General features: G+C 50.1%; 114 protein-coding genes and 2 pseudogenes (1 of these 116 cut by a window edge). 79 read left to right on the top strand and 37 right to left on the bottom strand.

The genetic code is table 11. From position 1 onward, the window contains the following. A protein-coding gene (locus ACJJIK_RS12590) for a MarR family winged helix-turn-helix transcriptional regulator (RefSeq protein WP_444928647.1) crosses the window boundary here: on the top strand, positions 1-347 show its 3' portion. Its footprint begins 103 nt before the window's first position; only the last 347 of its 450 coding nucleotides appear in the window; its start codon lies beyond the left edge, outside the window; the stop codon is at positions 345-347. Next, a complete protein-coding gene (locus ACJJIK_RS12585) occupies positions 340-1419 on the top strand; it encodes an HlyD family secretion protein (protein ID WP_444928646.1) in 1080 nt (359 codons plus the stop codon). The genes ACJJIK_RS12590 and ACJJIK_RS12585 overlap by 8 nt, the downstream gene beginning before the upstream one ends. 52 nt (positions 1420-1471) lie before the next feature. Here the strand turns inward: ACJJIK_RS12585 and ACJJIK_RS12580 are convergent, their stop codons facing one another. The 4 genes and pseudogenes from ACJJIK_RS12580 to ACJJIK_RS12565 form a co-directional block, all read right to left on the bottom strand. Then, positions 1472-1891 (bottom strand): DUF2147 domain-containing protein, encoded by a 420-nt coding sequence (locus ACJJIK_RS12580; protein WP_444942935.1) that lies wholly within the window; start codon positions 1889-1891, stop codon positions 1472-1474. Positions 1892-2137: 246 nt separating this feature from the next. Then, on the bottom strand, positions 2138-2881 hold the full coding sequence (locus ACJJIK_RS12575; RefSeq protein WP_444942934.1) for a protein adenylyltransferase SelO family protein: 744 nt from the start codon (positions 2879-2881) through the stop codon (positions 2138-2140). Positions 2882-3033: 152 nt separating this feature from the next. Beyond that, a pseudogene (locus tag ACJJIK_RS12570) lies at positions 3034-3561 on the bottom strand (protein adenylyltransferase SelO family protein); the annotation flags it as partial. Positions 3562-3655: 94 nt separating this feature from the next. After that, a complete protein-coding gene (locus ACJJIK_RS12565) occupies positions 3656-5128 on the bottom strand; it encodes a Ppx/GppA phosphatase family protein (RefSeq protein ID WP_444942933.1) in 1473 nt (490 codons plus the stop codon). 382 nt (positions 5129-5510) lie between these two features. Between ACJJIK_RS12565 and ppk1 the strand changes: the two genes are divergently transcribed. Further along, positions 5511-7556: a polyphosphate kinase 1 gene (gene ppk1 / locus ACJJIK_RS12560; RefSeq protein WP_444942932.1), complete on the top strand. Its 2046-nt coding sequence runs from the start codon at positions 5511-5513 to the stop codon at positions 7554-7556. Positions 7557-7929: 373 nt separating this feature from the next. On the opposite strand, the gene ACJJIK_RS12555 is transcribed toward ppk1, so the two are convergent. The 6 genes from ACJJIK_RS12555 to aceK all read right to left on the bottom strand — a co-directional run bounded on the left by ACJJIK_RS12555 (position 7930) and on the right by aceK (position 12152). Beyond that, positions 7930-8085, bottom strand: a complete 156-nt coding sequence (locus tag ACJJIK_RS12555) for a hypothetical protein (protein WP_444928641.1) — start codon at positions 8083-8085, stop codon at positions 7930-7932. Between the two features lie 166 nt (positions 8086-8251). Continuing rightward, positions 8252-8605: a hypothetical protein gene (locus ACJJIK_RS12550; protein WP_444942931.1), complete on the bottom strand. Its 354-nt coding sequence runs from the start codon at positions 8603-8605 to the stop codon at positions 8252-8254. 130 nt (positions 8606-8735) lie between these two features. Continuing rightward, complete coding sequence (locus ACJJIK_RS12545; protein ID WP_444942930.1) at positions 8736-9176, bottom strand: hypothetical protein; 441 nt, start codon at positions 9174-9176, stop codon at positions 8736-8738. Positions 9177-9254: 78 nt separating this feature from the next. After that, on the bottom strand, positions 9255-9593 hold the full coding sequence (locus tag ACJJIK_RS12540; RefSeq protein WP_444942929.1) for a hypothetical protein: 339 nt from the start codon (positions 9591-9593) through the stop codon (positions 9255-9257). Between the two features lie 238 nt (positions 9594-9831). Next, positions 9832-10341, bottom strand: coding sequence for a hypothetical protein (locus ACJJIK_RS12535; RefSeq protein WP_444942928.1), 510 nt, complete (start codon positions 10339-10341; stop codon positions 9832-9834). 56 nt (positions 10342-10397) lie between these two features. After that, positions 10398-12152: a bifunctional isocitrate dehydrogenase kinase/phosphatase gene (gene aceK, locus ACJJIK_RS12530; RefSeq protein ID WP_444928636.1), complete on the bottom strand. Its 1755-nt coding sequence runs from the start codon at positions 12150-12152 to the stop codon at positions 10398-10400. A 146-nt stretch (positions 12153-12298) separates the two neighbouring features. Between aceK and ACJJIK_RS12525 the strand changes: the two genes are divergently transcribed. Continuing rightward, positions 12299-12907, top strand: a complete 609-nt coding sequence (locus ACJJIK_RS12525) for a MarC family protein (RefSeq protein WP_444928635.1) — start codon at positions 12299-12301, stop codon at positions 12905-12907. Positions 12908-13151: 244 nt separating this feature from the next. Here ACJJIK_RS12525 and ACJJIK_RS12520 read toward each other — a convergent pair whose 3' ends face one another. After that, positions 13152-13514, bottom strand: a complete 363-nt coding sequence (locus tag ACJJIK_RS12520; RefSeq protein WP_444928634.1) for a putative quinol monooxygenase — start codon at positions 13512-13514, stop codon at positions 13152-13154. A 1105-nt stretch (positions 13515-14619) separates the two neighbouring features. Here ACJJIK_RS12520 and ACJJIK_RS12515 point away from each other — a divergent pair. Then, on the top strand, positions 14620-16392 hold the full coding sequence (locus tag ACJJIK_RS12515) for a sensor domain-containing diguanylate cyclase (protein ID WP_444928633.1): 1773 nt from the start codon (positions 14620-14622) through the stop codon (positions 16390-16392). Position 16393: 1 nt separating this feature from the next. Here ACJJIK_RS12515 and pstS read toward each other — a convergent pair whose 3' ends face one another. Together pstS and ACJJIK_RS12505 are read right to left on the bottom strand one after the other, a co-directional pair. Next, complete coding sequence (gene pstS, locus ACJJIK_RS12510) at positions 16394-17476, bottom strand: phosphate ABC transporter substrate-binding protein PstS (RefSeq protein ID WP_444942927.1); 1083 nt, start codon at positions 17474-17476, stop codon at positions 16394-16396. A 133-nt stretch (positions 17477-17609) separates the two neighbouring features. Then, complete coding sequence (locus ACJJIK_RS12505; RefSeq protein WP_444942926.1) at positions 17610-19532, bottom strand: PhoX family protein; 1923 nt, start codon at positions 19530-19532, stop codon at positions 17610-17612. 204 nt (positions 19533-19736) lie between these two features. Between ACJJIK_RS12505 and ACJJIK_RS12500 the strand changes: the two genes are divergently transcribed. Further along, positions 19737-22340: a TonB-dependent receptor gene (locus tag ACJJIK_RS12500; protein ID WP_444942925.1), complete on the top strand. Its 2604-nt coding sequence runs from the start codon at positions 19737-19739 to the stop codon at positions 22338-22340. A 130-nt stretch (positions 22341-22470) separates the two neighbouring features. After that, the gene (locus tag ACJJIK_RS12495; protein WP_444942924.1) at positions 22471-24354 is read left to right on the top strand and encodes a phytase; all 1884 of its coding nucleotides are present in this window, start codon (positions 22471-22473) and stop codon (positions 24352-24354) included. 233 nt (positions 24355-24587) lie between these two features. On the opposite strand, the gene ACJJIK_RS12490 is transcribed toward ACJJIK_RS12495, so the two are convergent. The 3 genes from ACJJIK_RS12490 to ACJJIK_RS12480 form a co-directional block, all read right to left on the bottom strand. After that, a complete protein-coding gene (locus tag ACJJIK_RS12490) occupies positions 24588-25298 on the bottom strand; it encodes an outer membrane beta-barrel protein (RefSeq protein WP_444928628.1) in 711 nt (236 codons plus the stop codon). Between the two features lie 132 nt (positions 25299-25430). Then, complete coding sequence (locus tag ACJJIK_RS12485) at positions 25431-25988, bottom strand: replication protein P (RefSeq protein ID WP_444942923.1); 558 nt, start codon at positions 25986-25988, stop codon at positions 25431-25433. A gap of 19 nt (positions 25989-26007) precedes the next feature. Next, positions 26008-27309, bottom strand: coding sequence for a DnaT-like ssDNA-binding domain-containing protein (locus tag ACJJIK_RS12480; RefSeq protein ID WP_444942922.1), 1302 nt, complete (start codon positions 27307-27309; stop codon positions 26008-26010). Between ACJJIK_RS12480 and ACJJIK_RS12475 the strand changes: the two genes are divergently transcribed. From ACJJIK_RS12475 to ACJJIK_RS12445, 7 genes are all read left to right on the top strand, one after another. Then, positions 27303-27461: a hypothetical protein gene (locus ACJJIK_RS12475; protein ID WP_444942921.1), complete on the top strand. Its 159-nt coding sequence runs from the start codon at positions 27303-27305 to the stop codon at positions 27459-27461. The genes ACJJIK_RS12480 and ACJJIK_RS12475 overlap by 7 nt on opposite strands. Positions 27462-27510: 49 nt before the next feature. Continuing rightward, positions 27511-29754 carry a heavy metal translocating P-type ATPase gene (locus ACJJIK_RS12470; RefSeq protein ID WP_444928624.1) on the top strand — a complete coding sequence of 748 codons (2244 nt, stop codon included), beginning with the start codon at positions 27511-27513 and terminating at the stop codon, positions 29752-29754. Continuing rightward, the gene (locus ACJJIK_RS12465) at positions 29755-30123 is read left to right on the top strand and encodes a cupredoxin domain-containing protein (protein ID WP_444928623.1); all 369 of its coding nucleotides are present in this window, start codon (positions 29755-29757) and stop codon (positions 30121-30123) included. Positions 30124-30279: 156 nt separating this feature from the next. After that, positions 30280-31107, top strand: coding sequence for a DUF417 family protein (locus ACJJIK_RS12460; RefSeq protein ID WP_444942920.1), 828 nt, complete (start codon positions 30280-30282; stop codon positions 31105-31107). Between the two features lie 373 nt (positions 31108-31480). Continuing rightward, positions 31481-33115 (top strand): N-acetylglucosamine-binding protein GbpA, encoded by a 1635-nt coding sequence (gene gbpA / locus ACJJIK_RS12455; protein ID WP_444928621.1) that lies wholly within the window; start codon positions 31481-31483, stop codon positions 33113-33115. Positions 33116-33884: 769 nt separating this feature from the next. After that, complete coding sequence (locus ACJJIK_RS12450) at positions 33885-34031, top strand: hypothetical protein (RefSeq protein ID WP_444928620.1); 147 nt, start codon at positions 33885-33887, stop codon at positions 34029-34031. A gap of 252 nt (positions 34032-34283) precedes the next feature. Continuing rightward, positions 34284-35291: a CsgG/HfaB family protein gene (locus tag ACJJIK_RS12445; protein ID WP_444928619.1), complete on the top strand. Its 1008-nt coding sequence runs from the start codon at positions 34284-34286 to the stop codon at positions 35289-35291. Positions 35292-35898: 607 nt separating this feature from the next. On the opposite strand, the gene ACJJIK_RS12440 is transcribed toward ACJJIK_RS12445, so the two are convergent. Then, entirely contained in the window at positions 35899-36879 is a 981-nt protein-coding gene (locus ACJJIK_RS12440; RefSeq protein ID WP_444942919.1) for an integron integrase, read from the bottom strand. Between the two features lie 328 nt (positions 36880-37207). Here ACJJIK_RS12440 and ACJJIK_RS12435 point away from each other — a divergent pair, with 328 nt between their 5' ends. The 20 genes from ACJJIK_RS12435 to ACJJIK_RS12340 all read left to right on the top strand — a co-directional run bounded on the left by ACJJIK_RS12435 (position 37208) and on the right by ACJJIK_RS12340 (position 51149). Further along, positions 37208-37648, top strand: a complete 441-nt coding sequence (locus ACJJIK_RS12435) for a DUF6795 domain-containing protein (RefSeq protein ID WP_444942918.1) — start codon at positions 37208-37210, stop codon at positions 37646-37648. Positions 37649-37739: 91 nt separating this feature from the next. Then, a complete protein-coding gene (locus ACJJIK_RS12430) occupies positions 37740-38069 on the top strand; it encodes a hypothetical protein (RefSeq protein WP_444942916.1) in 330 nt (109 codons plus the stop codon). 1237 nt (positions 38070-39306) lie between these two features. Next, the gene (locus tag ACJJIK_RS12425) at positions 39307-39576 is read left to right on the top strand and encodes a hypothetical protein (RefSeq protein WP_444912537.1); all 270 of its coding nucleotides are present in this window, start codon (positions 39307-39309) and stop codon (positions 39574-39576) included. 110 nt (positions 39577-39686) lie between these two features. Continuing rightward, the gene (locus ACJJIK_RS12420; RefSeq protein WP_444942917.1) at positions 39687-40289 is read left to right on the top strand and encodes a hypothetical protein; all 603 of its coding nucleotides are present in this window, start codon (positions 39687-39689) and stop codon (positions 40287-40289) included. Positions 40290-40743: 454 nt separating this feature from the next. After that, entirely contained in the window at positions 40744-41073 is a 330-nt protein-coding gene (locus tag ACJJIK_RS12415; protein WP_444942916.1) for a hypothetical protein, read from the top strand. A gap of 102 nt (positions 41074-41175) precedes the next feature. Continuing rightward, positions 41176-41508, top strand: a complete 333-nt coding sequence (locus tag ACJJIK_RS12410; RefSeq protein WP_444892119.1) for a hypothetical protein — start codon at positions 41176-41178, stop codon at positions 41506-41508. 107 nt (positions 41509-41615) lie between these two features. Beyond that, on the top strand, positions 41616-41963 hold the full coding sequence (locus ACJJIK_RS12405; protein ID WP_444930258.1) for a hypothetical protein: 348 nt from the start codon (positions 41616-41618) through the stop codon (positions 41961-41963). Positions 41964-42429: 466 nt separating this feature from the next. Further along, entirely contained in the window at positions 42430-42795 is a 366-nt protein-coding gene (locus tag ACJJIK_RS12400) for a hypothetical protein (RefSeq protein ID WP_444942915.1), read from the top strand. Positions 42796-42874: 79 nt separating this feature from the next. Next, the gene (locus ACJJIK_RS12395) at positions 42875-43123 is read left to right on the top strand and encodes a hypothetical protein (protein WP_444942914.1); all 249 of its coding nucleotides are present in this window, start codon (positions 42875-42877) and stop codon (positions 43121-43123) included. Between the two features lie 112 nt (positions 43124-43235). After that, complete coding sequence (locus ACJJIK_RS12390; RefSeq protein WP_444942913.1) at positions 43236-43517, top strand: hypothetical protein; 282 nt, start codon at positions 43236-43238, stop codon at positions 43515-43517. 227 nt (positions 43518-43744) lie between these two features. Further along, positions 43745-45094, top strand: a complete 1350-nt coding sequence (locus tag ACJJIK_RS12385; RefSeq protein WP_444928614.1) for an IS4 family transposase — start codon at positions 43745-43747, stop codon at positions 45092-45094. 37 nt (positions 45095-45131) lie between these two features. Further along, positions 45132-45521 (top strand): DUF6678 family protein, encoded by a 390-nt coding sequence (locus ACJJIK_RS12380; protein ID WP_444942912.1) that lies wholly within the window; start codon positions 45132-45134, stop codon positions 45519-45521. A 525-nt stretch (positions 45522-46046) separates the two neighbouring features. Next, positions 46047-46562, top strand: a complete 516-nt coding sequence (locus ACJJIK_RS12375; protein ID WP_444942911.1) for a hypothetical protein — start codon at positions 46047-46049, stop codon at positions 46560-46562. A 503-nt stretch (positions 46563-47065) separates the two neighbouring features. Beyond that, complete coding sequence (locus ACJJIK_RS12370; protein ID WP_444942910.1) at positions 47066-47422, top strand: hypothetical protein; 357 nt, start codon at positions 47066-47068, stop codon at positions 47420-47422. 444 nt (positions 47423-47866) lie between these two features. After that, complete coding sequence (locus tag ACJJIK_RS12365; protein ID WP_444942909.1) at positions 47867-48298, top strand: hypothetical protein; 432 nt, start codon at positions 47867-47869, stop codon at positions 48296-48298. 141 nt (positions 48299-48439) lie between these two features. Further along, positions 48440-49150: a hypothetical protein gene (locus ACJJIK_RS12360; protein WP_444942908.1), complete on the top strand. Its 711-nt coding sequence runs from the start codon at positions 48440-48442 to the stop codon at positions 49148-49150. An 85-nt stretch (positions 49151-49235) separates the two neighbouring features. Beyond that, complete coding sequence (locus ACJJIK_RS12355; protein ID WP_444942907.1) at positions 49236-49577, top strand: hypothetical protein; 342 nt, start codon at positions 49236-49238, stop codon at positions 49575-49577. A gap of 123 nt (positions 49578-49700) precedes the next feature. Further along, positions 49701-50102 carry a hypothetical protein gene (locus ACJJIK_RS12350; RefSeq protein ID WP_444942906.1) on the top strand — a complete coding sequence of 134 codons (402 nt, stop codon included), beginning with the start codon at positions 49701-49703 and terminating at the stop codon, positions 50100-50102. 75 nt (positions 50103-50177) lie between these two features. Next, positions 50178-50663 carry a hypothetical protein gene (locus tag ACJJIK_RS12345; RefSeq protein ID WP_444942905.1) on the top strand — a complete coding sequence of 162 codons (486 nt, stop codon included), beginning with the start codon at positions 50178-50180 and terminating at the stop codon, positions 50661-50663. A gap of 111 nt (positions 50664-50774) precedes the next feature. After that, positions 50775-51149: a DUF6896 domain-containing protein gene (locus tag ACJJIK_RS12340; RefSeq protein ID WP_444942904.1), complete on the top strand. Its 375-nt coding sequence runs from the start codon at positions 50775-50777 to the stop codon at positions 51147-51149. A 153-nt stretch (positions 51150-51302) separates the two neighbouring features. On the opposite strand, the gene tnpC is transcribed toward ACJJIK_RS12340, so the two are convergent. Continuing rightward, positions 51303-52763: an IS66 family transposase gene (tnpC, locus tag ACJJIK_RS12335; protein WP_444929708.1), complete on the bottom strand. Its 1461-nt coding sequence runs from the start codon at positions 52761-52763 to the stop codon at positions 51303-51305. Positions 52764-53006: 243 nt separating this feature from the next. On the opposite strand from tnpC, the gene ACJJIK_RS12330 reads away from it, so the two are divergent. From ACJJIK_RS12330 to ACJJIK_RS12245, 18 genes are all read left to right on the top strand, one after another. Beyond that, entirely contained in the window at positions 53007-53336 is a 330-nt protein-coding gene (locus tag ACJJIK_RS12330; RefSeq protein ID WP_444942903.1) for a hypothetical protein, read from the top strand. 17 nt (positions 53337-53353) lie between these two features. Further along, the gene (locus ACJJIK_RS12325) at positions 53354-53500 is read left to right on the top strand and encodes a hypothetical protein (protein ID WP_444942902.1); all 147 of its coding nucleotides are present in this window, start codon (positions 53354-53356) and stop codon (positions 53498-53500) included. A 155-nt stretch (positions 53501-53655) separates the two neighbouring features. After that, entirely contained in the window at positions 53656-54204 is a 549-nt protein-coding gene (locus ACJJIK_RS12320; RefSeq protein ID WP_444942901.1) for a hypothetical protein, read from the top strand. Between the two features lie 632 nt (positions 54205-54836). Next, on the top strand, positions 54837-55355 hold the full coding sequence (locus ACJJIK_RS12315; protein WP_444942900.1) for a hypothetical protein: 519 nt from the start codon (positions 54837-54839) through the stop codon (positions 55353-55355). Further along, positions 55289-56116: a reverse transcriptase domain-containing protein gene (locus ACJJIK_RS12310; protein ID WP_444945064.1), complete on the top strand. Its 828-nt coding sequence runs from the start codon at positions 55289-55291 to the stop codon at positions 56114-56116. Before ACJJIK_RS12315 ends, ACJJIK_RS12310 begins: the two co-directional genes overlap by 67 nt. Before the next feature lie 126 nt (positions 56117-56242). Further along, positions 56243-56998: a hypothetical protein gene (locus ACJJIK_RS12305; RefSeq protein ID WP_444942899.1), complete on the top strand. Its 756-nt coding sequence runs from the start codon at positions 56243-56245 to the stop codon at positions 56996-56998. A 69-nt stretch (positions 56999-57067) separates the two neighbouring features. After that, positions 57068-57466 (top strand): hypothetical protein, encoded by a 399-nt coding sequence (locus ACJJIK_RS12300; protein WP_444942898.1) that lies wholly within the window; start codon positions 57068-57070, stop codon positions 57464-57466. Positions 57467-57710: 244 nt separating this feature from the next. Next, positions 57711-57854 (top strand): hypothetical protein, encoded by a 144-nt coding sequence (locus tag ACJJIK_RS12295; protein ID WP_444942897.1) that lies wholly within the window; start codon positions 57711-57713, stop codon positions 57852-57854. Between the two features lie 3 nt (positions 57855-57857). Beyond that, on the top strand, positions 57858-58061 hold the full coding sequence (locus tag ACJJIK_RS12290) for a DUF7716 domain-containing protein (protein ID WP_444945063.1): 204 nt from the start codon (positions 57858-57860) through the stop codon (positions 58059-58061). A gap of 80 nt (positions 58062-58141) precedes the next feature. Further along, entirely contained in the window at positions 58142-58651 is a 510-nt protein-coding gene (locus ACJJIK_RS12285; protein WP_444942896.1) for a hypothetical protein, read from the top strand. A gap of 84 nt (positions 58652-58735) precedes the next feature. Next, positions 58736-59110 carry a DUF7674 family protein gene (locus ACJJIK_RS12280; protein ID WP_444942895.1) on the top strand — a complete coding sequence of 125 codons (375 nt, stop codon included), beginning with the start codon at positions 58736-58738 and terminating at the stop codon, positions 59108-59110. A gap of 39 nt (positions 59111-59149) precedes the next feature. Further along, positions 59150-60166, top strand: a complete 1017-nt coding sequence (locus ACJJIK_RS12275; RefSeq protein ID WP_444942894.1) for a hypothetical protein — start codon at positions 59150-59152, stop codon at positions 60164-60166. 139 nt (positions 60167-60305) lie between these two features. Next, positions 60306-60641 carry a hypothetical protein gene (locus ACJJIK_RS12270; protein WP_444942893.1) on the top strand — a complete coding sequence of 112 codons (336 nt, stop codon included), beginning with the start codon at positions 60306-60308 and terminating at the stop codon, positions 60639-60641. A 133-nt stretch (positions 60642-60774) separates the two neighbouring features. Then, the gene (locus tag ACJJIK_RS12265) at positions 60775-61245 is read left to right on the top strand and encodes a hypothetical protein (protein ID WP_444928586.1); all 471 of its coding nucleotides are present in this window, start codon (positions 60775-60777) and stop codon (positions 61243-61245) included. An 82-nt stretch (positions 61246-61327) separates the two neighbouring features. After that, positions 61328-61663: a hypothetical protein gene (locus ACJJIK_RS12260; protein WP_444928585.1), complete on the top strand. Its 336-nt coding sequence runs from the start codon at positions 61328-61330 to the stop codon at positions 61661-61663. An 874-nt stretch (positions 61664-62537) separates the two neighbouring features. Continuing rightward, positions 62538-63011, top strand: a complete 474-nt coding sequence (locus ACJJIK_RS12255) for an SF0329 family protein (protein WP_444942892.1) — start codon at positions 62538-62540, stop codon at positions 63009-63011. Between the two features lie 70 nt (positions 63012-63081). After that, positions 63082-63405 (top strand): hypothetical protein, encoded by a 324-nt coding sequence (locus ACJJIK_RS12250; RefSeq protein ID WP_444942891.1) that lies wholly within the window; start codon positions 63082-63084, stop codon positions 63403-63405. Between the two features lie 131 nt (positions 63406-63536). Then, positions 63537-64061 (top strand): hypothetical protein, encoded by a 525-nt coding sequence (locus ACJJIK_RS12245; protein WP_444942890.1) that lies wholly within the window; start codon positions 63537-63539, stop codon positions 64059-64061. Positions 64062-64324: 263 nt separating this feature from the next. Here the strand turns inward: ACJJIK_RS12245 and ACJJIK_RS12240 are convergent. After that, positions 64325-64573: pseudogene (locus ACJJIK_RS12240) on the bottom strand (transposase); the annotation flags it as partial. Between the two features lie 56 nt (positions 64574-64629). Further along, positions 64630-65241: a TetR/AcrR family transcriptional regulator gene (locus ACJJIK_RS12235; RefSeq protein ID WP_444928581.1), complete on the bottom strand. Its 612-nt coding sequence runs from the start codon at positions 65239-65241 to the stop codon at positions 64630-64632. Positions 65242-65374: 133 nt separating this feature from the next. Between ACJJIK_RS12235 and ACJJIK_RS12230 the strand changes: the two genes are divergently transcribed. Continuing rightward, on the top strand, positions 65375-66451 hold the full coding sequence (locus ACJJIK_RS12230) for an MBL fold metallo-hydrolase (protein WP_444942889.1): 1077 nt from the start codon (positions 65375-65377) through the stop codon (positions 66449-66451). A 116-nt stretch (positions 66452-66567) separates the two neighbouring features. Here the strand turns inward: ACJJIK_RS12230 and ACJJIK_RS12225 are convergent, their stop codons facing one another. The 8 genes from ACJJIK_RS12225 to ACJJIK_RS12190 all read right to left on the bottom strand — a co-directional run bounded on the left by ACJJIK_RS12225 (position 66568) and on the right by ACJJIK_RS12190 (position 73064). Continuing rightward, positions 66568-66786 carry a DinB family protein gene (locus tag ACJJIK_RS12225; RefSeq protein ID WP_444942888.1) on the bottom strand — a complete coding sequence of 73 codons (219 nt, stop codon included), beginning with the start codon at positions 66784-66786 and terminating at the stop codon, positions 66568-66570. Positions 66787-66835: 49 nt separating this feature from the next. Then, entirely contained in the window at positions 66836-68107 is a 1272-nt protein-coding gene (locus ACJJIK_RS12220; protein ID WP_444942887.1) for an alpha/beta hydrolase-fold protein, read from the bottom strand. A 146-nt stretch (positions 68108-68253) separates the two neighbouring features. Next, on the bottom strand, positions 68254-69000 hold the full coding sequence (locus tag ACJJIK_RS12215) for a copper resistance protein B (protein WP_444942886.1): 747 nt from the start codon (positions 68998-69000) through the stop codon (positions 68254-68256). Further along, a complete protein-coding gene (locus tag ACJJIK_RS12210; protein ID WP_444942885.1) occupies positions 68993-70774 on the bottom strand; it encodes a copper resistance system multicopper oxidase in 1782 nt (593 codons plus the stop codon). Before ACJJIK_RS12210 ends, ACJJIK_RS12215 begins: the two co-directional genes overlap by 8 nt. An 11-nt stretch (positions 70775-70785) precedes the next feature. Next, entirely contained in the window at positions 70786-71274 is a 489-nt protein-coding gene (locus ACJJIK_RS12205) for a DUF411 domain-containing protein (protein WP_444942884.1), read from the bottom strand. Positions 71275-71382: 108 nt separating this feature from the next. Further along, positions 71383-71727: a hypothetical protein gene (locus ACJJIK_RS12200; RefSeq protein ID WP_444942883.1), complete on the bottom strand. Its 345-nt coding sequence runs from the start codon at positions 71725-71727 to the stop codon at positions 71383-71385. A gap of 82 nt (positions 71728-71809) precedes the next feature. Continuing rightward, a complete protein-coding gene (locus ACJJIK_RS12195; protein WP_444942882.1) occupies positions 71810-72607 on the bottom strand; it encodes an MBL fold metallo-hydrolase in 798 nt (265 codons plus the stop codon). A 13-nt stretch (positions 72608-72620) separates the two neighbouring features. After that, positions 72621-73064 (bottom strand): pseudoazurin, encoded by a 444-nt coding sequence (locus ACJJIK_RS12190; protein ID WP_444928573.1) that lies wholly within the window; start codon positions 73062-73064, stop codon positions 72621-72623. A 262-nt stretch (positions 73065-73326) separates the two neighbouring features. On the opposite strand from ACJJIK_RS12190, the gene radA reads away from it, so the two are divergent. Further along, positions 73327-74721 carry a DNA repair protein RadA gene (radA, locus tag ACJJIK_RS12185; RefSeq protein ID WP_444928572.1) on the top strand — a complete coding sequence of 465 codons (1395 nt, stop codon included), beginning with the start codon at positions 73327-73329 and terminating at the stop codon, positions 74719-74721. 84 nt (positions 74722-74805) lie between these two features. Here the strand turns inward: radA and ACJJIK_RS12180 are convergent, their stop codons facing one another. The 4 genes from ACJJIK_RS12180 to ACJJIK_RS12165 form a co-directional block, all read right to left on the bottom strand. Beyond that, entirely contained in the window at positions 74806-75915 is a 1110-nt protein-coding gene (locus ACJJIK_RS12180; RefSeq protein ID WP_444942881.1) for a YHYH protein, read from the bottom strand. Positions 75916-75967: 52 nt separating this feature from the next. Beyond that, positions 75968-76228 carry a hypothetical protein gene (locus tag ACJJIK_RS12175; protein ID WP_444928570.1) on the bottom strand — a complete coding sequence of 87 codons (261 nt, stop codon included), beginning with the start codon at positions 76226-76228 and terminating at the stop codon, positions 75968-75970. Between the two features lie 381 nt (positions 76229-76609). Next, positions 76610-77668, bottom strand: a complete 1059-nt coding sequence (locus ACJJIK_RS12170) for a helix-turn-helix domain-containing protein (RefSeq protein WP_444942880.1) — start codon at positions 77666-77668, stop codon at positions 76610-76612. A gap of 729 nt (positions 77669-78397) precedes the next feature. Then, the gene (locus ACJJIK_RS12165) at positions 78398-79999 is read right to left on the bottom strand and encodes an AbgT family transporter (RefSeq protein WP_444928568.1); all 1602 of its coding nucleotides are present in this window, start codon (positions 79997-79999) and stop codon (positions 78398-78400) included. Positions 80000-80316: 317 nt separating this feature from the next. On the opposite strand from ACJJIK_RS12165, the gene ACJJIK_RS12160 reads away from it, so the two are divergent. From ACJJIK_RS12160 to ACJJIK_RS12140, 5 genes are all read left to right on the top strand, one after another. Beyond that, positions 80317-81018, top strand: coding sequence for a glutamine amidotransferase-related protein (locus tag ACJJIK_RS12160; protein WP_444942879.1), 702 nt, complete (start codon positions 80317-80319; stop codon positions 81016-81018). A gap of 477 nt (positions 81019-81495) precedes the next feature. Continuing rightward, on the top strand, positions 81496-84369 hold the full coding sequence (locus ACJJIK_RS12155) for a TonB-dependent receptor (RefSeq protein ID WP_444942878.1): 2874 nt from the start codon (positions 81496-81498) through the stop codon (positions 84367-84369). Positions 84370-85312: 943 nt separating this feature from the next. Beyond that, positions 85313-86356: an HlyD family secretion protein gene (locus ACJJIK_RS12150; RefSeq protein ID WP_444942877.1), complete on the top strand. Its 1044-nt coding sequence runs from the start codon at positions 85313-85315 to the stop codon at positions 86354-86356. Further along, positions 86353-89091, top strand: a complete 2739-nt coding sequence (locus ACJJIK_RS12145; RefSeq protein WP_444942876.1) for an ATP-binding cassette domain-containing protein — start codon at positions 86353-86355, stop codon at positions 89089-89091. The genes ACJJIK_RS12150 and ACJJIK_RS12145 overlap by 4 nt, the downstream gene beginning before the upstream one ends. Beyond that, entirely contained in the window at positions 89081-91198 is a 2118-nt protein-coding gene (locus ACJJIK_RS12140) for an ATP-binding cassette domain-containing protein (RefSeq protein ID WP_444942875.1), read from the top strand. Before ACJJIK_RS12145 ends, ACJJIK_RS12140 begins: the two co-directional genes overlap by 11 nt. A gap of 577 nt (positions 91199-91775) precedes the next feature. On the opposite strand, the gene ettA is transcribed toward ACJJIK_RS12140, so the two are convergent. Continuing rightward, positions 91776-93440, bottom strand: coding sequence for an energy-dependent translational throttle protein EttA (gene ettA / locus ACJJIK_RS12135; protein ID WP_444928562.1), 1665 nt, complete (start codon positions 93438-93440; stop codon positions 91776-91778). A 180-nt stretch (positions 93441-93620) separates the two neighbouring features. Between ettA and ACJJIK_RS12130 the strand changes: the two genes are divergently transcribed. The 5 genes from ACJJIK_RS12130 (at position 93621) to fnr (ACJJIK_RS12110) (ending at position 99092) form a co-directional block, all read left to right on the top strand. After that, the gene (locus ACJJIK_RS12130; protein WP_444928561.1) at positions 93621-94727 is read left to right on the top strand and encodes an enoyl-CoA hydratase/isomerase family protein; all 1107 of its coding nucleotides are present in this window, start codon (positions 93621-93623) and stop codon (positions 94725-94727) included. Positions 94728-94799: 72 nt separating this feature from the next. Then, positions 94800-95705: a 3-hydroxyisobutyrate dehydrogenase gene (gene mmsB, locus ACJJIK_RS12125; protein WP_444942874.1), complete on the top strand. Its 906-nt coding sequence runs from the start codon at positions 94800-94802 to the stop codon at positions 95703-95705. Between the two features lie 383 nt (positions 95706-96088). Next, positions 96089-96787 (top strand): OmpW/AlkL family protein, encoded by a 699-nt coding sequence (locus ACJJIK_RS12120; RefSeq protein WP_444928559.1) that lies wholly within the window; start codon positions 96089-96091, stop codon positions 96785-96787. Between the two features lie 123 nt (positions 96788-96910). Beyond that, positions 96911-98293, top strand: coding sequence for an oxygen-independent coproporphyrinogen III oxidase (gene hemN, locus ACJJIK_RS12115; protein ID WP_444942873.1), 1383 nt, complete (start codon positions 96911-96913; stop codon positions 98291-98293). A gap of 70 nt (positions 98294-98363) precedes the next feature. Next, entirely contained in the window at positions 98364-99092 is a 729-nt protein-coding gene (fnr, locus tag ACJJIK_RS12110; protein WP_444928557.1) for a fumarate/nitrate reduction transcriptional regulator Fnr, read from the top strand. Positions 99093-99153: 61 nt separating this feature from the next. Here the strand turns inward: fnr (ACJJIK_RS12110) and ACJJIK_RS12105 are convergent, their stop codons facing one another. Continuing rightward, entirely contained in the window at positions 99154-100179 is a 1026-nt protein-coding gene (locus ACJJIK_RS12105) for an adenosine deaminase (protein ID WP_444928556.1), read from the bottom strand. A gap of 316 nt (positions 100180-100495) precedes the next feature. On the opposite strand from ACJJIK_RS12105, the gene ACJJIK_RS12100 reads away from it, so the two are divergent. Both ACJJIK_RS12100 and fnr (ACJJIK_RS12095) read left to right on the top strand, forming a co-directional pair. After that, positions 100496-101362: an SDR family oxidoreductase gene (locus tag ACJJIK_RS12100; protein ID WP_444928555.1), complete on the top strand. Its 867-nt coding sequence runs from the start codon at positions 100496-100498 to the stop codon at positions 101360-101362. Between the two features lie 224 nt (positions 101363-101586). Continuing rightward, positions 101587-102318, top strand: a complete 732-nt coding sequence (fnr, locus tag ACJJIK_RS12095; RefSeq protein ID WP_444928554.1) for a fumarate/nitrate reduction transcriptional regulator Fnr — start codon at positions 101587-101589, stop codon at positions 102316-102318. Positions 102319-102520: 202 nt separating this feature from the next. On the opposite strand, the gene ACJJIK_RS12090 is transcribed toward fnr (ACJJIK_RS12095), so the two are convergent. Further along, complete coding sequence (locus ACJJIK_RS12090) at positions 102521-102715, bottom strand: hypothetical protein (protein WP_444928553.1); 195 nt, start codon at positions 102713-102715, stop codon at positions 102521-102523. A 570-nt stretch (positions 102716-103285) separates the two neighbouring features. Between ACJJIK_RS12090 and ACJJIK_RS12085 the strand changes: the two genes are divergently transcribed. Further along, complete coding sequence (locus tag ACJJIK_RS12085) at positions 103286-103987, top strand: putative adhesin (RefSeq protein ID WP_444928552.1); 702 nt, start codon at positions 103286-103288, stop codon at positions 103985-103987. Positions 103988-104057: 70 nt separating this feature from the next. On the opposite strand, the gene ACJJIK_RS12080 is transcribed toward ACJJIK_RS12085, so the two are convergent. Together ACJJIK_RS12080 and ACJJIK_RS12075 are read right to left on the bottom strand one after the other, a co-directional pair. After that, the gene (locus tag ACJJIK_RS12080; protein WP_444928551.1) at positions 104058-104501 is read right to left on the bottom strand and encodes an STAS/SEC14 domain-containing protein; all 444 of its coding nucleotides are present in this window, start codon (positions 104499-104501) and stop codon (positions 104058-104060) included. Positions 104502-104529: 28 nt separating this feature from the next. After that, positions 104530-105105, bottom strand: a complete 576-nt coding sequence (locus ACJJIK_RS12075; RefSeq protein ID WP_444928550.1) for a hemerythrin domain-containing protein — start codon at positions 105103-105105, stop codon at positions 104530-104532. 730 nt (positions 105106-105835) lie between these two features. Between ACJJIK_RS12075 and ACJJIK_RS12070 the strand changes: the two genes are divergently transcribed. From ACJJIK_RS12070 to ribA, 12 genes are all read left to right on the top strand, one after another. Then, positions 105836-106333 carry an outer membrane beta-barrel protein gene (locus ACJJIK_RS12070; protein ID WP_444928549.1) on the top strand — a complete coding sequence of 166 codons (498 nt, stop codon included), beginning with the start codon at positions 105836-105838 and terminating at the stop codon, positions 106331-106333. A gap of 218 nt (positions 106334-106551) precedes the next feature. Then, positions 106552-107820, top strand: a complete 1269-nt coding sequence (gene glyA, locus ACJJIK_RS12065; protein ID WP_444928548.1) for a serine hydroxymethyltransferase — start codon at positions 106552-106554, stop codon at positions 107818-107820. Positions 107821-107967: 147 nt separating this feature from the next. After that, complete coding sequence (nrdR, locus tag ACJJIK_RS12060; protein ID WP_444928547.1) at positions 107968-108435, top strand: transcriptional regulator NrdR; 468 nt, start codon at positions 107968-107970, stop codon at positions 108433-108435. Continuing rightward, a complete protein-coding gene (gene ribD / locus ACJJIK_RS12055) occupies positions 108432-109577 on the top strand; it encodes a bifunctional diaminohydroxyphosphoribosylaminopyrimidine deaminase/5-amino-6-(5-phosphoribosylamino)uracil reductase RibD (RefSeq protein WP_444928546.1) in 1146 nt (381 codons plus the stop codon). Before nrdR ends, ribD begins: the two co-directional genes overlap by 4 nt. Then, complete coding sequence (locus ACJJIK_RS12050) at positions 109577-110239, top strand: riboflavin synthase (RefSeq protein WP_444942872.1); 663 nt, start codon at positions 109577-109579, stop codon at positions 110237-110239. Before ribD ends, ACJJIK_RS12050 begins: the two co-directional genes overlap by 1 nt. Before the next feature lie 78 nt (positions 110240-110317). Further along, positions 110318-111439, top strand: a complete 1122-nt coding sequence (gene ribBA, locus ACJJIK_RS12045) for a bifunctional 3,4-dihydroxy-2-butanone-4-phosphate synthase/GTP cyclohydrolase II (protein WP_444928544.1) — start codon at positions 110318-110320, stop codon at positions 111437-111439. 93 nt (positions 111440-111532) lie between these two features. Then, positions 111533-112003, top strand: a complete 471-nt coding sequence (gene ribH, locus ACJJIK_RS12040) for a 6,7-dimethyl-8-ribityllumazine synthase (protein WP_444932346.1) — start codon at positions 111533-111535, stop codon at positions 112001-112003. Between the two features lie 65 nt (positions 112004-112068). Next, positions 112069-112512 carry a transcription antitermination factor NusB gene (gene nusB, locus ACJJIK_RS12035; protein WP_444928543.1) on the top strand — a complete coding sequence of 148 codons (444 nt, stop codon included), beginning with the start codon at positions 112069-112071 and terminating at the stop codon, positions 112510-112512. A 10-nt stretch (positions 112513-112522) separates the two neighbouring features. Continuing rightward, positions 112523-113464 carry a thiamine-phosphate kinase gene (gene thiL, locus ACJJIK_RS12030; RefSeq protein ID WP_444928542.1) on the top strand — a complete coding sequence of 314 codons (942 nt, stop codon included), beginning with the start codon at positions 112523-112525 and terminating at the stop codon, positions 113462-113464. A 35-nt stretch (positions 113465-113499) separates the two neighbouring features. Continuing rightward, a complete protein-coding gene (locus ACJJIK_RS12025) occupies positions 113500-113988 on the top strand; it encodes a phosphatidylglycerophosphatase A family protein (protein WP_444928541.1) in 489 nt (162 codons plus the stop codon). Between the two features lie 17 nt (positions 113989-114005). Further along, positions 114006-114641: a retropepsin-like aspartic protease family protein gene (locus ACJJIK_RS12020; RefSeq protein ID WP_444928540.1), complete on the top strand. Its 636-nt coding sequence runs from the start codon at positions 114006-114008 to the stop codon at positions 114639-114641. 17 nt (positions 114642-114658) lie between these two features. Beyond that, a complete protein-coding gene (gene ribA, locus ACJJIK_RS12015; RefSeq protein ID WP_444928539.1) occupies positions 114659-115276 on the top strand; it encodes a GTP cyclohydrolase II in 618 nt (205 codons plus the stop codon). The last annotated feature ends 67 nt before the right edge of the window (positions 115277-115343 follow it).

Genomic DNA, 115343 nt, shown 5'->3' with positions numbered 1-115343 from the left:
GCGGGTCCCGCTGGCAGGTACTCTGGCACCTGCTGCGCGAGGAGGGCCCCAAGCAGGCGGAATTGGCTGAGCGCCTTGATCTGGCGCCAATCAGCTTGGCGCGCCAGTTGGATAACCTCCAGCGGGAGGGGCTGGTGGAGCGGCGGCCGGATCCGAGTGATCGGCGCTGTTTCCGTATTTACCTCACGGAGCAGGCAATGCCGGCTCTGTCCCTGCTGGGGGGAGTGGCCGAGCAAATCCGCAGCGAGGCGCTGGCGGGCTTTTCCACCGCAGAGGTGGATCAATTGCAGGCGTTGCTATGGCGGCTGCGCAAAAATCTGACACGTGAAGAGATTGAATGTGATTGAGAAGCTGTCCATTACGGGAGTCCGTGCCGGGCAACGAGAGTTCGCGCTCTCTTTTGTGGTTGTTTTGGCTGTCCTGATCGGCGGCTGGAGCCTTCTGCGCGGCGGCGATATTGTCGAGACAGAAAACGCTTATGTGAAAGCGGACAAAATTTCCCTGGCCCCGGAGGTCAGCGGGGTGGTTACCCAGGTGCTGGTGAGCGCCAACCAGGTGGTGGAGAAAGGCCAGTTACTGATTCAAATTGACCGCACAGCCTTCGAGCTGGCGGTGACTGAGGCGGAGGCGCGCCTGGCCCAGGTGCGCAACGAGTTACTCGCCCGCCGCTCCGAGTACGCCGAGGCGGACGCCGCACTACAGCAGGCGCGCAAAGATGCAGATTTTTACCGCCGCCAGCTGGAGCGCAATGAAAAACTGAGCAAGGTGGCGTTTTCCGAGGCGGAGCTGGACAGCGCCCGACAGGAGCTGGAACGCGCCCGCGCACAGATCACGATTAACGCGGAAAAGCTCTCCAGTCTGCGCGCCGAATTGGGGGGGGACCCCAGCATTGCCCTGGAAGAGCAGGCGGATTTAAAAGTGGCCCAGGCACAGTTGGATACCGCCCGCTATCAGCTATCGCGCACGCGCATTATTGCTCCGGTAGACGGCACTATTGCCAATACCGTGCCCAAGGTGGGGGAGATGGCCACTCTGGGCGTCAACCTGCTGCAAATGATTGGCTCCAGCGGCCTCTGGGTGGAGGCCAACCTCAAGGAGACGGAGCTGGGGCGGGTGCGCACGGGCCAGCAGGCGGAAGTCACCCTGGATGCCTACCCGGATTTTGAGTGGCAGGCCCAGGTAGACAGCATGAGCCCTGCCAGTGGCAGTGAGTTCGCCTCCACACCGCCGCAGAATGCCAGCGGCAAATGGGAGAAAGTGGTGCAGTGGGTGCCGGTGCGCCTGCGTCTGTACCCCCTCAAAGATTCCCCACCTTTGCGCGCCGGTATGAGTGCCAAGGTGCGCATTGATACCAGTGAAGACGACAAGGTGGTGTCGGCCCGTGCAACCAGTGGTGAGAGTGGTAGGGTTGTGCTCTGACGGGAGCCGGGGGGATTGGGCCCGCTAGATCGGGCCCGAGAGGGGCGGCTGTTTATTCAGCCCGGTGCCAGGTCTGGGTGCGGTAGAGGAAGCCCAGGTAGCCACGTACCTTGAGGGTGTTGTCATCCTCCAGCCAGATTTTACAGTCGTAAACCTTGCCCTTCAGCGGATCGAGAATCTCTCCACCTTCGTACTTGTCTCCTTTTTTCACCATATCGGTGATAACGTCCAAACCAACCATGGGCTTGCCTTTCAGATCGCCGGGGCACTGATCGCAAATGGTGTCATCGGGTTTCAACAGAAGGTCTACGATCTTGCCGTAATACTTCCCGTCCTTTTCATAGAGATTGACTATCGATTTTGTCTCTCCAGTCTCGTCATCGATAGTGCGCCAGTTGCCCAGAATATCTGCAGCACTGGCCTGCAGGGAGAACAGCAGGCCAAAAGTGGCCAGAAGCAGGTTTCTAATCATCACTTGTGTTCCTATGTAAAGTAGGGTGACTCCGATATTACATCAAGTCACCAACAAGGACAGTGGGGTAGTCATCATCCGGCAAGATCTAACATGCAAAAAGTAGTATTTGGCCACATTTCCCTACTTTTTCACTATATTTGTCCCAATTTCGGGCCTTTTTCAGGCTATGAGCAACTCCGAAAATCCCTCTGCAAGCTTCGAAGGGCGATCCCCGAAGGCTTGCAGAGGTGTGTGGAGGCCCTCTTAAGAGGAGCAGCTCAGGGGAATGCGCTTGCCGGATTCTGGCGGCGCACTGGCCCAGATTTGATACTCCGGGTGTTCGGCGAAAGGGGATTGCAGCAACTGGCGCAGGGTTCGCAGGGGCTGATAGTCGCCATTTTCGGCGGCCTCGATGACCTTCTGTGCCAAATAGTTGCGCAGAATATACTTGGGGTTGGCAGACAGCATGGCCAGATTGCGCTCTAGCGCGTTGTTGCCCTCCCGCGCGAGGCGGCAATCGTAGTGCTCCAGCCATTGATCCAGGGCGCTGTGCTGTGCGGGGTTGAGCAACTCGTGCAATGCACTGGCGGGGCGCTCGCCCCGGTAGTGGGACAGGGCGCGGAAAAACAGGGTGTAGTCGGCCTGGCCCTGCTGTAGCAGCTTGAGCAATTCCGAGCAGAGGGCCTGATCGCCGTCTTCCTCATGTTCCAGGCCCAGTTTTGCCCGCATCCGCCGGGCATAGGCTTCGCTCACCAGCGGCTGGAATTGCTCCAGGCACTCGCGCAGAGCGTCCACACCGACAAAGGCGGAGAGCGCGTGGGCCAGCGCATTGAGATTCCACAGCACGATGCCGGGTTGTTGCTCGAAGGCGTAGCGGCCGCTGTGGTCGGAGTGATTGCAGATAAAGCTGGGGTCGTAGTCATCCAGAAAGGCGTAGGGGCCGTAGTCGAAGGTGTCGCCGATAATCGACATATTGTCGGTATTGAGGACACCGTGGGCAAAGCCCACCGCTTGCCAGGCGGCAACCAGCTCTGCGCTGCGTCGGGTGGTAAAGCGCAGCAGCGCTTCGGCCTGCCCCCCACCGCCATGCCCTCAGTGCCCGGTATAAAGCGCTGACAAATCACCCCGACCAGCTCCTGTAGCGCTTCCAGCTGCTTGGTGTAAAACAGGTATTCAAAGTGGCCGAAGCGCACGTGGCTCTCGGCCACGCGAATCAGCATGGCCCCGGTTTCAATTTTTTCGCGGGTGACCGGCTCATCGCTGCCGACAATGCACAGCGCCCGGGTGCTGGGAATACCGAGGCCGTAGAGCGCTTCGCTGGCGAGATACTCCCGCACCGTAGAGCGCAGTACCGCGCGGCCGTCGCCGAAGCGGGAGTAGGGGGTCTTGCCCGCGCCTTTTAGGTGCAGCTCCCAGCGCCGGCCTTCGCTCTCGATCTCCCCCAATAGCAGTGCCCGGCCATCTCCCAGGTCCGGGTTGTAGACGCCGAACTGGTGCCCGGTATATTTCATCGCGAAGGGGCGGCTGCCGTTAAACAGCTGGGCGCCACAGCCCAGCTCGGCCCAGGCGGGGTGGGATTTTTCATTGGGATCGATACCCAGTAGTTGCAGCACTGCCGGGTTGGTATCGATAACTTTTGGGTGGCGAAAAGGGGTGGGCGCTATGGGGGTGCCAAAGGCTTCGCCCATATCGGCGTAGTGGTGTTTGAGGGTGACTTCGCTCAGTTTCATAGTTTTTGCTGGTAGGGTAAATATTTGCCTAAAAATGTTTGGGGCTCTGCGCTTATACCGCCGTTAGCCGCAGCGGGCGACTTTGCGCGCGCCAGTGTTGCTCTTCCTGTTCCAGCAGCTCTGCTATAGCCGGGTTTTTCGCCAGCCACTGCCGATCGACTTCCAGGTGATAGTTATCTCCCCGGTCCCGCAGTTTTACACCGTCCAGGCTGCGCTCGGTGCGGTCGCGGTGGATGATGCATCCCAGGCGCAGGCACAGGAGCAGGTCCGGGCTGGGATGAAAACCATAGTGTTCCTGTGGGGGTTTGATACGCCCGCGCTGATTGTGGATCAGGTGGGCTAAGTGCTCCTGTTCACCCCTGGCAAACCCGGCCATATCGGCGTGTTTGACCATATAGGCGCCGAGCTTGCGAAAGCCGCTGTGCGTGAGCGCCAGGCCGGTTTCGTGCAGTTGGGCGGCCCAGTGCAGCCGCACCTTGCTCTCCTCTGGGCACTGGGGGCGCAGCTGTTGCAGGAGATCGAGTGAGGTGGTGCCGATGCGCCGCACCTGGTTGATATCCACCTGCCAGCGCTCAGCCATGGCGGCAATGGTATCCGCGCGGCGGTCCCCGCCGTGCAAGCGCCCGGCCAGGTCGTGCACTATGCCCTCGCGGATCGCATAGGGGGAGACCTCCATACGCAGAATATCGAGCTCGCAGAATATCGCGTGCAGTATCGCCAGGCCGGCGGCAAATACCGGGCGGCGCTCTTCATCCAGATAGGGTAAATCCAGGTCGGCAATATGTTGGACGGAGGAGACTCGCTGGGCGAGCCGGTCGATATCCTCGCGCTGGATCGCCTTTATCTCACCGCTGTTGCAGACCCTGGCAACCGCTTTGATCGTGCCGGAGCAACCGGTGACCTCGGCCCCCTCGGCGATATGTTGCAGTGCCTGCAACTCCGCCTGGGCCGCGCGCCGCGCGCGCTGGAAGTGATTCACCCGGTTGCGGCTGATCAGGCCGTCGGCAAAGAAGCGCTTACTGTAGGAGACGCAGCCTATATTCAGGCTTTCCAGCTGCTGCGGTGTCTTATCGCCGCGCACCAGCTCGGTGGAGCCACCGCCAATATCAATAATGCAGCGCAGACGAGGGGGGCCGCTGGCGGCGGCGAGAACCCCGCTAAAGATCAGACGGGCCTCTTCGATGCCGCTGATAATTTCTACCGGCACGCCGAGAATGGCTTCCACCTGCTCCAGAAAACCATCGGCATTGGCCGCTGCCATACGCAGGGTGTTGGTGCCCACGACACGCACATGATCTTGCGGCAACTTATCCATCACCGGCTGGAAGCGCCGCAGTGCGGCGAGGGCGCGCTCGGTTACGGCGGGATCCAGTTGGTGGTGAATATCCAACCCCTCCGCCAGCCGTACCATGGCTCGATCCGTGTGCAGGCGCACCATACGCTGATCGCGAAACTCCGCCAGGAGTAAATGGAAGCTGTTGGAGCCCAGATCGAGGGCGACATAGCGTTCGTTTGGCGTTTGCATCAATATCCCGTTGAAAGCGCTAACAGATAAAGTTGGGCACTCTATTATTCATTTTGCCAGTTTTTCGCTCAATAATGGGTTTAATCAATTTAGTGCAGACTAAAAAGCGGCCACCCACAACGATATGACAAGTTTGTGAAATTTATTTTATAAATAAAAGATATTTTTTGTTTATGTGTACCAATTGCGCTTGGTGAAAGTGTGGCAGAAAACTGAGGGGGCCGTTTAAATGGTTTGGATTGATTTTGGCGCTTGCTCATCGCTACATTTCAGTGGCATATTTCTTCACCTAAAGTCTTTATTTCTGTGGTTTGAATCGTAGTTTGGAGCAATCTGGACTTGTAAGCGGTTTTAGCCCCCGTGTGCGTTTTACGGTTTTGCCATGTCTAATGATGTGCCTTTATTCCCCAAAGAGTTGAGCTGGCTCTCCTTCAATGAGCGTGTTTTGCAGGAAGTGGAAGATGAGAGTGTGCCGGTTATCGAGCGCGTACATTTTCTGGGGATTTTTTCCAATAATCTGGATGAGTTTTTCCGTGTCCATGTGGCGTCAGCGCGTCGTTTGGCGGCATTTTCTGATGGCGGGGACAAGAAAGAGCACTTTGGCCAGCTGCTGCAATCGATCAACGAACGGGTGTTGAAGTTACAGTTACGCTATGCCAAGGCATATAACCAAGCCTTAAAAGATCTGGCCAAGCAAGCGATCTATGTCGTGAGAGAATCGACGCTCAGCAACAGTCAGCGCCAATTTGTGGAAAGTTACTTTCATCGGGAAGTGCTGCCAGAGCTGGAGCCGTTTTTTATCGATGGGCGCAAGTCCATGCCGCTGATCAATGAAACCAGTATTTATTTTGCTATAGCGCTTGAACTGGAGGACGGGGCTGAGCGTTATGTGGCGATGGAGATTCCTACGGATATTCTGCCACGCTTTGTGGAAATCCCTCCCCGGGAAGGTAAGCGGGAAAAAGTTTACATTGTTCTGGATAATATTATCCGCGCTTGTCTTAAAGAAATCTTTCGCCATGTGGTGCCTATCCGCAAAGCCAGTGCTTACACTTTTAAAATCAGCCGCGATGCGGAGCTGGAGTTGAGTGAAGAGGTTACCCAGAATATCCTCGACCGGATGGAGCGCTCGCTGAAAAAGAGAAAGCGCGCCGACCCGGTGCGTATGGCCTACGACGGCGATATGCCCGAGGCCCTGCTGGAACTGGTGAAGAAAAAGTTGAAGATGGGGCGCTACGATACCTACACCCCCGGTGGGCGCTATCACAACTCCAAGGATTTTATGGATTTCCCGGGGGACTCCGCTCGACTGCGCTACAAGCGTCTATCGCCACTGTCGGCGCTGCCGAAAAATGAAAGTGTGTTTTCCCAGCTGCGCGCTGCTGATCGGCTTTATTACTATCCTTATTATGATTTTCACGCAATTGTAAATTTCCTCGCCTCTGCTGCCCTAGACCCCCAGGTTAAAGAGATTCGAATTAATCTCTACCGGGTGGCCAAGCACTCCCGTGTGGTGGCGGCTCTGGTGAATGCGGTGCGCAACAACAAGAAAGTAACGGCGGTAGTGGAGCTGCGGGCGCGTTTTGATGAAAAGGCCAATATCCACTGGTCCCACGAATTGAGTGATGCTGGGGTAAACGTGGTGTATGGCATGCCGAATCTCAAGGTGCACTGCAAGCTGATCTCTGTGCTGCGCCGCGAAGACGGCAAGGATCGTTTCTATAGTCACCTGGGTACCGGTAACTTTAACGAGAGTACGGCAAAAGTTTACTGCGATTTTAGCTTGTTAACTTATAATCAGGAATTGGGCCGGGATGTTTACAATGTATTCGAGTTTATGCAGGCACCGCACAAGCGCCCGTCCTTCAAGCGGATTATCTCTTCCCCGTTTGCCTCTCGCGATGCCATTACTGCGGCGATAGAGCGCGAGATTGAAGCTGCCCAGGCGGGGCGGGAAGCGGCGCTATTTTTTAAGTGTAACAACCTGGTAGATCGGCGGGTGATTGAGCAACTTTACCGCGCCAGTGCCGCAGGCGTGACGATTCGGATTATTGTGCGCGGAATGTGTACACTGGTTTGTGAGACCCCGGGGCTGTCGGACAATATCCGTGTAATCAGTTTGGTGGATAAATACCTGGAACACGCTCGCATTTATATTTTCCATAACGGCGGCAATGAACTGACATGGTTGTCTTCCGCTGACTTGATGAAGCGCAATTTGGACCAGCGCGTTGAGGTGACTTTCCCGGTATTGGATTCTGAGCATCAAGCTACTATTCGTAAAATTATGGAGCTACAGTGGAGCGATAATCAAAAGGCGCGTCTGATCGATGCAAAGCAGAGCAATTCTAAACTGGCTAATGCGGGGCGCAAGGGCTGCCGCGCACAGGACGCCATCTATCGCTATTTAAAGAAGAGCTTAAATTGATGGGAGGGCTATAGCGCTTATAGGGGGTTAAAGGTTAACCACTTGATCGCGGACGGGGTGGCCGCTAGCTCAAGGGGATCTGCGCCTCAAATATTACTAAAGTGCCTGTGTTCTCACTTATCGCTTCGCAGTTGTTTCTCTGGATTGGAAAAATTACCCCCAGTTGCTATTGTCCTTAACAAAGAAGTGCCCCTGCAAGGTGTTAGCGAACAAGTTTGTGGCTGGGTTTTACTCTCCCAATCTATGGGGGCAGATTACTTATTGATACTCCGTGCAGGTCCCGCAACAAGCGGGAGTTTCCCTGAAGTATCTCAGCGCATCGATATAAACTTAAAGCGGTTAAAAGTTAGTGCTCAGGTAGCCGCTTATACTCTTAAGTCGTCGATTTTTTGAGTTTGGATTCAAATTGAGCCAACTTTGCCTTGTCTAGCGCTATTTGTCTTCTGGCGTTTTCTTTTGCTTGCCTGACTATTGCGGGATTGGTTTTTGCATCCAGTTCTTCCAGGGATTTGGCTATTTTCTTTGGCATCTTATGTCTCGATATGCTCGCGGTGAAAAGTTTGGGTGATTTTAATGTGATTTCTTTAGATTTTTGTGTGCATCCATCATGTCTGGGCGAATCTGTTTTACAGAGGGTGGGGTTGTTTTTTTGTTTTTCAAGGGTCTCGATATTGTTGCAGTGGAAGATGGCCTCCCTAGTCGCTGGCAGCGCTATAGTTATTTACTGATACTATAAGGTCGCCTAATAGGATTCCTGGACCTTTAGGGGTGTCTCTAAGCTCTGTGCTTTTTATATGTGAGATCAATGTCTTCAGTGAAAAGTTAACCATATTTAAAGACTGTAAAATCTGAAGAAGTCTGTTTCCTGTCTCACTACCAAAAAACACATACTCAGACCAAGTGTTTTTCTTTACGTCTATCGCAATTTGTAAGTATTCTTTTCCAGGCTTGCCGAATAAATTGATCTCAATGTCTTGATTGGCAAGGTAAGCATGCTTGTCTTGCGATAGAAACAGCATCCACTCGTTAATTGACTCTAATTTATCCATGATCTCGCTTTCTCAGTTTGTCAGTGGTGCTTGTATTCTATAAGCTTTACAGTTTTTAAGGTTGTCAATAGTCATTTGAGGTTATTGAGAGGCTCCTTAAGTATCGTTGAGTGTTTGCGTTTGATATTCATTAGCCTGTTTCCTCTATCCGATTTATAATGTTGGCTGAGGTTAGCTGTTCCGATAGTGCTGTTGCATCGTTCCAAGATAATCCCGCAAATCTGCTTTCACGCTCGCTATACAGGCTGTGTGCTTCAGAAAGTGAAATATCGCCGGAAAAAATATCTCGTAATATTGCTATATTGAAGGCGGATAATTTTTGCTTTTCAATAACTACCTCATATTCAGTTGGTGGATTCCCTATGGGCATTCCGGCCATAGAAAAACTCGGTGCCTCAATCGCTACGCATTTCTCTTCTTGAGCATATCTTTCGAAATCCTCCTGTTCTTCGGCGAGATAAACGGCTTTTTCACAAGTGTGACAATGTCGTATTGTGGGGTCTGATGTCTCAGTTAGATCAGCCCAGCGCTTGTCACATTCAAACTTGAATTTGCAGCTAATTTTATCCATGGTTCTCAATTGCAGTTAAATTTTTCTTAAAGAAAGTTGTATTAAATAATTTCCCGGTGTTGTTGTTTTTTTGATAATTTATTGCTCTTCTTCTAGGGGCTCTTTAGGTGTAAATAAGCCAAAAATTATAGTGTTAGATATTCTTGATTCTTTATGTAGTTCTGTGGTGCTAAAATATTCATCGTGCTTTGAGTTCCAGCTTTTGCTGTTGAAGTCAACCGCTGATAGAATTTCAACCACTTCTATATGGTCTTCTTTAAGAACACTGGTAAGTTCCTTGATGGCTTCTTCGGGGGAGTTGGCTGGCACAATTGAGCGGCTATAGTAAAGTCCGTCATAATCGTCAAATTTAATAGAGGACCTAAGTAGTATATTGGAGGTTGCGTCAACGACCCAAAATTTAACTGTATTTTTCATTTTGTTTAAGCTCGTGCTCGATAAGTTTTTTAGCTGGCAAATTTGAGTGCTGCTCTACTCTATCAGTTTTTATGCTTGGTGGTGTCACCTATCTTTAATTGGTACATTGGTTCAGAGGTGTAAAACGATCCATTATCTTTCTGTGCTTTTACACTATGTTTTTCGAAGATTGCTCTGCAATTCAGTGGGTTGTTTATTCTTTTGAGCGGGTTTTAAATTGTAGTGTGTAGGTGGAGGTTTAATTGGGGCTAAAGCCCACCAGCTGCCCATCACTAAATGAAAAACGATACCCTTGTCCCACTTTGAGTCTCTGGCCGCAGGGGGATTGAATGGTAATGCGCGGGTATTGGGGGGTGGATATCCAGGTTGCAAAGTCATCACCGGGACTGCGCCCCAGCAGTTGGTAGTAGTCGCCAAAGCGACAGAAAGCTGCCGGTGTGCAGCGCTCAGTTCCCCAGACATAGGCGATCACATCGAACTGCCTGGGTAAGTCCTGTGACTCGACGAAGGGCTGTCCGGGGTTTTCGGTAAAGGTAAAAACCTCGTCAAAAGATAGGGGGGTAAACCTCCGGGCGGGGGTTGCACAGCTGACGACATGGGGCTTGCCGCTGATGCGGGCGTGGGGTGCCGGGCGCTTTACCGGGGGCAGTTTGCCGGGAATCGACATTTCGCTGGGGAAATAGCCGCAACCGCTGCTGCTCAGCAGGGCGTAAACTGCGGCGGCTAAAGCCCAGCGAAAAATATGCATGGATTACCCGCTCCCTTGGAAAAGTCCTCCTATCTATATAGTTATAGATGGGTCCTTTACTTTCGTTGGGTGTGGCTATGGGAGCGGCGGGGGAAGCGCCACTTGCGCCGGTAGGGGAAGGCGCTTTCCACATGCCCGGCGCGAATGCGGTCCTGCAGCAGTTTCCAGAAGCGGTAGTTGTACAAATCCCCGTGGAGGCTTTCAAATGCGGCGCGGGCGGTGGGGTTTCCTGAGAAGAACAGGCGGAACTCTTCCGGGAAGACATCGGCTTCAGCAACGGTGTACCAGGGTTTGTCTGCCAGCTCCTGCTCGGTGGTATGGGCTTCGGGAATCTTGCGGAAGTTGCACTCCGTCAGCGGGCAGAGTTCATCGTAATCGTAGAAGACCACGCGCCCGTGGCGGGTTACCCCGAAGTTTTTGAGCAGCATATCGCCGGGGAAGATATTCGCGGCGGCGAGCTGCTTGATGGCATTGCCATATTCTTCCATTGCCTCTTTGGTCTGCTCTTCGTTGGCGTGTTGCAGGTAGAGGTTGAGCGGCTCCATGCGCCTTTCTACATACAGGTGTTTGATAATGACTCGCTTCTCATCAACGATCAGCTTCGACGGCGCCACTTCCTGTAGCTCTTTGATTAACTCTTCAGTAAAGCGATTGCGATAGAAAATAAAGTAAGAGTACTCCTGGGTGTCGGCCATGCGGCCCACCCGATCGGAGCGGGATACGAATTTATACTTCTCTTTGACGATCTTTTCGGTGACGGTTTTCGGTTGGTCGAACTCGTCTTTAATCACCTTAAATACCACCGGATAGGAGGGCAGGGTGAATACGCTCATCACCATCCCCTTAATACCCGGCGCAATAACAAACTTGTCATTGCTGACTTTCATATGCGCGAGAACATGGCGATAGAACTCCGTTTTACCGTGCTTGTGGAAGCCGATGGAGTTGTATAGTTCGGACTTCTCCTTGAGCGGCATAATGGTGGACAGGAAGCGCACAAAGCGGGAGGGAATCGGCGCATCCACCATAAAGTAAGAGCGGGTAAAGCTGAAAATGATACTGGCGGAGTCGTTATTGTAGATAAGGGTGTCCACAAAGATGCCGCCGCGCCCATTGTTGAGGCAGGGCAGGATCAGGGGGATGACTTCGCCATTGAGGATAATGCGCCCGACCAGATAGGCGGCTTTGTTGCGGTAGAAAACCGATTCCAGCATATCCACCCGCAAGTGCTTCTCGCTGTCCAGATTTGCCAGGGGGGCATTGCGCAGGGATTCACAGATATGGGCAATATCCCGCTCCATATTTTCCCAGGGCGTGGAGAAGCTGAAATCCTTGAGGATACTCTCAAACATATACTCCAAGCCGTGCTGGGCACTGTAGCTGATGTAAATGCTGTAATCCCGCAGCGGCTTGTCCTCCTGTGTGCGGGATGGCTTTACGAAGATATTGCTGTCGTGGATATTGGTGTGGTGAAACTGGCTGCAAAAGACCGAGTTAAAGAAGGTCTCGGCGATTTCATAATTGCTGTGGCTGGCGACTAGCTGTGCATAAGTGGCGCGAGCGTCGCGCCACAGTTCCAGCTGGTTGGTATCCTTGCTGGTTACCGAGTGGACGAGTTCCACCACCTGGGTAACTTTGGTTTTATACAGGTCGATACGGGCTTTGTTAGCCTCGTGTGCCGATTGCCAGGCGGCGGTTTCAAAGCGGGCCTTGGCGCCGAGGGTGATGTTTTGATAGTCGGCAAAATAGGCATCGAAACCATTGAGGATGGTTTTTGCAATACGTCGGGCGGTCGGTGAGTGATTCGTCATGCACTAGACTTTTTTTCTAAGTTACAAGTTACGCTCGCGCCAGCCGCTGACAGTGGTACTGGACCACTCAGGTATCCCCCTGGCCCTGCTCAATCTGCCCGTGGCGCGCATTAAGTGGATAGTAGCACGGCACTCCGGAGTCCCACTTGAACGATTGGATCAGTAGCTTTGTCTTTTTCTTTGCTGTCATTGACCCCGTGGGCACACTGCCGGTGTTTATCGCCGTAACCTCCCGCCATACCAACTGGCAGAAACGCAAGATCGCTTGGCTGTCAGTGCTGGTCGCGACCGGGATACTGCTGTTCTTCCTGGTGGCCGGGCAATTCTTTCTTGAAGCAATAGGTGTACCACTATCCGCATTCCAGGTGGCCGGGGGCGTCGTGCTGTTCCTGTTTGCCCTGACCATGATTTTCGGCGAGAGCAAGCCGGAGCAGGAGGTGGAAATCGTCCGCGAGGGCCATGAGACGGCGATTTTCCCCCTTGCGGTACCCTCCATTGCCTCACCCGGTGCCATGCTCGCCGCTGTGGTTCTCACGGATAACCATCGATTTGATCTAATCCATCAGGTGACAACAGCATCGGCCATGGTGGCGGTGTTGCTAATAGTGATATTACTGCTACTGACGGCCAGCTGGATATACCGTTTTATAGGGAGTGCCGGGGCGAGCATTGTAAGTCGTGTTATGGGGTTGATTTTGGCCTCTGTGGCGACCACCAATGTCCTGGTGGGGATTCAGCAGTTCTTTGCAATTTAGCCGCTAGTCCTGAAAGTGATCCTGCTCTTGCTAGGGGAGCCTATTTCTATGCCGGTTTGCGAGATATATATCCTGTGTGTAACAGCCCTAAGTAGATATCCTTTCCTGAGACCTGTAGGCGTGACTCGCTGCAAATAACGATAGTTAAGCAGTGAATTTGTCAGCAAAAATCACAGGCTAACCCCAATACTTGTGGCTCTAATACTACAAGTATTATTAGGGTGAAAGGCGTCTAATATTCACTTTACGAATGGTTGCGTTCAAACCCAGCATAGAAATAATACTGCTGCGGCATTAAGCCTTTGTGACGCGCTCGAAGATCATCGGGAATTTCACCTAAATAGATAACGCGAGTAGGCTCTGCGGTCTTAAGCCAGCGCTCTGAATACTTCTCCCAGGTATCTACATGTTTATGTGCGGCACTTACGTCGCTAAAGTGTTCGTATACGATAATCTCCCTATTATCAGAGATGTAGTACTGGTAATTCAATGTTCCTGCTTCTTGTTGTGAGGTGATTTCCACCATTTCATCAACAATAGCCCTGAAGGCTTGTTCCTGCCCTTTTTTTATTTTGACCTCTACAATCCAGCCAATATTCTTGAACATGGTTGTCTCCGGTGTCGTATAGCAGTTTCCCATATACTGCTGGGTCAGAAGAGAAGTATGCACTGCACTCGAGATGGGCTGTGAATAGATCCCGGTGAACTCGCAATGGCTATCTATAGCACATAGGATTCTGAGTTCAGTGTACTCCTCTTCTCCCTCCTTTTAGTAGGTGGCCTGTCCATATCCTCGTTGATAATAATTAAAAAAGATGGCGGCAGCGTCACTGATACCCCCACCACTTGTCCGATAACGAAGTTATCCAATAATTACAGTACATCCTCGATTTCTGTGGGGGAAATGCTGGAAAATATGTCTGTAATATTTTCCGTTGTTTCTCTGCCCACAGCTTTAGCACCTGTAAAGTCGCTGAGTTTTACTCGTCGCTTGCTAATAGCTTTGACGGCGAAGCACAGCCTGGCTGGGGCTGTTATTTATACATTTTATGCTGGTGTGGACATTTGCGGATTTCAGCTTAGAGAGGAGCGGGCTTTATTTCCCTATGTATTTCTCTTGTTGAGTCGGGATGATTGGGTTCGCCTCCACAGCTTAGTCCTAACTTTTCGATAGTGGCTAGCCAAAAATAATCGCTAAATAATCATATTTCTTTGCTGTTTGAAAAGTTGGGTGGCGCTTATTGTCCATAGTTTTTGCCTAATTATTGGTTTAAATCCAAGTATGCAAATTGGGGGCTGGTCTGGTCTTTATCTGCCTGTGGGTAAAAGGCAGAAATCACTTTGTTCAGACGCTTGCTAATTGTTGAGCGTAGTAGCCAAATAGAGGGGTGGAAAAAAGTTTCACGATAGCGGTTAACAAACTGAATGGCTCACTTTTTGTGCATGTGGGGTTTGTGGTCTGTGCTGGCTGAGTTATGTGAATATCACTTTGTGACTTTTTTGTATTTAAGGTATATCTTTTAGTTGCAAAAAAATTACAGCGCTAGATAGAAGGTTGGTGTTTACTATGGCAGAGACTGTCTATATAAAAGCGTTAATTTTTACGCCCCCACGCAATGACAATGAATAGAATACTTGGCGGAATTCAATTCCGGGTTTCAGGGGAAAGTACCAAGCGGTACTGTCGTTTGGTTTGTTATGCGGCGTTGACAGTGTTCATACTTTTTTCTGCGTCCAGTCGTGCGCACCCGCTTCTGGATGTGACCTCTTTGGCTGGGGGGAGCCAGTGGAGTGGCCTGAGTGAAATTTGGCATGACCCCAGCGGTTTGAGCGATATCGCTGCGGCGGAGGTGGCATATAAAGATAATAGTTTTTTGCCGCTGAGGAGTGCAGGATCTACCGGGTTAAAGTCCGGTGCCTTCTGGTCCCATTTTATATTAGAAAATTCCAGTAACGAAGTGGTTAAGGTTGCACTTGAATATGTGGATAACCAGCTTGATAGGGTGGAGGCCTATTCTAGAACTTTCGAGGCTGCAGAGCCCTATCGTGAACGGGTAAATCTATCGACGGGCCAGCCCTTTTTTAGTCGTGAAGTTAAGCATCATCGATTTGCTTTTTTATTGGAGGTGCCGCCTTTATCGTCAAAGGAGTTGATGGTGAAGTTTGATGTGGGTGCTTTTGGGGTCGTTTTTCCCAGTATGCGTCTTTGGCCGCCCGAGCAGCTAATGGCGCAAAGTAAAGTAGAGGCTATCGTTACGGCCTTTCTTTTTGGCGGATATTTTTTGATGGCCATTGTTGCGCTGATTGCGGCCATCACTGTGCGTGAGAGTATTCTGTATCTTTACTCGGTGTACTCTCTGACCAAGATTTGGGTGTGGGGGTCGCTGCTGGGATATACCCATCAGTACTTGATTCAGGATCAGTTTGGTTGGGGCTATCAGTCACTGAGTAGTGCCGTGGCGATTTTGACTGGAGTTCTCTTTGCCCGATATTTTCTTAAAACCGCAAAGTACACTCCGAAACTGGATTACTTTTTAAAATTTATTTTGCTCAACGGGTTGTTCCTGGTTGTCTGTGTTATTTTTCATTGGAAGACTTTTGCATATCTGTCCATGCTGCTGTCTTTGCTACTCTATCCCGGCGTTTTTGTTGTTGCATTGATACGTTGGCGACAGGGGAATTCTGCCGCTGCGCTATTTGCTCTCGTCTGGGCAATCCTGGTGTTGGGGTTTTTGCTTCAGGCTGTGCGAGATCTCGGTTATGTTGTGCATAATCCTATTAATTTTTATTGGCCAGTAGTTGCCTCTTTTATTGAAATGTTGGCAATTATGGCTGCTATCGGCTTGATGGTGTGGCGCTTGCGTCAACAAAAAGAATTTGCAGAGAGAAAATATCAGCAGCATCTGGAGGACTCGCGAACAGAGCTGGAGCAGCAGGTGCAGCTTCGTACCCGGGAGCTGGAGTATGCCAAAGTCAGGGCGGAGCAGGAAGCTCGCACAGATCCTCTGACCGGTATCTTTAATCGCCGTTGTTTTTTTGAAGAAGCCGGTAATCTGGTAAAGGTGGCAATCAATAACCGCATGCCGCTGTGTGTATTAATGCTGGATATCGATAACTTTAAGTCGGTTAATGATATTCACGGTCACTTAATTGGCGACCAGGCACTCTGTGCTACCGCCCGGGTCATTTCCCAACATGTGCGGGATGTGGATATCTTCGGGCGCATTGGTGGCGAGGAGTTTGCTCTGGTGCTGAGTTCCAATCTTGATGGGGCCATGGCGGTTGCCAATCGTATTCACCGGGATATCGCTAAAATCGTCATTAAGAGTGCGGTGGGCCAAGCCCAGTTTACCGCGAGTATTGGCATTGCTCACTTACAGGGGCAGGCGGATATCCTGGAGTTAATGCGCGGGGCGGACTCCGCTCTGTATCAGGCCAAGCGCTCTGGTCGCAACCGTATTGTAGAGTGTGCAGAACTCGCTTGAGTTAGCGTATATAGGGCACGGCATCGAGCACTTTGCGGCGAATATTTTCTGGCAGGGGGACTAATCCCAGGGTGCCGGCTTGACTCTGAGAGCCCTTGCTCAGCATAAATGCCAGCATCTGGCGCAGTGCCAGCGCTTTTTCATCCTCTTGATTCGCGTAGAGTAATAGCCAGGAAAAACTGGTAATGGGATAAGCGGTTTCCCCCTTGGGGTCCCAGACCCAGGCGATTAAATTCGGGGCGCCACTAATTGGTAGGGTTGTTTGGGGAAACTCAACCTCCGACAGAGCTTTGCCTCCGCTTTTGGGGCTGGCGGCAATGTAATTGCCCGCGCGGTTTTGCAATAAAGCCAGTGGCAGGTTTACCAGTTGCGCAAAGCCGTGCTCGATATAGCCAATAGCGCCGGTATTTTTCCGCACGGCGGCAGCGACGCCTTGATTTCCCGGCACCCGTTTAAACCTGGGTAATTTGGGCCAGTTGGGGTTTTTGTTTAAACCGATCTTTTCACGAAAGGTACTGCTGACACTGCTCAAGTGGCCGGAAAAAATATAGGAGGTACCAGAGCTTTCAGAGCGGGTGACCACGGTAATCTCCTCGTCTGGTAGCTCGATATCGGGGTTGGCGGCTGCAATCCGGGGGTCATTCCAGCGGCTTATTTCCCCGAGGAAAATGCCCACATAAGCGGCTCGGGAGAGTTTGAGCTTATGGATTCCGGGCAGGTTAAACACCAGCACCACCTCCCCCGCCGTTACCGGTAGCACAACGCCGCCGCCTTCCAGCTTGCGCAGTTCAGCGATGTCAATCGCAGCATCGGAAGCAGCAAAGTCAACGGTGTGCCCGAGAAAGTCTCTGATGCCATCCCCGCTACTGCTCATTTCGTAAAAAATAAAAATATTGTTTTCTTCGTGAGTGAATTGGCGAAACCACTCTACGTAAATTGGATAGGGAAAGCTGGCGCCACTGCCCCTGAGATTGACCGGATTTTCGGGTACCTGGGCCGTGCCCGGGCTCGCGGTTAGGGCAAAACCGGCAGTGAGCAGTGCGGCGGTAAGGCGGCGCAAAGCGCTGGCACACCTCAATATCATAGGGACCTCGACGAAAAGACCGGCACCCGCCGCTCGCTCGGCGGGTGCACGGGCTGGAAAACAGCTTTAGATTAAAACTTTAGCAGGGTCCCCTGTTTGTCATTTGCAGCGCCTGAGGAATCTTTGAATCCATCTAACTTCCGACGATTTGCTTGTCCTCCCGGTAGATGGCCAGTACCGATGGGCGCGGGGGCAGCAGGGGGTTGTTATCTGGCCAGCGGTGCAGGGGCTGGTCATAAGTAGAATTGCGCGAGTCGGCGGGGTGCTGTACGGCAACAAACAGGGTTTTTCCGTCGGGGGTGAACTCTGGTCCACACACCTCTGCACCCTGTGGGCAGCCAAAAAAGTGTTTCGGGGCCGCCCGCAGCGGGCCCTCGGTGGCCATGGCCCAGAGTCCATCGTGAAAACCAAAGCGCTCACAGCCGTCGGTAGCAATCCACATATTGCCGTTGCGGTCAAAAGCGACGTTATCGGGATTGGCGAACCAGCCGTGCGCGGAGATAGCGTAGGGGGACTGCTGTCCATAGGCACCGCGCTCGGCGGGATTTTCGGCGTTGGGATTGCCGCCGAGCAAAAATTGCTGCCACTGAAAGTGGCTACTGCTGTGATCGCGGTTTCCGTTTTCTCCGGGAGGTACTATTTCCAGCACGTGACCGGCAGTGTTGCGCGCGCGGGGATTGGCGCTATCGGTATCGCTGCGCTGCTTGTTTTTGGTCAGCATCACGTAGGTACAGTCATTGTGGGGGTTGGTTTCAACATCCTCAGGCCTGTCCATGGGGGTCGCCCCCAGCATGGCGGCGGCGCGGCGCGCATCAATCATTACGTCCGCCTGGTTGCGAAACCCGTTCTCTGTGTTCAGTGGGCCCAGGCCGTGTACCAGCGGCAGCCATTCACCGCTACCGTCGTCGGCAAAGCGGGCGGCGTAGAGAGTGCCGGCGGTAAGTAGCTGTCGATTTGCAGCGGGGTCCTCCGGCTGGTAGCGGCCCTGGGAGACATAGCGATAGACAAATTGATGTTCATCGTCATCGCCACCGTAGGCAACCAGCGGTTGCCCCGGTTTACACACCAGGGTGAAGCCTTCGTGCTCAAAGCGCCCCAAACTGGTCAGCTTGCGCGGCTTTGACTGGGGGTTATAGGGGTCAAACTCCACCATCCAGCCAAAGCGGTTGGGTTCATTGGGCTCTACCTGAATATCAAAGCGCCGGTCGTGGTCACCCCAGTTGCGGTTTGCCGCTGTGATGCCAAATCGTTGGTGGTTATCGATTTCCCGGGTATCGGTGAGCTTCTGCGGGTCCCCCTGAAAGGCCGCGCCAAATCCCTCTTCGGCGATTAATACGGTACCCCAGGGGGTCTTGCCGCCGGCACAATTGCCCAGGGTGCCGAGTACTTGGGTGCCGCTGGGGTCTCGCTGGGTTTGCAAGCGTTTGTCCCCCGCAGCGGGACCGATAATTTCCATTGCTGTGGTGGCGGTTATCCGGCGGTTGTAGGGGCTGTCTGCCACCACCTGCCAGCCTTGCGCCCCCTGTTTGATTTCCACGATGGAGTGCCCGCAGGCGGCCTGCTCTATGGCGACGTGTTCTGCGCTTACTTCCCGAGTGGCACTGTAGTCGTCGCTATAGCCGGAAAACATCAGGTGGGGTTGGGTGTATTCGTGATTGACGCACAGCAGCCCGCGCTCACTATTTCCACTCTGCATATGCCTGTGTCCCTGGGTGGAACTGCTCCCCGCTGCCAGGGGCATAAACGCAATAAAATCGTTGTTGTAACCGAAGCGCCGCGCCTGGCCGTCGGCATCGAGCTCTTCGGGCTGAAAAGCCGTTTCCCCTTCGTGTAGGGGATCTCCCCAGCTCAGCAGCACTGTGGATTGATAGCCTGGCGGTAAGTGGTGTTGGTGATCCAGGCCGTGGGGAATTTCACTAAAGGTGAGAGTGTCGCGTGCCGGTTTATCCTCTTTTCCGCAGCCGGGTAGCAAACTGCCCAGAGTGCCGGCAGCCGTGGCGCCACCGAGGATTTTAAATAGGGATCGGCGTGCAGGATTTTTGGGGTGTTCGCTCATTGTTACTCCAGATTGGCGCTTTGCTGGGTGGCGGTCTGTTTTCCCGATATTTAACGGCTGGCGGCATCGCTAGTGGTGTTTATATCAAGGGTCGCAGTATTAATTGACGATCTGATGACAAGCTTAAAAAAACTGTCACGTAAAGTTCATATCCCCGCTCTAGTCTGCGCCGAATGCAATTTATCACCGGCAAAGAGGGGCGCAGTGAAAGATAAGACTTCAGGTTTGCGGTTAGTGGGGATGCCATTGGCGTTATTGGCAACTGCCATCGTGAGTGCAAATGCGACCGCAGAAGAGGGTCGGGTAATGGAGACTGTGACGGTTACCGCTCAGGCGAGCAATGCCCGAAGTGATTTGGAGCGGCAGCGCGATGCCAATAAAGTCGTTGCGGTGCAAACCTCCGATGCCATTGGCGAACTTCCCGATGCCAACGTCACAGAAGCATTGCAGAGAATGCCCGGTGTATTTATTGCCCGAGATCAGGGCGAGGGCCGCTTTGTCGGGGTGCGGGGCATAGACCCAAATCTGAATGCGGCGACGATTAACGGTGTCAGCCTGCCGGCACCGGAAACCAATACCCGAGCGGTAGCCCTGGATGTTATCCCCGCAGACTTACTGGCGAGCTTGGAAGTATTTAAAACCCTCACAGCGGATATGAGTGCGGACTCTATTGGCGGTGCTATTGAGATCAAAAGCCTGAATGCACTGGACTATGAGGGGACTCGCTATAAGTTTAGCGCCGAGAACAGCTATAGCGAGCTACAGGAAGAGTACAGCCCCAAAGTGGCTGCGACCATGACCCATATTTTTGCACTCGATGGGGAGCGCCGCTTGGGGCTAGCATTGGCGCTAAGCCATCAACAGCGGGATTTCGGTTCCGATAATATTGAGACTGACGGCAACTGGGAAATGCTGACGGCTGCAGATGGCTCCACAGGTATCGGGGCGAGCGAAATTGAACAGCGGGATTACAGTATTACCCGGGAGCGCACAGGTCTCGCCGCCAACTTTGATCTGGATCTGAGCAGCGATTCCCGTATTTATCTGCACAGTTTGTACTCCGATTTCTCCGATCAGGAAATTCGCCAGCGCAATTCCTGGAAGCTCGATGATGAGCGCGATGAGCCGGAGACTATTTCGGCCAACGCTGCGCAGTGGGAAGAGGCGGCGCTGGAGAAGTCCCTCAAGGACCGCCTGGAAGAACAGGAAATTCTTTCTGCGGTATTGGGGGGGGAGCATAATTTTGAGCTGTGGGGGCTCACTTATGCCCTGGGGTACTCCCAGGCCGAGGAGTCGGAGCCCAATCGACGCGATACGGATTTTGTCTTGAGCGACCTGCGTTTGGGCTATGTTGAGGCCGGTGATACGCCGCAGATGGCGGTGGGCAGTGAGGATATTGAGGCGGTTTTGGACCCCGCCAGTTATGCGCTGGATGAGTTGGTTATTGAAGATAACTTTACGGAAGATAAAGAGATCAGTTTCCGTATGGATATCAGCCGGGAAGTGGATTGGGCTGGCAACCCCTCAGTTATTAAGTTTGGGTTGCATGAGCGGCAGCGGGAAAAGACTGGGGATTTAAACGCGCGGGTATATGATGGGTTTGCAGGTGATTACACCCTGGCTGACTTTTCTCGCAGCAATATTCACTATAACCTGGCGGCATTCGGGCCCGGCGTAAATGTCGCTAGTCTGAACCATTTTATCAGTGCTAACTTGTCTGATTTTGAGATAGATGAGACAGAAACCGCTCTGGCCTCCGCCCGTGATTACGCCATGCATGAGGATATCACGGCCCTGTACGCGATGAACTCGATTGAGTTGGATCGCTCCCAGCTGGTTTTCGGTATTCGCTATGAGCGCACAGAGTTTAGCGCTGAAGGCGTCAATGTGGCGGAGTCAGCAGAGCTTCTGCCGGGGGCCGACTTAATTGCGGACGAGGTCTATGCCACTGAGGTTAATTACGAGCGGGATTACGACCATTTCTTCCCGAGCATTAATTACAAGTTTGATTACAGCGATAATATTGTTCTTCGCGGAGCTTATTCGGAGTCCTTGTCGCGCCCGTCATTTGGTTACCTAAATCCCTCTCCGGGTAAAATTGAATACGATGATGGGGAGCTGGAAGTCGAGGCTGGCAACTCGGAGCTGGATCCCTATGAGTCCCAAAATATCGACCTATCTGCGGAATACTATGCAGATGAGCTGGGAATGTTCTCGGTGGGGCTTTTTCACAAGCGTATCGATAACTTTATCGTAATGTCGGAAGTCTCCAGCAGCGTCGACGTTACCCGCTTTGTGGGTAACCTGGCGGTGGATGAGGCCGAAGTATGGCAGCCGATTAATGGCGATAGTGCCCGTATCAGTGGTGCCGAACTGGCTTGGACCCAGGGTTTTGACAACGGTTTTCTACTCCGGGCCAATGTCACCTTTACCGACTCTGAAGCCGATCTGGGGCTCGATAGCAGCGATCGCAATGATAAAATCTCAATGCCCTCCCAGGCGGATTTTGTCGGTAACTTTATCGTGGGTTATGAACGCGATGCTTTTAGTATGCGCCTGTCCGCCGCTTTCCGCAGTGAGCGTTTGCTGCAAGTGGATCTGGAAAATGCGGCCAATGACCGCTATGAGGAAGATCATTTACAGTTGGACTTATCGGCCCGCTACCGCTTTGATAATGGTCTCCAGTTGACCTTTACCGGAGTAAATCTCACAGATGAACCCTACTATGTTCACACGTCGGGCTTTAATGGCCAGTACGAAGAATATGGCCCGACCTATGCGATTGGATTGAGTTACAGCACTTTCTAAAATTTTTACTGATTTTTGCTATAGGTGTGGTTTCACAATTTGATAAGGCCTCCGCAGGTTTACGGGGGCTTTATTGTTTATAGCAAGCCCCTTTCTGATTGTTGCTTGTCACTCTACAGCGGGTTTTATTATGCGTTTTTCAATTGTCGGCGTTTTATCCTGTGTGGTGTTTCTCGGTTGCGATGTGGGAACTGATAGTAAAAATTTATCCTCGCAAAAGCCCACCTCTTTAAATGGTGTTATCGCAGAACAAATTTTGCCTATCAATTTCTTCGAACAGCGATATTTGTTGCTGTCTAGTGAAACTCAGGGGCTGCTGCTGGTAGATGAGTTCGCAGAAGTGCAGGCGCAACAACCGGGCAGCATAGAAGCGCTGGCAATACAGCCGAGAGGCGATGGCAACTATTTGATCGCGGCTTACGAGGAGCAGGCAGCTCAATTGCAGCTATATCAACTGTTTGCGGGAATGGGGAGCGCATTACGCTTTGAGCTTTTAGGAAAGTTCGAGAATTTTGCGCCGGTTAGCGCGCTGTGTTTTGCCGTGCAGGAGGGGCGAAATCACCTGTTTGTTATTGGTGAGAGTGGGCTGGGATTTGAGTATCTACTCACTGCTAGTGGCGCGGGCTGGGACCTGACGGAGATTCGCCCACTGTATTTGGGGGAGGGGGTTAATAGTTGTGCTGTGGATAGTCGTCGCGGGCGCTTGTTGGTATCACAGCCACCGCTCGGAGTGTTGGCACTGAATGCCGATGCAGAGAGCGATGAGGCGCGCGAGCTTTTACTCTCCACCGAACAGCTGGGTGATGAATTTGGCAGTTTGCGCTTGGATTATCAGCGCGATCAAATTTGGCTGCTTGTCCAGCAGGGTATAGTGGCTTTCGATTTGTCAGGGGGTGGCAGTCTAGATCAGTCTTGGGCTTTTCCCGGAAAAGGCGCCGCTTCTCTAGCTGCTTTTAACGATAGGCTGGCGCTTTTAGAGGATAGCCAGCGCGAAGTTGTCTATATTCCGATAAGCACTAAGCTGGTGCAGGCTACCGCTGATTCGCTGGAGGCTGTGCCCGTTATTTGGGCAACAGGGGAAACCGATCCGGTATACTCCTCGGGGGATGCTGCCGATGACCCCGCTATTTGGGTTAATTCTCACTCGCCAGAAAACAGTTTGATTTTTGCCACGGATAAAAAGCGGGGGCTCAATATTTATCATCTCTCCGGCGGGCTAAAGCAGAACTTTCCGCTCGGAAAACTCAATAATGTCGATATTCGCAAAATCTCTCATCCCCATATGGATGCAATTGCTGTGGCCTCTAATCGCACGGATCCCGGTTTGGATATATTTGCTATTAGAACCAATGGCGAGGTAGAACACTTGGGATACCGGAGTATCGATCTAAGCGATCCTTACGGCCTATGCCTACAGCAGGATGACGATGGGCTTTATGCCTGGGTTTCCGACAAGGGATCCAGCCTGCACCAGTTCAAACTTAAAATCCCAAAACTCGCCAAAGGCATTGAGATTGAGCGGGGCATCCGCCTAGATAACTATGCTCAGATTGAAGGCTGTGTTGTAGATGACCAGTTCGCAACCCTGTTTTTTGCCGAAGAGGAGCGGGGTATCTGGCGCTTGGATCTAAACGCTGGGGCCGAGGTGGCCCCGGTGTTGGTGGCAGAAGTTGACGGTAAGCAGTTAGTCGCCGATGTTGAAGGCTTGGCGTTGTATCAAGCAAATAAAAAAGGATATCTAATGGCCTCCAGTCAGGGTAGCGATACCTATGCGCTGTTCAGCCGTGATGGAAGTGAGTTTCTCACACAGTTTAAGGTGGGAATAAACCCCCAATTAGGGATTGATGGCAGCTCTGAAACCGATGGTCTGGCAATAACCAGTGCAAACTTGGGGGCTCAGTATCCGCAGGGGCTATTAGTGGTTCAGGATGGGCGCAATCGTATGCCCCGCGCCAGGCAGAACTTTAAGTTAATTGACTGGCGAGATATCAATCTTTTACTGCTCCAGCAATAGAATAAAATTATTCACGGGCTCTTATTCTTATTCCGGGTAGAGTTATTGCAATCTGGTAGATGGCATGTGGGTAAAATAAAAAATTTATTTTTTTGTAATATTAATCTGCTATATGTTTTTATTGTAGTCTAAACGCGGCTCTCTTTATATCAGGGATGTTCAATTGCGGTGCGCAATACAATACATTATCTGTCGATGGGTGTATTAGCGGGATGCTAGTGGTGCAGTAATTATCAGAATTTTCGTTCCAGCCCCAGAGATAGGCTTTCTGCGTTGAAGTCTACTCCCGAGGCCTCCAGTGTCTCCCATTCCAATCTTAAGGCCCATCGTTTCCCGTAAGTGTAATTCATCCCTATACCATAACCCCAGTGAGAACCGTTATGATTTGTCGAGGTTTTTTGGTTGTAACTGTAGAGTTGAGGCGTATATTGCCCGCTGGGTAACTGTTGTGGAATATGTAATTTTGCCGCTTGCTGTGTGGTGATTTCCCCTCGCCAAAGGCCGCCGCCCAAGCGGGCAAACAGGTTTAAATGAGTATTGAGAGGGTAGATGCCCAGCAGGAAAGAGCTGAGTAGCTGTTTATTGAGCCGATATGAAGCGCGGATATATTCACCGTGCTCATTCTCGGTGCGAAAGCTGACCTCGGCAGAGGAGGGTTTTTGATAATTGAACTCCACAGCGATATATTTGCCCCATTGAAAGCCGCCGTAGAGTTTTATATTGCTGCCATTCTTGTCACATTGATAGCGACCATCGATGGATTTTTGGACAATCTGTGATTTTATCTGTGGGGTAGCAAAGGAACAAAACTGGGTATTTGAGGTTATACCGAGTGTTGCTCCGATATATTTCTGAGAGGGGGCTTCTGCACTGACACTTATAGAAAAAAAGAGTGTTAGAGTGGAAGCCAGGTGGGTTTTTAGTGAATTCTTTAAATATTTCATAACCTGCCTCGTGCTCTATTATTCCAAACACAAAATTAGGTTACGATGATTCACATAACAAGCAGTTGGCGTAAGGGCCATTGGGTTTTGGCCCTGTATTCGAAGATAAGTTAAGAACTTATAGATTAATTTCTAAATACCCAGTTCAGTTCTCAGCTTGGCGAGCCTTTGTGCATTTTCCTGTTTGGATAGCGGCGAACCAGGGTTTTCTTCCAGTTTTAATTGCTCTGGAGCCGATAATTTTTCGCCTTCCAACACCTTTGCACAGATTTTTCGGTAGTGCTCAGCAAAGACCGGGTAAGCGATGGCTTCGGGATTGTTGGCGAGAAAAAACCAGTTGGATTCACGCCCTGCGTGATACACAGCCAGGTGGCTCCAGTTGTAATTGGTTTTGGGACTGGGTGCATTACAGGCCTCGCGGTAAGCGGCACGGGCTTCCGGCAAACCACTTTCCCCGGCGGCACACAACTGTAACATTTTGTGTACCGTGGGTAGGTATTCACTCTGTAAAATTGCTCGCTTGGCACCCTGCATAATGTCCTGGGGTGCAAAAGCTAGCAGGGCCTCCAGCCACAGGCGCTTGGCGTGGTGAAGCGTTTCAGTATCGGGAAAGGCTGCACTGAACTGGTTGTGGTAATTGAGCTTAAACAGGGCAAAAACTTCATTAATCGCACGCTTCTTTTCATTCAAGACCTCCTGGTTTTGTTCATTACCAGTTTGTGTCTGTGAGTATGTCGCCGATCGACCGGTCGCGGGTGCGCTGGTTACTGTTGTTGTCTTGTGGGTTGCCATAAGAATTTCCTATTGCCAGTTTGTTGCGCTCTGCCCACTGATGGCGCGCGTGCCGCACAAATACGGCGTCCCAGCTTTTTCGTGCGGCATTTTGACCGCGCCAGTAAATAATAAATTCTGCTACTAAAGAGAGCGCGAAGTCGCGATCTATCTCGCATTGGTTCATCAAGTGGCTCAGACAGTCACCACCGGGTTGCCAGTTGCGGGAGATAGGCTTGGCCACCGGGTTTTTCTCAATACCCTGGCAGTAATAGGCCCACTCCTCGCGCGCATATTCGATAAAGAGCTCACCCCAGCGGGCACTGTGGCCCCCGCGCTCGGTCCACTTGTAGATAAATTCCGGCAGTAGCTCGGCGGCAAAACGCGGGTTGATGGCCAGGCGCTGCAATTGCTCCCAGGTGTGTTCGCTGGGTTGCCAGTCGCGGGACATAGCGGTGGGTTTGCGCTTTTCGATAAAAGGCGTGTCCTGCTTCTCCCAGTCCTCCATGATCCAGTCATTGAACTCCAGATCCCAGGAGATGGACTGCTTGCCGCTGGAGCGGTGGTAGTCGAGAAAGCGCTGTAGGCCGCGGCCGACAAAAGTACTGGGGACCCCCTCATCCGCCAGCTTGCGCAGGGTCTCATCGCCGGGCTGCCAGCCGCTGGGTAGGGGCTGCTTGCGCTGGGCAGTGGCGCGAAATGCCTCCCACTTACTTTTCACCTGGCGCAGGAACAGGGAGCCAAAGGAGTGGCGGGGTTCGCCGCGCTCGCGCCAGTAGGTGACAAACTCCGGCAGCTGCTCCCGCACAAAGTGCTCGGGAATGCCCAGCTGGGCGATACGTGCCATGGTTTCACTGTCCGGCTGCCAGCTGGGGGCAATAGTATTGGCACTGCGATTGGGCGGAGTTGGAGGGGTACTCAGTGGGCGCTTGTATTCACCGGGCAGGGCAAACTTCAGAATCTCGCTACTGCCAAATGGCGCTGCTCCCAGCAGCAGGGCGCCCTGATTACGCAAGCTGATAGCCACCCGCTGGATATCGGCTGCCTGCCAAAAGGGCAGCAGCAGGTACAGCTGTTCCCCTTCGGCGGTATACCAATCCCGACCTCCGTAGGGCTCCAGGGGGAGGAATGGAGACAGGTCGCCGAGTGCGGTAAGCAGCACCGCTTCCTCCAGGCCGACAGTCGCGGCCAGAGAGGGGGAGATGCTTAGGGGTCTTTCGGGAAGCAGGGGATGTGTCATGGCGCGATAATAACATTCCGACGGATCGCATGCGCGATCATTGGCGAATGCTCAGACTTTTCCGGCCCCTGGTGGCAGCCACTAAGCTAAAAGGTGCATTGGCGGTGGACTTTCGCCAGGCCCTGTTGCTGCTAACTATTGCCTTCCCCTAGCGGTAAGGTTGTAACTTTGTCGCTGTAATTGGTGTATTGGGAGAGCAAAATGACGAAGGAGCAACAGTCAGCGCCAACGGTGTTCCGTTTAAGTGGCGTCAATTGTGCCGGCTGTATCAACAAGATTGAGACTGCGGTCAAGGCGGTTGCGGGAAGTGCCGAGGCGCGGGTCAACCTTGCGGATAAAACCCTGTCAGTTTACGGCGCGGTCAAAGCGGAGTCCTGTATTGAGGCCGTGCGCGATGCGGGTTATGGCGCGGAACTTCTGCAATCGAATGAGCGGCAGCAGCGCGCCGAGCAGAGGGCACAGATACTGCGCCATTATCGACAGCAGCTGTGGCGCTCGGCATTTGCCCTGGGGCTGGGGGTGCCGATGATGGCCTGGGGCTTGATAACCGGTAGGATGTCGGTAAACACCCCTGCCGAGCAGTTGTCCTGGGGCATTATGGGGCTGATGACCCTGGCAGTACTGGTCTTCTGTGGTGGGCATTTCTTCAGCGGTGCCTGGAAAGCGCTGCGCCACCACAATGCCACTATGGATACGCTGGTGGCACTGGGCACCGGAGCGGCCTGGCTCTTCTCTATAACCGTGGTATTGGTCCCCCAGCTACTGCCGGAGGCGGCGCGGCATGTGTACTTTGAAGCCAGCGCTATGATTATTGGCCTGGTCAGCCTGGGCCAGGCGCTGGAGATCCGCGCGCGCGGACGCACCAGTGCAGCAGTGGAGAAGTTGCTGGATCTCCAGGACACCTCGGCGCGGGTATGGAGAGATGGCCGCGAGCTAGACCTACCGATTGAATTAGTGCAAGTGGGGGATCAGCTGCGGGTGCGTCCCGGAGAGAAAATTCCGGTAGATGGCACTGTGCTGGAGGGCAGCAGCCTGGTGGATGAAGCCATGCTCACCGGCGAACCGACACCGGTGGCAAAGGCTGCGGGTGACAACCTCGCCGCCGGAACCCTGAATAAGAACGGCAGTCTGCTGTTTCGCGCGGAGAAAGTGGGTTCCGATACACGCCTCGCGCAAATTATTGAAATGGTGAAGAGCGCCCAGAGTTCCCGTGTACCCATTGCGCGTTTGGCGGACAAAATATCCGGCATTTTTGTGCCGGTGGTGATGATCATTGCCATCGCAGCTGCGCTGATCTGGTTTAACTTTGGCCCGGATCCCCGCGTGGCGCATATGCTGGTGGTGCTGACTTCGGTACTGATTATTGCCTGCCCCTGTGCCCTGGGCCTGGCGACCCCCATGTCGGTCATGGTGGGAGTGGGCAAGGGCGCCGAGTACGGCGTGCTGGTGCGCAACGGCAAGGCTCTCCAGCAATCCTGTGCCCTGGATGTCCTGGTTGTGGATAAAACCGGTACCCTCACCGAGGGCGCACCGCGCCTGACGAATATCGACAGTGACGGCGACAGCGATGAATTGTTGCGTTTACTGGCGAGTCTGGAGCTGGGTTCTGAGCACCCTTTGGCCGAAGCCATAGTGGCGGCAGCCCGCGAGAAAGCCCTCGAATTGCAGTCTCCTGATAATTTTGCAGCGATCACGGCTCACGGTGTCAGCGGTGATATCGACGGCCATCGCGTGCTGCTGGGAAATAGCAAATTAATGCAGCGAGAGGCCATTTCTCTGGGCGCCTGGAGTGAGCGCGCGGCCAAATTGGCCGAAGCGGGGCGCACGGTGATGTACGCCGCCGTAGATGGCAAGTTGCGGGGCCTGATCGCTGTGGCCGACCCGATACGCGCCGATGCGCAAGCGGCTATCGCGCGCCTGGGCAGGCTGGGTCTGCGCATTGAAATGCTGACCGGGGACAATCGCGGCAGCGCTCAAGCGGTTGCTCGACAGCTGGGTATCGAGCGGGTTCACGCAGAGCTATTGCCGGAAGATAAGGAGCGCATCGTTGCCGAATTGCAGAAAAACGGTGAGCGAGTGGGTATGGTGGGTGACGGTATTAACGATGCTCCGGCTCTGGCGCGCGCGGATGTGGGCTTCGCTATCGGCGCCGGCACCGATGTCGCTATTGAGAGTGCGGATATCACCCTGATGCGCTCTTCTCTGCACGGGGTGGCCAATGCGGTGGAGTTATCCCGGGCCACTTTGCACAACATCAAGCAGAACCTGTTTGGTGCATTTATTTATAACTCGCTGGGTATCCCGATAGCCGCCGGCGTCCTCTACCCAATTACCGGTATGCTATTGAGCCCCGTTGTCGCCGGGGGCGCTATGGCGCTCTCCTCTTTGACCGTGGTAAGTAATGCCAATCGCCTGCGCTTGTTTAAACCGTCGGAGGCCCGCTAAATGGCTGTAGTTCTCGTCAATATTGCCGGTGCGCTAATGGTGCTAGCTGTGATTGGCTGGTTTTGGTTGGTGCCGCAGAAGCGGGCCAGCCAGGCCTCGCCCAGCGGGAATAGTGCCCGCATACTGGTTAAGGACGGTGTTTACGAGCCGGATCTTATTCGCCTGCCCGCCGGTGGCGCTGCAATTTTGCACTTTTATCGGCAAGATCCCAGTCCCTGCTCCGAGTGGGTACTGTTTCCAGATCTGGAGATCAGCGCCCAGTTAGCCCTGAATCAGGATACCCCGGTGGAAATACCCACAGCCGAGCCGGGCGAATACCCGTTCACCTGCCAGATGCAAATGTACCGGGGCACGCTGATATTGGAGTAGCGCCAAATACAGCCACCTCTATGGGGGTGTAATAATTCTCCGAGTAAAGACGACAAAGGCTTCGCCCATCCATCAGAACCCGCCGTTCCGCTATTGCGGGAGGCGGGTTCTGATGGATGCTGGCTAAGCCCTAATTTGTTAAGAGGTCGTCAATTAATGTCTTTTTTCCTACGCAAACTTCCCTTTGCCCTGGTCGGAGTCGCCTGTGCGCTGATTGCCGTGGCACTTTTCTCTGGCCAGTGGGGTGGTCTCAAGCGCGTATTTGAATTTTACGGTGTTGCGAATGAGGGGGTAGTTGCCAGCATACGGCTACTAAGCGCATTTGCTTTTTCCGCCGTGGCTATTTTAAGTGTACTTGCTCTGTGCTTAGAGCGCGCTGTTAAGCCCCTGGCGATTTTTCTGATTTTACTTTCACTCGTACCCCTGCTGAGCCTTCTCGGCAGTGATCATTGGATCGATTCGCTGGGGGGCTTTCCGGCAATTGGTTCGGGGCAGGGCGTGATTAAGTATTTTTCCCTGTTGGTTTTGGGAATCACCTGGTTGTACCGCGATTCTCTGAGTCCACAAAAACTGATATGGCTTAATTACTTCCCTGTTGGTTTGGTATTGCTCTGGATTGGCGGGATGAAATTCACAGCCCTTGAAGCGCAGGGCATCGAGAGCCTGGTAAGCACCTCGCCGCTGCTATCTTGGTTATACAATTTATTCAGTGTGCAAACAGCCTCAAATCTTATCGGTATTTATGATTTGGTGGCTTTGATTGTTTTGGCGTTGGGTATTTATATTCGAAAGCTGTTTTGCTTGGGGGTGCTGCTTTGCGCCGCAGTATTTATAACGACTCAGACTTTTCTCTACACCTTTTCGGGCAGCTGGGTTTCCCCGGGGCAACTAAGTGGTAGCGGTATTTTTATTATTAAGGATCTATGGTTTATTGCCAATTTATTAGTCATTCTCAGTTTTAGAGGTGTCGCGATAAAAGCTTAAGGTTGGTGGGGTTGAAGGGTTCACCTGAAGCCCCGCAGCTTTCCTGTGGATATATTTTCTGTTTTGCTTTTTTATTTTGGAAAAAAGTTCCAATATCCTGCTTTTTTGTTTTTAAAAAAGTTCCTTGGTGTTAAGAATGTTTTTGGTTTTGGTGGCGATCATTTAAGGGTTTGATGTTTTTCGTGCGTAAAATTTACCTTTGGGTGACGGAGCGGGGGTTGTTCAGTGAAATTGCCGAAATAACAGGAACCGTGTCAGTGAGTGGCGGTCCATAACTCTGTCGCTAGCGTTCTAGGATTAACATCCTCAAAAGTAAAAGTTTGTATTCAGCAGGGGAAGGATGTTGAATACAAAGTAATAAATGGGCAGAGATATGATTTTACGTAAGAAAAAACTAGCATCCGTATTTAAACAGCCAATCGTCAATCGCACATTAATGGCCGTGATACTGGCCGGAGCCAGCTCCAATGTTTTCAGTCATGGTTATGTTGAGGTCGGTGATAGTGGTGTTGCTTCCGCACGGGGAACCTTGTGTAAATACGCCTTGGATACCGGTGAAATGAACCTGAATTGCGGTGCTGTTCAGTGGGAACCACAAAGTCTTGAGGGCCCTGAAGGTTTCCCCGATAGCGGTCCAGCCGATGGAGAGATCGCCAGTGCTGGTAGCAGTTCCTGGTCCGAACTTAATGAACAGACATCGGACCGCTGGGTTAAAAACTATATAAGCTCTGGTTGGCAAACCTTTCAATGGTACTTCACCGCCAATCATGTAACTCGCGACTGGAAATACTATATTACCAAAGAAGACTGGAATCCGAATTCAGTTTTGACTCGCGATCAATTTGATCTTGATCCCTTCTGTGAAATAGATGGCAATTATGAGCAGCCAGATGTGAATACAGCTCATGATTGCCAAGTGCCAGATCGTGAGGGCTATCATGTCATTCTGGCGGTTTGGGATGTAGGGGATACGGTTAATGCTTTTTACAATGTTATCGATGTCGAATTTGATGGTGATAACGTTACCAATACCGAGTGGAGTGCTGCAGGCAGGATCAACCCAACCCAGGATTTGAGCGTTGGCGACAAGGTTTATACCCGTGTATTTGACGGCTCCGGTGAAAACTCCTCTTACAGTACTACTCTGGAAATTACCTCTGAGGAGCAGGGTATAGCAGAAAACTGGTCGCATGATTTAGCGGAGCTGATTAACGCAGAGCAGACCGATATCCGTGCCGGTGATTTTGACGGGAATAATAGTTTTGAGCCCCTATATGGTATCAACCAAATTTATCTACAAGATGGCAGCGGCCTGGAGAATGTAGAGATCGGTTATGAGATTAACGAAGAGGCGCCCAACTATGAAGTTACCGTAAGCGGCCTTGATAGTGAATACACGATTACAGGCGGTGCTATTTCGCTAGATTTGGCTCTGAGTGCTAGTGGGGATGTCAGTGTTGAAGTGACTGTGGTCAATCACGATGGCGATACCTTGGCAAGCTACAGCAATGACATTAACGATGGCGATACGGCCAGTACCAGTCTGACGCTGTCTGAAACTGTTGCAGGGCACCATATGGTTGTGGTGGTGGTAAAAGATCGCGATGGCAATATGCTCGATCAGAATACCCTCAACTTCTATTTGGTTGAAGATACATCCAGTGGCGATGACGATTCCTCCAGTGAAGATAGCGATACGTCCCACGGGGATGGCGGTGATTCCAGTGGTGATAATAATACCTCGAACGAAGACGGCGAGACCTCGACGGGGGGTGGTGATTCCTCTAATGGCAATGACCAGACTTCCACTGATCAGGACTACGACTATGTCTTCCCGCAAGGCAATGAAAACTATACGGCGGGTACCAAGGTGTTGGGCAGTGATGGCAATGTCTATGAGTGCAAGGACTCTGCCTACGCTCACTACTGTAAAGAAGTAGAAAGAGGTGCAATACAGTTTGCCCCGGGAGTTGGCGGCAACTGGACAATACTCTGGGAGAAATTGTAATTTAATCTGGATAATATAAAAAAGGCCCCAAATGGGGCCTTTTTTATTTACCTGTTGATTGCTGTTTTTTAACGATAACTTTTAAATTGAGCTAAAGGTATAGAGGCCTTTGGCGACTTCTACATTTGGCGGTCGCCTAAATTTGTTGAAGGGGTTGTAACCCTTTTTAAGCTTCTGCCAAAAAGAATACCTTGATTGTCCCGGTATTGAGCTAAGATTTCCTATTCTAGAGGGAAGGGAATACATAACCCCTGATCACTTTTTGGCCCGACTCTATGTGTCATCAGGGCGCTACCGGTTATTCAGTGGTGCTGGTCATATTGGTTGGGGTATCCCAGATTAAAGGATAGGTGGTATTAGCTCCAGGGATTTAGCCGGTTAGCACAGATAAAGTAAAAACCCCCTTTCAATTTTGGGCCTAGTTTCCCTACTGCCATTTAGTTCTCTTTAAGTTAAACCAATCACTGAGCCATATGTAAACAATAATAAAGTTGGGTTAATCCTTATGGTTTTTTTGTTTGGATAGGGTTCGTGTCAATATTCTTCTACATCTTGAACCTTAGATGGCCCAAGTGGCTTGAGAGATGCTTATAGTCGGGCATTAAATTCAGAGTGATTACTTACTTTGTTGGTACGATAGTGTGGCGTCATTCGGTGTGCTGATTTTACAAGATTTTTAATGACCGTTGTGTTAAATTAGTCTCAAGAAACAGGTAAGTTAATAGTGATCATAAAGATTACTTAATAAACATGAAAAAAGGGAGATGTTGTGAGTAGCTGGGTTCAGTATGGTTGCGTGAAGAAAATAAATAAAAACCAGTTTTCTGAAAATCAGCAATTAGATCTAGAGTCTGAGGGTTCATTGAGTAAATTTTCTATCAGTAAAGTAGATGGTTATAAAATTAATAAGTCATAACTAATATGAAGATCTGTCCTTTGATCGCTTGGTATGAGGCGTGGGAGGGGCGAGTCTTACAGGAAACTAGTGTGGTGTAAAAATAGATTGCTGTTATAGAAAAACCTTGAAATATAGGTCTGAAACATATTTATAATGTGCAAATAGCTATTTTTATAGGTTTTTATGCCTACACTTAGTTCGTCACAGAACACTAGTTAATGAAAATGTAAAAGGCCGTAGTCCCCAGCACTTTCGTCTGGATAGGTTGATGTGTGTTCAGGTGAACAAACGGATAACATTATTAAATTAAATGTAGGCGTTCTTATCAAAAAAGGAGTAAAGAATATGAAGGCTGTATTTGGTTATTTGCTGGTATTTATGGGCTTGTTTAGTGGGCCTGTTTTTGCGCAGAAGGTAACTATAGCAATTGGTGACATTGAATACCGGGCAAAGGACAGTAGTGAAAATAAAAGATATATGGCCTATGGGAATGGTTCAAGAGAGGATACTCGTGCTTTTGTTGATATGCTTACAACTGCTTTGGTTAAAGCCAGAAAATTTGAAGTCATAGAAAGAGATAGAATGGCCGTGATTTTGAAAGAGCAAGGCCTTAGTATGGAGGGAGTAGTTAATGGCGGTTACGATGGAGATGGGTTCAATTTAAAGGGTGTAGACTACATTCTGACTGGAGCTATTACTGAATATGGCGAAACAGCTAATGCAATGAAGGTCGCGGGATTTTCTACTGGCAAAAGGATAGCAACTATGGCGGTTGATATTCGTGTACTTGATGTTGCAAATGGCTCAATAGGCTTCGCAGATACAGTAAGAGCTGAAGCGAAGGGAGGAAATGCTTTAAATGTAACTGGCTTTGCTAGTGTTGGGGACAATAGTAGTGGAGCTTTACTGGGGCAGGTTATGCGGGAAACAGCAAATAATATAACAAACCTAATTGTTTCCACTATATATCCTATAAAAGTTGTTGCCGTGACCAAAAAGGGTGATGTGATGTTGAATTATGGAAACGGCTACCTGAAGGAAGGCTATCAACTAGAAATATACAGCCAAGGTGAGTCCTTCATCGATCCCGATACTGGCGAAGAGCTAGGCAGCGAAGAAGAGTTGATAGGGAAGGTTTCTGTCTTTAGTGCGCAAGCAAAATACTCTAAAGCCAAGGTTATTGATAAAATTGCAGAAATTGAAAAGGGAATGGTTGCTCGAGTCGTTAGTAAGGAGAAGGCCAAGGAAGAGAAGGCTGACAAGAAGAAGCTATGGTAAGTAATTTGTTGCTCAAATAATAGTAAGCCAGCCTGAAAAAATTCATCTGTAATTTTTTCAGGTTGGTAAATTTCACATCTGAGTTGTATTCCTTAATTCCTATAATAATCAACACATTTGACGGTAATAGTGGTTGCGGCCCAATTGTAGCTATGTGCTACGAACCCATAGAAAGCTTTTTTTCTGGAAAATCGTAGGCGGGGTTTTGAAGTATGCGAGAGCTCCTTGCTGAATTAAGAGTGTTGCTATTATTCAACTTGAGGCAATACTCCCTCGAAAAGTCCAGTACAACTCGAATATCTATGTCGACTGGTTTATAGGCAGGGCTTTTGTCTTGGTTCCCATGCAGTAACTCGCATCAAAATTTTTGCAAACTATGAAAGAATATCCACCCAGTCAGGTACCCGGGTCTTTTAATTTGGGTAAGGTACAGGAGTAGCTGTAAGCTGGGGCAAGTAGTAATAATTAACAATATAATTACTGAAGATTTGACATTAATGGTATTACCTGGGGACATATTTAATGTAAAATTGTAGACAGATAAAATCAACAAAGCTTGGCCCAAAGCCAGCTACTACTCATAGGCATGGCTGCCAGGAGACTGAAATCAGTCAAGAGGGCTGGTAACACCACGCTCGTGTACACCTATAACATGGGTATAAATCATGGTTGTACTGATATCGCTGTGGCCGAGCAGCTCTTGAATACTGCGTATATCAGTACCAGCACGCAGAAGATTGGTGGCAAAAGAGTGGCGAAATGTATGGCAACTCGCCTTCTTGCGAATATTGAGGGTTGAAACGGCCTTGGAAACAGCTCGCCTCACTTGCTGCTCACCAATATGATGCCGTCGCATCATATTGCTGCGAGGGTCTTGCGCTCGAAATCGAGCGGGGAATACATACTGCCAAGCAGCACTCGTAGCTGCTTGTGGGTACTTTTTCGCCAGAGCGAAAGGTAAATAGACATGTCCATAGCCCTCCGCCAAATCCTGCTGATGTAGAGAAAGCGCATGTGCTATCTGCACCTTGAGGGGCTTAATTAGAGACCGAGGCAGTAGTGTTCTTCGCCACTTCTCCCCCTTGGACTCCCGTACTATCAAACATTGATCACTAAAATCAATGTCCTGTACCCTAAGCCGCACAGCCTCCATAACTCTAAGGCCCGAACCATACATTAATGAAGCAGCAAGCTTATTTGGGCCGCTAAGGTGCTCTAATACGGAGGTTGCCTCTTCATGGCTAAAAGTAACAGGCAATCGCTTAGGCCGATGGCTTTGTTCAAACTTTAGTTGCCCTAATTCAATATCCAGAAACTGCTTATATAGAAAGATAATTGCATTCAAAGCGGTTTTTTGGGTATTGGCTGATACATTGCGATTAGCAGCAAGATGGCTTAACCACTGATCTATCTCAGCCTTTCCGAGATCTTGCGGATGTTGCATCCCATGAAAGCGTATAAAGTCTTTCACCCAGAAACAGTAGGTTTTCTCTGTTTTGTATGCCAAATAGCGAGACCGTATAAACGTCCTAAAACGGTCCATAAAGCGGGATGGCCGCTGGGGTAGCGGAATAGGGATGTCGTCCATTTCTACAGCCTCAATACTGTATGGATTAACAGTCTAATAAGTATTTAATCGGGAGTCACCTGGATTTTCGATCAGTTTGACCGTTATTTTTGGCTAAGGGCCGGAATACGTAAAAAATTGATACATTACAAGGGGTTAGGGAAATGCTGTAAAATGGAGATAGTAGTCAAAGTGATCGTTTTTGCATTTGGTACAATCGTTCTAAAAAGGAGGTAGCATACTGATTTTCCTTGGGTTTTGTGTGTTTTTTCGTTAGATTGATTCCAAGATAGTAATCAGGATAATAGTGGTCAGAATGATTACTATATAAATGTTACATTCCTAAACTATGAAAATCGCAACATTACTAGTAATAACATTTTTGATTTCGGCCTGTGCAATTAATCCCCACACTGAAATCTGGGCACCAAAAATTGGAGGGGTGCTAATAGATCATGGTAAGCCTATTTCAGGTATTACTATCAAGGCTGCACGCACAGATTGGCTTAAACCTGTAGAGGGTTGCCCCGATAGTTATCGAGAGGTGGTCACTGACATAGAAGGAAAGTTTCTATTGCCAGCTGACGAGCATTTTTCTCTCTTTTCCGTTATGGGAGATAGTGTTTTTTCATGGAAAGTATGTGCAATTGTCAATGAATCATCTCTGACACTTTGGCTAGGCGAGTCTGTTGGTATTGTTACCGAAAAAGACAATGCAACATTAAAATGTGATATTTCAAATGAATCAACAAATACAGGCAAGGGGGCTGTGCTATGTACCAGAATGTAACAAGTCAATTAACTACGCGCCTTCAGCGCCGGACAGCTTACACTGCGCTTCGCTACGTTCCAGCTGCCGGTTATTGAGGCGTTAAATGTCTATGAGTATCAACGAAAGCACATACTATCGAAGGCAGCACGTTACGGGTCCAGGCTGTGTCTTGGTATCAATTAAGTTTGGGGTAACTCCAGAAAATGGAGTACTTATAGTTAAGCGTCTTGGCCTCAATCAAAAAGATGCTCAAATACAGTTTGATCTAGAACGCCACATAAATGAGGTTATTGAAGGGGTGCAAGAAGCAAATCATAAATATAGTGGCAATCTTCAAGTTCAAGAAATAGAGGTAGCTCCAAATGACTACCCACAACAGGGGCAGGCAAGGTATGCCGCATATCAAATTGCAGAGTACGTGCTTGGCAAAAACATTTAACAAGTCAAAGCACGCGGACTTGGTAAAGCTGTCATCTTTTTCGCTAGCGCAAAAAAGCCGCCAACTTCACCAAGCCGGTGTTTGAGGCGTTATTGTGGCGGTCGATTTTTAGATGTTCTGTAGCTGCTGCAAGCATCAATCTCTATCTGAGCACTTTTTTCTGAGATTTTTCCTGAAATTTGGTACCGCAGTTTCGCTCCAGTGCCATCGTTTTAAGTCAGCAAGCCCTGCAAGCCAGCTACGCCATCATGGAGTGCCAATCAGATAGTTAACCGGTTGGGAAAGTATGGTATTTTTCCCTTTAAATTTATCGGGCAGTAGCCAGCCAAAGTTGGCTGGTAGAGAGCAAATAGGTGGTTCAGTGCGCGCCAGCCATAACCAGGCTAGTCAAGCTCGCCCAACCCCTTCGGGGCTGGGCTGGACAGCCTACGCGTTGCTTCGGCTGCCCTTGCTAGCGGCGTTATTGTGGCGGTCGATTTTATTGATTTTTCGTAGTAACTGAAGCTTTAGTGCCACTAAATTGCAGCCGGTATTGAGCCCTTTTTACTGGTTGCTATTCAAGCAGTTTCGTTCCTAGGGTATTTGCTCAAGTGTGGTAGAGGTGGGCAGTCCGCTGCAATTTCGTGGAGTGCCAGTAAAATAGGAATTGGTTGGGGAAAGTACGGTATTCTTTCCTCGTAAATATTGGGCAGGGTCCAGCCAAACTATGGCTGGCAAAGTGCTGGTAGTCGGTCCCGAGCGCGCCAACCATAACCAGGCTAGTCAAGCTCGCCCACCCCCTTCGGGGCTGGGCTGGACAGCCTACGCGTTGCTTCGGCTGCCCTTGCTAGCGGCGTTATTGTGGCGGTCGGTTTTATTGATTTTTCGTGGTAACTGAAGGTTTAGTGCCACTAAATAGCATCCGGTGTTGAGCAATTTTAATGATTGCTATTCAAGCAGTTTCGCTCCTAGAGTGTTCGCTCGGGTGTTGTAAAAATAGGTAGTTCGGTGCAATTTCGTGGAGTGCCAGTAAGATAGGAATTGGTTGGGGAAAGTGCGGTATTCTTTCCTCGTAAATGTTGGGCAGCGGCCAGCCAAACTATGGCTGGCAAAGTGCTAGTAGTCGGTCCCGAGCGCGCCAACCATAACCAGGCTAGGCAAGCTCGCCCAACCCCTACGGGGCTGGGCTGGACAGCCTACGCGTTGCTTCGGCTGCCCTTGCTAGCGGCGTTATGTTTCAAAATGGTAAGGAGTACTTATGAAAGAGAAAGAAGGATTTTTTAAAAATCTGAATCCATACGTGGCCATTGTAATAGCTATGGTATGTGGTTTAGGTTCCCTATACTTCGGCACAAAATTAATCCCAGTATTCTTTGAAGTTGCCGAGCTAATCGACAAAGGAACACCAATTGGGGCTAAAGGCGCAGCTGTAATCGGCTTTCTCGCCATGTTTGGAGTTTTCACCTATTTTTTAGCCCTGTGGTTTCAACTGGCGCAAAAACGAGTCGTAGAGGCATTCTATGGCTAAACATAACAAGTTGCTCAATTTCGTTTCGGTCGCAAAAGACGCGGCCTGCACGGGACAGCCTACGCGTTGCTTCGGCTGCCCATTAGCAAAGCGTTAAGCAGGAGCTAGACATGGAAAAAGTCTCATTAAATCGTCAAGAAATAGAGGCGCTATTTTCAGATAATGTTAGTTTTTCAAATATTGATATTTCTAGATTTAGCATGGTATTTCTAGCTCAAGTTCTTCAAATGGATGCTAATCAAGTTATTAATACTCACCAAATGATGGATGAGGTTAGATGCTTAGAAGGCTTAGGACCACAAACAAGAACAAAGAGAGCAGCCCCATTCAATAGAGAGCCACTAAAAGGCCTAATGAAAACTCATTTTACTGATGCATCATTTATTCTAAAAAATATTGGAATTCATATGGGGTTAGAAAATGGAAACGGCAAGAGGTTAAGTAAGCTAGTTCAAGAAGCTTTTGACCAGAATACCTCCGGAGTGATCGATGATCAATTTATCGGTCATATATCAAATGGCATGAGCTTTGGAGCTCTGAATGAACGTTCGAAGGGGCAGAAATTAACTGGCGAATGGATAGTATTTCAAGAACATGAAGGTAAAAATTACTACCTTACATTGGCTGCTCATGATGAAGGCGATGAAAATATTTATAAAAGAGTGTGTAATTGCTATGAATTGGATTACCCTTTTTTGCGTAATAATGCTTAACAAGGCTATGGTTCGGATTTTTGTAAGCTCCGGCTTCGCCGATACTTACAAAAACCGCACATAGCGGCGTTATTGTGGCGGTCGGTTTTACTGATTTTTCGTAGTAACTGAAGCTTTAGTGCCACTAAATTGCAGCCGGTATTGAGCCCTTTTTACTGGTTGCTATTCAAGCAGTTTCGTTCCTAGGGTATTTGCTCAAGTGTGGTAGAGGTGGGCAGTCCGCTGCAATTTCGTGGAGTGCCAGTAAAATAGGAATTGGTTGGGGAAAGTGCGGTATTCTTTCCTCGTAAATATTGGGCAGCGGCCAGCCAAACTATGGCTGGCAAAGTACTGGTAGTCGGTCCCGAGCGCGCCAACCATAACCAGGCTAGGCAAGCTCGCCCACCCCCTTCGGGGCTGGGCTGGACAGCCTACGCGTTGCTTCGGCTGCCCTTGCTAGCGGCGTTAAATGTCTATGAGTATCAACGAAAGCACATACTATCGAAGGCAGCACGTTACGGGTCCAGGCTGTGTCTTGGTATCAATTAAGTTTGGGGTAACTCCAGAAAATGGAGTACTTATAGTTAAGCGTCTTGGCCTCAATCAAAAAGATGCTCAAATACAGTTTGATCTAGAACGCCACATAAATGAGGTTATTGAAGGGGTGCAAGAAGCAAATCATAAATATAGTGGCAATCTTCAAGTTCAAGAAATAGAGGTAGCTCCAAATGACTACCCACAACAGGGGCAGGCAAGGTATGCCGCATATCAAATTGCAGAGTACGTGCTTGGCAAAAACATTTAACAAGTCAAAGCACGCGGACTTGGTAAAGCTGTCATCTTTTTCGCTAGCGCAAAAAAGCCGCCAACTTCACCAAGCCGGTGTTTGAGGCGTTAGGCGATAAGAATGGCGATTGAGATTTACTATGATTCAGCTCTTAAAGGCACAGACATACGTGGAGCCGCTATTCATCTTGATGATGTTCTTCATGAACAGTTAATAAATTTGTGTGTTTCGAATGAAGCTAAATATAGCCACCTTGTTGCTATAGCTCTTATTGAAGACGATCAGTGTCTAGATATAGATCCAGGAAGTACAGAGCGGTTTATCCTTGAGCTAAGAGCTTTAATGGATGAAGACACTTTGTTTGAACCAGTAAAACCAAGCATTGAACGGTTTATTTGTGTTTTAAATAAGGCAAATGAACATCATAGTAAATTAAATGTGTACCTTGACTGAATTTTACCGCCTAACAAGTGGCGGCAATACGCAGCCTTTGGCTGCCGGACTCAGCACTGTGTGCTTCGCCGTTGCGCCAGGCGTTAAGCCCCTGAAATGGATAATTCATGAGTAAGGATAGAGAACAGATAATCGACAAACTGATGGAGCACATTCGGGCAAGAGATTTCTGCCTTGATGATACTGCTCTAGAAGAAATTGATGCATCGTATAATGATGAGCTTGTATCAGGTTGGGTATTTACTTATAGGGCATATGCTTCAACAGAACAAAAAAGAAATGAAATGCTTAAGGCAAATATTTCAAACTCAAACCCAAGAATTCGAGAACAAGTCTGTGACATTATCGGTGATGAATTCATTGGTGAGTTAAGAGATATACTTAAACAATTATTCAACGACCCCATAGATTATGTTTCATCAGCGGCAAGATATAACCATGATGAAATGTTTTAGGCTTAACAAGCGCAAGCACAATCGCCAGCAAGCTGGCTGGACCTTCGTTGCTTCGCAACTCGGCCTGTGTTGCGGGCGTTATTGTGGCGGTCGGTTTTATTGATTTTTCGTGGTAACTGAAGCTTTAGTGCCACTAAATTGCAGCCGGTATTGAGCCCTTTTTACTGGTTGCTATTCAAGCAGTTTCGTTCCTAGGGTATTTGCTCAAGTGTGGTAGAGGTGGGCAGTCCGCTGCAATTTCGTGGAGTGCCAGTAAAATAGGAATTGGTTGGGGAAAGTGCGGTATTCTTTCCTCGTAAATATTGGGCAGCGGCCAGCCAAACTATGGCTGGCAAAGTGCTGGTAGTTGGTCCCGAGCGCGCCAACCATAACCAGGCTAGGCAAGCTCGCCCAACCCCTTCGGGGCTGGGCTGGACAGCCTACGCGTTGCTTCGGCTGCCCTTGCTAGCGGCGTTAAGTTTAAAATATGAAACGAAGCACGTTCTCAATAATAGGTGACAGGTACTTAGATACTCAGTTTGATACCGAGTATATTGAAAGCCTAGAAGCGGAGCTGAAGTCCAGAGGCGTAACAGGTTTTCGTCGTTGGGTTTTGGAGTATGTTGCCGCCTCTAGTCTTTGGTGGAATATCATGTGGTGGGACTGGTGCGACCTAAATGAGAAAGACATAAAAATAGGGTGGCAACAGAATATTGCGGCCTTTGGTATTCCAGCAATAATAATCGGAGCTTTCGTTAACTTTGAGGTTGGCGTAACTACATTTTTGATACTGCACTTAATAACAACTTGGATTGGATTTGGACTTCGTAGTGGATCAAAACTTAACAAGTAAAGGCAATATCGCCCCTATGGGGCTGGACCTCGCTTCGCTCGGCCGTTGCTTTAGGCGTTAAGTGATACAAGGATAGTCAATGAAATCATTCATCGTTAATCTTGTCGGCTTAGTTGGATCTTGGTATATGATTGATCTTACTTCCGAAAACTCGCTTAATTCAGTATTTACTCCGTTATTATTTACAGCCTTTCTGATTTCCAGTGTGCTGTGGTTTATTATGAAGTTCGGGATAACTCAGGGCTCTAGCACTGGTGGTTACTTTGGCAGTGGTGATTCTGGTAGTTTTGGTGGTGAAGATGGAGGGGGCAGTGATAGTGGGTGTTAGATCACTTAACAAGCGCATGTTGTTCGCCGCTATCGCGGCCGGACGGCTTACGCTATACTCCAGCCGCCGCAAATGCGAACGTTATGAGTTAGACGAGCAATAAGATACAACGATGAAAAAATATATTATTGGAGCCTTGTCGTTTTTCTTGTTTTTCACTTATCTCGGTATGTTCTTTGGTGATTTGGGTGGTGTCGGCGGTTATGACGGTGTAGCGCCGAAGTGGCTATATGAAAAAGTAATGCTAGATCCAAGTTACGAATTTATATTTAACATTTCAGTAATAGGCTCAATATCTTCACTGGCATTGGCTCTAATCTCTTTAGTGATGTTTGGGGTTCTTATTGCTTGCGCTATTTATAAAGGCTTAGTTCGGCGTGTTAAAAACTCATAACAAACCGCTCAACCATCAGCTGCTAAAGCAGCTTGGACCTCCGCTGCGTTGCTCGTTTTGCGGTTTCACGCTACGCTACCGCAAAACCATCAACACAGCTCCGGCCGGTTAGCGGGGCGCTAAGTTTTATACACAAGTTTTTCCAGTTTTATTATGTAAATCAATAAGTTACAGTTTGTCCTGGTAAGAATTACAGATTTGATTGGATTATTATGCAGGACTGGGTCATGGACGAAGTAAAAAATCAGGTTATGGGTGATACACGCTTGAATAAGCGCTTGTCCAATATTCTTAGTAGTTTAAGTTCAGATCCAAAGAGTAGCATTCCCTGTGCAAACAAAACTTGGGCAGAAACGTTTGCGGCTTATCGTTTTATCGAAAATGATAAAGTCAACTTTGACTCTATTATGAGCGGCCATAAATCAGCAACTCTTGAGAGAATCAAGGCGCAGCCCGTTGTTCTTATCCCTCAAGATACCACCTTTCTAAATTTTGCCACTGACTTAGAAAGTAAAGAGATGGGAACACTTAGGCGGAAAGAGACCAATCAGCAACTGTTGCACACCTCCATCGCTATAACGCCATCAAGAGTTAACTTGGGTGTCGTTGAGGGCAGTATGTGGCAGAGAGATAAGGAGTCAAGCGCCAATTCCCGCTATACCAAGTCGATAAAGGATAAGGAGAGTCGACGCTGGCTAGACCATTACGAATCTGCTTGTCAGATACAGGAGCGCTGTCCTGAAAGCACAATTGTGAGTATTGCTGATAGAGAGGGTGATATTCATGAGTGGTTTCAACTGGCTGAAGATCAAAGCGAACAGAGGCGGGCGAGCTATATCGTTCGAGCTAAGGCCAATCGCACTTTAGAGATCGATGGAGAAGAAACGGTTTTGCTTTGGGATCATATGAATGAGCAGAAATCTATTGGTCAATACACGGTAGATATTCCCAAGCGGAATGGAGAACCTGGAAGAAAAGCCAAAGTTAGCGTATCCACTACTGAAATACGATTACTAGGAAAAGGAAAATCTAAAAGACCACTTTCTCTCTATGCTGTACTGGCTAAAGAATTAACCCCACCAGAGGGTGAGAAAGGGATTGAGTGGATGCTGTTGACGGATCTTTCAGTTGAAGACTTTAAGCAGGCGAGGGTTATCATTGAGTGGTATCGAAGCCGGTGGGAAATTGAAACCTATTTTCGAGTGTTAAAAGGTGGATGTCAGATAGAAAGTAATCGTTTTAGAACAGAGCAGCGAATGCTGAACTGCATTGCGATCTATATGATTATTGGATGGCGACTACATTCGATAACTACACGAGCACGAAGACTTCCTGAAGCACCGTGTACGAGTGCCTACTCTGAAAAAGAATGGCGTATGATATGGATGATGCGAGATAAAACTACTCCACCAAATGAACCCCCAAGCATGAGGGATATAACCCGCATGCTGGCAGGTTTAGGAGGTTTTTTGGGGCGTAAAGGGGATGGTGAGCCAGGGGTGAAAACCGTTTGGCAGGGATACACCAAGCTACTTCATTATATTGAGGCAGCAGAAGCTCTAAATGGACTTAAATAATGTGTATAAAACACAGGCGGGGCGTTATACGTAGGCAATGAACGAAGAAACACTAAAATTTATTGAAGAGCGGCACCTTGTTTCGTATATGAACAAAACAAAGTGGCGAGAACTCGCTAATGCCATTACAAGTAACAGTGATTTCGAACCTCAAGTAAGGCTTAAATATCTACGAGACTTAGAGGCAATGCCTGGGTTTTCGCTGCTTGATTGGGAATGGGTTCGCTACGGTCAATCTAGCTGTATCGAGTGGATGGATATTGACCCATTCAAAAGAGAGCGAAGGGGCAACCTTTTGAGTGATAGAATTACTGACTTCAGTGGCTTTATAGCAACTATTCTGAAAAAGTACAATATCCCATACTCCTTAGAAAATGGGTGTTACAGGGTATGGGGATATGCAGACCAGCAACCAGTTTTCGTATAACAAACGCAAGCACTCGGACCCGTTTTCCGCTGCGCTCAAAACGGCCCGGTGTTGCGGGCGTTATGTGTAAGTAAGGGCAAAAGTAGAGTATGGAAGGTTTTCTATTCATTTTGATCATGCTGCTTCTACTTTGCGTAGCACTATCTCCTAGCCTAGTAATTTGGCTGTGTGCATATTTGTGGTTGCCTGATGCTTATAAGCTCCCGCCGTACAAAATGACAATCGCTTGTTTCATACTGGCTTTAATTACGGCATTTTTACTGAATGTAGAGCTCGAAGGTGGAGCTGGCTCTAGCGTAGTCGTTATTCTCGCATTTTCCGTTCTATGGTCAGCTATTTTGGTTCCCATTGGCGCTCTGGCCAAGTATCTTAAAGCGCGCTGTGCGTAGCGCCACACATAACAATCAGCGGCAGAGCGACAGCCAACGCTACGCACCTTTTGTGTACTCGCTGGCGCTCAAACATTAACACAAAATGCGCTCCGTGCTGGCTGCGCCTGCGCTGGGCGGTTAAGGCTCACTAAGTATGGGTATCGAACAAGACAAAAGAGCATATGAATTACTCGAAAATCCATTTGAGTATCCATCAATGATTGAACGTAAGGTGCTTTTTAAAAGTATCAGAATTTGGAGCTACTCTTCCTTTGATCCTTTCATTTCATTTATGGTGGCAAAGGAAAAAGAAGAGTTTTACGCCCGACGGGTGATCTGGGATCAGTACAAAACAGTGCCCTCTGGTGATCCTCAAACATACTGTGCAGAGGTAAAAGTTGAGAGCAGTGTTTTCGAAGAACTTATCGAGAGCTTCTCAGAGGTAAGTGTTTCCCCATTAATTCCTGGAGATTTAGTTGGTATTGATGGTGTTAGGTCTGGCGTGTCTGTCAAAGACTTTCTATCTGAGTCAACGTTTAGTTGGTGGTCGGGAAGTCCCAAAGAATGGGGCGCCATAAGAGATTGGCACCAACAATATATTGTTAAAATAAATGGCCTATTCTCCGGTTCACCTATGAGCCTAGAGTCGGCCTTAACAAGCGGCTGCTAGGGACTGCATTACGCTGCGCTCCATGCAGCCCCAGAGCCGAGCGTTAAGTGTTCAAGCATGAGAAAATCGGTATTGGTGATAATGGTGTTGCTCCTGACATATTTTGTCGGACTGTTTGCGCATTTTCCAATCGCGATTGGGTCCAGTGGCTTGGCAAGCAAAGCAGCAATTAGTACATATCAAGTAATCTACTTTCCATTAGTCGACTCACTTGATAGAAATGGAGCCATGTATTCTACATGGAGTAAGTGGACATCTTATTGGTGTTCAAAATATAGCGAGCGTTGTGGTCACGATGAACCAACAAACCCTTAACAAGGGCCAGCACAATGCACAGCGCAAAAAGCGCACTGCGCTGGACTCGCTACACTACGTTTCGCTCGCCTGTGTGGCCGGCGTTAGCGTCATAAGAGCGATAAGTATGAAAGTTGTACAAACTCGTGTCCAAGGGCTTATCTATAGATTAGATAACTTAGTCCCCCCCTCTAATTGGTATCTGCTTGATGTCGATTGCAATGGTATTTTTTGGAAAGGATATTCCTCAAAATTATATAAAACTCTACGTGACAGGACTTTTCACCATTCCAATTGGGGTAACAGTTTGGCTCGCAGTATTTAATAGTGGTAAGTCTAAGGTCGAGGAGTACTCATTTTCAGTTACTGAAGATGCAATAGTTTTTCGTAGCTTGTCAGGATCTGGCTACATGCCTATCTCTGAGTATAAGGATTATGTAGTTAAGGGGTGGTGGCCAATGACTATTTGCATAATAGGCAGTAAAAGCAGCATAAAATTTAGTCAGACTGTGTTCTCTGCAAAACAAATTAATCAAATAAAGAATGAGCTAGATCGGTTGCGCTAACAAACGCAAGTAGTCGACTCGCTACGCTCACGGCTGTTGCGGGCGCTATTGTGGCGGTCGGTTTTATTGATTTTCCGTGGTAACTGAAGGTTTAGTACTACTAAATAGCATCCGGTGTTGAGCAATTTTACTGATTGCTATTCAAGCAGTTTCGCTCCTAGAGTGTTCGTTCGGGTGTTGTAAAAAGAGGCAGTCCGGTGCAATTTCGTGGAGTGCCAGTAAGATAGGAATTGATTGGGGAAAGTGCGGTATTCTTTCCTCGTAAATATTGGGCAGCGGCCAGCCAAACTATGGCTGGCAAAGTGCTAGTAGTCAGTCCCGAGCGCGCCAGCCATAACCAGGCTAGGCAAGCTCGCCCAACCCCTTCGGGGCTGAGCTGGACAGCCTACGCGTTGCTTCGGCTGCCCTTGCTAGCGGCGTTATGAGCCTAGACGGATATTGTAGATGGAAGTTATTCCCGGAATTGGAACTGACATTATTCAATTTGGTGTGACGGAAGCGGAAGCAATTGCATTGCTAGGTCAGCCGGATAAAACATATAGAACTGATGAGGGTAGCAAAAGGCTACAGTTCAATAGGCTGCGATTGGAGCTTTCATTTGAGCCAGAGAATGAAGATCGATTAGGCTGGATTGAGATCCACAATCCTGAGCTATCCTTGGGCGGCCGGAAAATAATCGGTGCATCGCAAAAAAGCGCATTGACCTACGTTACTAAATTTTTAGGCGAGCAGCCTGAACTTGAAGATTTTGGTTCATTTGTTTCTGTATCGTACGATCAGCATTGGTTAGAGCTGCAGATCCAGTTTGGCCATCTTGATTGTGTAAATGTTGGAGTACTTTACGATGAAGCGGAGAGCCCGAGGTGGCCCAGCTAATAACAAGCAGCGGCAGAGCGACAGCCAACGCTACGCACCTTTTGTGTTGCTCGCTGGCGCTCAAACATTAACACAAAAGGTGCTCCGCGCTGGCTGCGCCTGCGCTGGGCGGTTATGAGTAATAAGTAAGTAAAGAGAAACATGAGAATAATATGCGTAGGAATTGCCTGTTTAATTCTCCAGGCGTGCGCCACTGTCGGATCAGTTGATCGACCAGGGAGTTACTATCAAGAAGCTTCATCGAACTCCAATGATGGTCTTGTAGAGGGTGCTATCTTTGGTGATGATGATAAGAAGATAAACGATCTGTTAAATTATCAGGTAAAACTGCCCGAGAAAAACAGAATAGCAATACTGAAACTCAGTACCGACAATTATTGGCGATTTTATTCAAGTGATTTTACGCAGCTGAATAATTCTTTGGTTGATTCACTAATCACCAAGCTTAGAGCATCCAGTCGGGTATATGATGCGTCGTTCTTGCCTGCAATGCTGGTCTCTGAAAAAAGGACGGTGCCGGTTTTAAGAGAAGCTGCGGCACGGTTCCAAGCAGATTTATTACTCGCGTACAGAAGTTCCTGCCAGTCTTATCAAAAATATAGGTTTATCGATCCAAGCGAAAGCAAATCGTATTGCTCCGTAGAGGCGGTACTACTTGATGTCCGTTCAGGGGTTATAGTGAAATCTATAGTAAGTACAGAAGATTTCACCACTAAAAAATCTTCAAGCGATACCAATTTTAGTGAAACAATTAAAAAAGCTGAATTGGAAGCCGTTGCTAAAGCACTAGGCAATGTTGCTAATGAAATCGTAGCGTTTATGAACAATGTGCCAAGAATCAAAAACTCATAACAAGGCCAAGCACGAATGCACCAGCAAGCTGGTGCCGGACCCCGCTTCGCTCGGCCCGTGTTGGCGGCGTTAGGCATCAGACCAGATGTTGAAGAAATTTATAATTACTTTATTAGTTTTACTCTCACTTCCAATAATTTACATATTAATATTTGCCATCCCGCAGTGGTTGAATACAGATCCAGACGCGACCTATGAGCTAAGGGGTCGCTATAAAGATTCACCGGATGGGAAAACATATCTCGTAATTGAAGATGATAATGGAGGGAAATGTGGCCCTCTGGAAGTAAATGGTAAACCATGGCCTCACCGCTTATTTGAAAAAGGCCAAATTGAACCGGGTGAAGTCTCCATTGAGTGTGGCACTTGGATCGGAGTTACTGTCAGAGCGGGTACAACTTATTTCTTCGATTACTGGGGCCCTTAAAATTCCTAACAAGTTGCGCAAGAGGGACGTATTTTTAGCTGCTTCAATTTGTGCTTTAATAGCACAAATCAAAACAACTAAAAAACTCCCCTTCGCAAGGCGTTATGCGCCAAGATATAGCGAATGATTGAGATCAATTACCAAACTTTCCAAGAACCGACACGCAAGACGGTTAAAATCCCTTTTGATAGATTTTATGACGAACTAGAGAATGGCGAGACATACGAGAAAGACGGTGTTGAACGGTATCTGGATCACAGAGAATATATCAAAGTCGATAATGACAGGGTTTCCTATTTAAGTATCAAGACTCCGAATTATTCAAATAAAATTGAATATGGTGAAGGTGGCAGTATCACACAGCATACGGTTTACCCTGATTCGTCAGAGATGCTTGTTTTTCAGAGCTTCATTGAGCCAAATGTGATTCACTCTGTGAAAGTAACCAAGAATAACGGTGTATGGTCTTCATCTCGTATAGAGCTGATATATGATGACGAGCCCAAAATTGTTGACATCAAGTAAAGCGCATAACCAGGCGCTGCACCCGACTCCGGCGCGATTGCGCCTCCGCAGGTGAGCTTGGCGTTAAGTGAAAGCATGAATAACGAGCAATGGAATGATTCCAACGATGCGATTGAAATGCTAGTCGCATTAAAGAAACACTCTGAAGACGGTTTTCTAAGGCGTGTTAAATCACTGCAGCGTTTTTATATAAAGTGCTGTAGAAAGAAGCTGTTCTTATTTTCTCAAGAAGAGTTCAAGAATGGATTGGATATTACTGAGGCTTACATTTCCAATCGAGCTACAAGAAAGGATGTATCGAAGCAAAACTGGAAGGCCGAAGGGGAAGTATTTGGCATTGAATATAATACTGATCCAATAAGTACTGCTAGATGCCTAAAGAAAGTACGAATCCATACCGGGCTTTCACATTACGAAGCAAGAGATTACGCTGTTAATCTAGGTTATTTCATCGGCTGGAGCATGCTTTATGCCACAGACTTCAATGGTGAAATCCCTACTCAACATTCTCGCTTTCTTTTACCAGGAGTGCTAAAGAATGAAATTCGAAATCCTTTCTAGTGGGGTATCACTTAACAAGTTGCTCAAGTACACTCCGCCAGCTAAAGCTGGCTCTGCGGGACGCCTGCTACGCAGCCGCCCCTTAACAAGGTGTTATAGCGCAAGAAAATAATGAATAACCTCGAGAAAATTAAAAAAATAATTCCCCTTTGGTACGCTCAAAAGGCGTGGGCAGAGGAGCTTTTGATTCGTGCATTTGATCTGGAAAAGGCCGAAGATATCCTCAAAAGCGAGCACCAGGGGAGAAAATCTATCCCAGGCACAAACTGGATGTACGTGACCCATGGCATCGGTGTTGACGTGTACCGCACCGCTGATGTTGGAGGTATCGACTTCGATTTTGATAAGCCAGACCCAGACGAGTGGCGGTTGCGGTTATTTTTTGAAAAACAATATAACGAGGGCAACCTTCCTCTAGCAGAGTACCGAGAACTCTATGAAGACGAAGGTCTATTACAGTGTTTTGTCGCCGAGGCACTAAAGTAGTGGGCTATAACAATGCGCTCAAATACGTTCCGGCCGCAAAAAGTGCGGCCTCCACCGGACAGGCTACGCTTTGCTTCGCCTGCCGTTTAGCTTAGCGTTAGTGTGCAGCACAGAATGTTAATTATGGTTTTAAAATGAATAGATTAATAGTAACTATTCAGCGGATATTTTGAGTGTTGTCATTTTCTTTTGAAGAAATTCTGGCCACTCGCCTGAAAATAGGCTTTCAAGGGCTTCCCCCACACCAACACCATGCTTTCTGCAAGTGGACAAATAGCTACGGATACGACAAAAAATCTCAGCTCCAGCCATAGACCTAAAGCAACCTGATATTTTTTGCTGCACCTTAGCCATGCGAATATCTCTTTCACCCTGATTATTGGTATAAGGCGCTTCCGGATTTTCCATAAAACGTAAAACATCTTGTTCGTATTTTTGTAGACGTTCCAAGAGGTTCCGAGATTTGCTTCGAGCTAATCTGCCACGCTTTTTTTGTTCTGATTTGTTAATTTCTGGTGGCGGGCACTCCAGCTCAGCTTTTTTAAGTAGGCTTCTATATTGTCTACGCCAATTTCGGCATTCCTCTTCTGTTAGGCAGCCATCTGATTGCTTGACTGCTGTGTTGATTTTCTGCAACAGTAGCGCCATTTTTCTGGCCCATTCCTGTCCATCCTGCTCAAAAGCCCTGGTTAGTTCACGCTGATGGTGAGCATTACAAAGAGCGTGCAGACACATTGTATAACGGTAGTAAGGCTTCCAATGATCATGAACTAAAACGCCTTTATAGTGAGGCAGTATGTCCATTTCTTCTACAGCTTCATTGCCGCGTTTTGCATGTGGAGCAATCAATGTCCAGGAGGCACTGGAAGCGTTGTGCAACCACAGACGGCTGCCATTTACATTGATACTGGTTTCATCAACATGCAAGGTTTTTTCCTGGCGCAGCACAGCTTTAGCTGTTTGCTCAAACAACGCCAAGCGCTCAAAGGCTTCCAGATTGAAGTTATAAACACTGCCAGCACTGATGGGGGTATCAAACAGTTCAGAAAAGTGTGTCTCCACTCGCTCGTAGGGGATCAGCTGAAATATCGACATGTAAACCGCATTAGCTTTGACGCTGGCGCCATACTGCGTTGAACGCGTGACCTTTTGGGGAAAGTCTGCCACAAATCTTCGGCCGCTTTCATCAATTAAAACCTGCGCCCGATATTCTGTAACGCTTCGTGATATTCGAATATCAAATACCTGACGAGATTCATAACCGCCATCTGTGTAGGTGCCTTTCGGCAAAGTCCGACGATCAAGCTTGATGAAGCAGACTTTATCAGGATCTTCCACAGGTTCGAGATTTTTACCTGGATGTCCAGGCTGGCCACCACGAGGTTTATTGCTTTTTGTCTGTGGCCTTTTCTCTCGATTGGGATCGCTAGCGGGCGGTTTGTTACTATTGAGGCTATTTAAACCCAAGCGATCCGAGAGCATTTTGACAACAATCAGCAGCATTTTTACAGACGCTTTTAGTGCGGGGGAAGCGCTGGTATCATTCGCTAGCAATTCCTCAGCTTCTTTTACGGCCTGATTAATGTCAACTGAATTTGTCATGGGCAACAGCATACCTTAGTAATATGGCAGTATTATCGCACAATTCATCTTTGCTGTATGACCTGTAGCTGTTTTTTTCTTGCCAGGCTAGGCGGGAGATTACCTGAGGCGTGCTGGTTTATGGCAGACTTGCTCAGCTTGCTCAGCTTGCTCAGCTTGCTCAGCTTGCTTGGCGGTGGCTGGCGGGGGAGTTGTGCTAATTTTCCCGAAAAGCTCGCTGAATAGTTACGATTAATAATAGCTTTTTGTATAGTCATGTTTACGGGTTGTGAAATCCAAAAAGAAGCAAACCAAAAATTTGGAGATCAACACTTTAAAACAGCGATTTCTTTAATCGAGCTTCATAATATACGTACTGGTTCGTATCCAGAAACATTAAGCGATATCCAGTTCATTGGAGACTGGGATCAAATTGCTTTGCAGTCGGTAAAGTATGGCAGAGTTAAAGGCGGTTATACTTTATCCGTTACTAATGGGTGGGTCGGAAAGCCTGAACTTCAGTACCCTCCAGAGTTTTGGGTGGGGCTTGGAATTAAGCACACTAACAAGTCAATTCAGTCGACCGCTAAAGCGTCGGCTGATTGAGGCGTTAGGTGCGCACAATGTCGGACGATGATAAATGGTATTCAATAAAAGTCGAAGCGATAGTTTCATTGTTGCCGGGCAGTGAATCTGGTCGCAAAAAAGGTATTACATCTGGCTACCGACCTAATCATAATTTCGGTGGGCCAAATTACCGTAGAGAATGATGAGTGGATAAGCCCGGGAGAATCAAAGGCAGTTGAGATTCATTTCATAATGCCGGAAGGTTATGTAATAGATCTTGTCCCAGGTCTTACATGGCGCATTCAGGAGGGTGGCCACTTGGTAGGTAATGGCAAAATTACAAAGGTAATCTCATCAGATGTGCCAGCTAATTAAACAATCACCTAACAAGGCGCAGCAATTCGCAGCCTTCGGCTGCCGGACGCTCGCAAGCTCGCGCCGTTGTGCTTTGCGTTATGTGCAAACCATGATTGACCGAGAATCTAGAAATAAACTTGCTGAGCTTATTCGTAGCTTGGTTGCTGGCATAATTACAAATGATGAGTTTGAAGATGCTTTACCTCAGTCAAAAGATGATGCTGTATGGGAGGTTTTTCATCACGGGGTTTGGTGTCTGTACAGCGATATGAAAGAGTACAAACTTAGAGGCAAAGAGGCACTTTCCAATGAAGAGCGGTCTGTTGTAGCGCGTTGGATTCTTTTCCTAAAGTCAGACATTGAGTATAAGTGGCCCTCTGCTAGTTTCAGAGACAGATTTCTTAACTCAATCAGTTTCGGGGCTTTCGGGCAAAGCACTCTCGAAAAGTGGCAAGAACATGGTGAGTTGGCATATTGGCCTTTCACTGATATCGCTCAGTACAACAAGACAAAACTGAGTAAAGGGTATCTCGGTGCCAAAAACACATAACGAATCAATCAACTTCGCGCCTACGGCGCCGGACAGCTTGCTCTACGCTTCGCTTCGTTCCAGCTGCCGGTTATTGAGGCGTTAGTGCGTCAAGCTAAGCTTGATGCTTCTTGCAGGGTGGAAGTCCCTGTCGGGTAAGGCCTAACCAGCCACCCGTATCGAGTGTTGCGCGTAGGGCGGAGCAGAAGGAAAAAAAAATATACTCATTTTTTTCTCACTGTGAACAAGCTATGTGAAGCGTACACAGAGAATTCTATAGGCCATAGGGGTTATCGTGATCCTGAAGTGCTGGTATCGCTCCGATAATAAAGTGAGCTCCGATCGACGAGATGTGTAACGCCATCGAAGTCCAGGCAAAGCAACCGCATTGGTGAGGTTGTGGCGGATCGGCGGGGTTATCAAGCCGTGGCATGTAGAAAGAGAGGTATTGAGAACTTGAGAGATCCGAGCAGGTTCCTGAAGGAACAGGTAGGGAAGTTAAGCCTAATGGTGAAACCAACGAAGACCACTCGGAAGTCGGATCAGCTCATAGTAGTCCGAGAGCGGGAAAGCCGCTTACATGGCGAAGGGGCTGACAGTAATATCGGTGTGCAACAGAAACATAGTCCGGACAAAGTAGGGCTGGAGACACTATGACAACCGCCTTGCACGCCATCGCATTTAAAGCACAGAGCCACCCCACGCACAGGTTTCAGAATTTATACGGACTGCTAAATTCCAACCTGCTGTATCAAAGCTGGGGCCAGCTCAACAAGCAGGCCCGCCCCGGTATCGATGGAGTAACAACCGAAGTTTACCGGCAAGGTCTGCCGCAAAATATCCCATGCCTACATCAACGGCTGTGTGACAAACGCTACCGCACCCAGGCGATTAAGCGGGTATTGATTCCCAAAGGCAATGGCAAGCAGCACCCACTGGGGCTGCCTACGGTGGAAGACAAACTGGTACAGCAGAGCGTAGCGCAGCTACTGCAAAGTATCTGGGAGCAGGATTTTCTGCCCTTTAGCTACGGCTACCGCCCCAGGAAAAGTGCCCACCAAGCCGTACACAGCCTTGGCTTAAATCTGCAAAAGGCTACGGCTACATCGTTGAAGCCGATATTAAAGGCTTCTTCGATCAGCTGGATCACGGCTGGCTACTGCGCATGCTAGCCCTTCGTATCGACGACAAAGCCCTGCTGACGCTGATTAAACAGTGGCTTAAGGTGCGCGTGCAAACTCCAGATGGTAAGTTCAGTAAAACGGCAGCAGGAACCCCGCAAGGTGGCGTGATCAGTCCGGTACTGGCGAACATCTATCTGCACTACGTCCTGGATTTGTGGTTCGAGAAGAAGGTTAAGCCGCGTATGCGTGGCAGAGCCATGCTAATCCGGTACGCCGATGATTATGTAGCGGCTTTCCAATTGAAAACGGATGCAGAGCGCTTTTACCGGGTACTACCGCAACGGCTGAACAAGTTTGGCTTGCAGTTAGCCCCCGAGAAAACGCACCTGAAGCGCTTTAGCCGCTTTCATCCGGACCGAAAACGGCAGTTCCAGTTTCTGGGTTTTGAGTTCTACTGGAGCTTGGATGTCAATAAACGTCCCAGGCGCCGGACTGCCGCAAAGAAACAGAAGGGCACAATGGAAGCACTCTACCACTGGATCAAAGCCAAGCGCAGTGAGCGTCTGAGAGAATGGCTGCCCACACTGAAGCGCAAGCTACAAGGCTTCCAGAACTACTTCGGTCTGCCAGACAACAGTCGAAGCTTGTCCCGTTTGTACAGCTATGTTTTACACAGTATACACAAATGGCTCAACCGGCGGAGTCAGCGCAAGAGTTACAACTGGAATAGTCTAAAGGAAATGCTGGGATATTTTGGGCTAAAGCCACCGCGAGTATACAAACGCAGTATACTTGTGGACTGGTATTAGGGTTCGTGCTTTACACGAGCGAATATATTATTGAAGAGCCGGATGCGGTAGTTCCGCACGTCCGGATCTGCGTGGGGGCAGTTAGGGTAACCGGCTGTCCTACCACTACTGCGGAAAGGAGGCATCATGCTATATCCAGAAGAACAGGATGCTAAAAACTTCTTCGAAAATCTTGGAATGACTGTTTCACCTATTCAGACAGGTGATAAGAAGACACCTGATTTCTATATTGATGCCAAAAAAAGCAAATACATTGTTGAGGTAAAGTCTAGAAAGGATTCTGAGGACTGGAATAAAACACTCAACAGTGGGAAATTTGCAGAACAAGAACGTAGGCTAAATTCAGACCGTTGGGCAACAGATGTCGCTAAGAAAGCTATTACTCAAATGACAAAACATGATCCAAAGAAAGAAAAACTTTGGGTATTATGGCTCTCTATTGATTGCGAAGCTTCTAGAGAAGCAATGCGGATTCAAACATTAAACACATTATTTGGTGTACGTGATGTCATTGATGCGGAGAATTTCTCGGGAGGGCAAGCGACTTCATGTCTTTACGCTTCTCCATCTACATTCGAGCGATATAAAGACATCTGTGCTGTAATTGTCACGTGTGATGATAGTATTAACTTCTGCATAAATGAGGATTCTCCAAAACATGGAGAATTTCTTGACTCAGATCTATATAAAGAGTTTGAAAATTGTGGCATCCCTACGAGCTATTCAACCATGATTGAGAATGGTTGCTTTACTCTCAAAGGCTTTGAAAGAAAGAATAAGTCTGATGAGCAGATTTTAGACTATCTAGCCAAAAAGTATGATCTGGGAAAAGCACTTTTTTTGGACATGAAAAGCTGTTCTGTTACGGCAAGATCAAAATAATTTCCGCATAACAAGTGTAGGCATAGGGACGGTTCACCGCCCCTGCTACAAGCGTTAAAAGTGTAAGATATGGATAACATAGAAAAAATAGTCACCAATTTTCTTAATGACTATAAAGATGATTTTATGACTCTTGTAGAGCAATATGTCATCGCATGTCTGGAGGAAAATGATAAGCATTGTGACTTCTTTGTTGATATCGGTTCTATGATGAATGGAACTTGGCACCTATCCCACATAAAGCAATTCAACAATGTGCAAGAATTTAAAGAATTCGACTGGTATGAATTATTAAATATCGATCCAGATGTTATTGCTGAAGATGATTTATTAAACATCCTAAAAACATGTTACAAAATTGGTTATCTTTGGTTGATTGAGCAGCTAACTCTGCTTAAGCAAAAAAATACAAAAATTGAAATAAGGTTATGCCACAATGGCACAAATGAGTACCAGCAATTATCGTAATTCGCTTCTAACAAGTTACATCATGGCAAACAGCTACGCTGTTTTGGATAGTCAAAGCGTTGCTTTGCCTGCCCATGTGTAAGGCGCTAGATTTACTATAAGCTCAAACGGTTTCAGCCTTCAGGCGGTTAAATTTTATACTTTCCGGTCGAAAAGTTAGGCTATTTCTCTGTATGAGGCTTTGAATAGAGTTCAAACATGTGTATAAAACACAGGTAAGGCGTTATGTACAATAGGGGGTAGCATGAACTTCAAGATTAGTGAAGGAATAACCCTAAGAGAATATTTGGTTTCGCTTAATAGTGAAGAATTCTCTGAGTGGATGATTACAGGTCAATCAAGCTATTCTCTTGATATGGTAATTTATGAAGTTCATCCAGAATCTTGAGATCTGGATGATGATGAATATGGGAAGCTTGAAGAAGAAGTCCTATCTCAAGGAAAGGATTTTGGTAATGTACTACATGCAGACCAACTTGAAGACATTGTAGAAAATCTTAAAATGCAAAAAACTGATTACTCTGATAAAGAGTTAGAAACTGCCATAAACTATTACAGTGAGCATGATGCTTTTTATCAAATCACAAGCACATGACAAGTTTGGGTTACGGAAATTTACTACGCCTTCGGTTTTGTAATTTCCGCAAGCAAAGGCGTTAAACGGTAATCGCACATATGAGCAAGGAAAAGACATTTAGCTTCAGGAAGGGTTATACGTTTTCCTTTGAGGATGAGGGGAACGTAATTGAGGCCTGGTTTAGCGCGCTATCAGGCCTTGAAAAAGTATATGTGAATGGGGAGCTTGTCTCTTCTCAAAGAAACTTATCAACTGATTCAACCAATAGCTTCAGCATCGGACCTAATGAATATTCAACAAACCTTAGCGTGGTGAGCTTATTTAAAGGGCCATTCGTATGCACTCTCAGCAAGAATGGCAGCGAGTATAAGAGGCAAAAACTCCTATTTTCGAAATCTGATTCGTCGTCAAAAAGACAGCCATTTATTGCTAGGTTCTCGTTTTTTATAGTTCTAGGTGCTTTGCTTGGTTTTGCTCGCGCCTATTGGCAGCTACCTAACGAGTCCATTTATATCTTTCTTGCTGCTCTGTTTGTGGCTGTATTTGCTTACCAAATTAAGGAGCACAAAGGAGCTGGACCAGTAATTGAAGATGAAAAAATCGTTTAACAAGGCCAGCCAGAGGGACCAAAAAACCGCTACTTCGCTCTGGTTTTCGGCCCTTGCTGGCGGCGTTAAATGTCAGGAAGAAGTATGAGCAATAAATCGGAGCTTCAAGCCTTCCTAGATGAGATACGGGGTAAATTTCCTGAAGTGGGGCCCCTGATGGATCAGCATGATGAAATCATGACAACATCAAAAATGGAGGAGTTTGCCAACGCTACATCACGAGCGTTTGCCAATTCGGATATTGATACAGGGCTGAGCTACCTTAACTATGTTAATGAGAAGCTCAATTTTGCAAGCGACGTCGAGCGAGAGTATATCGATGTCTACTACGTTGAGCATCTGTTTTGGAATTTACCTCAGCGAGCTATCGATTTAGGGTGGCCTCTGGTACCTACAAAACTACAAAAGCTCTACATGGACTTTCATGGTATAGAACCGGGCAAACGGTTTGGTAAGTAACCCGACATTTAACAAAGCCAAGCATGGGCAGCTTTAAAAATGTTCCCGCTTCGCTACAACAAATTTAAAGCTGCCGATGTTGGCGGCGTTAGATGTAAGAGCATGCTGAGAGGAATAAAATTGAAAATAATAGTATTTGGAATTTTTCTTTCTTTTATCGCTGGCGTAAGTCATTCTGCTGAATTACTACAAATTCCTGCAAATCCAGACAAAGGGTTCAATTATCCTTATTTGCTCAAATTGCCAGAAATGGTGTTCAAACAGGAAAAAACCTTTTTAATTGTCGAAACCAATAACACAGGAAAGGTTTCTGATGATTATGATGTTCATCTTGAAGCTGCCAAAAATGCAATAGTGGGCAATGCTGTTGGACCGTGGTTATCTAAGAAATTGTCCTACCCAATATTAATGCCGGTTTTTCCTCGTCCTAAGTCGGAATGGCAAATTTACACCCACGCACTTGATAGAGATTCCATGCTTACGAAATCTCTCCCATTCGAAAGGCTGGATCTACAGCTTAAGGCAATGATTGAAAATGCCCAAGATGTATTGCGTGAACGCTCGTTAGAGCCTGAAGATAGAGTCATACTAGCTGGCTTTTCTGCGTCCGGTACATTTGCAAATCGTTTTTCTCTTTTACATCCTGAAATCATTGAAATAGTTGTTGCTGGAGGGTTAAACGGTACATTGATGTTACCTACGGCCTCGCTTGATAGTTATGGCTTAAAGTATCCCTTAGGCATAAATGATTTCAGTCAGATAACTGGCAGAAATTTTGATCTGGATGAGTGGTTGAATATTAAGCAGTTCTTATTCATGGGTGAAAAGGATACTAATGATGCCGTGGCATATGATGATGCCTATTCTGAAGAAGAGCGGTCGGTAATCTACAAAACTACAGGTAAATCAATTCATCCTGAGCGCTGGAATAATTCTCAAACAATCTACAAAAAGTATGGAGCTAACGTAACTTTTCGCACTTTCAAGGGGCTAGGCCATGGCACCAATGGAGATGTACATAGCGAGTTCCTGGCATTTGTGCGGGGGAACATCTAACAAACAGCGGCAGAGCGACAGCCAACGCTACGCACTTTTTTTGTTACTTGCTGGCGCTCAAACATTAACACAAAAAGCGCTCCGCGCTGGCTGCGCCTGCGCAGGGCGTTAGCTATACTAGCCAAGCGTGTAGAAATTTATGGGCGCAATAGCAATAAGACTAGATCCAAGGAAATTAGAGAATCCTGATACGGATATGCGTTACGATATTCCTAATAAAATTCAGTTGCATTCAGGAGGAACAATAACTGATGACGGATATGATTATTTGGACGAAGGAGACTATATAATGGTTATCTACTTATCCTCGAAGAATCCTGAGTCAGATGTGGATATCGTAGTCGATATTTTGTCAAGGAATACGTTTTCAGGAAATAGCGTACTAGATGTAGCCCAAATTGGAATTAAAGCCTCTGATAAATACGAATTAAAGTATCCTCCTGGTAGCAGCATGGAGGTTAATTTTGAGGAATGACTCAAGAAATCATGTTTTCAAAAACAGCTAACAAGTTGCACCAGTCGACATTTTCCCGTCGCTCCTTTTTGTGTTTGATGGCGCAAACGGGCTCCTCCAAAAATGCGGCTATGCGAGGCGTTAGCAAATATAAATGGAAAATTTAGAAGTAGAATTTGAAAGGCTGATTCTTCAGCACCTCCAAAGTGTTGAAAGTCCATTTGAAAGGGAATTAGAGAAATTGGTTGCAGGTGGTTTTGCGGCATCTGCAGAGGTGTTTCTCATAGCGTATGATTCCCCTCATTTTGATGAAGATTTTCCAGTTTTTGCATGTGCCATGGAGTCTGCTAAAAAATTCAAAGGAAAATCTCAGCGGATACTCTCGAACGAATTCGAATACGTGGTAGTGCCATCGGAGATATACAATGATGAAAAATATGAAGATATTGAGCCTTGGGGATCAGCTTCAAGAATCGTTGAGAGATGGATTTGCGAGAGATGGAAATCCGCTAGTATAGAACTCACTAAAATCCCGGTTGTAATTGGGCATCACGATAGTTTTTTTAAAATAGATGTAATCACAGGGGAGTCCGTTTCATGGGATGCTGTTGTCGAAAAAATATAAAGCTAACCAGTCAGGTCAGGTGATGTAAAATGCTCGCGCATTTTCCACGCTTGCCTTCATGGCTAAGTTCTTGAGGGGTATTTTGAATATTTACATGGTTTCAAGATGGGGTAATGAAGTGCTAGATGAATTTGAACGTGGTCCAGATGGTCCAGATACAAACTTCTTGGTGCGTGCGAAATGCCCCGAAAATGCGGCCCTTTTGGTAAACGAGTATCTTACGTATTATTCTAATGAGGGAGTTCGGGATTACTGCGAGCACATAGCCATGCTTGGAGAAGACAAAATCCATTCCAAAGAAGCTGTGATTCACGGCCCGTTTATATCGCATGCATTTTTCTCAAACAAAAGTACGTACAAAAGTTGGCAGTTGGAGTCAAGAGAAAACAATAAATGGGAGCAGTATGAGCCGGAATGACAAACTTAACAAAGCAAGCCGAAAATCGCACTTCGGTGCTGGACTCGCTATCGCTCGCCTTTGCTTGCGGCGTTAGTGCGACAAGCGAAGCTTGTTGCATCTTGCTGGGTGAAAGTCCCAGCTTGGTAAGAGTTAGCCACTCACCAGTATCGAGTCTTGCGCGTTGTGCGGAGCTTTAAATTAGGAGTATTTGAGAGGCAGGATGCACGAGCGAACAATCAACGTGAAGCGTAGACAGAGAAATATGTAGGCCATAGGGAGTGCGCGCTCCTGAAGTGCTGGTATCGCTTCGAAATGCAAATTCTAGGTGACGAGGCTTGTAACGTGGTCGAAGTCCATGCAAAGCAATCGACTCAGGAGTGAATTTGTTTTCGCTACCTGAATGGCAAGATTGTGGAGATCTAGCGGAGTTCTTAAGCCGTGGCATACATACAGAGATGTAATGAGAACTTGTGAGACCCAAGGTAACTCCCAAAGGAATGGGTAGGGCAGTGTAGCTGAATAAGCGAAACGAACGATGGTGTCTTGGGAGTCGGACCAGCTCATAGTAGTCGGAGGGCGGGAAAGCCGTCTACAGGGCGAAGGGGCTGGCAGTTATATTGAGCTTGCAGTCGATACATACACCGGACATGTAGGGCTGGATATTGTATGAAAACAAAAGTGCAAGCATTACATTCAGTTGAATCTGAGTTCATGCACTTCAGTCATTGGGTGAAAAGGCGAAGATGGGTGGAGTGAATAGCTTTGATAGGATTTAGCTGCGCGGTAAATAATATAACTGAGGAGCCGGATGCGGTAATTCCGCACGTCCGGACCTGCGTGGGGGCAGTCGGTAACCGGCTGTCCTACCACTACGTGCTACCAAGAGGAAGAAATGTCGAAGCCGTGGAGTAAATTACAAAAAGAGTTTTACCTACTTCGTGCAGAGGGGCTTAAATTTCAACTGCAGTGTCGTTCCTATCGAATGGATTCTCAAATGGGGAGTACGAGTTGCCCTCGCTACTGGATAACTCTCGGAAAAGATATAATCTGGGATTATCCAAAAGATTTTGTAGGTAAGACACGCCCGGATAGGAAACCAACAGAGTGGTATCCTTATGAAACTGATATACCCGATATATCAAATTTGATTCGGGAATATATTGATACCCCCAAAGACGAAATCATGAAAAAGGTTTTTGAAAATGATTGTTGGGGGCTTATAAATATACTCAGAGCTGCTGATAAGCGTATTGGTACTAGGAGATTACCCGAATTAAAGAAAAAAACTGGTAATAAAGCCGCTTTAAAAGTAATTGAGGAGCGTATGTCCACAGCACTAACAAAACAATCAAACGGACTCCGCTAAGCGTGGTTCGCCTTGCTCACAATAACACACTTAGCTCCGCTCGGTTATTGTGGCGTTAGGGATAAAGTCAATGTCTAAGTTTTGGGTGGTTGATACGAAGTCCAAAATTGCACCGGAGAGCTCCTATGAGCAAGACGGTAGCGAATGGTATTACGGTCGCTCAATAGTTCCTGCCAAATCAGCAGAAGATGCTATAGACCTGCTCAAGATGGCACTACGAGATAAGCATGTTGAAGTAGATACCATCCTCGCAGTTGTTGATTACAGTCATCAAAGCTGGGAATCGGATGACGATGAACTCTACGAAACCGTAGAATCCTATGAAAAATCAAAAGCGAATAACGATGTGGTAACTGGAGTATTTGTATCAGGAATGTATTTGGAGACTGAATAGCCATGTCAAAGGGAGCAATGACATTAGGGGAAGGAAGCCAGAAGAATAAATTTAAAACTGAGCCACATTAGTTTTGAATGGCAATCAAGAGAGAGAATACGTTTACGTACTGCATACGACAAACTATCTGTTTGGAAAGCAAAATATGCAGTAAGCGTATCACCATTTTACCCACGCCTAAAAAATCAATTAAGGAAGCAGCTTTAATTGACAATGAAATATGGGTATTTGGTGTTGACGGAACAAACGCCAGTCATATCATTGACGCCGTAACAATTGCAACTCAATTTTATCAGGTCAAACCCAAGGACATACTCAGCAATATTTATATAAAAAATCTAAACGTTGAGGGCCAAAATGAAGGCAACATGCCATTGCTGGTTAAGCCAAATATGTCATTATATGAAAATACAACCAGAGCTTTAATTGGAACTTGCAACCATTTCGGCATTCAACCCGGCATCAATATCCACGTATACAGCTCAAGCATAAACCCTAAGATTTCAAAGTCTGAGTTGCATCAAGCTCTAAGAGCTGGCGGCACCAAATCCGTAGAAACGGACAGCAGGAAAATTCGCCATAAAGTGGGCAGTAATAATGGCCAAGATTCCGTTCCACTTGTGAGCAATCTTCATGTGGCATCACTGGGTTTTTAAGAATAATTGCATAACGAATAAGGATAGATCGCGCGCAGCCGCGATCTTATCCGGTTGTTGGACAAGCCCGTAGCGCCCGACTCGTTCTTTATAAGAAAATATCTTTTTGGGAGTGTGGAATATTTTGGAATTTCTTATCGTTCAATTTTTTAAAGACGATCGTCGGTCTTGGCTTCTCTGGTGCCAATGGATGTAGTATTTTCTACTGAACCCTTATTTCCTCCTTGTTGGTAAGTGGCAATATTTTACTAAGAGATTGCTCATCAGCCCGAGAGCCAGCCCCGGCTAAAGACTTGTACAAACTGCATGGGGGCAGTGTACTTAGGGCAACACATTGATGGTCGATTTCTTGGTTTGAGCGTTTCAAGAATAACTTTGAGGGTCAGCTGTACAAGCTGCAATAATCGTTTGGCATTACTATGCAGAAAGCCGTAATCACGTACTCGCCGAAAGCCCTTCGGGAGTACATGCTGTAGTACCAGCCATAAAAAATCAGCGCTTGGCAGTGTCCGGAAGTATTAGGTCACAACAGGCAGTGGCCGAGAAAAACTCAGCCACCGGGAGAGGTTTAGGCCTGATAATAACTTAAAAACATAGCCGCAGTGCGCTCGGCAAGTGCTACCTGTTCTGCGGGGCTCGGAGGGGTGGAAAGCTGCAACAGCTGTGGCCAGTAGCAGCCGCCTTTAATCAGGTTGTGAATCTGTCCACTGGCGACTTCTATATCGAGTGGCTTTAGTCGACCGTCGGCGACGGCAGATTTAATCCAGCGCTGCACACCAGTTTCATGGGCTTTATATTTCTCCATCTCCTTGTGCAAGGCATCCGGTTGATGGAAGAAATAGTCAAAGGCCATTCGATTTAGCTCAATATACTGCGGCTTGCAGATCGTTTTGATCTCCTGCTCCAGTAAGGTGCACAGTTGCGTTTGCATATCACTGTCCGGGCTATAGTCGCAGCCGGAAGAACGGGTGGCCTGTTGCCAGAGCTCACCGATCAAATACATCACCAGGGCTTCTTTGCTGGCGAAGTGGTTGTATACCGTGCGCTTGGATACTTGGGCGCGGGCTGCCAGCTCGTCCATGCTGGTGTTTTGCACCCCTAGCTCCTGAAAGGCCTGTTTGGCGGCATCAATAATGGCTTGGCGTTTTAGCTCACTTCGGGTCGGTTTCTTTTCAGTCATGGATGTCTCTACTGAATGGGGGCCGGCGGGTTCCTTTGCTGGCGAGTTACTTCGCGCGCTATTTTACACTAAATAGTTTACTTTTTTATAGTCAGTTTATACACTGCACTGTATAGTTTACATGGTGAGTGCAATGAAGAAGCGCTGGTGGATTCTGGCAGGAGTGATTGTTATGTCGGTAAGTCTTTTTGGTAGCTGTACAAATCAGGCAAAGAAGTTCCGCAATAGTGATGTTGACTACAAGGTCAGCGGTGGGGGCATGATCGATATGATTGCCGCCTATATCAAGGCAGATCGGGCTGCCCCCGCGCCGGTTAAGCCGATGCCATTGCGCCAGATTCCCACTACAGAGCTCAGGGCCCCGGAAGCTGAGAGTGCCGTCTACCGTCTGGGGCACTCCACCGTGCTAATTCGTATGGATGATCAGTATATTTTGACAGATCCGGTGTTTAGCAAGCGCGCATCTCCGGTACAGTGGATGGGCCCAAAACGTTTCCATCCACTACCTATAGAGATTCGCGACTTACCCTCTATTAAAGTGGTCGTTATCAGTCATGATCACTACGACCACCTGGATAAAAACAGTATTCGCGCACTTAGGGATAAGGTGGAGCAGTTTGTGGTGCCTAGCGGAGTGGGGCAGCACTTGCGCGACTGGGGAATTCCGGCGGAAAAAATTGAGGAGTTGACCTGGTGGGAATCCTTTGCTCTGGGGAGTTTGCGGTTTACCGCGACCCCGGCTCAACACTTTTCCGGGCGTGGCCTTACCGATAAAGACTCAACGCTGTGGGCCAGCTGGGTTATGGAGGGGCGTGAGGGACGTATATTCTTTAGTGGTGACAGTGGCTATTTTAGTGGTTTTCGCGAAATTGGTGAGCGCTTTGGCCCGTTCGATCTGACACTGATGGAAACGGGTGCTTACAACCAGCTTTGGAGTTCGATTCATATGACGCCTGAACAGAGCGTACAGGCACACCTGGATCTCGGTGGGCGGGCAATGCTACCTATTCACAACAGCACTTTTGATCTTGCCCTGCACGACTGGTATGAACCTTTGGAACGTGCACAGGTGGCGGCAAAAGATCAGGGTGTCACTTTGGTAACGCCGATTATCGGAGAGGCTGTTCGCCTGCATTCGCCAGCTACAACGAAGGCTTGGTGGAAAGATGAGATGGCGATGGTTACGGATTTACGCCTGGTGAGTGAGTAGAGAGGTTTGGTGAATTTGATATTAGAACCTGGATGCTGCTGGATTTAGATCTCGACATGCTTTCTGTGGGCGAGCTGGAAGTTAAAACCGGCTCGCTTTAGTGCATAGAGTTTATTTTATTCGGTAATAGCAGCTGCCATCCGCCTCTCAGGCTCAACTTCGTGTAGAAACCGGGTAAAACTATCTTTTGGCCTTTCCAGGCCTTTCGAAGATAGCGTCCGCGATGCCATTCCTCGATGATTATTGCCATGGGTCAATAAATGCACGAAAATTTCATGGATTGACAGTTGTCCAGAATCCCCGTCAGTGAATTGAAAAGCGCTGGTGAAATCCATATATATTTATCCCCCTTTATTTTTGGCAAATAAAAATTTTAATTGTATGCTAGTTGAGTTTGAGTTCTGATAATTGCCGATTTATCGCCGCCGTTTTACTTTTATCCTGGCTGTGAGAAATTTCTAGTGCTTTCTTCAGAGCATCAGAAGCCTCTAGAATTTCGTTGTTCTGTTGTAACGCCTGGGCCAAGCTTAGGTGGGCATCAATAGAATTTGGCTGGTATTCCACCCATCGCCTTGCGATACTGATAGCTTCTTGGATGCGACCATCTTTCAGTAACAAATTGGAGATATAGCTTAATTGGTTAACATTTCTCCAGCGTGTGGCCCTGGGTAAAATAGGGAAGCCATATTTCTGTGAGCGTGATTGATAGAAATGATCGATATTTTGCAAGGCGTCACCAGGCTGGGATATCAATTCTCGATAATTTGCGGACCATTCTTCGTGGGGATAGTTAAGCTCAATAGCCGATAGTGCAGCTTTTATAAAAGCACCGTAATGATTTTCGTTGTTGAGTATTTCTATTTTCAGCCTGAAGTTTTCTTTTGCGTAAGGTGACAGCTTGGTGTTAATTTGACTTAAGATTTTTTTATAGCGCTTATCTTTACGCATATCACTGTCGGCCATGGCGAAATAAAAAGCACTGATCTTGTTTGGCGAGGTTTGCATACTTTTGGCAATTTCATCAATAAAAGTACTTTCTGAGGTGGGCCCCATGCCAAATATATCAGCCGCAGATAAAAAGAAGTAAGATTGAAATAATCCAGGTTTGTTAGTTAGGGTGTAGAGAGGGAAGGTGCTGCTAGTTGAAATACCAATAATCATTCGATTGTCGAGCGCGCGGTAATTTTCGTTTAAATATGGAAATAGTTCTTTAGTTAGAAATTCACTGTAGGCCTCAGGGTTTCCCTGGGCGCTAAATTTCTCCTCTGCAGTATGCTTCCACATTCCATGTAGGTAGGTTTCCGGTTCATCACCGCCATCATTAAGGCTGATTACAATACTTTCCGGCATGCGTTCTACGCCACTTAGATGCTTTACTATCCCGGTTAAGGCGTGGAAAAATTCTTTGCCGTGAGAGCCATTAATAAAGATAACTGGGTATCTATGCTGCTCTGATGCTTGATGGAACGTTTGCGGTAAATATATGTTGATTGGTATTTCACGACTCAGGGTTCTGGATGAGAAAAGAATTTCATCGCCATAACTCAGGTGTTTGGTCGTGTTAACAGAAGAATGGCTCTGAGGACTCTCAGGTTCTGCTGATAGGCCCACACACAGTAGGGAAACTGCGATTAACAGTATTCGGGGGAAGATCATATCACCGGCATCCTTGCTGAATTTAAATATTTTTAAAAAGGCGATTAAGATCTATTGGATGCTATGACAGATTGGGGAGGCGGTAAAGTTGGTTACAGCTGATGTTAAGTGGTACAACTTGTATAGATATAAAAAGTTGGATTTTTTCAAAACCAAGCTCTAAACCCCAGTACCCATACGGTTGAATCTACGTCGCCACCTTCCTCGCGAGCGAAATCGGCGGCATTTCCCACTTCCCGTTCATAGTGGACACCTAGATAGGGAGAAAAGTTTTTGCTGACTTCATACAGCAGTCGCAGGCCGACTTCTACTTCAGATAAGCCCGAGCCACTACCCCGGGCTCTATCATTCTGGCCAAAAAAATTTAATTCGATATTGGAGAGTAAAGTCCACGCCTGTGCCAGTTTTATTTCGTATTCGCCCTCCAGGCGGAATGCGCTATTGCCGTTTTCCCCATAAAAAAAGACTGCATCCATTTGCAGGGCGTAGGGGGTTTTTCCGGAAACTCCAAGCGCGGCCCAGTTTCTACTCGCGGTTTCAAGTTGAAAGTCGTGGCGAATACCGAGAAGAAAGTTCCACTTAGCGGAAATTGCCCGGCTGTAAAGCCCCCACAGCTCATTCTTATCGGTTTCTCCATCGCCTCGCTCATAATTGAGCGCTACCACCAGTTTGTTCTGCTCCCCGCCATAACTGAAGTCGCCGCCGATTTCCCCGCCGTTATTACCGCGCAGCTCTACATAGTCGAGGCTGACCTTGGCTATGGGGCTCTCTGCCTGGCTATCGCTTGGGGGTTGTCCACTGTACAGTCGCTGCTGGGGCCCCGTCTGGCCATAGCTTGCGGGGATGGTGATTGCCCAGAGTGCCGCCACTGTGCCTGTGGCTAAGTTAAACAATGCGCACCTCCCGATACATAGCGGATCGCTGGTACAGCATTTGGCTGTGTAGTGCCCAGCGGCCATAGGTATCGGCACTGACCAAATAGCTGATGCTAGATCCGGGTTGCGCGATCACAGTGTGTTTTAGGGGTAAATACTCGCCGTCTCCGCTTTCCAGCTCACTCCACAAACCGTGTAAATGCATGGGCTGAGGGAAGGGGGTGTCATTGACCAGGGTAATGCGCAGTCGCTCTTGGTGGCGAAACTGCAGTGGACTGGCATCGTGAAATGTTTCCCCATTGATCGACCACAGGTAGCGTTCAGTATTGCCGGTCAGGTGCAGTTGCAATTCCCGCTGCGGTTCGCGCCGATCCTGCGTAGGGTTGGCACTGCGCAGGTCGGCGTAAGTCAGCACGCGACGGTTATAGCGCTGTTGGTGCTCTCTAAGCCCTATACCGGGATCGGTGATACCGTTTTCCGGCGCCTGCGCGCGATGATCCACCCGGAAGCTGTATTCACTCGGTTGATGCGCGATGGGACTATTGCTGCCGAGCCCTGCGGCGGCGAGGTTTTCGTGAAACCAGCCCCCGGTAGCCGTCGCGCTGGGCGAGCTGGAGTGGTTTTCATCCTGAGTGGTTCGATGGGTTTTAAAATGCGCGCCTGTCTCTGCGGGTTTTTCCGTCAGCCCCAGGTCCTGTCGGCTGAGTATGGGGCGGTGATCCATTGTGGGAATCTCTGCGCGCAGGCGTATATCACTGGTTAGGGTGCCTCGCGCATAGCCACTGCGGTCCATCGACTGTGCGAAGATACTGTAGGCCTGTTCGCTTTGCGGTTCGACAATTACATCATAGGTTTCGCCGTTGCCAATCCGCAGTTCATCGACGCTAATGGGTTCGATATTTTGCCCGTCGGCTGCCACCACCTTCATTTTCAGGCCCGGGATACGCAGGTCGAATAAGGTCATTGAGGCCGTGTTAATTAATCGCAGGCGGACTCTTTCTCCGGGTTTAAATAGAGCGGTCCAATTGGCCTCGGGCGTTTGCCCATTGATCAGATAGGTGTAAGTCTCCCCTGTAACCAGGGATATATTGTGGTCGGAGATCTGTTTCCAGTTCCACTGATGCCGGTCTCGCCAGGTTTGCGCCAGCCCTTTTGCGTGTACCTCACGCCATAAATCCGCAGTCGTGCGCTGCTGCTTGTTGTAGTAATACGGGTCTTTTTTTAGGTGGGTATAAATCGTTTGAGGGGATTCATCGCTCCAATCGGATAGGACAACAACGTAATCCCGCTCGTAGGAAAAGGGTTCTGGGGATAAGGGGTCAATGACGATTGCCCCGTAGAGTCCCCGCTGTTGTTGCAACCCGGATTGGCTGTGATACCAATAGGTGCCGCTTTGGCGTAGCGGGAAACGGTAGCGAAATACTTGTCCCGGCTGGATACCGCCAAAGCTCAAGCCCGGCTCGCCGTCCATATCACTGGGTACCCGGACGCCGTGCCAGTGTAGGGAGGCGCTGTGGGGGAGCCGGTTGTGGACATCCAGGGTGACGATGTCCCCCTCCCGCCAGCGCAGAATGGGAGCGGGCAGGTTGCTGTTAATCGTCAGGGCCTGTCGCTCGCGCCCGGTAAGGTTTACCCGGCGTGAGCCGATCGATAGATCGAAGCGGTTACCGCGCAGGGTTGCCGGCGGGGGTGGGTTTGCGTGCGAGCGCCCCCCCAGTAGAAGGGCACCCGCTCCGAGGCCGGTGACGAAAGTACGCCTTGAGACGGATGCGGTGCGCAGGCGCTCGGTCATTGAGGTCCCTGTTAAAACTGCTCCTGTGCCGTATGCAATTCGGCGTAAATTTCGCTGCTGCCATCTTTGTTAAGCAGCATGACCTGATAGGGCGTAAAGCGGTCTCCCACTTCCATACCGGGGCTGCCCAGGGGCATACCCGGCACGGCGAGGCCAATGGCATTGTGCGGTGGGTTTTGTAAGAAACGCTGTACCAGCTTTGCCGGCACATGCCCTTCGAAAACATAGCCCTGTTCTGACACTGTGGTGTGGCAAGATTGATAGCGCGGTGTGATATGGTGCTGTTTTTTCACGAGGTTGAGATCATCGACATCCTTCGCGACGATATCAAAGCCACTTTGCTGGGCGTGTTCGACCCAAATTTTACAGCAGCCACAGGTGGCGGATTTGTAAGTGGTCAGGCTCACCGCCTCCTTTTTTGGGGCCGTGTCTTCGGCACAGGCACTCAGGGCCAGGGTTGTTAGTAGCGCGGCAATAGCCAGCAAAATTGAACGGTTCATATCAACTCCGGTGATGATATTTGTGCGCACACAGGCGCGCGGGTATTTATAAAAAATATTGGGGGTAAAACTGGGGGAAGCGCGTATGCCCTAGGCACACGGGCCCTGTTAAATGCGCAGTATGGGTGGGCGCAGTGCCATTTCCGGGTCAGGGGAGGAATTAAATTCCCGGTAGGCGGTGACCTGTAGGTTGCGACCGTCAGCGGGGATTTTGTCTGGGGTGTTTACCGCAGAGCTGGTGCTGGGCCCCGCGCAGCAGCTGCACTCGACCGTGCAGCTGGATGCGTGGCTGTCGTTGCAGTTGGCAGGAGTTGTCCCGTCACAGTGGGGGGCTTCAGCGGGGATGGATACTGCTGGGGCTTCGTGCTTTTCTGCACAGGACGACGCCATAGCCTGGCCGCCGAAGGCCAGTAGCAGTGTGAGCAAAAATAAGCGGAAGATCCCGGTGTGCATGGCAGTGTTCAGACAGCGAGCCAGCCCGCAGTGTATGGGCTGGCCTCTGTCGGTGCAACCGGTGTGCTTGCCGGGGAGCAGTTTAAGGGCGGCCCAGGGGTAAGCGGAAATCCTGGTGTCGCAACAGGTCCGGTCCGCACTCAAGGCGTTCGAGCCAACTCAAAAAGCGCTCCTTGATATCGTCGGAGGCAAAGTAGCCACCGTGCTGGGGCACAATCATCGCGGGATTGAGCTCCCGTATCATCTTGGCCCAGAGGCGGCAGGTCCAGTTCCCGCCCATATAGCGGCGGTGGAATCCCTCCATCGATGGCAAATGTGCGTCAAAGTCTTTAACTTCGCCCTCTTCACCCCCGAGGGAGGCGCCGATATCGCCGGAAAACAGGATGCGGCTGACCGGGTCATAAAAGCTAAAGTTGCCGCAGGAGTGCATAAAGTGCGCCGGCAATGCCCAGATCTCACTGTCACTGAAAGGGATAATCTCTCCCTTGTCGTCCAGCGGCATAATGCGTTCCTGCCAGCGTTCTGCACCGGCCCGCGAGGCGACAAAGCCGGAAACCAGGTGTGGCAAAAATCGCGACCACAGCTTGGATACCGCCACCTTACAGCGGGAGTGCAGCATCCAGCGGGGTAGCGAAGCGATAATATCCGGGTCCTGGTGAGAGGCCAGGATCAGATCCAGTTCGCTCAGGTTCAAATGGCGGCTGAGCTCAATGGTGAGGTGTGTGTAAGTCAGATCGCCGCCGGGATCGATTAGCGCCCCTTTGGTGCCGCGGCGAATAACAAATTGATTGGCCTGTACACCACTGCTGCCGTTCTGCTCTTTAACCAAATCGCCGAACCGCGCAACCAGGTGATGACCTTTTTCAAATAGGATATCCACGCCGCGACTCCTCTTACTGGACTTGATCGAGGTACTGCTTGAGCCTCTCCTTATTCATGGCAATAGTGGCATTCATCCCCTCGGCATGTTTTTTGGCGTCCTCTAAGTTGGTCGCCTTGCCCACCTGAATCACTCCCACCATACCCAGCGGCAGGTGTGGATCACATTGATACACGTACACGCCTTCCTGGTTCAAAGTGACGGTGACTTTTTCCCCCATGCTGCCGTTCCAGGTAGCGCCCTCGGCAGGGGATAAAACGGAGTGAGTGTTGTGGGCCATATCGGTGGGCAGAAAAGTGACGGAATCGCCCGGTGCCACCGCGAGAAATGCCGGTTCAAAAGTCATCATCCCGTCCTTGCCCTGGTTCAGCATCTTAACTTCGTGATCCGCAGCCAGGGCGGAGGTCGAGGCCATAGCGAGCGCCAGAATTGCGCCGCGAAGAGTAATAGACGACATGCTTACTTCCTGTTCGATGATTGCTCAATGTTATTCAATACCTTCCCAAGAGTGAGGAAAGGCAGCGGCGGATGTTATCTCGGTGGAGGCGAGGTGGATTGATCTAGATCAATCGCACAGATAGACCAATTAGACTGAGAAGATACCAATAGAGAATGCCGGTGCAGGAGAGTCACTTTTGACCGCTGAGCATCACCCGCCCCGGTCGGATAAGAGGTAAACTGTACGTCACTCAATTTTGCTGACTATTCGGGAGAGTGCCTTGGCCACAAAACGTAAAACTGCCTATGTATGTAATGAATGTGGTGCCGACTACACCAAGTGGGCGGGGCAGTGTAGTGCTTGTGGCACTTGGAATAGCCTGTCGGAAGTGCGTCTGGGGCCCGACCACAAGGATAGTCGCGCCGCGAATTTTACCGATGCACAAAGCGGCTACGCCGGCGCTGCCGGTGCCGGCAAAGTGCAGAAGTTATCGGAAATTGACCTCAGTGAACTGCCGCGCATCCCCACTTCCACCTCGGAGCTGGACCGGGTACTGGGGGGCGGGTTAGTGCCGGGATCGGTGGTCTTGATTGGCGGTCATCCCGGCGCCGGTAAGTCCACGGTTTTACTCCAGACTCTGTGCCATCTCGCCACGTCGATGCCGGCGCTGTATATCACCGGTGAGGAGTCGCTCCAGCAGGTAGCTATGCGTGCCAAGCGCCTCGGCCTGCCCACAGATTCTTTGCAATTGCTCAGCGAAACCGATGTGGAGCGTATTTGCCTGGCGGCCAAGGACGTGAATCCGCGCGTGATGGTGGTGGACTCGATTCAGGTGATGCATATGAGTGACGTGCAATCGGCACCGGGTTCTGTGGCCCAGGTGCGCGAGAGTGCGGCCTACCTGACCCGCTTTGCCAAGCAGACCGGCACGGCGCTGATTCTGGTGGGGCACGTCACCAAGGACGGCAGTCTCGCCGGCCCCAAGGTCCTGGAGCATATTATCGACTGCTCCATACTCCTGGAGGGAACGCACGACTCCCGCTTCCGCACCCTGCGCGCGCATAAAAACCGCTTTGGTGCGGTCAATGAACTCGGCGTATTCGCTATGACTGAGCAGGGTCTAAAAGAGGTATCCAACCCCTCGGCTATTTTCCTGCAGAGGGCCGAGGAGATCGCAGCGGGCTCGGTGGTGACCTCGGTGTGGGAGGGCACCCGGCCGCTGCTGGTGGAATTGCAGGCGCTGGTGGACGATAGCAGCCTCGGCAATCCCCGCCGGGTAGCGGTGGGCCTCGACCAGAATCGCTTGAATATGTTGCTGGCGGTTCTGCACCGCCACGGCGGTGTTTTGGTGGGCGATCAGGATGTCTTTATCAATGTGGTCGGCGGGGTCAAGGTGATGGAGACCAGCGCCGACCTGACACTGCTATTGGCGGTGGTTTCCAGTTTCCGCAATCGTGTCCTGCCGAGGGATCTGGTGGTATTCGGAGAGGTGGGGCTGTCCGGTGAGATTCGCCCGGTGCCCTCGGGCCAGGAGCGCCTGCGCGAGGCGGCCAAGCACGGTTTCCGCAAGGCCATTGTGCCCGCAGCGAATCGCCTGAAGAACGATATCGAGGGTATGGAAATGCACTCGGTGAAAACCCTGGCGGAGGCGCTGGCGGTGATTGATATGAGCTGACGCCAGCTCAATCTGGGGTATCAAGAGGGCTGGTTTCCCCAGAGAACTGGTGGAAGGCAGTTCTCTGGGGATAGCGTTCGCGGGTTAGGGACGCTTTTTTGCTCCCTTGCGCTGGTTGTTGCCGGGGCCCCGGCGAAAATCTTCCGACGGAGTGCCCTTGTAACAGCGCGGGATAATGGGCCAGTCCTCGGTCAGGAAGTAGGCGTAGGTGCCGCTGGGGAATTCCGGGGTGCGAACCATTCTGCCGTTGCACTCATCCAGAGTGCCGGAGCCAGCCACGTAGTGGTAGTCGTCCACAAAGGTCCCATCGTAGTAGCCACCGGGTTCTTTACTGCCTTTGGGGCGGTTGCCGGACTTCACCTGGTAGCTCGATGTCATCTCTACAATGCCGGATTTCGGCTCCTTACCATCGGCATAGCCGTATAGGGCATAGATGGGGAAGCCATCGGCCGCCCAGCCGATCAGCGGGGAGTGCCTTTCCTGGGATACCCCCAGGCGCTGTAGCAAGCCGGTGGGGATTCCGTGATAGTGGTAGGCGCCATTGGGCTGAACGTGGGCGTAGTTGTCGTCTACACCGAGCTGAATCGCACCGGATAGGGCCTCGTAGCGCCAGCGTCCACGATTGCCCAGATACCATTCGGCGGCACTGGGGTCGAAGGGGACTCCATTTAGGCCGATACCAAAATCCTGTAAGGGAACCGGTGTGGGTTTAGCGGCAATTTGGGGATTGGCCGGAACCCGGAAACTGTAGCGCTGCACCTCGATTTCATGGGGGTTGCCGCGATTGGGGAAGGTGCCAGTCTTATGCTCGGAAATGCCGTTGGCCTCAATAACACGCCAGGGGCCCTGGATACTGATACTCACCTCGCTAAAGGTGATTGGGGCCTGGGTGGCCGGAACAGTTTCCTGTAGACCGTCGGACTGTACGATTGTGTGTTTGCGTGCAGGAGGGCGCCCGCCGCCGCTGTCTTTACCTGCTGAGCGCATAGCCGATTTGCGCTCGGGGACACAGGCGAGTAGCCCGTGTGATTGGGGCAGGTCTCGGCAGCGGCCACTGACCTGACCGTTGTGCAACTCCATGGTGCAGCTAGCGCCACTGGACAGGTTTTGGCAGGCCTTTAGGGCGCTATCGGGTACGTGAGCCAGCGCAAGCGGCGCAATACCGCAAAGCCCCGCAAATAACCACTTCTTCATAATGACATCTCAAGATTTACAGTGCCGCTGGCCGGCCACGATTTATTGGGGATTACTGGTCTTCATTTTCCATAGGGCCCGGGCCACCTTTGCCCTGGCCTTTGCCGCCGGCAGGTACGCAGACTATCTGCTCAGCTTGCGGGGGCTGGCGGCAGGTACCCTCGAGGGTGCCTCTCGGTGTCTCTACAGTACAGGCATCACCTTCTGCCAGACTGCTACAGGCATCAATTGCCTCCTGCGGGGGTTGGCGAGATTGTGCGGAAACATTTGTGGCCAGCAAAAGGGCGGCTACTGAAATCAATATTCTTTTCATCGTGTTCTCCTGTCGTAGGCACTTTGGGGGGAGTCCCACAAACCATGATTTAGCGCTTTGGGCTTTGACAGAGGTTATTGCTGTCGCCCGAAACTATAGGCTCGGGTAGTGGCGATGACCGCTCAATCGAAGGCTGGCTTCTGGGTACCGCCCTGGGACTTGCATCGAAAATAGTTGAGGAATGAGTAAGTAATGTGGACAGCTTGTAAAGAAGTGTGGTGTTGGCCAGGGCGCTCTATGACTGGGAATTCAGGGTTTACGCTCAGCTAGGCAGCGGGAGGTTTTCGCGTTATTGGAGGAGGACACAGGGTATTGGGTCAAATAACCGCGACACCCGCTTTAATCGGGCGGGTGTTGCGGTTTATACCGGCGGGCGGGGATTTAATTTTCGGTTTCCAGTGCCGCTTTTGCGGCGGCTTCACTGAGGAGCTTGCGCCGCACCTTCATCGGGGTCGTTCCAAACCAGCGGTCACAGGCCCGGTTGAATGAGCTCTGCTCCCGGTAGCCCAGCATATCGGAAATTTGGGCCATCGGCGGCAGCTTCCTGCTGAGATAGTGCTCTGCACGCTCACGGCGGATTCGGTCCAGAATATCCTCAAACACCAGTTCCCGATCGCGCAATCTGCGTTGCAGTGTGCGCTTGTGCATGCCCAACTGATTGGCAACCTCTTGCAGACTGCAACGCTTCAGGGGCATTAAGCAGTAGATTAAACGCTCTACCTGGTGAATCAGGTTTGACTCGTTCTGCTCCAGTACTTTATCGATATAGGACTTTAATAGCGGTCTCAGTGCGGGATTCGATTTATCAGTCGGTTGAGCCAGTTGGCCACTGCTAAGCACTAATTTGTCGCTAGCTTGTGAAAACTGTACTTCTGTTCCAAAGAAGTTTTCATACTGATCGTGAAGCGGCTGTTTGGACTTTAAATGAACCGCCTCTAGATTAAATTTCTCCCCACACAGGATTTGCAATGCCACTACGGAAACCCCGAGAAGAAACTCCCGGAATAGTTCAAGCGGTAATTGGGAGTCTAAAGGTATATAACTTTCTAAATCATTTAGGCAATGAAAAGTTATAAACGTTTGGAGTCCTTTAATCTCCAATTCCACTCGCAGGTTATAGGGCGGAGCGGCGAATTGTTTTACCGCAGCATCGAGGAACTCCCCCAGAGTCAGCGATTGCAATACCGCAGCACCGAGAGAGCTCAGGGCGGCCGCGCCCTGGCTTTTTGCCAGTCTCAGTCCGAAATCCGCACAGTTGAGTTGTCGTGTAGCCCTTTCTACCAGGTCTGTCACTTTGCTCATAGGGAGATATCCCTCGAGTTTCTCAACCTGCTCGGGGTTAATACCGGCGCTGTTAAGCAGTGTTTCCGGGCAGCCGTTTAGCTGGGATACTTGGTCATAAAAGCCGGTTAACAGCTTAGCTCTTATTTGTTGGGTCAATGTCTTCCAAATCCTTCCAAGAACCCAGCCTGAATTAATTATTAGGCGTGCCGGGTCACAACTTCTTTTATAAGCGGAAGTGTTCAACTGATAGGGGCGCCCGATAACCTTAGAAATCTGCAATTAACAGCAAATTCCCGAATTATGCTTTCCTGGGCTTTATCTGACGGATTAATGCAGCCGTCAATTGGCGAATGCCTGTTCTATTTCCTGATATGCAGCTCGCTATGGATATTAGCCAAGACACTAATGACCATAGAGTACACATGACTCATCCTGAGAAATAATAATTGAGATTAAAACAGGGCAGGCGACACTGGCGCAATCCGCCTATCAGTCTCCGCTAAGTATGATTTCAGGGGCTATATTACTTGTTTTTTTTTGCGGATTCGAAGGGCTTGCCGCTTTCAGCGATAAAAAAACTGTCGCCTTATGAAAAAAAATACTACTTAATTGTTATATATTGAAACTTTATTCCTAAATGACAGCTATAGATTTTTTTTGTTTTATGGTGACTCTATATCTGGGAATAATAATTTTTTTCATATTTTGTCCACTTTTTTACCTCTGCTTAACGATATCTTGAATGACTGGTAATTCCAGAAAGGCTTTAACATTTTTAGGGGGTTATCTGAGGATATAAGTAGTTGAGTGGTGAGAAGAGCGGTCATCTAGAGCAGACAAAAAAGCCCGCAGAAGCGGGCTTTCGATTAAGCTTCGGACAGAGGGTTAACCGCCATAGTAAGTGGCGGCTCCCGGCCCTACTGGCAGTCCGAGGGCAAACACCCAGATAAAGAACAGGGCTGTCCAGCCGATAAAGAAGAAGATGGAGTAGGGGATCATGGTGGCGATCAAGGTGCCCATACCCAGGTCTTTCTTATAGCGCGCGGCAAACGTAATGATCAGGCCGAAGTAGCTCATCATCGGCGTGATGACATTGGTCACCGAGTCACCGATACGGTAGGCCGCCTGGATCACTTCTGGGGCGTAACCCAGTAGCATCAGCATGGGGACAAAGATAGGTGCTGTCACCGCCCACTGAGCCGAGGCGCTGCCCAGCATCAGGTTCACAAAGCCACACATCATAATAAAGAACAGGAACAGCAGTGGTCCGGTGAGACCGATGCTTTGTAGCGTATCAGCACCCAAAACGGCAAAGATGGTGCCCAGATTGGTGATCTTAAAGAAGGCGACAAACTGTGCGGCGAAGAACACCAGGACAATGTACATGCCCATACTGTTCATGCTCTTGGCCATGGCATCAATGACATCCCGGTCATTTTTCATGGTGCCGACAACCCTGCCGTAGACAAAGCCGGGAATAGCAAAGAATACCAGGATCAGTGAGACGATCCCTTTGAGGAAGGGAGAGCCCGCTACCAGACCGGTCTCAGGGTTACGTAAAACGCCCCACTCAGGCACCACCGTCAAAGCGAGTACCGCAGATACACCCAGAACGGCCAGGCCGGCGTACTTGAGACCGCGCTTTTCGGCGTCGGTCAGGGTGCCAACTTTGTCCTGGCTCAGGTCGACGGACGCCTCACTGGGGTCATATTTACCCAGCTTGGGCTCTACGATCTTCATGGTCACCCAGCTACCAACTCCGGTGATCAGGAAGGTACTGACAATCATAAAGAACCAGTTTACTTCCGGGCCTACGGAGTAGGTCGGGTCGATCATATGGGCTGCGGATTCCGTAATCCCGGATAGTAGCGGATCTACGGTTCCCAATAGTAAGTTGGCACTGTAACCACCAGAGACACCGGCAAATGCGGCCGCCAAGCCGGCAAGCGGGTGTCGGCCGAGGGAGTGGAAGATCATCGCGGCGAGGGGAATCAGTACCACATAGCCCAGTTCAGAAGCGGTGTTGGAGATAATACCGGCAAAAACCACAATTACCGTGACGGTGCGCTTGGAGGCCTGTAATACCAAGCCGCGCACTGCGGCACTTAACAGGCCGGAGTGCTCGGCAATGGCTACCCCCAACAGGGCCACCAACACTGTGCCGAGCGGGGCAAAGCCGGTGAAATTCTTCACCAAGCTGGTAACGATCATCCTGAGACCATCGCCACTCATCAGGTTAAAGACCTCGATAACCCCATCTGGTGCCCGGCCGGCGGCGCCCACTGGGCGGGGATCTGGTACTGACAGGCCGAAGTAGGAGGCGATACCGCTAATAAATATCACTCCGACAGCGAAGAGTGCGAAGAGTGTTATGGGGTGGGGGAGAAGGTTACCCAGCCATTCCACCGCATCGAGGAAGCGGATAAAGGCGGTTTTGCGCCCGGGGGGGCTGTCCTGCCGATCACTCGGGGAGGTTGTTGTGGTCATTGTTTGTCCTCAGTCTTAACTGCAAGCGGTCCCAATTATCTCTGGATCGCCCTGTAGCCGAAGGGTTGGCTGAAAAATGTGCTAAAGCCGAGATCATACACAAAACTACTTCAGCTAAGAATGCCCAGAGAGAAATGTTACTCCTAGATAGTGAGGTCAAATGCTATTGAGGCGCTCGATATTGGCAAGAGCGCAGTGATGAAATATGCGTTGCCAGGGGTATCTGTCATCGTGTGCCAATTGCTTTGTCCCGGGACCGCTGATACCTGGATATGCCATAATCCCAATACTAAGCAGTCAATTCAGCGGTGAAAATAATGAAGATTGGAATTTTAAAAACCGATGATGTACGCAAAGAGCTTGTAGGCGAATTTGGGGAGTACCCGGAGATGTTTGCCGGCCTGTTGCGCGACCTGGACTCCGGCTTGGAGTTTAAGACCTATGAAGTCCAACAGGGTCAGTATCCCGTCCATATAGATGAAGTGGATGCATACCTCATTACAGGTAGCAAGACCGGTGTCTATGACGACAAACCCTGGATTGCCCCCCTTATGGACTTTGTGCGCGAGTTACATGACAAGAAAAAGCCGACAATTGGTATCTGCTTTGGTCACCAGTTAATTGCCCAGGCCCTGGGGGGGCGAGCGCGCAAATCGGATAAAGGATGGGGGCTGGGGGTGCATACCTATGAGATGCAAGAGACGCCAAGCTGGATGTCTGAGCCGGCAGCCAACTTTAGCCTTTTGGTGACGCACCAGGACCAGGTGGATCAGCTACCGCCAGGTGGGCGGGTATTGGCGTCCAGTGAGTTCTGTCCTATGGCTATGGTGCAAGTAGATGAGCATATACTCAGCTTTCAGGCGCACCCGGAATTTACCAAGCCCTATTCAAATAGTTTGATGGAGCTTCGCCGGGAGGCTTTTGGTGCCGCTGTAGTCGATAAGGGGCAGGAATCGCTGAAGAATGATATCCATGAGAATACGGTTGCTAAGTGGATGTTGGAGTTTTTGCGGAAGTAGAGGCCGCAAGATAAATCTTGAGGTGGGGGGTACCCCACCTTTATAAATACTCGATACCCCCTCTATAGCCTCCTGATAATCAAAGTAAAATCTCTTTCCTTTGAAATAAATCTTTTCAATTGAGTTTTCTCTGCTAAGGGAATAACAATTTATTGTTTCTTAATTAAAGCTTGCTTATCTGGGTAAGCTGTTAAGCACTTACTGTTACTGTTTGTGCGGAGTATTAATCCCCCTTCAAATGCTATAAGTTAAATGGTCTGTTTGTGCGAAAAGTCATGATTTCCCTTTCGTGTATCAAACTTTTGTTTGTTGTTTTTAAATGTCTTTAGTGTTTCACTTTTTTTTGAGAGCTGAGTTGTTTTTTTGGGTATGAATTTTTAGTTTATAGCGTTGAGAATGTAGTTTCTCGGGAGCGTTATCTCGATGTGCTGGATTGCGACCTGGTAATTTAAATAAATATAATTTTCTGGGGGTTTTATGGTTTCTGTATATGGCGCTAAGAAGGGGTTTTCTAAAAGTCTGTTGGTAATATCCGTTGCCACTGCTCTGTCAGTAAGTCCGTTTGTTATGGCAGATAATACGACTGGTACAATTAGAGGGACTGTTCTTAGTGTAGAAAAATCTGACAAGATAAAGGTTACAGATATTTCTAGGGGTATTTCTAAAGAGGTTTCAGTGAGTGGTGGGGGAGAATTCAGGGTGGGAAGCCTTCCTCCTGGAGAGTACCAATTAGAGCTTTATTCTGGGAGTGAAGTGACAGACACTCGCTCGGTAACGGTGAGTTTGGGCGGAACAGTTAGTGTCGTTCTCGGTGATCGTTCCCAGATGGAAGAAGTTGTTGTTAGTGGGCAGAGAATCTCACAGCTAGATACAGGGATTGCTGAGTCAGGCTTAGTGATTTCATCAGATGAACTCATAGAGCTTCCTGTGGCGAGAAATTTGGACTCGGTTACTCTGTTGGCACCAAGTGTTTCTAAAGGCGATCGCACCTTTGATCAGTATGGCGGCGGAACTAGTTTTGCCGGTGCATCTATTGCAGAGAACGTCAGCTATATCAATGGGTTGAATACCACTAATTTTAGAAATGGATTGGGTTACTCTACGGTCCCATTTGAATTCTACGATAATATACAGGTAAAGACTGGCGGCTATTCGGCCAAATTTGGCCGGTCCACTGGTGGTGTGATGAATGCCACTACCAAAAGTGGCTCCAATGAATTCAAGTTCGGCACCAGTTTTTACTATGACGAGGAAACAGATACCGCGCCGAATACTTTTGTTGCTGATAATGATCAGGATGAGTTTTCTTCACAAGAGGCCAATATATATTTTTCTGGGCCAATTATAGAAGACCGATTATTCTTCTATGCGCTCTACAGTAATGTCTCGGAAGATAAAGAATACTACGGTATGACGAGTGGTCGGGGATATAAAGAAGAGACCAAGTCCGATTTCTGGGGGGTGAAATTAGATGGTTATATCAATGAGGATCATCGGATAGAGCTTACGGCTTTTAGTGATGAGCGGGATGTTGTTGAAGGGAATTATTATTACGATTCAGAGACAGAAAAAACAGGCGATTATATCGGGGATGTTATCTATGGGCGAGGCGGTTTCAACTGGATTGCCTCTTATATCGGTCATTTGAATGACGATATGACTCTGAGTGTCTCTTATGGGGAAAATACTCAGGATAGAAGTGAAGTGCCCGATAATAAAGGAGTCCCTGTTGTATATTTATATAACCCGGGAAGGATGTCACTGGGTAATTGGGTTGGATCAAGTGTGGAAATTGGAGAGGATACTCGAGAGATGTTCCGGGTGGACTTTTCATGGAATATTGGCGATCACTTGGTAGAGGCGGGTATTGATAACGAGTCCAACTCGCTTACGGAAGATACCTTTTACTCCGGCTATGGGTTGTGGCAGTTGTATCCCGATTATGAGTTTGCGCGCATGCGCTATTATCAGAATAAGGGTGGATTTGAAACGGATTCTTCTGCCTATTACCTGCAAGATACTTGGCAGGTAACTGATGATCTCTCTGTTCAGTTTGGGCTTCGCAATGAAACATTTACCAACAAGGATGCTTCTGGGAGTGAATTTATTGAAATTAGCGACCAGTGGGCGCCGAGGCTGTCGCTTGTCTGGGATCCTACCGGTGAAGGAAATCAAAAATTATTTGCAAATTTTGGCCATTACTACCTGCCGGTGGCATCAAATACTAATGTGAGGCTGGCTGGAGAGGAGCTTTATACTATTCAGGATTATGACTGGGACGGTTCCTGCCTGAATGAGGATTCAACACCTTGCAACTTAAGTAACCCCTACGAAACTTTATACTTCGCCGATGGGAATTTACAGGATGCGCGGGCTCTTGTTGATAAAAATATTGATCCGATGTACCAGTCTGAATACATTCTCGGTTATGAGTATGTTATGGATAATGGTGTGCAGCTAGGGGTTAAAGGTATTTACCGAAACTTGGAAACGGCACTTGAAGACTTAGCGATTGATGCCGCAGTGATTGACTACTATAACTCGACTGGCAGTTGGGATGCATCCAAAGTTGATGGGGCAACTGTTGAAGATGTCTTTGATGGATTTCACCAGTATGTCTTGACCAATCCCGGTAATGATATGCGGATTTATATTACTGAACAGGGCGAGTATATAAATTTATCTGCTGATCAGCTTAATTTTCCTGAGGCGAAGCGACAGTATGGCGCTGTTGAGTTTACCTTTAAGCGACCCTTTGATGGCAGGTGGTCCCTTGATGCTTCATATACTTGGGGGCACAGCTGGGGCAACAATGAAGGCTACGTCCGTTCGGATAATGGGCAGACAGATTCAGGCTTAACAACCAATTTTGATCAGCCGGGCCTGGTGGAAGGTGGTTATGGAGATTTGCCGAATGATCGCAGGCATACGATTAAAGCATTTGGGACCTATAGTTTTGATTTGGGGTTGAGGCTAGGTGCTAACTTTATGTGGCAGACTGGACGCCCCAAAAATTGCTTTGGTATGCACCCCACCGATGAATTTGCGGCGTATTATGATTCTGAGTCATTCTATTGCCAGGGGGAACTTAATTCTCGTGGTAGCTTAGGTCGAACTGATAATTACTGGAATCTGGATCTCAATGCGCAATACCCGATTGAACTCGCTAATAATCAGACCCTACTGGTTAGTTTGGATGTCTTCAATGTATTCAATAATGATGCAGTGATTGAGGTTGAAGAGGTAGGTGACCTAGACGGAACGACAGAGCCTTATGAATACTTTGGCGAGCCGTACTATTATCAAACGCCGCGTAGTATTCGTTTGGGCCTAAGGTATGATTTTAACTAACCTGTTCTTTTGATATCGGGAGTAACTTTTGACTGAATTCAGGTGGGCGGAAAGTCCGCCTGAATTTAAGTGATAAAATAAAATTTCCATGCTGATTTTTGGCGTCTCTGCTTTCTTGGTTTCTTCTATATCTAATTGATTTAGATTGGGTTATTGGTTTCAATCTAGTATTGAATAGGCCTTGATGATTTCAATGGAGGTTGTGGCCGAGGGGCTCTGTTGTAAATAGTTATGGCTATAGCTGAAGAATTGAAAGGGGAGCGCTCCTTTGTAAGCCTCTACCGTTTCGTGGTAATAAAATAAAAAATCTAATGAATTTTGATGGATTTTCTCTTGGTGGAGTGAGAGGTTTTTAAGAGAGCGAATCAGCATTTAACCAAGAGCGATGTTGAGGCCTTATCCTTGTAGAAGTGTTGTAGGTGGTATATATCTTCTATTTGCGGTTGTGCTGGAATTCTAGTTTGCTGGCAGTTAGTGTAATAGTTCCTGGTGATATCTATGCTGGCCTTCTTGACCGCCTGTTAGTATTGCTCCTCTGCCATCTGTTGGTGCTGTCCTTGGTTTGAGTCACTTTTCTTTAGTACGTAAATCTGGCATCTTTGATCTTTTAGTAGAGAAGAGGTGGCAGGTGTTTCTTTCTGCGGGTCACTCTTTTCTAAATGTATCAATAGGTACAGTTTAGGATTGCATAAAAGAAGCTTAATCTTTATATCTTGGTTTTGAAGGAAACCATAATAAAGTCAAGAGGAAAGTTTAAGTTTCTTATCTGTTTTGTGTGATAGCGATTTATAGGTTTTTCACATTGTCAACGCCTTTTTTTTATACCACTCGAGCTATTGTCTCAGATTCTGTCCGTGCCTCGGTAGCTGCTGCTTTATTGGGGGGGCTTCTCCTGATCGCTTGGTCTACTTGGCTCTTTAAAAAAGAAATTACTATCTACAGCGTGAGTGATAATGCGAGGCTGGAGCAGGAGCAGAATACCGTCCATATTAGTACGCAAAGGGTAGGCCGGGTTATTGCTGTTGATGCTGAACTGGGTGATACCCTTGAAGCTGGGGACACATTGATACAACTTGATACATCAGTACTAGATTTGAGCTTGGAAGGTGATACCCAAGTAGCTGAAAGTCTACAGGGCCAGCTTTACTCGGTGCAGCGTGAACAAAATTTACGGGATAAAAAGTTTACTGAAGATCAAAAGGCTATTGATGATCAGTTGAAGTTATTGAAACAGCAGTACCAACTTCAGGTCAGTAACCAAAAAATACAAGCGGATGTTGCCGACCGCTATGAGCAGTTGTTGCAGAAACAGCAAAGTTCAGAGTTGGATTACCTAGCTGCAAAACGAACCTATCAGCAAATGGCGATGGCAACCCTCAAAGTGCAAGCAGATATTAGCGCCTTGGAGGTTCGTCGAGCACAGCTCATCAGTGAATACGAGCTCGAAGTGAGTACCTTGAATCAGCGGGATCAGGATATTAAAGGCAAACTCGCGGAAGTTGATACCCGTATTCAACAGAATCATCTTGCGATGAGTGAACAGAACTTGCGCGCCCCTATTGCTGGCACGCTAGCTTCACTGGCGAAAATTCGCGAGGGTGAAGTACTGGCCGCCGGACAGCAGGTTGCAACGATCCAAGCAGAGGGGGCTATCTCTATATTGGCATTTTTCCCCCCGGCGCTGGCGCTGGGGCATATTCAGCCGGGGCAGGAGGCCCAAGTAAAGCTGGATGGCTTTTCCTGGACCCGCTATGGACAACTGCAAGCTCGTGTAGAGCGCGTGGCCAGTGCTGTTCAGCAGGGCAAAGTTCTTGTGCAGCTCTCCCTGCAAGGCGAGATGCCACCCCAGCTTCCCTTACTGCACGATTTACCGGCTAGAGTAGAAATTGCCACAGGTAAGAAAACACCTTATCAGCTGCTTTTACAACGAACTGGAGAGATACTCTCAGGTAAAGCTCCCGAAGAGAGTGTGGAGGAGGGAGCGTGACCGCGAGGCAGAAAATACGTTGGTTAGTTCCCGAGGTCGTGCAGACCTCTAATATGGACTGTGGTCCGGCCTCGCTAAAATGTCTGCTCGAAGGCTTTGGTGTAAGTACCCACTATGGCCACTTGCGCGATGCCTGTCAGACGGATGTAGATGGCACCTCAATAAATACCCTGGAAAAGATTGCGGTAGAGCTGGGGCTGGATGCTGCCCAGATGGTCGTGCCAGTGGATCACCTCTTATTGAACTCGCCTGGATACTTACCTGGGTTGGTTGTGGTACGGCTACCTAACGGCAATACCCATTTTGTGGTGGCCTGGAGAAATCATCGCGGGGTTGTGCAGGTGATGGACCCAGCCAGTGGTAGACGCTGGCCCAGTGCGCGCCGCTTTTTAGATGAGTTGCACGTTCACACTGCACGGGTGCCTCCTCAGGGCTGGCGAAGCTGGGCGGGAGGGGATGATTTTATTGCCCCGCTTAAAGAGCGTATTGCACAGCTAAAGGTCACCGATACGGTGGCCAGCGCTCTGTGTGAAAAAGCCTTAAAAGATCAAAGTTGGCTCTCCCTGGCCTTTCTCGATGCCTCTATTCGGATGCTCACCTCACTGGTCACCTCTGGTGCGATAAAACGGGGGGCTGAAGTCAGCGCTATTTTGCAGCGGCTATCTGTTGAGTTTTCGACGGATACCAGCCAAGCATTTGTATTAGTTCCGGAGAATTACTGGTGTGCGCGGCCATCTCGCCCGGGTGGAAGTGAGCCTACACAAAACATTGAACTGATGCCGGAGCAGTTGGAGTTCCGTGGTGCGGTTATTGTGAGTGTAAAAGGCGTGCGCAATATCGGTGAGGTTAAACCGAAATCGGAAGCGCTATCGAGAGCTTTGCGAGAGCCGCCGGTGAAGCCGCTCAAGCAGCTCTGGGGATTGATACGTGAAGATGGACTGATTGCACCGCTGACAATATTTATTGCCATGCTCGGAGCCGTAGTAGGGTTGATGTTTGAAGTCTTACTTTTTCGTGGATTGATTGATATCCACAGTGAGTTGGCGACTGAGGTGCAGCGGGCAGGCACAATTGCACTACTACTGGGCTTTATGCTCACCTTAATGCTATTGCAGTTTCCTACAGCAAAAGTTCAAATGATGATAGGGCGCCGCCTGGAAAACCGTTTCCGCATGCGCTTTTTGGCCGCACTGCCGCGAATACCTGATCACTTCTTTCAGAGCCGTCCGACTTCTGATACGGCCGAGCGCTCACACCGCATTGTCGCTTTGAGGAGCTTACCCGCTCTCGGAGCGGGTATTATCTTTAAGATTTTCTCGCTATTAGCTACTGCGCTGGGAATTATCTGGTTGGCTCCTGCGGCGGCACCGCTGGTGCTCGTTATGTCGGTATTGCAGATTGCTGTTCCTTTACTGTTTCAGCCGGTACTCACTGATTACAGTATGCGGGTGCAGACTCATGCCGGAGCCCTGGCGCGCTTTTATATGGATGCCCTGCTGGGAGTTATTCCGATTCGCACCCACGGCGCCAGTGAGTCTGTTCGGCGGGAGCATGAAAATTTGCTTACCGAATGGATAAGGGCCGGATATGCCTCGTTGCGTTTTCAGCTCAATAGTCAGGCGGTGCAGCTATTGGTGAACTGTACCCTGAGTAGTGTATTGGTGATTTATTGCGTTAACGCGCGAGGGGCGAGCCCTGATCTGCTGTTGCTGATCTATTGGGTACTGGCACTGCCGCCACTGGGTGAAGAGATTGCCGGGCTAATGCGCAGCTATCCCCAGCAGCGCAACCTTTTACTGAGGGCGCTCGAACCCCTACAAGCTGTCACTGAGGCGGATGCGGACAACAAGTCCGCCGATAGTATTGAGTTCTCCCCGACAAAGCCGGTGGGTATTAAGTTTGATAATGTCAGTGTTAATGCCAGTGGCCGCACTATTCTCAACAAGGTAAATCTGGAGATTAGCCCCGGTGAGCAAATTGCTATTGTCGGGGCGTCCGGCGCTGGCAAGTCGAGTCTGGCCGGATTGTTGCTGGGGTGGCACAAGCCCGCCAGTGGTCGTGTCATGCTAAATGGCAGTGAATTGAAAGGCGAGTTATTGCAGCGCTTTCGCCTGCACTGTGCCTGGGTGGACCCTGCAATTCAGTTGTGGAGCAACAGCCTGTTAGAAAACCTGAGTTACGGCAATAAGCCCGGTGCCCCGCTTTACCCCATTTTACAGCAAGCGGATTTGCTCAAGCTGGTGGCGGCGCTACCGGAGGGATTGCAGAGCCCGCTGGGGGAAAGTGGTGCCCTGGTTAGTGGTGGCGAGGGGCAGCGTGTGCGCCTGGGGCGTGCACTTGGCCGTGAGGAAACGGCCTGCGTGATCCTGGATGAACCGTTCAGGGGCCTTGATCGCCAGCAGCGGCAGCGCCTGATGAGTCGTGTGCGGGAAGTCTGGCAGGGGGTCACCCTGATTTGTATTACCCACGATATCAGTGAAACCCGGGATTTCTCCCGTGTTCTGGTCGTGGAGGATGGTGGTATCGTTGAGGATGGTAAGCCCGGCGAGCTGCAAGCCCGGAGCAACTCTCGCTATACACAGCTGCTGGCAGCCGAGAGCAGCCTCTGGCAAGAGTGCTGGCAGAGTAGCCACTGGCGTCATTTACGCATGGCCAGTGGTCATTTGACCGAGATGCAAAGGGGACTTGGCAGCTCTCCAGTCTCCCGGCCTGTGGAGGTCGCTCGTGAGCAGTGAGGCATTGATTTCCTATTGCTGGCCCGCATCGCAATTAGAGGCCGCCTTGCAAGCGCTGGCGAAACACTGCGGTTTGCAACCTGAGATGGGGGAGTATAATTCTGCGGAGGGCACCCTGGAATTACCGGCCCGCTTACAGGCGGGGGCCGAGGCCCTGGACCTGCTGGTAGAACAGGTGAGTTGTGGCTACGCAGAACTGGAGACCATGCTGCTGCGGGCCGCTCCGGCGCTGTTGCGGCTGCGCTTTGGCGAGGGCGACTATTTTATCGCGCTATGTGGTGGCCGGGGGCGTAAGCTGCACTTGCTTACACCGGCTTTGCGAACGGAAAAAATCTGCGTTGAGCCGGTGATTCGCCAGTTGGCGTGCGAGTTGGAAGAGCCCCAGCGCCAGCGTATCGAGCAATTGCTGGATAGTGCAAATATTCAAGGGCGCCGACGCAAGCGAGCCATGGCTGCGCTGTTGCGGGAAAATCTCGCCGCTGTACAGCTGGAGGACTTCTGGCTGTTGCGCTCCCCCTCTCACCGATCTTTTTGGCAGCAGCTTCGCCAGCGCGGTTTGTATTGGCGCTTTGCCGCTATGCTTGCCTGCCACAGTGTCCAGATGGCTATTTTCCTGTGCAGCTGGTGGGTAATCGGCCGAGCGGTGCTCGGTGGTCATATCGATACCGGCTGGCTATCCGCCTGGGTATTGTTGTTGATCACTCAGGTTCCTTTAACCTTGCTCACCGCTCGGCTGCAAGGTGTAGTTTCTGTTGAAACCGGTGCGCTGCTCAAACAGCGGCTGCTCGCCAGTGCCTTGCGTGCTATTCCCAGTCGTATTCGCCATATGGGCACAGGTCAGGTATTGGGTAGAGTTTACGATGCAGAAAATATTGAAGCCAGCGCCTTGCAGGGGGCCTTTTTATTGTTGCTCGGTGCCGTAGAGTTGTTAATCGCGGCCGCAATTTTATTGCTGGGAGCTGGCGGCCTCGTGTATATAGCGACTTTGCCCCTATTTTTAATAGCCGCATTTTTTCTGGGACGGGCGCAGTACCGCAGCCGTCGTCAGTGGACAGTGCAGCGCCTGTCCATGACGCACCGTTTAATTGAAAAAATGATCGGCCACCGCACTCGTTTGGCTCAGCAGGCGTCCACCGATTGGCACCGGGGTGAAGATAGTGAATTGAGCGATTACCTGGAGAGTTCCTCGCATATGGATAACACCATGGCGAGCTTACAAGTTTTACTGCCGCGCCTCTGGCTGCTCCTTGGGGTGATAGGATTGGCTCCCATATTTATTGCTGGCAGTGCCAGTAGCGCCCAGCTCGCCATTGCCTTCGGCGCTATGTTATTGGGGTACCGTGCAGTCCTTAAATGTATGGGGGGCTTTACCAGTGCACTGAGTACAGCAGTTTCCTGGGAAAAAGTTCGTGAGTTATTTTATCTGGAAGACCTCCAGCTAAGGGGAAGCACGGGCTTGGCAATAGCTATGTCGGCAGGCCAGAAAAATTCTTCGCAACCGCTGTGCTACCTGCGTGATATTCGCTTTACCTATAAGGGGAAGGATCAAGCGGTATTGGCCGGTTGCAATCTCAGTATTTATCCTGGCGATCGGCTTTTGTTGCAGGGCGCTTCCGGCTCGGGGAAGTCTACTCTGGCTAATATCTTGACTGGTATCCAGCAGCCCGATGACGGTCTGCTGCTCTTAAATGGTTACGATCGTACCAGTATTGGTGCCGAGTCCTGGCGCAAAATGGTAGCTTCTGCTCCGCAGTTTCATGAGAATCATGTGCTGGGGGATACCTTTTTATTCAACTTATTGATGGGAGATCAGTGGCCACCACACCAAGAAAGTTTGCGCAGAGCTTATACAATCTGTGACGAGCTGGGCCTTACCCCGCTGTTGAAAAAAATGCCAGCGGGAATGTTACAAACCGTGGGTGAAATGGGTTGGCGACTGTCTCACGGGGAGATGAGCCGTTTATTTATTGCCCGCGCGGTCTTACAGAATGCTGAGTTGGTGGTGTTGGATGAGAGTTTTGCCGCACTTGATCCGGAAAACCTACGTATGGCGATAGCCTGTGTGCAAAAAAATACAAAAACCCTGATGGTGATTGCCCACCCGTAGCTGATTATGTAAGCAAGTTTTTATGAGGCTTTAGCTTCTAATTTTTCTTAAAGTTTAATTGGTTTAGAAGGTGCTCTGCACTAATAGATTTATAGTCTTGGTGTTAAATTGAATAGGGGCTGAGCTGAATTTAATTCTGCAGAGAGCAAAATATTTTATTTACAACTTTCGTACCAATTGAGTGGGGAGCGGTGCTTTAATATGACGTTCATCTTTTATTTTTGCTTTGGCTAGAAATTTTTTGGTCAACTTGAGTGGCTTTTTGCGCCAAATAAAAGTTTTAATTGTGACTGCTCACCCATAATTATTGATTATTGATGGTGTAACCTAGTGTAATCAGGTTAAGCTTAGTGCTATCCAATGGCTTAATTGGATATTTGTTAAAAACAAATTATACGACAGGAGATTTATATGAACCTTGAAACAGATATTTGTGCAGGCCCAGAAATCGGAATTGAGCCACCTCGTATACAAAGCTAAGAAGCTTGATAAATAAACACGAGTTCCAATTGTCAACTCGTGTTTATTGCTTCAACCATAAAAAAGCCCGCGCAAGCGGGCTTTTTTACTTTTGAGATCAGGTCTTAAGCTTCTTATAGTGCATCCGATGCGGTGTCGCGTCTTCACCTTTGCGCTGCACAAAGTCCTCGTGGTACTCGGTGTAGTTACCCTCGAAGAATACCGCTTCACTCTCTCCCTCATAGGCGAGGATATGAGTGGCAACACGGTCCAGGAACCAGCGGTCGTGCGAGATAACCAGGGCACAGCCGGGGAAGTTGAGCAGGGCTTCTTCCAGGGCGCGCAGGGTTTCGATATCCAGATCGTTGGAGGGTTCGTCTAACAGCAGTACGTTGGCGCCCTGCTTGAGGGTGTAGGCCAGGTGCAGGCGTCCGCGCTCACCGCCGGAGAGCTCGCCGACGCGCTTCTGCTGGTCACTGCCCTTAAAGTTAAAGCGGCCAACATAGTTGCGCGAGCCCACTTCGTAGTTGTTGATCTTGAGCATATCGTGGCCGTCTGAGATGGCTTCCCATACGGTCTTGCTGTCATCCAGATTCTCACGGCCCTGCTCAACGTAGGCGACCTTAACGGTTTCACCCATCTTGATCTCGCCGGAATCCGGCTGCTCGGTGCCGCTGATCATACGGAACAGGGTGGACTTACCGGCACCGTTACCGCCGACGATACCCACAATCGCGCCCTTGGGTACGCGGAAGGACAGGTTGTCGATCAGCAGGCGCTCGCCGAAGCCCTTGTTCACTTCTTTAAACTCAATCACATTGTCGCCGAGGCGCTCGCCGGGTGGAATGTAGATCTCGTTGGTTTCGTTGCGGGCCTGGAAGTCCTGGGATTGCATTTCCTCCAGGCGGGACAGGCGGGCTTTGTTCTTGGACTGGCGGCCCTTGGGGTTCTGGCGCGCCCACTCGAGTTCCTTCTGCATGGCTTTGGCGCGGGCCTGCTCGCCGCGCTGTTCCTGCTCCAGGCGCTTCTCTTTCTGTTCCAGCCAAGTGGTGTAGTTGCCTTCCCAGGGGATGCCGTGACCGCGGTCCAGTTCCAGAATCCAGCCGGCAACATTGTCGAGGAAGTAGCGGTCGTGGGTGATAGCAACCACAGTGCCGGTGAAGTCGTGCAGGAAGCGCTCCAGCCAGAATACAGATTCCGCATCCAGGTGGTTGGTGGGTTCGTCCAGGAGCAGCATATCCGGGCGCGACAGCAGCAGGCGGCACAGGGCCACACGGCGCTTCTCACCGCCGGACAGGTTGTTCACATCCGCATCCCAGGGCGGCAGGCGCAGGGCGTCTGCGGCGACTTCCAGGCGGTGCTCCAGGTTGTGGGCGTCCCAGGCCTGGATAATATCTTCGAATTGCTGCTGCTTCTTGGCCAGGGCATCGAAGTCTGCATCGGGCTCGGCGTAGTCGGCGTAGACCTGTTCCAGGCCGGCGAGGGCGTCGATGGCTTCGCGCACGCCGTCTTCCACGTTGCCGCGCACGGTCTTGTTGGCGTCGAGTTGCGGCTCCTGGGGCAGGTAGCCGACTTTGATGCCGGGCATGGCGCGGGCTTCGCCGTTAAAGTCTTGGTCGACCCCGGCCATAATGCGCAACAGGGTGGATTTACCTGCGCCGTTGAGACCCAGTACGCCGATCTTGGCGCCGGGGAAGAAGGAGAGGGAGATGTCCTTGAGGATCTCGCGCTTGGGGGGCACTACTTTGCCCACCCGGTTCATGGTGTAAACGTATTCGGCCATTTGGGGTTCCGTAATGGGTGTTGGAATCGGTCAGATTTTGCGCGCAACTTATCAGTTTGCGTAAAAAGTGCAACCGGGTGCGCTTGCGATAGGCGGATGTACTCGCATGTGGCTGACGTCGAATGTGATCTGTGCTTAACTGCGACGCTATCTAGTACAAGAACGATAAGACGAATAAAAATGGATCAGGATTCCCCGGTATTGTTTTCCCGGCGCGGCGCCCTGGCGATCGCGACCCTAAATCTCCCCAAGGCGCTCAACGCGTTAAATTCCTCCATGATCGATCTGCTGTCGGCACAGTTGGGCCTGTGGGCTGAGGACCGTGAAGTGGCGGCAGTCTGGATCGATGGCAGCGGCGACAAGGCCCTCTGTGCCGGCGGCGATGTGGTTGCACTGTATCGGGAGTCCGCCGCCTACGGAGAGACCCCGGACTACAGCTATACCAGCGATTTCTTCTCCCGCGAGTATCGCCTGGACTACCAGATACACACTTACACCAAGCCGATTGTGGTGTGGGGAGGCGGCTTCGTGATGGGGGGCGGTATCGGCATTATGGCGGGAGCCAGCCACCGAATTGTGACTGAAACCACGCGTATGGCAATGCCGGAGATCACCATTGGCCTGTTTCCCGATGTGGGGGGCAGCTGGTTCCTGAACCGTATGCCCGGACGTCTGGGGCTCTTCCTGGGGCTGACCGGTGCGCAGTTTAATGGCGCTGACGCCCTGTTTGCCGGTATGGCGGACCGCATTATCGGCCAAGCGCAGCGCGAAACCGTCTTGTCGGCACTGGCGGCGCTCAGCTTCGGCGAAAGTGAGGGCGCCAATCACCAATTAATTAGTAACTGCCTTAAATCTATGGAGCTGCCAGCTCTGGAGCGCCCCGAGTCCCCCCTGCGGGAGCACTATGAGCAGATCCAGCAGCTCACGGATTTTGCCACCCTGCCGGAAGTGTGTGCGGCTATCACAGCTTATGGTGGCGAGGATAAGTGGTTGCAGCGTGCAGCTGCTACTTTGGCGGGCGGTTCTCCACTGACGCCGTGGGTTGTGTGGGAGCAATTACAGCGGGCTCGACATTTGTCTCTGGCGGATATCTATCGTATGGAGCTGGCACTCGCGGTAAACCTCTGTGCCAGCGGCCACTTCAAGGAAGGGGTGCGCGCACTGTTAATCGATAAAGATCGCAAGCCCAAGTGGCAGCCGGACAATTTAGAGCAAATTACCCCGGAGCAGCTGGAAAGCTGTTTTGTCGGGCCCTGGAACAGTGAGCACCCGCTGGCCGACTTGTAGAGGTTGTATTTACCGAGCGCCCCGGGGGTTAAATACCGGAGCTACCAACAAACAAAATAGGAAGTGGCTTTTATGGAAAAAATAGCCTTTTTTGGTCTGGGTAATATGGGTGGCCCCATGGCTGCCAACCTGGCGAAGGCCGGCTACACCGTGGCGGCATTCGATTTGAGCCCTACGGCTCTGGAGCAGGCCCAGCGAGACGGCTGCCAGCCCTGTGACAGCGCCGAGCAAGCGATTGAAGGGGCGGATATGGTTATTTCCATGCTGCCCAGCGGCGATGCGGTTAAAGGTCTCTACCTGGGGGAGGCGGGACTGTTGCGGCAACTCCCGTCCAGTACCCTGGTTATCGATTGCTCGACCATCTCCGCAGAGGACGCCAGCCTGCTCGGCCACACCGCTGCGGAGTTGGGGCTGCGCGCCATAGACGCCCCGGTATCCGGCGGTACGGCAGCGGCACAGGCGGGTAGGCTCTGCTTTATGTGTGGCGGGGATAAAGCGGCATTCGATGCGGCGCAGGGCCCACTACAGGTGATGGGCGCCAAGATATTCCATGCCGGTGCTGCCGGCGCTGGGCAGGTGGCAAAGATCTGCAACAACCTATTGCTCGCCATCCATATGACCGGTACCGCTGAGGCCCTGCAACTCGGGGTAGATCAGGGCCTGGATGCGGGGGTGCTCAGCGAGATTATGTGCGAAAGTTCCGGTAATAACTGGTCTCTGGCTAACTACAACCCCTACCCGGGCACTATGGAGTGTGTGCCTTCGGCCAAGGGCTATGCCGGTGGTTTCAGTGTGGCACTGATGCTCAAAGATTTGGGGCTGGCGATGGATGCGGCCTCCACCAGCGCATCGTCAACCCCCATGGGGGCGCTGGCAAAAAACCTTTACCAACTGCACGGCGCCAGTGAGGAAAACCGGCAGTTGGACTTCTCCAGTATTCAGAATATGTTCCGTCGCCCGGCGGGCAGGCAGGCCTAGAGGGGGATTACACCACAGTGGGCCCTGGCCTGCTGTGGTGTAACTTTGGCCACTTTTTTGTTTGCAAGGCTGTCGCCTAAAGGAAAAATTTGTACTGGTTCGCAAATTGGTAAATTGGTGCCAGCTAGTACTGGCCGCTCGGTTCCCTCGGGCGGCGAGAGTCGCTATCTTCCCCGCCCCTTTCCGGATATGCCCCCTTGAGCGGTGCAATCGCTGTACTTTGACATGGTGCCAATGGATTTTTTTCCAGGTAATTCGGCAGCTTGATTTGGATCAAGCTGTCTCAAGTAGCCTGCGGTTAACCTGTCTGCGACTTGTGATTGTGCCTGGAGGGGGGCCTTCCTGAGTCGGGAAAAATGCCTAATCGCTTTATGGAGAAGTTAATGAACCGTCTAACTGCTTTTGCGACAGTCGCCTTGACCGCCGCAATTTCTGCACCCGCACTGGCTTATGAAGAGGGCAGTTTTATTCTGCGCGGTGGTATCGCCACGGTAGCACCCGATACGGATTCCAGCGTTCTTTCCCTGAATGGGACCGGCATCAGCCAAACCGGTGTTGATGTTGATAACGGTTCCGCACTGGGCCTGACTGGCGTCTACATGTTCCGCGAGCACTGGGGTGTGGAACTGGTTGCGGCAACGCCATTTAGCCACGATATCGAAGTGGTTGGCGAGGGCCTGGGCAGCTTTAACCTGGGTGAAACCAAGCACCTGCCGCCGACCCTGTTAGTACAGTGGTACCCGATGGAAGCGCAGTCCAATATTCAGCCGTACGTGGGCCTGGGTGTGAACTACACCGCTTTCTTCGATGAAGAAATCAGCAGCACTGCCGATGCCGCTTTCGCAAGCCTCGGCGCCACCGGTGATGCAGAGCTGTCCCTGGACAATTCATTTGGCCTGGCCGCAGAGGCCGGTATCGATTTTACCTTCGGTGCCGATCAACGCTGGCTGTTCAATATGTCGGTGTTCTGGATGGACATCGAAACCGACGCCACCGTCAAAGTGCCTGGCCTGGGTGAAGTGACTGCCAATGTGGATATCGATCCGCTGGTTTATATGGCTGGTCTGGGCTACCGCTTCTAAAAGGTAGCAATAAATAGGTCTGGGGTAGAGCAGTCACTGTGGTTTTCTGGTCGAAGACCCGGTGGCTGCTTTTTTGTTTGTGTCGGCTTTCCAAGCAAACTACCGAACGAGGTGTGAATGAATATGAAGCAAGAGATTAAAAGCCCCGTGGGAGGCTTGTCTGAAGAACTCTTATCCCGCTACAGCGGACCCTGCCCGCGCTACACCTCGTATCCTACCGCCGATCGTTTTCACGCTTTAAATGGCATTGAGCCCTGGGCTGCACTGCAAGATATTCACAGCCTGTCCCTCTATGTCCACATCCCCTTTTGTCGCTCCCTTTGCTACTTCTGCGCCTGCAATAAAGTTATCACGCACCAGTATGGCCTGGCGTCCAGTTACCTGGACCACCTGTTGCAGGAGGCGCAGTGGTACCGGGATAAAGTGGCTGATGTGCCCGTTACCCAGTTGCACCTGGGGGGTGGCACGCCGACTTTCCTGAGCGATAGCGATATGCGTCGCCTGATGGAAGGCCTGGCCGAAGTGTTTGATTTGCGCCCGGGGGATGGGGTGGAATACAGTATTGAAGCCGACCCCCGCACCCTGGAATTAGAGACTCTGGATACATTGCGGGAATTGGGCTTTAACCGTTTGAGCCTGGGGGTGCAGGATTTTGATATCGACGTGCAGCGCTCCATTAACCGTATTTGCAGTGCCGACCAAGTCACTGAGCTGACCGTAGCGGCGCGCGAGCGCGGTTTTGAATCTATTTCCTATGATTTGATTTACGGATTGCCCAAGCAGGGCCTCGACAGCTTGCACCGCACCTTGGATAAGGTACTGGAGTTGCAACCGGATCGTATTGCCCTCTATCACTATGCACACCTGCCCCATCGATTTAAGGCCCAGCGCCTGATTGATACCGATCTGATCCCCTCTGCCGCAGAGAAAGTGGCGATGCAACTGGCCGCTGTAGAGCACCTGGGTCGGGCGGGGTACGAATTTTTGGGGATGGACCACTTTGCCCGCCCTGGGGATGAGCTGGCTAAGGCCGCACACGCCGGTATGTTACAGCGCAATTTCCAGGGCTACACCCTGATGCCGGCCGATGCTCTGGTCGGCTTGGGGGCATCGGCAATCAGCTACAGCCGCGATGGCTACTGGCAAAATTTACACCGTCTAAAGGAATATACTCAGGCAATTGGCGAGGGCAAATCAGCCGCCTGCCGAGGCTGGTTAATGGATGATGAAGATCGTTTGCGCCAGTGGATTATTAGTGAATTGATGTGCCGCTTAAGTCTGGATAAAGAGCTTGTTGAGCAGCGCATCGGCGTCCCCTTTGAGGAATATTTTTCCGAAGAGTTACTGCGCTTACAGCCTATGTTTGACGATGGTCTAATTTATCAGGATAAGCAAAATATTATTGTTACTGAAGAGGGGCGCTGGTTTGTGCGGAATGTTGCCGCTGCATTCGATAGCTATTTGCACAGTCAGCAAACCGATGCGAAATATTCGCGAGTTCTATAGCTGCCGGTAGGAGACGAATGCGTCGACAGCCGTTACAATTGCGGCAAATTAATTTTCCGACCGGTTTAGTATGATGGATTCCTCGGCAGCGGTTAGTTGTGGCAACTGTTCAGTCAGACGTTTATGTTTGCCTGCGGGTTTGTGTCAGCCTGATATTGATCGGCTAGAGCAGATCACTCGTCGAAAAAAAATAGTCAAAGCGGGGGAGACTCTCTATAGAGCGGGTGACCCATTTGCCAATCTTTATGCCATTCGTTCAGGCAGCTTCAAGACGGTGGTGATTGCGGCTGATGGTGATACCCAGGTGACCCACTTTGCTTTACCTGGTGAAATACTTGGGCTGGATGCCTACAGTACCCGGGTGCACCCGAGCTACGCCGAGGCACTGGAAGACAGCAGTGTTTGTCTACTGCCGTTTACCCAACTGGAAATTTTGGCTCAGCAGGTCACTGCACTACAGCAGCAGATTTACAGTATTTTTTCCGAGGAACTGCGCCAGGAAAATGATATTTTAATGCTGTTGGGTAAGCGCTCTGCGGATACCCGCCTGGCGGCACTTCTGATCAATATTTCCAGCCGCTATGCACGCCGCGGATACTCTCACAGTGCTTTTGTGTTATCGATGCCGCGCACCGACATCGCCAATTATCTGGGCTTGACCGCAGAAACCGTCAGTCGGCTTTTCTCGCGTTTTCAGCGCGAGAAATTAATTAAGGTCAGTGGACGATCCGTTGAAATTATCAACTTGATAGAACTCAGTGAGCTTGCGGGTACTCACTGCGGTTATGATGAAGATTAAATCTAGACGCCAATAACCGCTGATGCAGTGTCCTGGCAGTAAAGCCAGGACACCCTCTATTTTATTCGGCTGCGCTAACGGTCTCGATTGCTGAAATGACCTCTGCCCATTTCGCTTTGTCCGCTGCAGAAATATAACTCGCCTTAAAACTGTTAAGGGCTAGTTGTTTGGCCTGCTCTTGAGTCATGCCCAGGCTTTCGCTGAGGGCCAAATAATTTTTATTAACATAGCCGCCAAAGTAAGCGGGATCATCGGCATTGACAGTAACGCACAGGCCCCGCTCGAGCAGCGAGAGAATTGGGTGTTGACTCATATCGTCGTAAACACACAGTGCGGTATTGGATAGGGGGCAAACGGTCAGGGGGATATTTTCTATCTTCAGGCGCTCAATCAGTGCCTCATCCTCAACGCAGCGAACACCGTGATCAATACGGCTGACATTCAGTAAATCGAGAGCCTCTACGATATATTCGGCAGGTCCCTCTTCGCCGGCATGGGCCACTCTTTCCAGTCCCAGTTCTTCGGCCATAGCAAAAACTTTTTGAAATTTGCTCGGCGGGTGTCCCAGCTCGGAGGAATCCAGTCCAACCCCTTTAATCAAGTTTAGATAGGGCTGTGCCGCTTCCAGTGTGGCGATGGCTTCCTCTTCACTCAGGTGGCGCAGGAAACACAAAATTAGATGGCTGCTGATGCCCCATTCATTTTCTGCATCGCGCAGTGCGCTATTAATACCATTAATAACGACTCCGATATCAATGCCTCTGTCCGTATGGGTTTGAGGATCAAAGAATATCTCGGTGTGGACAACATTATCCTCACGGCAGCGTTTGAGGTAAGCCATAGTCAGGTCATAAAAATCCCGCTCGTGGATCAGGACCGATGCACCCTGGTAATAAATATCGAGAAATGACTGTAAGTTATGAAACTTATACGCCGCTCTGATTTCCTCGATACTGGAAAAGGGGATTTCAATATTGTTGCGCTTGCTCAACTCGAACATTAACTCCGGTTCGAGGGAGCCCTCGATATGGAGATGAAGCTCAGCTTTTGGCAGTGCCTGCAAAAAGTTCAAATCGGCAATGGACATAGAAATACCTTATTACGGGGCTATCTTTAAACAGAAGTGAGCGAGAGCTTAAGCGCTACTCGCACACTGGTATGGTCACCGGGTGGTGAATGGGTCGCTATGGTATCAGGTTACGCTTCCGGAGAATAAAGCGGGCGGAGCCTATCATGTAGGGTTTTCTGACTTGGAAGTCTATGTGCGGCCCTTGCTACAAAGCGGGCCTGTTGCTTTGCAGCTTAAAATTACACTGGTGGGTTTACTTTTTGTTGTTCGTAGGTATACTGCACTGGCTAGTTTACATTTTGATCTTGTAATGATTGGTACTGAGGAGAGCGCAATGAGTAAGGTGGCCCTGATTACTGGAACTTCTACTGGATTGGGACAGAGTTTGGCACTGGAAATGGCGAGGCAGGGATTTAGGGTTTATGCCACCATGAGAGATCTCTCCAAGGCCGCGCAGCTGACAAGTACCGCTCCCGCAGAGGGCGCTCTTGAGGTGATGAAGCTGGATGTCACAGACCCGGAGAGTATCCAGCATTGCGTAGATACCGTTATCCGCGATGCGGGGCGCATCGATATTCTTATCAATAATGCCGGTGCAGGCTTTGTAAAAACCACTGAGCATGCAAGTGAAGAGGAAATGCGTTGGGTGACCGAGGTCAACTACCTCGGTGTGGTTCGCTGTACCAAAGCGGTTCTCCCCCATATGCGCAAGGCCCGCAGCGGTCATGTTGTCAATATTTCATCGGTGGGGGGGCTGGTGGGGCAGCCATTTAATGAGCTGTACTGTGCGGCCAAATTTGCCGTAGAGGGCTATACAGAAGCCCTGGCCAGCTATGTGACACCGGCATTTAATATTAACTTTACCGCAGTCGAGCCCGGCGGTATTCACTCTGAGTTTGCCAATAACTTGCTTTCGCAGCTGGAGCAGAGTCAAGGGTACCCCGAAGATGAATACCAGTCGGTATTCAATCACTATATTGGCGGTATGCGTTCGCGCAGCCCGGAGCAAACGGCTGAAATATATCAAACCTCTGATCAGGTAGCCGCCGTGGTTTTACAGGTTGTACAGGCCGAAGAGCCCCCGGTTCGAATCAGAACCTCCCCCTGGGCCAATGAGTTGTGTCACTTTAAGACCGGCTTGGATCAGGACGGCAAAAAACAGCAAAAAATGGTTATCGAGGCCTTTTTGCCGACGATTTAGCACTTTGCTCAATTAGCGGATAAAGATTTCCCTTTATTTTGAAGTCTAACTTCAAGTTAGAGGTTTTTAGGTATAGGGCGACCTACTGGGCGCTGAGCGGGTTACCGGACGTCATTGTAGGGTGAACCCGCTTGCGGCAGTTGGTCACGAAAGGGGAGGGGAGTTACCCGTTTTGTGCCCGGGCTAATAGTACAATAGGCAAAAGGTTTCCCGGTTGCCTCACTATGACCCAGTTATCTGTGCCGGTAAGCTGTAGTAATTGCTCTGTCAGGCGCCTGTGTTTGCCAGCCGGGCTGCTACAGGCCGATATTGATCGACTTGAGCGTATTACCCGCAGAAAGAAAATGATTAATGCGGGGGAGGTTTTATACCGTGCGGGAGATCCATTCCAAAACCTCTACGCGATCCGCTCCGGGTGTATCAAAACGGTGATTATTGCCGCAGATGGGGATACCCAGGTAACGCATTTTGCTCTTCCCGGTGAGCTGCTGGGGCTCGATGCCTATAGCAGTCGGATGCATCCCAGCTATGCGGAGGCACTGGAAGATAGCAGCGTGTGCCTTCTTCCGTTTGATCAGCTGGAAAACCTCGCTCAGGAAATTCCGGCACTACAACAGCAGATCTACAGTATTTTTTCCGAGGAACTGCGCCAGGAGAATGAAATACTGATGCTGCTGGGTAAGCGTTCAGCGGATGCGCGTCTTGCTGCGCTGCTGATGAATATTTCCAGTCGATACGCCTGTCGCGGCTACTCCCCCCGTGAGTTTGTGCTTTCCATGCCGAGAATGGATATTGCTAACTATCTCGGATTGACGGCAGAAACAGTCAGTCGCTTATTTTCCCGCTTTCAGCGAGAGGGGCTGATAAGAGTTAGTGGTCGCACAGTTGAAATTCTCAACCTGCCGGCATTAGGTAATTTGGCCGGCGCTCACTGTGTTTATAAGGGGGAGCAGTAGGATCTGTAGTTGAGCATTCATCTTTGTTGATTTTTCACTGGCTGGATAATAACTGGCTGGTCATAGCCACCTTTCCAGTATGGCACCAGGACGTGTTAAAGAATAAAAAATGAGAGGAAAGGAAGTATGCCTGTTAGAGCGCTTGAATTAATTAAGATTTTCGCGGCGGAAGAAACACAGATCGGTGCAGCCCCAGACTTGATTATTTCTGCTCACTGCGCGGCGACCAAACAGATTTTTTCACCCCAAGAGACACGGAGAAGGCAACCTCTTTTTCTTTTCCCCGCACGGATGTTCCCTGGCTGCCCCAATCTTTTATGGCAAAAGGGGAGGGGAAACCGGTGATATCGGCAGATTTATTGATGATTCGCAGCAGGGCAAAGATGGATAATTCCATACCTGGTAGAGGTTCTTAATATTCTGCATAGAAACAACTTACACTATGAAAATATTTGCCGCTCTTTCTGCCGCATTGAGGTGAGTTTTAGTAATCTTCTTATCGGTACGCTATCCAGGGATAGCAAAGTTCATAGGCCAACCATCTAGTCGGTATTTTTTAAAGATTTTAGTTGGGTTGGCCGTAAAAACTAAGGTGGTGTCTTTTGGATGTTCAATATGAACGCATTGCCACTATTGGTCATCATCTGTTGCCTGATCAAGATATTTTTTATTGAATCCTGCTACTGTAAAGCCTAATAGCTGCTTTAAATTTCTTTTCTAATGACTTCTTATGGTTGTCACACTTCCGACATATTTATATGGCTTATTTCCATAGATTCCCAAATCTATGTTTTTTCGCCCAGTGCCCAGCTTCCAAATTTTTCTCTTCGTGACGCATAGCAAAAAAATACCGAATACCTATTGAGTGTGAATATCTAGTCATTGTAGCCTGTTGGTACGATGGTTTTGCTTGGAGGGGCTCCCTCCTCCTGTTGAACTCGATTTTAGATGGATAGATAGGTGCCATATGCCTGTTCGTGAACTTGATTTAGTCAAAATTTTTGCGCCGGAAGGGACTAATGTAGGAGATGCGCCAGAGCTGGTCATCTCTGCCCACGGTGCCGCCACCAAGCAGATGTTTTATAACAAGGGCCACGGTGGAGATAATTTGCTTTTCTTTGCGCCCCACGGCTATACCCTGGAAGACCCGGGCCTACAGGATGTGGTCGATGGAAAGGCAAAAGTTCACGAGCATATTGCCAAGGGCAAGATGGGGCGCAACTATACCCTGAGCAAGTTCCAGGGCTACCATGGCACTACTGCGGGACAAATTTTTGGCCGTCTATCCCGCCCTTTCGTTGCCGATGACGAGAGTTACGCTCAAATTCAACAAGTTGTGGATAATGCTCACAACCACAATATAAAAGCCATTCGCAATCAGGCGAGATTGCAGCAATATGATTTGAATGATCCATTTCAAAAATCTATGTACGATGCAAAGGTTGGCGCTTCGCTCTATACAACAAAGATGGAGGCTAACTTTTTGACGATTCGCAATAGATTTGGCAAAAGTAATCCAACGCTGGTGGATGTGCTGAATATTTTGCACCGAAATGGGCTGCACTATGACAATATCTACTGCTCTTTCTGTCGCAATGAGCTAACCGCAGGTAATATCTTTATGGGAACTCCTTCCTGGGACAGTAAGCGTCGGAAGGCGAATATTTAGAAAATAACTATCGGATCAGGTTGGGTATAAAAAAAAGGGGGGCGTAAACGCCCCCTTAATCCACTACTTATCAGGAGTGTGTGGAGAAAGCTAATTCCTTTTCAGATTCCCTGTGACCAATATCCCTCTTCCTTGTTTCCTGTAGCCAATCCATGGCCTCTTGTTGCTGTTTGAAATGGCGGACAGTGCCGCTGACAAACCAGCTCCCGACTTTTGTGGCTATTTGCTGCCACTCCTCATCCCCAAGTACCGCAATTTGCGAGAACTCGTTGCCGTGCTTTAAAGCCAGCTTGAATTCGTCCCAGATTGCGTGCATCCCCCAGCCCTCAAAATCCCGGAGATCAATCAGTAATTGGACCTGGGTTTTTTTTACCCCTTGCAGAGCGTATTCCAATAGGGGGGTTATATGCTCATAGTCCCTATGGGTTAATTCTCCGATGGCCTTTATATACAGGAAAAAATCGTCGTTTATACGTTCCATGCCAATGGATATGCCGTGGCGTTTAAGCTGCATTACCATTTCCTCCCTGAGGTTAATCTATCTATGCTAATGCCTGTGCGGGCATCTGAGGTTGGGTCAGATTTTCGTACAGCGATTCATAGATTTTTCTGGTTGCTCTATCGAAATACTTGCAGCTTAATTCGCTGACCTGTTTTTGGATATAGATCCAGTCCGTAGTCCCCAGGTATTGCTCAATCTGCGGAAATATCGCTTCGTTTTCCAGCTCCATATGCTTGTACTGCAATCTGAGGTAGGTGTTGCAGGCTTCCTGCAATACTTTCCGCTCAACCGTGGCATCATTGGCAATGGCATAAAAGAGAGCGCACATATGTTTTGTAGCTGCGGCTATACTTTCATGTTGCATTTGTGCTTCGTAAATTGACTCTCTATCGTGGATCGGCTTGGTCAATAACCGAGAAAATATTAAATCTTCAACCGGGTGATGATATCGGTCCGGATATGCCGATAGGTAATCCAGAGTATCCAAAATTAACGATAGAGTGCTCGGATCGCGGTCGCCACAGTCAAAAAGGTCCAGTAGTAACTGCTCAAAGGTGTTGAGCAGCTCTTGCATCTGTTTATGGTCACAGCACAGTTGTCGGTAGATGGCGTTCATCCCAGACCTCCGCGATTTGTCGATGGCCTATTGTTGCCATTTGGGCCAGGGCAAAGTTGATTTGGATCAAGTGAGGGAGACTTAGTGGTACTATAGGTAGAATTTCCCGCTACCGAGCTGGGGGGAGAGTAATTCTCTGGTGGTTGAAATATTAATCATCTGTGTAAATCCCGCTTGCATGTAATATGCGCGGGTAAATTTGATCGCTAGTTAGGCCGGCCTATCTTCACTTTTTCCGCTTAAGTTTTTGAAGTAGTTTTCCAGGTTTTTTCTTCTAGCGCTATTGGCGATATTTTTCTGCAAGCTTAGGCGAGGGGTTACCCGTTACTTTTTATTTATCGGTATTCGAGGGTTGTTACGGGTTATTTTCACGGGGTGTAACTGTGGGTAGGTTATATGCGTACCCAGGGTGTCGAGGTCGCGGTTGAGTATACAAGCCCGATATTTCGTTTGGCAGTTCACAGAGATTTTATCGACAATAATGACTTGGATATGCGTTTGGAGTCGATATCGATTACAGCCTGAGCGAGTCCTATAGTGTCGTGCTGAAAATACCTCCTCCGTTGAGGTTCTGGGAAGGCTTTGCAGTTTCGCCCCGGCCTTTGGTGAATAGGGGTATCCCATCACAAGCTCCTCGGGCCAGCCTGCCCAATTGAACACTTGTGACTATGATTTCCCCCTTTATACTTCGCGCCCTTTGAGCAGTCTTCAAGGATGTAAGGAGAAGATAATGAAGTTCAATTTCAAAGCGCTGGCCGCAGTTGCCGCTCTGTTGGGTTCCGCTACCGTTCAGGCGCAAGGTGCCTATGTCGGTGGGGTTTTCGGCATTATGGATGTCGATGCCCCGGGCAATAGCCCTTTTAATGCGGGCGTTCGCGCCGGTTATACCTGGGATTCTGGCTGGGGGATAGAGGTAGAAGCTACCGATTCTGTTATTGAAGGTGAGTACGACTATTACTGGAGTGACTATGACTACTCCCTGGCAACCCAGGCAATTTATGCCACTTATCGTCGCAACCAGCGGGACTTTTATCTCAAAGGTCGTGTCGGCTACCTCCGCGAGGAGTTGAGCGTCGATAACTGGCAGGCTCAAGAGTCTGATACAGGCTTATCTGCCGGATTTGGGATAGGCTTTAACTTGACTGATAAGGCGGTTATGGAGCTGGATTACACCCTTATTGAGGCCGATGTGAACTATTGGTCTGGTTCTGTAGTGTATAAATTCTAACCGTTTTGGGGGGAGGTTGGGATGCTTCTAGCGGGCCTTCCCCATTTGCGCATTCATACTGCCCTTGGTGTACAATGCGCGCCTTTCTAAAATGCCCAGGATGCATTGAGCAGTAGGGCCTCCCGCACTGGGAGTCTTTGGTCCTACTCATCAGTCTGGGCGCTGTGGTATCGAGTTTCACAAGCCTCTACTCAAGCCCGCTTTACCGAGGGAACACCATGTTTGATTCATCTGTCACTTTAGCTTCTTACGACCCGGAAATTTGGGAAGCCATCCAGGAGGAGGACTCTCGTCAGGAAGACCATATCGAGTTAATTGCCTCTGAGAACTACACCAGCCCTATGGTGATGGAAGCTCAGGGCAGCAGCCTGACTAACAAGTATGCCGAAGGTTACCCGGGCAAGCGTTACTACGGCGGCTGTGAATATGTGGACAAAGTGGAAACCCTAGCCATTGAGCGCGCCAAGGCGCTGTTTGGCGCGGACTACGCCAATGTGCAGCCGCACTCTGGATCGCAGGCCAATGCTGCGGTTTACCAGGCGCTCTGTGCCCCCGGTGACACGGTACTGGGCATGAGCCTGGCCCACGGCGGCCACCTGACTCACGGTGCCCGCGTTAACTTCTCCGGCAAGATCTACAACGCAGTACAGTACGGCCTGAACCCGGAAACCGGCGAAGTGGATTACGAGGAAGTTGAGCGCCTGGCGCTTGAACACAAGCCGAAGATGATCGTAGCGGGTTTCTCTGCCTACAGCCGCGTGATGGACTGGGCGCGCTTCCGCGATATCGCCGACAAAGTGGGTGCCTACCTGTTTGTGGATATGGCGCACATCGCCGGTTTGGTTGCCGCCGGTGAGTACCCCTCCCCGATCTCCTATGCGGACGTTGTTACTTCCACAACGCACAAAACCCTGCGCGGCCCGCGCGGCGGCATTATCCTGGCACGCGCCAACGAAGAGATTGAGAAGAAGCTCAATTCCGCCGTATTCCCCGGTGGTCAGGGCGGCCCGCTGATGCACGTTATCGCGGCGAAGGCCGTCTCTTTCAAAGAGGCCATGAGCCCGGAATATAAGGCCTACCAGAAGAAGGTAGTGGAAAATGCCCGCGCAATGGCGGAGACCTTCCTCGATCGCGGTATCAATATCGTATCCGGCGGTACCGATGATCACCTGATGCTGGTTGACCTGATTGGCAAAGAGTACACCGGTAAAGATGCCGATGAAGCTCTGGGTAACGCCAATATCACCGTTAACAAGAACGCGGTACCCAACGACCCGCGCTCTCCTTTTATCACCAGCGGCCTGCGTGTCGGCACCCCGGCAATTACCACGCGCGGCTTTGGTGTAAAGGAAACCCAGCAGCTCACTCACTGGATCTGTGACGTATTGGATGCGCTGGAGAAAGGTGATGTCGAGGCAACGATCGCCGATGTGAAACAAAAAGTGCAGGCTATCTGCGCAGAGTTTCCCGTATATAAAAAAGGCTGATCAGCACTGCTGACAGAAAAGCGGCTCAACGAGCCGCTTTTTTTATGTGCCCGGTTTTAATGGCCGCTGCGCAGTGGGTGCTGCGCTCACACTGCGCAGCGGCTGTGGTAAACTGCGGCCCATTTTCCATTCCGGGGATAATCCCACATGCACTGTCCGTTCTGCAGCGCAGAAGAAACAAAAGTAGTCGATTCCCGATTGGTGGCTGAAGGCGACCAAGTGCGCCGCCGGCGCGAGTGCCTGGAGTGCCACGAGAGGTTTACCACATTTGAAACTGCGGAGCTGCTGCTGCCGCGAGTAATTAAACAAAACGGCCAGCGTGAGCCGTTTAATGAAGACAAGCTGCGCGCGGGTATTCAGCGCGCCGTGGAGAAACGCCCGGTGAGTATTGAGCGGGTGGAGTCGGCGGTATCTCAGATTAAACACGCCCTACAGGCGACTGGTGAGCGCGAACTGCCGGCGCGGGCTATCGGTGAATTGGTGATGGAACAGCTGCGCGAACTGGACCAGATAGCCTATGTGCGCTTTGCTTCTGTCTATCGCCGTTTCGAGGATGTCAGCGAGTTTAGAGAAGAGATTGAACGCCTGACCAGTAAGGGATCGAATCCAGAATGAGTCAAACTGCTGTACACAGTGCGGAAGCACTGATGGCCCGCGCTATCCAGCTGGCGGAGCGCGGCCTCTACACGACTATGCCGAACCCGCGTGTGGGCTGTGTGATTGCCGATGGGCAAGGCAATGTGCTCGGTGAGGGCTGGCACCGACGGGCTGGTGAACCCCACGCTGAGATCGAGGCCCTGCGCGATGCTGGCGATAGGGCCCGGGGCGCCACTGCCTATGTCACCCTGGAGCCCTGTAGCCATACCGGTCGCACCGGTCCCTGTGCCGAGGCGCTGGTCAAAGCCGGCGTGGCCCGGGTGATTTACGGCATGCAGGACCCGAACCCGAGTGTCAGTGGTGCCGGGCTGCAAATATTGCGCGATGCCGGGATCGAGGTGCAAGGCCCGCTCCTGGAGGAGAAGTGCCGCGCTCTAAACCCCGGCTTTATCAAGCGTATGACTCTGGGGCTGCCCCTGGTGCGCAGCAAATCTGCCATGAGCCTCGATGGGCGCACCGCTATGGCCAGTGGGGAATCCAAGTGGGTGTCGGGCCCCGCCGCGCGCGCCGATGTACAGCGCCTGCGCGCCCGTAGCTGTGCGGTGATTACCGGCGTCGAAACTGTGCGTTTTGACAACCCCAATCTCAATGTGCGCGCCGATGAAATGGCGCTGGAAATGCTGGCCGCAGAGCGGGCTGCCGAAGTGCAGCCGCTGCGGGTGATCGTCGACAGTCAGCTGCGCACCCCGGCGAGAGCCTTTATTTTGCAGGGGGACGCCCCCACATTGGTGTGCACGACAGAGCGCGCCGAGGCCGAGCGCCGCGAGCGTATCGAGAAAACCGGTGCGGAAGTTGTGGTGCTACCCCAGGACAAAGAGGGCCGCGTAGACCTGCTCGCCCTACTCGAGGAGCTGGCGCGGCGTCAGTGCAATGAGGTTTTGGTGGAGAGCGGCGCGACCCTCTCCGGTGAGTTCCTCTACCGTGGCCATGTCGATGAAATCATTGTCTATATGGCGCCGAAACTGCTGGGTAGCAGCGGGCGGCCCCTGTTTGAACTGCCGATCGAGCGTATGGGCTCGATGCTGCCGATTACGATTACCGATATGCGCGCGGTCGGTCACGACTGGCGCATTACTGCAACAACCGATATCGAGCGCTGATGTTTACCGGAATTATTGAAGCCGTAGGCGAGATCGCCGAGCTAAAACCCCAGGGCGGTGACCTGCGCGTGCGCGTGCGCAGCGGCAAGCTGGACCTGGGCGATGTGCAACTGGGAGACAGTATCGCCACCAATGGTGTCTGCCTCACGGTGGTGGACCTGCCCGGTGACGGTTATTGGGCGGATGTGTCTGCGGAAACCCTGGATGTGACGACTGTGGGGCGCTGGAAAAAAGGCGACCGGGCTAATCTGGAAAAAGCACTGACACCTCAGACCCGCCTGGGTGGGCATATTGTCAGCGGCCATGTGGATGGTATTGGCGAGGTAGTATGGCGCAAGTCCGAGGCCCGCGCCGAGCGCTTCCGCCTGCGCGCGCCGGAAAACCTGGCTCGCTATATTGCCCATAAAGGGTCTATTACCGTCGACGGCACCAGCCTCACGGTCAATGCTGTGGATGGGGCCGAGTTTGAACTCACCATAGTGCCGCACACCTTGCAGGAAACGATTATGACCGGTTATAGCGCCGGTACCCGGGTCAACCTGGAGGTGGACCTGATTGCGCGCTACTTGGAGCGGCTACTCCTCGGCGATGAGGCGGCCAAGCCCAGTAGTGGGGGTATGACCCTCGAATTTTTGGCCCAGAACGGGTTTTACAAGCGCTAACGACAGGCCGTGCACTACGGCGATAACAGCAGCGATAGCCGCTCAATTTGCAATTGATAAATTTATCCAGAGTTAACCATGGAACTAAATACGGTTGAAGAACTGATCGACGATATCCGCCAGGGCAAAATGGTAATCCTGATGGATGATGAAGATCGCGAGAACGAGGGCGACCTGGTGATGGCGGCGGAACAGATTCGCGCCGAAGACATCAACTTTATGGCCACCCATGCGCGCGGCTTGATTTGCATGCCCATGTCCAAAGCGCGCTGTGAACAGTTGGACCTGCCGCTGATGTCGCGGGACAACGGCGCCCAGTTCAGCACTAACTTCACTGTATCCATTGAGGCGGCAGAGGGCGTGACCACGGGTATTTCCGCCGCCGATCGCGCGCGCACCGTTCGCGCCGCTGTGGCCAGAAATGCCAAGCCCAGCGATATTGTGCAGCCCGGCCATATCTTTCCGATTATGGCCCAGCCCGGTGGCGTATTGAGCCGCGCCGGCCACACCGAAGCGGGTTGCGACCTGGCCCGCCTGGCGGGTTTTGAGGCGGCTGCGGTGATCGTTGAGATCATGAATGAAGACGGCACCATGTCCCGCCGCCCGGACCTGGAAAAGTTCGCCAAGGAGCACAACCTGAAGATCGGCACTATCGCCGACCTGATTACCTATCGCGCCCTGAACGAGAAAACCGTCGAGTGCGTCAATGAGCGCAAGGTGAGCACTGAGTTCGGCGAGTTCAAGCTGCGCACTTATCTCGATAAGGCTCGCCGCGAGCGCCACTTTGCCTTTGTCAAAGGCGATCCCACTCCAGAGGAGCCGACCCTGGTTCGCGTACATGTGGGCAACACTCTGCGCGATGTACTCACCATTCGCCGCGGCGATGAAAAATACACACCCTGGACCTTCCGCCACGCCATGCAGCGTATCGAAAAAGAGGGCAAGGGGGTTGTGGTGCTAATCTGCCACAACGAGACCACCGAAGAGATCGAGGAGAGTATCGACTGGCTGATCAGCGGCAAGCAACAGCGCCCCAGCCAGGACCTGGTGTACAAGCAGGTGGGTACCGGTTCGCAAATACTGCGGGATCTCAAGGTGCGCAAAATGCGCCTGATGAGCGCACCGTTCAAGTTCAGTGCTATTTCCGGGTTTGACCTGGAAGTAGAGGAATACCTGAACGTCGAAGCGCCGCAGCTCTAATAGAAGCGCTGCTGCTCGAAGAGAAGAGTAACAACACTAGAGCCTCTGCCCCTGGGAGCGGAGGTTATGGATAAGAAATACGGATTGAAAATTATGAGCAATATTCAAGTGATCGAAGGGGACTTTGTCGGCAGTACGGGCAAATACGCACTGCTGGTGAGCCGCTGGAACAGCTTTGTGGTTGAGAGCCTAAAGGACGGCGCCCTGGACACTCTGCGCCGCAAGGGGATCAAGGATGAAGATATCACTATCTACTACGCGCCGGGCGCGTTTGAATTCCCCCTGGCCGCGCAAAAGCTGGCTGAAACCAAGAAGTTTGATGCCATTATTGCCCTGGGCGCGGTTATCCGTGGCGGCACCCCGCACTTTGAATATGTGGCTGGCGAGTGCACCAAAGGCTTGGCCCAGGTATCCCTGAACACCGGCATCCCCGTTACCTTCGGTGTGTTGACCGTGGATTCCATTGAGCAGGCGATCGAGCGCTCTGGCACCAAGGCCGGCAACAAAGGTTGTGAAGCTGCCGAAACCGCCCTGGAAATGGTTTCTCTAATCGGCAAAATTTAATTGCCGGCGCGCCGGCCAAAGGGGTCGGCGCAGCCCATTCTGTGAAGTATCTACCGGAAAAAACAATGACCGTAACTGCATCCGCCCGCCGCAAGGCGCGTCACTACGCCATGCAGGCGCTCTACCAGTGGCAAATGGCCGGCGCCAGTCTCAATTCTATTGAGGCCGAGTTTCACGCCGATAACGATATGAGCAAAACCGACGTGGAATATTTTCGCGATATTTTCCACGGTGTCGCCAAAAACCTCGATGAGGTGGAGGGGGCTTACGCTTCGCACCTGGACCGCAAAGTGGAAGACCTGGACCCGGTATCCCGCGCGCTGCTGCGCCTGGCCACCTACGAGCTGAAGAACCGTATCGACGTGCCCTACAAGGTCGTGATCAATGAAGCGGTGGCACTGGCGAAGAAATTTGGCCCCACCGATGCCTTCAAGTTTATCAATGGCATTCTGGATAAGACGGCTGCGGAGCTGCGCTCGGCAGAGGTCGCCGCAGACAAGAAGGGCTGAGTCAGCAATTATGTCTAAAGCGCCGGGGGAGTTTGAAATCATCCGCGATTACTTCGCCCGCGCGCCCCAGGGCGAAGGTGTGGCCCTGGGGATCGGCGATGACTGTGCGCTGTTGCAGGCCCCAGCCAGCGGACAGCTGGCCACCTCTATGGATACCCTGGTGGCGGGCCGCCACTTCCCCGCAGATGCCGATCCACTGATGCTCGCCAGCCGTGCGCTGCGGGTGAATATCAGCGATCTGGCGGCAATGAATGCCCGCCCCCTCTGGTTTACCCTCGCCCTGACCTTACCCCACAGCGACTCTGCCTGGTTGCAGAAGTTTGCCTGCGGCCTGTTGGAAACCGCTGGCAAGTTTGGGCTTTCCCTGGTGGGCGGGGACACTACCGCTGGCCCCTTGTCCATTACGATTCAAGTGATCGGCCATACCGAAAAGCCCCTACGGCGCGATGGCGCCTCCGCCGGTGACGATATTTATGTGAGCGGTCCCCTCGGGGCCGCCGCAGCGGCTCTGCCGGTTATTTTGGCCGAGCGGAGTGTGAGTGAGGCGATTCGCAGAGAGGCGGAGCAGGCGTTCTACTTCCCCGAACCGCAGTTAGAGACGGCCGGTGCAATCGCCGCTATTGCCACCAGCGCACTGGATATTTCCGACGGCTTGCTGGGTGATCTGGGCCATATCTGCAAGGCGAGTGGTGTGGCCGCAGAGATCGAGCTGGAGGCCCTGCCCATTGCACCACTGGCCAGTCGGCTGGCCGCAGATAGCGCTGTCGAGCTGGCGGCCTGCGGCGGGGATGACTATCAACTCTGCTTTACCGCACCGGCGGCGGCCGCTGAACAGATTCGCCAGTTGGGTTTGACGCCCATTGGCAGGCTCGTCGAGGGAGAGCCGCAGGTGCGCTGCTCCTATCGCGGCAGACCCTGGATTGCCCAGTCACCGGGTTATCGGCACTTTTAGGGCGACGTTACCGCGCCTTTGTGAGAATTAAAACAATGAGCATTAATAACCCGACATTTTCCCAGCTGTTGCGCGACCCCAGTCTATTGCTGGCATTTGGATTCGGCTCCGGGCTGGCCCCCAAGGCCCCGGGCACTTTTGGCACTCTGGCCGCGATACCATTTTGGTGGTTGATGCAGGACTTGTCCCCGCTCTGGTATTTGGCCATTGTGTTAGTTACCGGTTTGCTGGGCTGTTATCTATGCGATACCGCAGCCAAGAAAATGGGGGTTCACGATCACGGCGGTATTGTTTGGGATGAGATGGTGGGTTACTGGCTCACCATGTTTATGGCCCCGGCGGGCTGGGCCTGGGCGCTGTACGGTTTTGTGCTCTTCCGCATATTTGATATTGTCAAGCCCGCTCCCATCGGCTGGGTTGATCGCAGAGTACAAGGTGGCGTTGGAATTATGCTCGACGATATACTGGCCGCCGTTTATGCGGCCCTGGTACTGCAATTAACCGCGTGGCTACTGGGGGCCTAGATTGATAGGGAAGATCAATGCGCCGTTATTTTTTACCTTTATTGAGTTTTTTCCTCGCCCTGAATGCCCATGCACAACAAGTGCAGTTGAAGGGCCTGTTTGGCGATAGCGCCATGTTGGAAATTGATGGTCGCCAGCGAATCCTCAAAGCCGGGCAGAAATCCCCCGAGGGCATCACCCTGCTGGAGGCGACCACGCGCTATGCGCGGATTAATGTGTCGGGGCGGGAACAAAAACTGACTCTGGATGCCCCGATCGCGACCAGTTTTGCCCAGGCGGCAAAAGCGGAAGTGCGGCTTTCCGCCGACAGCGGCGGGCATTACATGACAGATGCCTGGGTGAATGGCCTCAGAGTGCCGATGATGGTGGATACCGGTGCAACCAGTATTGCGTTCAACTACCCCACCGCTCGCCGCCTGGGTTTGAACCTGGATAATGCACAGGAAATACGGGTTTCCACCGCCAATGGCGTTACCAGGGCCTATCGAGTGCGCCTCAGTAGCGTCACTATTGGTGGAATCAAGCTTCACAATGTCGACGCGACAGTACATTCCGATGACTTTCCCAGCGTAGTGCTTCTCGGCAACAGTTTTCTCAGCCGGGTGGATATGGAACAGCAGGGCGGTGTGCTGCTACTGCGCGCCCGACACTGATTTAAAGAGGTATTAAGTTGACCATTCGTTTTGTGGAATCCTCAAAACTGCCCACCTCTTGGGGCATGTTTGAGATGCACGGTTTCGAGGAAGTGGAAACCGGAAAAGAGCATGTGGTGCTGACCATGGGTGACTTCGATACCGAAGAGCCCCTGCTGGCCCGTATTCACTCAGAGTGCCTGACCGGAGATGCGCTTTTCTCCCTGCGCTGTGACTGCGGTGCCCAGTTACAGCATGCGATGCACCGTATCGCGATGGAAGGCCGTGGAGCTATTTTCTATCTCCGCCAGGAGGGCCGTGGTATCGGCCTGTTAAACAAGATTCGCGCTTACCACTTGCAGGATTGCGGTGCGGATACGGTGGAAGCCAACGAGCAATTGGGCTTTGGTGCCGATATGCGGGATTACTCAATCCTGAAAGCGATGATCGAGCACCTGGGTATTCACGCTATCCGCCTGATGACCAATAACCCGCGCAAGGTAAAAGCGCTGGAGGACCTGGGTATTAATGTGACTGAGCGCCTGCCGCACCAGTCCGGACGCAACCCCCACAATGCCAAGTACTTGTCTACCAAGAAAGGTAAGTTGGGGCATTTGATTGAGCACGAGGACGAAGAGGGCGGAGAGGAGCAGTAGCTTTCACGCTCCCTCAGACACCCCAAGGAAAAAAGGCCGGAAAATCCGGCCTTTTTTAATGCTCTGC

It is taken from the genome of Microbulbifer regidiadema (SeqCode), from assembly GCF_052466995.1.
The sequence above is the reverse complement of the archived record's forward strand: the minus strand, read 5'-3'. Positions and strand labels throughout refer to the sequence as shown.

Excerpts from the sequence above, each read along its gene's own strand:
- ACJJIK_RS12090 (WP_444928553.1), bottom strand. The coding sequence starts at position 102,715 with ATGGAATTATCCATCTTTGCCCTGCTGCGAATCATCAATAAATCTGCC.
- ACJJIK_RS12555 (WP_444928641.1), bottom strand. The coding sequence starts at position 8,085 with ATGCCAAAGAAAATAGCCAAATCCCTGGAAGAACTGGATGCAAAAACC.
- gbpA (WP_444928621.1), top strand. The coding sequence starts at position 31,481 with ATGATTTTACGTAAGAAAAAACTAGCATCCGTATTTAAACAGCCAATC.
- nrdR (WP_444928547.1), top strand. The coding sequence starts at position 107,968 with ATGCACTGTCCGTTCTGCAGCGCAGAAGAAACAAAAGTAGTCGATTCC.
- ACJJIK_RS12120 (WP_444928559.1), top strand. The coding sequence starts at position 96,089 with ATGAACCGTCTAACTGCTTTTGCGACAGTCGCCTTGACCGCCGCAATT.
- ACJJIK_RS12180 (WP_444942881.1), bottom strand. The coding sequence starts at position 75,915 with ATGAAGAAGTGGTTATTTGCGGGGCTTTGCGGTATTGCGCCGCTTGCG.
- ACJJIK_RS12385 (WP_444928614.1), top strand. The coding sequence starts at position 43,745 with ATGGACGAAGTAAAAAATCAGGTTATGGGTGATACACGCTTGAATAAG.
- ACJJIK_RS12285 (WP_444942896.1), top strand. The coding sequence starts at position 58,142 with ATGAGCAAGGAAAAGACATTTAGCTTCAGGAAGGGTTATACGTTTTCC.
- ACJJIK_RS12400 (WP_444942915.1), top strand. The coding sequence starts at position 42,430 with ATGAAACGAAGCACGTTCTCAATAATAGGTGACAGGTACTTAGATACT.
- hemN (WP_444942873.1), top strand. The coding sequence starts at position 96,911 with ATGAAGCAAGAGATTAAAAGCCCCGTGGGAGGCTTGTCTGAAGAACTC.
- nusB (WP_444928543.1), top strand. The coding sequence starts at position 112,069 with ATGACCGTAACTGCATCCGCCCGCCGCAAGGCGCGTCACTACGCCATG.
- ACJJIK_RS12205 (WP_444942884.1), bottom strand. The coding sequence starts at position 71,274 with ATGAACCGTTCAATTTTGCTGGCTATTGCCGCGCTACTAACAACCCTG.
- ACJJIK_RS12270 (WP_444942893.1), top strand. The coding sequence starts at position 60,306 with ATGGGCGCAATAGCAATAAGACTAGATCCAAGGAAATTAGAGAATCCT.
- ACJJIK_RS12340 (WP_444942904.1), top strand. The coding sequence starts at position 50,775 with ATGAATAACCTCGAGAAAATTAAAAAAATAATTCCCCTTTGGTACGCT.
- ACJJIK_RS12235 (WP_444928581.1), bottom strand. The coding sequence starts at position 65,241 with ATGACTGAAAAGAAACCGACCCGAAGTGAGCTAAAACGCCAAGCCATT.
- ACJJIK_RS12360 (WP_444942908.1), top strand. The coding sequence starts at position 48,440 with ATGAGAATAATATGCGTAGGAATTGCCTGTTTAATTCTCCAGGCGTGC.
- ACJJIK_RS12505 (WP_444942926.1), bottom strand. The coding sequence starts at position 19,532 with ATGAGCGAACACCCCAAAAATCCTGCACGCCGATCCCTATTTAAAATC.
- ACJJIK_RS12350 (WP_444942906.1), top strand. The coding sequence starts at position 49,701 with ATGATTGAGATCAATTACCAAACTTTCCAAGAACCGACACGCAAGACG.
- ACJJIK_RS12275 (WP_444942894.1), top strand. The coding sequence starts at position 59,150 with ATGTTCCCGCTTCGCTACAACAAATTTAAAGCTGCCGATGTTGGCGGC.
- ACJJIK_RS12425 (WP_444912537.1), top strand. The coding sequence starts at position 39,307 with ATGAAAGAGAAAGAAGGATTTTTTAAAAATCTGAATCCATACGTGGCC.
- ACJJIK_RS12410 (WP_444892119.1), top strand. The coding sequence starts at position 41,176 with ATGGCGATTGAGATTTACTATGATTCAGCTCTTAAAGGCACAGACATA.
- ppk1 (WP_444942932.1), top strand. The coding sequence starts at position 5,511 with ATGTCTAATGATGTGCCTTTATTCCCCAAAGAGTTGAGCTGGCTCTCC.
- ACJJIK_RS12355 (WP_444942907.1), top strand. The coding sequence starts at position 49,236 with ATGTTGAAGAAATTTATAATTACTTTATTAGTTTTACTCTCACTTCCA.
- ACJJIK_RS12280 (WP_444942895.1), top strand. The coding sequence starts at position 58,736 with ATGAGCAATAAATCGGAGCTTCAAGCCTTCCTAGATGAGATACGGGGT.
- ACJJIK_RS12540 (WP_444942929.1), bottom strand. The coding sequence starts at position 9,593 with ATGAAAAATACAGTTAAATTTTGGGTCGTTGACGCAACCTCCAATATA.
- ACJJIK_RS12420 (WP_444942917.1), top strand. The coding sequence starts at position 39,687 with ATGGAAAAAGTCTCATTAAATCGTCAAGAAATAGAGGCGCTATTTTCA.
- ACJJIK_RS12440 (WP_444942919.1), bottom strand. The coding sequence starts at position 36,879 with ATGGACGACATCCCTATTCCGCTACCCCAGCGGCCATCCCGCTTTATG.
- ACJJIK_RS12430 (WP_444942916.1), top strand. The coding sequence starts at position 37,740 with ATGAGTATCAACGAAAGCACATACTATCGAAGGCAGCACGTTACGGGT.
- ACJJIK_RS12380 (WP_444942912.1), top strand. The coding sequence starts at position 45,132 with ATGAACGAAGAAACACTAAAATTTATTGAAGAGCGGCACCTTGTTTCG.
- ACJJIK_RS12025 (WP_444928541.1), top strand. The coding sequence starts at position 113,500 with ATGAGCATTAATAACCCGACATTTTCCCAGCTGTTGCGCGACCCCAGT.
- ACJJIK_RS12250 (WP_444942891.1), top strand. The coding sequence starts at position 63,082 with ATGTCTAAGTTTTGGGTGGTTGATACGAAGTCCAAAATTGCACCGGAG.
- ACJJIK_RS12070 (WP_444928549.1), top strand. The coding sequence starts at position 105,836 with ATGAAGTTCAATTTCAAAGCGCTGGCCGCAGTTGCCGCTCTGTTGGGT.
- ACJJIK_RS12415 (WP_444942916.1), top strand. The coding sequence starts at position 40,744 with ATGAGTATCAACGAAAGCACATACTATCGAAGGCAGCACGTTACGGGT.
- ACJJIK_RS12405 (WP_444930258.1), top strand. The coding sequence starts at position 41,616 with ATGAGTAAGGATAGAGAACAGATAATCGACAAACTGATGGAGCACATT.
- thiL (WP_444928542.1), top strand. The coding sequence starts at position 112,523 with ATGTCTAAAGCGCCGGGGGAGTTTGAAATCATCCGCGATTACTTCGCC.
- ACJJIK_RS12210 (WP_444942885.1), bottom strand. The coding sequence starts at position 70,774 with ATGACCGAGCGCCTGCGCACCGCATCCGTCTCAAGGCGTACTTTCGTC.
- fnr (WP_444928557.1), top strand. The coding sequence starts at position 98,364 with ATGATGGATTCCTCGGCAGCGGTTAGTTGTGGCAACTGTTCAGTCAGA.
- ACJJIK_RS12200 (WP_444942883.1), bottom strand. The coding sequence starts at position 71,727 with ATGCACACCGGGATCTTCCGCTTATTTTTGCTCACACTGCTACTGGCC.
- ACJJIK_RS12535 (WP_444942928.1), bottom strand. The coding sequence starts at position 10,341 with ATGCATATTTTTCGCTGGGCTTTAGCCGCCGCAGTTTACGCCCTGCTG.
- mmsB (WP_444942874.1), top strand. The coding sequence starts at position 94,800 with ATGGAAAAAATAGCCTTTTTTGGTCTGGGTAATATGGGTGGCCCCATG.
- ACJJIK_RS12050 (WP_444942872.1), top strand. The coding sequence starts at position 109,577 with ATGTTTACCGGAATTATTGAAGCCGTAGGCGAGATCGCCGAGCTAAAA.
- ACJJIK_RS12075 (WP_444928550.1), bottom strand. The coding sequence starts at position 105,105 with ATGAACGCCATCTACCGACAACTGTGCTGTGACCATAAACAGATGCAA.
- ACJJIK_RS12300 (WP_444942898.1), top strand. The coding sequence starts at position 57,068 with ATGGATAACATAGAAAAAATAGTCACCAATTTTCTTAATGACTATAAA.
- ACJJIK_RS12160 (WP_444942879.1), top strand. The coding sequence starts at position 80,317 with ATGAAGATTGGAATTTTAAAAACCGATGATGTACGCAAAGAGCTTGTA.
- ACJJIK_RS12465 (WP_444928623.1), top strand. The coding sequence starts at position 29,755 with ATGGCTGTAGTTCTCGTCAATATTGCCGGTGCGCTAATGGTGCTAGCT.
- ACJJIK_RS12305 (WP_444942899.1), top strand. The coding sequence starts at position 56,243 with ATGCTATATCCAGAAGAACAGGATGCTAAAAACTTCTTCGAAAATCTT.
- ACJJIK_RS12155 (WP_444942878.1), top strand. The coding sequence starts at position 81,496 with ATGGTTTCTGTATATGGCGCTAAGAAGGGGTTTTCTAAAAGTCTGTTG.
- ACJJIK_RS12230 (WP_444942889.1), top strand. The coding sequence starts at position 65,375 with ATGAAGAAGCGCTGGTGGATTCTGGCAGGAGTGATTGTTATGTCGGTA.
- fnr (WP_444928554.1), top strand. The coding sequence starts at position 101,587 with ATGACCCAGTTATCTGTGCCGGTAAGCTGTAGTAATTGCTCTGTCAGG.
- ACJJIK_RS12395 (WP_444942914.1), top strand. The coding sequence starts at position 42,875 with ATGAAATCATTCATCGTTAATCTTGTCGGCTTAGTTGGATCTTGGTAT.
- ribD (WP_444928546.1), top strand. The coding sequence starts at position 108,432 with ATGAGTCAAACTGCTGTACACAGTGCGGAAGCACTGATGGCCCGCGCT.
- ACJJIK_RS12545 (WP_444942930.1), bottom strand. The coding sequence starts at position 9,176 with ATGGATAAAATTAGCTGCAAATTCAAGTTTGAATGTGACAAGCGCTGG.
- ACJJIK_RS12225 (WP_444942888.1), bottom strand. The coding sequence starts at position 66,786 with ATGGATTTCACCAGCGCTTTTCAATTCACTGACGGGGATTCTGGACAA.
- ACJJIK_RS12085 (WP_444928552.1), top strand. The coding sequence starts at position 103,286 with ATGCCTGTTCGTGAACTTGATTTAGTCAAAATTTTTGCGCCGGAAGGG.
- ACJJIK_RS12435 (WP_444942918.1), top strand. The coding sequence starts at position 37,208 with ATGAAAATCGCAACATTACTAGTAATAACATTTTTGATTTCGGCCTGT.
- ACJJIK_RS12480 (WP_444942922.1), bottom strand. The coding sequence starts at position 27,309 with ATGACACATCCCCTGCTTCCCGAAAGACCCCTAAGCATCTCCCCCTCT.
- ACJJIK_RS12190 (WP_444928573.1), bottom strand. The coding sequence starts at position 73,064 with ATGTCGTCTATTACTCTTCGCGGCGCAATTCTGGCGCTCGCTATGGCC.
- ACJJIK_RS12020 (WP_444928540.1), top strand. The coding sequence starts at position 114,006 with ATGCGCCGTTATTTTTTACCTTTATTGAGTTTTTTCCTCGCCCTGAAT.
- ribH (WP_444932346.1), top strand. The coding sequence starts at position 111,533 with ATGAGCAATATTCAAGTGATCGAAGGGGACTTTGTCGGCAGTACGGGC.
- tnpC (WP_444929708.1), bottom strand. The coding sequence starts at position 52,763 with ATGCTGTTGCCCATGACAAATTCAGTTGACATTAATCAGGCCGTAAAA.
- ACJJIK_RS12175 (WP_444928570.1), bottom strand. The coding sequence starts at position 76,228 with ATGAAAAGAATATTGATTTCAGTAGCCGCCCTTTTGCTGGCCACAAAT.
- ACJJIK_RS12365 (WP_444942909.1), top strand. The coding sequence starts at position 47,867 with ATGGAAGTTATTCCCGGAATTGGAACTGACATTATTCAATTTGGTGTG.
- ACJJIK_RS12255 (WP_444942892.1), top strand. The coding sequence starts at position 62,538 with ATGTCGAAGCCGTGGAGTAAATTACAAAAAGAGTTTTACCTACTTCGT.
- aceK (WP_444928636.1), bottom strand. The coding sequence starts at position 12,152 with ATGACGAATCACTCACCGACCGCCCGACGTATTGCAAAAACCATCCTC.
- ACJJIK_RS12220 (WP_444942887.1), bottom strand. The coding sequence starts at position 68,107 with ATGATCTTCCCCCGAATACTGTTAATCGCAGTTTCCCTACTGTGTGTG.
- ACJJIK_RS12100 (WP_444928555.1), top strand. The coding sequence starts at position 100,496 with ATGAGTAAGGTGGCCCTGATTACTGGAACTTCTACTGGATTGGGACAG.
- ACJJIK_RS12375 (WP_444942911.1), top strand. The coding sequence starts at position 46,047 with ATGGGTATCGAACAAGACAAAAGAGCATATGAATTACTCGAAAATCCA.
- ACJJIK_RS12460 (WP_444942920.1), top strand. The coding sequence starts at position 30,280 with ATGTCTTTTTTCCTACGCAAACTTCCCTTTGCCCTGGTCGGAGTCGCC.
- ACJJIK_RS12345 (WP_444942905.1), top strand. The coding sequence starts at position 50,178 with ATGAATAACGAGCAATGGAATGATTCCAACGATGCGATTGAAATGCTA.
- ACJJIK_RS12315 (WP_444942900.1), top strand. The coding sequence starts at position 54,837 with ATGACAACCGCCTTGCACGCCATCGCATTTAAAGCACAGAGCCACCCC.
- ACJJIK_RS12495 (WP_444942924.1), top strand. The coding sequence starts at position 22,471 with ATGCGTTTTTCAATTGTCGGCGTTTTATCCTGTGTGGTGTTTCTCGGT.
- ACJJIK_RS12080 (WP_444928551.1), bottom strand. The coding sequence starts at position 104,501 with ATGCAGCTTAAACGCCACGGCATATCCATTGGCATGGAACGTATAAAC.
- ACJJIK_RS12565 (WP_444942933.1), bottom strand. The coding sequence starts at position 5,128 with ATGCAAACGCCAAACGAACGCTATGTCGCCCTCGATCTGGGCTCCAAC.
- ACJJIK_RS12320 (WP_444942901.1), top strand. The coding sequence starts at position 53,656 with ATGTGCCAGCTAATTAAACAATCACCTAACAAGGCGCAGCAATTCGCA.
- ACJJIK_RS12370 (WP_444942910.1), top strand. The coding sequence starts at position 47,066 with ATGTCGATTGCAATGGTATTTTTTGGAAAGGATATTCCTCAAAATTAT.
- ACJJIK_RS12580 (WP_444942935.1), bottom strand. The coding sequence starts at position 1,891 with ATGATTAGAAACCTGCTTCTGGCCACTTTTGGCCTGCTGTTCTCCCTG.
- ACJJIK_RS12470 (WP_444928624.1), top strand. The coding sequence starts at position 27,511 with ATGACGAAGGAGCAACAGTCAGCGCCAACGGTGTTCCGTTTAAGTGGC.
- ACJJIK_RS12520 (WP_444928634.1), bottom strand. The coding sequence starts at position 13,514 with ATGTTCAAGAATATTGGCTGGATTGTAGAGGTCAAAATAAAAAAAGGG.
- ACJJIK_RS12105 (WP_444928556.1), bottom strand. The coding sequence starts at position 100,179 with ATGTCCATTGCCGATTTGAACTTTTTGCAGGCACTGCCAAAAGCTGAG.
- pstS (WP_444942927.1), bottom strand. The coding sequence starts at position 17,476 with ATGATATTGAGGTGTGCCAGCGCTTTGCGCCGCCTTACCGCCGCACTG.
- ACJJIK_RS12295 (WP_444942897.1), top strand. The coding sequence starts at position 57,711 with ATGAACTTCAAGATTAGTGAAGGAATAACCCTAAGAGAATATTTGGTT.
- glyA (WP_444928548.1), top strand. The coding sequence starts at position 106,552 with ATGTTTGATTCATCTGTCACTTTAGCTTCTTACGACCCGGAAATTTGG.
- ACJJIK_RS12390 (WP_444942913.1), top strand. The coding sequence starts at position 43,236 with ATGAAAAAATATATTATTGGAGCCTTGTCGTTTTTCTTGTTTTTCACT.
- ACJJIK_RS12490 (WP_444928628.1), bottom strand. The coding sequence starts at position 25,298 with ATGAAATATTTAAAGAATTCACTAAAAACCCACCTGGCTTCCACTCTA.
- ribBA (WP_444928544.1), top strand. The coding sequence starts at position 110,318 with ATGGAACTAAATACGGTTGAAGAACTGATCGACGATATCCGCCAGGGC.
- ACJJIK_RS12165 (WP_444928568.1), bottom strand. The coding sequence starts at position 79,999 with ATGACCACAACAACCTCCCCGAGTGATCGGCAGGACAGCCCCCCCGGG.
- ACJJIK_RS12325 (WP_444942902.1), top strand. The coding sequence starts at position 53,354 with ATGTCGGACGATGATAAATGGTATTCAATAAAAGTCGAAGCGATAGTT.
- ACJJIK_RS12130 (WP_444928561.1), top strand. The coding sequence starts at position 93,621 with ATGGATCAGGATTCCCCGGTATTGTTTTCCCGGCGCGGCGCCCTGGCG.
- ACJJIK_RS12330 (WP_444942903.1), top strand. The coding sequence starts at position 53,007 with ATGTTTACGGGTTGTGAAATCCAAAAAGAAGCAAACCAAAAATTTGGA.
- ettA (WP_444928562.1), bottom strand. The coding sequence starts at position 93,440 with ATGGCCGAATACGTTTACACCATGAACCGGGTGGGCAAAGTAGTGCCC.
- ACJJIK_RS12550 (WP_444942931.1), bottom strand. The coding sequence starts at position 8,605 with ATGGATAAATTAGAGTCAATTAACGAGTGGATGCTGTTTCTATCGCAA.
- ACJJIK_RS12265 (WP_444928586.1), top strand. The coding sequence starts at position 60,775 with ATGGAAAATTTAGAAGTAGAATTTGAAAGGCTGATTCTTCAGCACCTC.